Here is a 115343-nt window from a genome sequence, read left to right as displayed (position 1 = left end):
GCCAACTGGTTATTTCCCGCCTCGGCAAGACGGATCAGCACCGTGGTGTCCGAGCCGAAGTTCTGCACCACAAAGTTGTCGAATCCGGACTGCTCCAGCGTCGCTCGAACCTCATCAAGAGACGGCGCCTGGGCATACTCCAGCTCCACAGAGGTGCCGCCGGTAAAGTCCATGCCCAGATTCAGACCACGAACAGCCAGTAAAACGATGGAGATTACCAGCAGCGAGATGGAGAGAATGGAAGCCGCTTTACGCAGCCCCATGAAATCAAATGGCTTCTTATCCTGATCAGACATTTGCCAGCTTCCCTCCAATTGAGAGTTTTTCGAGTCTCCGGCCGCCGTATACGAGGTTTACGATTGCGCGACTGATCATCAGCCCGGAGAACATGGACGTAAGGATACCGATGCTCAGTGTCACGGCGAAGCCCTTGACCGGACCGGAGCCCATGGCAAACAGGATCACCGCGACCAGCAAGGTCGTTACGTTGGCGTCAAAGATCGAGACAAAGGCCCGGGAATAACCGGAATTAATGGCCAGCTGAGGCGGCGCGCCAGCTTTAAGCTCTTCACGTATTCGCTCGAATATCAGCACGTTGGCGTCAACAGCCATACCCACGGTCAGAACAATACCTGCGATACCCGGAAGGGTCAGCGTGGCGGACAGAATCGACATACAGGCGATCAGCAAAACCAGGTTCAGGGTGAGCGCGACATTGGCGATCAGACCGAACACCCGGTAGTAGGCGGCCATGTAGATCAGCACCAACAGGAAGCCCAGGCCGGCAGATGCGACACCGGCGTCGATGTTCTGCTGTCCGAGGCTCGGCCCGATGGTACGCTCCTGGACAAAGTACATCGGAGCTGCCAGAGCACCCGCACGCAGCAACAGCGCCAGTTCCGACGCCTCCGGAATGGAATCCAGACCGGTAATACGGAAACTGCTGCCCAGGGCAGACTGAATGGTGGCGAGACTGATGATGCCTTTATCGACAACGCGCTTGTCGACGGTCTTCTCTTCGCCATCCACCATCTTGGTTTCCGTCTCGGTCCGGTACTCGATGAAGAGCACCGCCATCCGGCGACCAACCGCGTTCCGGGTTGCCCGATTCATCAGGTCACCGCCCACGGAATCGAGGGTGATATTAACCTGCGGCTGACCGTTCTGGTCAAACGCCTGCTGCGCGTTGGATACATTGTTACCGGTTACGATGACATCCCGCTGGAGGCGAGCCGTGCGCTGGGGATTATCACGGAAACCGAACTCTTCTGTTTCGCTGGCAGGCGCATCCGGACGGGCTTCAAGCCGAAACTCCAGGTTGGCCGTTGCGCCAAGTACCCGTTTTGCCTGGGCCGTGTCCTGGACACCCGGCAGTTCCACGATAATCCGGTCGGCGCCCTGGCGCTGAACCAGTGGCTCGGCGACACCCAGTTCGTTTACCCGGTTACGGATCGTGGTGAGGTTCTGCTCCAGCGCATAGTCACGGATGGACTTAACCTCTTTTTCGGTCAGGGCCAGGATCAACTGGAACTCTTCACCGTCTGTCTTCTGATCAAGGAGAAACTGATTGTACTGGCTTTTGATCAGGTCAAACGCTTCGGCCCGCGACTGCTCGTCCCGGAAACTCAGAACGATGTTACGGTCGCCCTGAACATCGCCACCACGGTACCGGATCCGGTCGTCCCGCAACTGGCGTTTGATTTCACCGGAAAGCGCATCCAGTCGCTGACGAACCGCGGTATCCATATCGACTTCGAGCAGGAAATGGACCCCGCCGCGGAGATCGAGCCCGAGCTTCATCGGACCGGCACCCAGGTTCCTAAGCCAATCCGGCGTGGACGGCGCCATATTGAGTGCCACCAGATACTGGTCTCCCAGCGCGCGCTGAACAGCCGGCCGAGCCTTGAGCTGTGCATCGGAACTGGTCAGTCGGATCAGGGCATCCCGCTCCTGAAGTGTGCTGTCCTTGACCTCAATCCCGTCCGCCTTCAAGGCCTGAACGGCGCGATCCAGCACGCCGGCGTTGACCTCGGTGCTGCTTCTGGCACCGGTGATCTGGATGGCATAGTCATCGGGGAAGAGATTGGGCAGAGCGTAGATGATCCCGATCACGAGTGCGATCAGGATAACCAGGTTTTTCCAAAGCGGATACTTGTTCAGCATGGGTTCCCTTATAGCCGGCACAGAGGCCGGCCTTGGTTATCAGCCAGAAAGAATCAGACAGGCAGGCTCCGGGATCGGGTAAGACGCCGGAATCAGATATCCTTCAATGTGCCCTTGGGCAGGGCGGCGGCTACTGCAACTTTCTGAACCTTGATCTCGACGTTGTCAGCTACTTCCAGAACGATGAAATCATCCGCGACCTTGGTGATCTTGCCAGCAACACCGCCGGACGTAACGATTTCGTCGCCCTTGTTGAGGCCGGACATCAGAGCTTTGTGCTCTTTGGCGCGCTTGGACTGGGGACGCCAGATCAGGAAGTAGAAAATGAGAATGAAACCGGCGAAGAAAATCACCTGACCGATAACTCCCATGCCGCCCTGAGCACCCGCGCTCTGAGCAAAGGCCAGTGTCGGCGCCAAACCCAGCAGTGCAGCGATAAGTACCTTCAATGATTTCATTAACTGTCTCCGTTGGTTTTTTAAGTTGGTTCAGTCGACCGGCATAGGCGGCACAGACTCGCCACGCAGGCCATAGAATTCGTTGATAAAGTCGGACAATGTACCTGCTTCAATGGCCTCACGCAATCCAGCCATCAGGTTCTGGTAGAACCTGAGATTGTGGATCGTGTTGAGCTGTGCGCCCAGCATTTCTCCACATTTATCCAGATGATGCAGATAACTTCTCGAAAAATTCTTGCATGTATAACAGTCGCATCTTGCGTCCAGCGGCGAGGTATCGTGACGATGCCTTGCATTACGGATTTTTACGATTCCTTCGGATGTGAACAGATACCCATTCCGGGCATTCCGTGTCGGCATCACGCAATCGAACATATCCACACCGCGCCGGACGGCCTCGACGATGTCTTCCGGTCGGCCGACCCCCATCAGGTAACGCGGCCGATCTTCCGGCATTTTCGGCGGCAAATGATCCAGGATGCGGATCATGTCTTCCTTGGGCTCACCGACAGACAGACCGCCGATGGCATAACCGTCGAAGCCGATCTCGGTCAGGCCTGCCAGCGACCTGTCACGCAATCCTTCATACATCCCACCCTGAACAATTCCAAACAGCGCCGCCGGATTACCCTCATGGGCCTTCTTGCTGCGCTCGGCCCAGCGCAGGGACAGTTCCATGGACTCCCGCGCCTGCGTTTCCGTTGCCGGGTAAGGCGTACACTCGTCAAAAATCATGACGATGTCGGAACCAAGGTCACGCTGTACCCGGATCGCAATCTCCGGCGAAAGTTCCACTTTGGAGCCATCCACCGGCGAGCGGAAGGTTACCCCCTCTTCCGTGATCTTGCGCATTTCCCCGAGGCTGAACACCTGAAATCCGCCGGAATCGGTCAGGATAGGGCCCTGCCACTGGGTAAAGTCGTGGAGATCACCGTGCGCTTTGACCACCTCGGTACCAGGGCGCAGCATCAGGTGAAAGGTGTTCCCCAGAATGATCTCGGCGCCGATTTCATGAATGTCCCGCGGCAACATCCCTTTAACCGTTCCATAGGTGCCAACGGGCATGAAGGCCGGCGTTTCAACCGTCCCACGTGGGAAAGTCAGTCGCCCCCGACGGGCACGGCCATCCTCGGTGAGCTTTTCAAACGACATGAAGCAGGTTTCGGTCACTGGGAATCTCCGGATTCTTCAGAATCGACACCCGCGGAGGTGCCTGAGGCGCCCAGAAGCATACCGCGACTGGGGTCCTGTGGGGTAATGAACATGGCATCGCCATAACTGAAGAAGCGGTATCGCTCTTTGACCGCCTCCCGATAGGCGCCCATCACGTTGTCGTAGCCGGCGAATGCACTGACCAGCATGATCAGCGTGGATTCGGGCAAGTGGAAATTGGTAATCAGCGCATCCACTGTCTGGAAACGGTACCCGGGATGGATAAATATGTCGGTTTCACCGCGAAACACACCAACCCGGCCACCCCGACTCGCCGACTCCAGGGACCTAACCGACGTGGTTCCCACGGCGATAACGCGACCTCCCCTGCTCCGGGTGCGCTCGACTGCAGCAACCGTCTCCTCGGGCACATGGGCAACCTCACTGTGCATCACATGGTCTTCGATCCGATCAACCCGAACCGGCTGAAAGGTTCCCGCCCCGACGTGCAAGGTGACAAACGCAATCTCGACACCGCGGTCACGCAACCGATCCATCAGCGCTTCGTCAAAGTGCAACCCGGCCGTGGGCGCAGCGACGGCGCCTGCTTCGCGGGCATAGACCGTCTGGTAACGCTCACGGTCCGACGATTCATCCGGCCGGTCAACGTAGGGAGGCAACGGCATATGGCCGATGCGTTCCAGCAATTCCAGCACCGGCTCAGACTCGGGTGCCACCAATCGGAACAACGCGTCCTGGCGTTCAACCATGGTCAGCCGGGTGCCATCCTCAAGAATCAACGCCTGTCCCGCCTTCGGTGACTTCGACGCTCGCACATGAGCCAGGAATTCGTGCTCGCCGGTGAGCCGCTCTACCAGGATTTCCACCTGCCCGCCGGTTTCCTTCCGGGCAAACAGGCGCGCCGGGATCACCCGCGTGTTGTTGAAGACCAGGAGGTCGCCTTCCTGGACGAGATCCGGCAGATCGATGAAATGACGATGATGGATTTGACCGGTCAGTCCGTCCAGATCAAGCAGTCGGGAAGCACTGCGTTCTTTGAGCGGGTACCGGGCAATGAGTTCGTCCGGGAGATCAAAGTAAAAGTCAGAGACATTCATGGATGGACTGGTTTTGCAACTGCAGGAAAGAAGGTGGTAGCGGCGGGCGGACTCGAACCGCCACGGGTTTTACCCCAACGGATTTTGAATCCGTCGTGTCTACCAATTTCACCACGCCGCCATCGGAGAGTGTGGGCGATTATACTGACGTCGTTCGCGAAAGCAATAACTTATGCGGGCATCACAGCCCGCATTCATCAACCATCAGAGTCGGTCAAACAGCGACAGACGTGAGACCTGTGCGAACGACTGCTGAGCCGCCTGAAGCACGAAGCTCTGGAAACTCAGATTGCTGATCGCCTCGGCATAATCGACGTCCTCGAGCTGGGAGCGGATATCCTTGGAGTAGACGGCTGAATCCTCCAGGAATCCTTTCGTGGATTCCACAGCATTCATCCGGCCACCCAGCTCCGTTTGCTTGAGCGTGATACTTTCCTGAGCGTTATCCAGATTAGCCAACGACTCGGCAATCAATGAGTCGTAGGCGGCCTGGCCTTTGGGCGTCGTTTTATCAATGCTGTCCATCCCCGCGATCAAATTTTCGATGGAAGCAAAAACCGATTGCTTGTCGTTGACTCCGATTGTAAAGGTATCGCCGTCCGATGCGCCCTTGACAGTCATCGACACACCTGCCACCTCAAACGCCTGACCAACAGTCGGAGGCGGAGCCGGCGTTAAATCCAACGCTCCAGCATTCGCGGTTATCTTCAGTTCGCCACTTGGGTTTACAACGGAAACCGTCAGATCATCAGGCACTCGCGGCTCAAACGCTGTTCGCAGAGATTGCGCATTGTCCAGGGAAAGGTCCGAAATATAACCATCAGTCACGCCCGCGGTGCCCGGAACAAAGTCTTTGACCGTTATGGCTCTGGGAACATCCACGAAAATTCCCTTGCCAGGATCGCTAATCGGCACGGTAACACCGTCATCAATCTCAAGTACCCGCTGGCCCTCGTCGCCATTATAACTCCAGGTTCCGTCAGCCTCCTTCACAAACGCAGGCTGATGCCCCTGGAAACCACTGAAGATGTACTCTCCCGACGCATCCTGGGTATTGGTGACATCCGCCAGCTGATCAATCCGCTCCCGTAATTCGGCGGAGATCGACTGGCGATCGTTTACCGAAAGAGCGCCGTTGCCCGCCTGGACCGTCAACTCGCGAATCCGTTGAATGATATCAACGGAGCTGCTCAGCGCGCTCTCTTCCTGTTGCAAGCGATTGTCAGCCAGATCCGCATTTCGCTGATAGGTTTCGATGCGCTTGACCTCCTGATCCAGCTTCAGGATTCGCGCAGCCGCCACGGGATCGTCCGAAGGCTGGTTGACCTTCTTGCCAGTTGAGATCTGTTGCTGAGTTTTGTTCAGCGTCGTATTCAGATCCTGGAGGCGGTTGATGCCGCCGGAAAACACCTGTTGTGATGAGATCCGATTCATACGTCGTCACCTCGCACCCTGAGCGGTGCCATTAACGGAAGCTCTGCAGCAATGTGTTGAACAAATCCTGGCCCACCGAGATCACCTTGGCAGACGCGTTGTAAGCCGCCTGGAACTGAATCAGCTTGCCGGCCTCTTCGTCGAGGTTGACACCCGACATCGATTCCCGCTGATTCGTTGACTGCTCCAGAAGGGTTTTTCCGGCTTCCAGGTCCAGCTGACTCTGCCGGGTTTTGACACCCACGTCCTCGACGAGGCCTGCATAACCCTCTGCAAAGCTCTGACTGCCACTATTCATAGTATTGGCTGTGCCGAGCGCAGCGAGGAACTGAGCGTTCCGGTTATCAGACACACCACCTGCGTTAAAATCGATAGTGAAGGAGTCACCCGGCTCGGGCTCTCCGGAAATCTTGAATTGGTACCCCTGGTAAGAATCTCCTGCGCCGAAATCGTCACTAAAAACAGGAATCTCCTGTCCTTTTAGCGACGGATCTAATTCTTTGTTTACGAGCGCGTTACCATCTTTGTCTTCAACCCTAAGCACTAACCATACGTTTGGGTCGGGAGGGCTTTTTTCCTCAAAGCTGACTGTCAGAGGTCCGTTCGCAAGATCTCGCTGCTGAGTGAACCCGGGGAGGAGTGCGTTTGTCGCCGGGCTTCGAACATTAAGCATCGTGCCCTGACTGATTATGCCCGTTCCCTTATTTTCACCAGTTAAGGACTTGATCGGGCTGGCCAGTGCAACATCCTCTTCTCGACGGATCTCCATCCCCATGTTTGCCGCCGCGTTTCGGCTCGGCTGAATCAGGAACTTGTCACCGGCATTAATATCCCCGCTTTCATACCGGATATTGAAACCCGGCATGTTAATTTCTGCCAATGGCGTATCGGGCAGACGCCCCTGCTTCACCGTTTCGCCAGTGGCATCGTCAATTAGCTCGTAACTGCCGCTATTTCCAAACTGGAGTGTCCAGGTGCCACCTTCCAATGCCGCCGCATCGGTAATTTCAACCGCCAGCTGAGTGTTTTGAGGGGACTGATTATTGCCATTGGCAACCACCCGACTGCTCTGCGCCGCCATATCGTTGATATCATTGAAGAACAGCCCTCCGAGGTCGCCCTCCAGGTCCATACCGATTTCATGTTGGTGATTGATGGCAGACGACAGTGCCAACGCCACCCGGCCGAGATCTTCAAACGCTGACTGCAACCCTTCTTTCTCGAAGCGACGCAGGCCTCCCAGCTTGCCGCCAGTAATCTGATCATCCACGACCAGAGTGCGGTCACCCGCTTTGAGGGTAAACTCCAGGCGTGTCGGGTCCTCCGCATTCTCACCGGTACCGAACGTAGCCGCATTGTTACCCACCACCAGCGCGAGACCATTGGACAGCGATACATTCACCTGGCTACCTTCAACTTCAGTGACCTTGATGCTCACCAGTTCCGATAACTGCTTAAGTTTCTCATCCCGCTGATCCAGAAGATCATTGGGCATTTTGCCCTGTGCCAGCCCTGGTGATTCGGAAATCGCCAGGTTCAGGTCCGCAATGCTCTTTAGGAGTGAGTTGGCATCCTTCGCCCCCTGCTGCATCTGGGTCTTAACCGATTCACGCTGCTGAATCAGTTCTTCATTCAGCCCCTGGAACCGGTTTACGACCTGCTGTCCCTCGCTGATCACCATATGGCGCTGGGGCAAGGAGGTAGGATCCTCCGCCGCATTCTGGAGAGCAGCGAAGAAATTGTTGAGCGCATCACTTAGGCCCGTCGATTCGCCCCCGAGCAGGTTGTCGAGCCTCGTCAGCTCTGAATTCAACGCTTCCTGTTCTCCGGCAAGGGATGAATCCTCACGTATCTGCTGTGTCAGATATTCGTTTGCCAACCTCCGCACATCCGCCACGTTGACGCCGCTGCCAATACTGCCGGCACCGGTGCGTTGCGCCGGCTGCGTTTCAAACAGCACTTCCTGCCGGCTGTAGCCCGGCGTATTGGCATTGGTAATGTTGTTACCGGTGGTATTCAGCGCGGTCTGGTGACCGAGAATCCCGGTGAGACCGATATTGATCAGGCCTGCCATAACCGTTACTCCTCAAATCCGTCGTCAGTCCGGGCGCCGTTACCCATGGCGGCGGTCATCAGGCCATCACGGCCCATAATGTTGTGAATCTTGTTGCCGTATTCCGGATCGGTCGCGTATCCGGCCTGCTGCAAGCGGTGTGCGAACTCCCTGGGCTGATCCGCCACCGCCAGTACATCCCGGTAGCGGGGATTGGATTTCAGGAAATCGACGTAATCGCGGAAGCTGTCCTCGTACCCGTCGTACGCCCGGAAATCCGCCTTTTCCTTCATCGGCAGGCCGGCGCGATACTCGGTGGTGGTGATTCTGACCGAGTCACCCTGCCAGCGCTGATCCGCTTTGATACCAAAGAGGTTAAAGCTCGGCTGATCGCCATCGCCCTTGATCATATGGCGGCCCCACCCGGTCTCGAGTGCTGCCTGGGCGACCATCAGGCGCGGATCAATGCCACTGTCGCCAGCAGCTCGCTGGGCAATCGGCAACAGGGTTTTCACAAAGGCTTCCGGTGAATCGAAGGTCTCCGGAAGCGGGTGACCGTCCGCTGCCTCGACCTTCGGGTTATCTGAAGCGGTTGCCTCTTCCGCTGCCACCTTGTCGACCCTCGCCAGCTGCTCCGGCAACTTGCGCGACAACACCGGCAGACTGCGGTCGTAGTCCGCCAGCGAGGTCTTGTGACCCGGCAACGTCTGGCCGTCTGCGCCCATGCCCGGGATCTGCCGGCTCAACTGGGACACCAGCGCATCCGCCAGCCCGGTACCCTGGTTGCCCGCCATGGTCAGACTCAATTGGCTGTCGAACATATCCCGATAGAACTTGGATTGCTGACTGTTCAGGTAGTTACCCTCGGAAAACGCCTCTCCGGCCTTGCGCATGGACTTGAGCATTTCCGAAAGAAACAGGCTTTCGAACTGCTTGGCGACCTGCACAAGGGCGGCCTTCTTGTCGGTATGGGATTCGGTTTTCAGGGCATTCAATCCCTTGAAATCCGTGTAAACCTGAGCCTGCTGAAGCTGATAGTCCTGCATGGCCGCCCCCTAGATCACAATCAGCTCGGCGCGAAGTGCACCGGCCTGCTTGAGCGCTTCCAGGATTGCCATGACGTCCCCGGGCGCGGCGCCAACCTGGTTCACCGCCTGGACCACCTCGTTCAGCGTAACGGCGGGGCCAAACTTGAACATGTGAGCCGGCTCCTGAGTCACCGCAATCTGGGTGTCCTGCTGCACCGCTGTCTGGCCGCCCGACAAGGGATTCGGCTGACTGACATTCGGGTTTTCCTGGATAGTAACCGTCAGGCTACCGTGGGTTATCGCCGCCGGGCTGACCTGCACGTTCTGGCCTACCACAATGGTTCCGGTGCGACTGTTGATCACCACTTTCGCGGCCTCTTCTGCCGGGTCGACTTCGATGTTTTCCAGGATCGACAGGAAGCTCACGCGCTGCGAGGGATCCCGTGGTGCCCGAACCGAAACCGAAGTCGCGTCATGGGCGTAAGCCATGTCCGGACCCAGCTTGCCGTTGATGGCTTCCACGACTCTGCGGGCAGTGGTGAAGTCCGGCTGCATCAGGTTGAACGTGATCGTATCGCCGGAGTTGAATGGCGAGGCCACCTCCCGCTCAATCGTGGCCCCATTGGGAATACGGCCCACGCTGGGAATATTGACGGTAATTCGCGAACCGTCCTTGCCCTCTGCACCGAAGCCACCAACCACCAGGCTGCCTTGCGCCATGGCATAGATCTGTCCATCCGCACCCTTCAACGGAGTCATCAGCAGGGTCCCGCCACGCAGGCTTTTGGCGTTGCCGATGGAATTCACGGTAATGTCGATTTCCTGACCGCGCTTGGCAAAAGGCGGCAAGGTGGCGCTGATGGTGACTGCGGCAACGTTGTCGGCGCTCGGATTCACGCCGTCCGGCAGGGTAATGCCGAACTGGTTCATCATGTTCCGGAAGGTCTGGTTGGTGAACGGAGCAGAATCCCCGGTTCCATCCAGCCCCACCACGAGGCCATAGCCCACAAGCTGGTTGTTCCGCACACCCTTGATGCGCGCCAGATCCTTCAGGCGATCGGCCATCACCGGCGCCGCGACGAGGCAACCCAGCACGACAAACAACGTCAGGTTACGCAAACCCTTCATAGCGGCCACCACTCACTGTTGAAGAACCGGGCCACCCAACCCATCCGGTTGGACTGATCGAGATCGCCAGTGCCACCGTAAGCGATCCGCGCGTCGGCAATCCGGTTGGAAGCCACCGTGTTGTTCGGCTGGATATCCTGGGGGCGAACCAGTCCGGTCAGGCGGATGTACTCTTTCCCATTGGTGAGAGAAAGCCACTTTTCCCCCCGCACCTTCAGAATGCCATTGGGGAGTACTTCCGTGACGGTAACCGTAATGTTGCCGGCCAGACTGTTGCTCTGATCGGCCGAAGCCTGGCCCTGGAAATCCCGCTTATTGTTCAGATCGGTATTGATGCCGAAATTGCTTTTTCCAAGAATGGTCGGATTCGGCAGCGTGATCTTGTTGTCCTTCTTGATACTGGTATCGGAGGCCTTGCTTGCCTGGGTGGATTCCCGCAGGGTCACCGTCAGCACATCTCCGACATTCAGTGCGGTGGTGTCACCGTAGAAGTTGTAATTCCGGGACGTCTGGAAGATGGCGCCCGAGTTCGGATCCCGCTGCATCATTGCCTGGGGTTGTACCGGTGCATAGGCCGGATCATCCGGTTTCGCCCGTTCCCGGCTCACCGCCGCACAGCCCTGTAGCATGACCAGCAACGCAACCAGACAACTGGTGGCGAGGGCGTCTTTTCTGAAAAAAGTCTTGGTGCTTTTCATCGCAATACCGTCCCGACGACCGGTTTACCCGTCCGTCCTGTCTTACCCGATGTTATTGGTAATGAACTGGAGCATCTGATCCGTGGTCGAGACCACCTTCGAATTCATTTCGTAGGCCCGCTGGGTCGTGATCATGTTGACCAGCTCTTCCACCACTTCAACGTTGGAAGACTCGATCTGTCCCTGCTCAATGGTGCCCAGTCCGGCCAGTCCGGCTTCGCCCTCGTTGGGATCGCCACTGGCGGTAGTCGCCTTGTAGAGGTTGTTGCCTACCGCCTGAAGCCCCTGGGGGTTAACGAAATCCACGAGGGTAATCTGGCCCAGGTTGATCGGTGCGGTCTGGTCATCCACCACCGCCGTCACGGTTCCGTCCTTGCCGATGGTCACGTTGGTGGCGTTGTCCGGCACGTTGATATTCGGCACCAGCGGGAAGCCATCCGGCGTCACCACATCACCGTTCGAGTTCAACTGGAACTCCCCATCCCGCGTGTAGGCGATCTGGCCATCGGGCGTTTCGACCTGCAGGAACCCGCGACCATTGATCGCCATATCGAGGGGCTGATCGGTCACCTGGAGGTTGCCCTGGGAAAACTGCTTGGTCGTCCCCACCACCCGGACACCGGTACCGAGCTGAAGACCCGAGGGCAGCTCTGAGTTCTGGGTGTTCATACCACCGGGCTGACGCTTGATCTGGTAAAGCAGATCCTGGAATTGGGCCCGATCCCGCTTGAACGCCGTGGTATTCACGTTCGCCAGGTTGTTCGAAATGGTGGACATTTTGATGTCCTGGGCACTTAACCCGGTTTTACTGACCCAAAGTGCTGGATGCATCGTCTTCTCCTCGCCGGGACCCTGTGGGGCGGCCATATTTTGCCGCTTACCGGGCCCCCGCCCTGTTTAATCGTTCACTGTCAGAGGTTCTGCAACAGGCGTGCCGTCGCCTCGGAATTGTTCTGCGCCGTTCTCATCACCTTCACCTGCATCTCGTATTGCCGGGACAGCTGCAGGTTGTCGATCATTTCCTCGACGGCATTCACGTTGGAACTCTCCAGAAAACCAGAGGCGACGCGGAGCGTGCCATCTGCTGGCTCTGGCCCGCCCAGCGCCTGATCCGGCTTGCGGCGCATAAACCCGTCCTCACCCTTCTCCAGGGCGCCTTTGGGTGGATTGACCAGCTTCAGGCGATCAATCTGCACCACCTGCCCCGGATCGCCACCGGCAGGCACGATGGAAATCGTCCCGTCATCACCAATATCGATCTTGTCGTACGGAGGAAGAGCGACAGGCCCGCCATTACCAAGGACCATTTCACCGCTGGGCAGCCGGAGCAGACCGTTGACGTCCACCTGCAGACTGCCGGTACGAGTGAAGACCTCCTGGCCCTGCTGATTCTGGATGGACAGCCAGCCATCACCTTTCACGGCAACGTCCAGCTTGCGACCGGTCTGCATCAGCGAGCCGGCCGAAAGATCGGTGCCCGGTCGCTCGGTCATTGCATAGGCGCGGGTGGGAAAATGCTCGCCGTAAACCGGCATACTCCGGGCCTGGGCAAAATCCCGCTTGAACCCGGTGGTATTGACGTTAGCGAGGTTGTTGGCATGGGCACGCTGGGAAAGCATGTTCTGCTTGGCACCCGACATGCCGATATATAACGCTTTGTCCATGGGCAAACTCCTGCCGGAATTTTGACTGTTTCCAGTATTCTTGCAGGAGTCATGCCATGTTGGTTATGTCACTGATTAGCGGAGGTTGATGATGGTCTGCGTGACGGCATCGGAGGTTTCGATGGTCTTGGCGTTGGCCTGATAGTTCCGCTGGGCGATGATCAGGTTCACCAGTTCCGCCGAGAGATCGACGTTGGATTCCTCCACCGAGCTCGCCTTGATGGAACCCAGGGTCCCGGTATCGGCTGCGCCAATGATTGGCTGGCCGGATTCGAAGGTTTCCACCCAGGTGGTATCCCCCACCGGCGACAACCCATCCGTGTTGTTGAAAGCAGCCAGGGCCACCTGCCCCAGGGACTGGGACTGTCCGTTGGTATAGCGGGCGAAAATCACCCCCTGATCCGAAACGTCGAGCCCGGACAGTCGGCCCGTGGTGTAGCCGTTCTGCTGCTGGTCGTTCACCCCGAAAGCCGCACCATACTGCGTGGTATTACCGAGGTCTACCACAAACGCAGAGGTGGTCGGCGGCTCCGGAATGGGACTGACCACGCTGGAAGGATCGGAAGGAGGGCCATCCGCGCCATTGGGCGCGCCCGTGGCGTCCTTGGGAATCCAGTCGGTAACGATGATCTCGCCGTTGGGATCGCCATTGACCGACTCAAGCTGTCCATCCTGATCAAACAGCGCGGTGTAAGGCTGGGTATCGGTCCCGGCCACCAGTTCGCCGTCGATCTGCATGTAGATCGACCACTGGCTCTGTCCGACGCCGTTACCCGGTGACGGGTCCTTGACATAGAACTGGGTCAGTTCGTGGGAATTACCCAAACTGTCATAAATGGTCGTCGACGTAGCATGGTTATAGGTACGTTGATCAATCGGATTGAAAGCGTTGGTAATACGGATCGGTGATCCCTCAAATTCCGCTTTGACACTTTTACTGGGAGATACTGTATCGTCAGTCGTATCAACACCTATAACGGTCCTGTCTGTTGTGATATTCACAACGCCCTCAAACGGCGATTGCGGATCTGCCGTTGCAGTCGTATCACCATACTCAATATTCAGTGTTTTCCCATCATTCTGAATAATCCGCAGTCTAGCAGTGTCTGGGGTGTTAGGATCACCATCGTAATCATCGAAGATTGGTGATGCTGACACAGAATTATCAGGGGAATCTGTAATGGCCTGAGCCAAGTCGGAAAGAGAATTGACTTGGCTTGTATCTATGTTAAGCGGCGTACTTCCTATCTTAATTGTAAATTTGAAGTCCGAGGCGCCCTGTATGAATGCATCATTCAGGGAACCGTCCAAAAGAGCCGTGGTAGAAGCTGTTGCACTTACACCGGGTGCTCCATCAATCTTGAGTGCGGCGCCCTGCGCATCGCCTCCAACAGGAATTTCAACCGGGTAATCGGGAGTGCCATCCGCATATTGGAATGAAAATTTTTCGCCCTCAATGCCAGCCAAATCTATAGGCCCAATGTCCCGCACTCGCTTTTCCAGAACAGACTCTCGAGAATCCAGATTCACGTCCGTCTGAAGATTCGTAGTACGCCTCGGCGCCAGGTTATCCGTCGCGATCTGCAAATCACCGCGAATGCCACTCAGATTGCCATCCTCGTCTGCGGTATAACCCTGCACCTTCATGTTCTGGTTATTGACGATATAACCTTCCTTGTCGATGCTGAACTGTCCGGCTCGGGAATAGCGCACCTCGCCGTTGTTGTTGAGCATAAAGAACCCGTCGCCACTGATGGCCATGTCCAGGCCGTTGTCGGTAAAGCTGATATTGCCCTGCCCGAACTTCTGCTGAACATCCTGTACCCGGACGCCATCGCCAATCGGGTTGGTGCCACCGCTCAGAAAGCCGCTGGCGTACAGATCGCCAAACTGGACCCGACTTCCCTTGAAGCCCACGGTGCTCGCATTGGCAATGTTGTTGCCGGTCACATCCAGGTCTACCGATGCTGCCCTCAGGCCACTCAATCCCGTATTAAATGCCATAAATCACCTCTTGGTCTGACACCGGTATCAGTTGATTTCTTTCACGTCCGACAGGGCAATGGAACCCATGCCGGCCAGATTCAGGGTGATGGAGCCGTTCTGGCCCAGCGAAACGCTGTCCACGTTCGCACTCACCATCGTATTAAGCTGTTGCGCGCCGCCCGGGTAGGAACCCTCGGCAACAAACTGGTAGCGTCCTGGCGGCAAGGCATTGCCGTTACCATCCTTGCCGTCCCAGCTGAACGAGGTCACACCGGCCGGGCTGTTACCCAGATCGATCTGCCGCACCAGTTCACCGTTCGCATTCTGGACCGACAGGCGAAGCCCACCGGTGGACGCCGGCACTTCGATAGCACCGGTCACCTGGCCGTCAGCGCCCAACATGCCAACGCCGGAAGGGGCAAGCACACTCTTGCCAACCATGGCCGAGGCCTGAAGCGCCTGGGTAGACCGGAATTGGCCGACCACATCATCCACCGTGCCGGAAAGATTCTGCATTTCCTGCAAGGAGCTGAACTGCGCCAGCTGGGAGATAAACTCGCCATTGTCCTGGGGCTCAAGGGGATTCTGGTTTTTCAGCTGCGCCAGCATGAGATCCATGAACTCATTCCGGCCCAGTTCATTGCTGCCCTGCGCGGAGCCCTGCTGCTTGGCCTGATACTGGGCAAGAACATCAGACACCCCTGTTGCATTGATGGCACTCATGATTCTGCTCCTTGCCCGTTACTGCTGACCCAGCGTCAGAATGCGCTGCATCATGGTTTTGGCGGTGTTCATTACATCCACGTTCATCTGGAAGCTGCGAGAGGACGACATCATGTCAGCCATTTCTTCCACCACATTAACGTTGGGGTAGAAAACGTAGCCGTCCTCGTTCGCGGCAGGGTGGTCGGGCTCGTAGCGCATCTGCAGCTCCGCATCGCTCTCGACGATGCCGGCAACCCGGACGCCCGCTCCGGCCTCTTCACTGTCACCCGACATATAGCCCTGCTGGTCAGGGTTCAACATAGACTGCTGAATGGCGGCAAACACCGGCTTTCGGGCCCGATAGGTTTCGCCGGTGCTGGAACTCGCGGTTTCCGCGTTGGCGATATTGGAGGCCGTCGTGTTCAACCGCAGCGACTGGGCCGTCATGCCGGAACCGGCGATATCAAAAATGCTACCCAAAGACATAAGGATCTCCTTGAACCGTAAAACTGCGGTTTATTCGCCTCTCAATGCCTTGGTCAGGCCGGCAAATTTACTGTTCAGAAACTGGAAGCTGGCCTGGAAGTCCATGGCATTGCGCATGTAGCGGGCCTGCTCCTGCTGGGCGTCCACCGTGTTGCCATCCACGGACGGCTGATACGGTACGCGGTACTTGAGCTCACCCGCCCCGTCCCCGGAACCTCCGCCGATATGGGCATCGTTGGTACGGTCAAGGGCCAGGCCGGACATGGAGTCCTTCGCCTGCTGCATCATCGCCTGGAAGTCCACGTCCCGGGCCTTGTAGCCCGGTGTATCGGCATTGGCCAGGTTGTTGGCAAGCACTTCTGCCCGCTTTACCCGTGCCTGAAGGGCCTGTTCGTGGATGCCTAGCGCCTTGTCGAAAGAGATTGCCATACCGCCTCCAAAACCTGTCACAACCGGCCAAACTGTTGCCGGAATTGCTTTCTGACGGTACTGAAGCAAGCGGGATGCCAGAAATGAAAAAGGAGGGAAAATCGAATGGAAAGCCCCGAAAACCAAGGGCTCCTGGCCGCATGCAGTAAATCGGGGGTTATCAAAAGCCGGGGAAAAGGCGGCAAACCCTTTCCTCCAGCCGGTTACAGCTGGGAGTGGCCTGCTATCGCTGCTCTCCGGGCCAATGCTTCACAAATTCCGATACCGCCGGGCGAGGAACCGGCGGCTTTTCCACGGCAATGGTCCCGGTGTAGAGAAAGCCTACGATGGACTCGCCCTCCCCCAGGCCAAGCCCTTCATGGACCACCGGGTTGTAGGCAACCGCCCCGGTCCGCCACATAACCCCGAAACCTGCATCCTGCAGAGCCAGTTCCAGAAAGCTCATTCCTGCGGCGGCAGACATGATCTGCTCCACCTCGGGTACCTTCGGGTGTGCCGACGGTGAGGCAATTCCAACGATCACCATCGGTGCTCGCAGAGGAGCGCGCCGAAGTTTTTCGATGGCGGCGTCGTCGGCATCGGCCGGGCAGGTGGCGGCAAATAATTCACCCAGCGCTTCCCGACCGCTTCCCTCTATAACCAGGTAACGCCAGGGCCTTAACAGCGCATGATCCGGCGCCCTGGCCGCACATGAAAACACCGTTTCAAGCACCTCTTTGGATGGCGCCGGCGCCCTGAGACGCGGCTCGGAGGAACGGTTCAGCAGGAATTGGCTTACTGACGTCATAATGCCTCTCGGACTGAGCGATGAACGGTAGATGATGCAGGCAAATCGTGATCCAGTTTGTTAATTGTGGGTTATACGTAATACTGTTAGTCTTTAGTCGTATGTCTGGCCTGACCAACAATCAAAACAATGTGGCAGTACCATGAGTGACAATCAGACGTTTCGCAACTTCTCTGAATTCTATCCCTACTATCTGGAAGAACACAGCGATGTGACCTGTCGGCGACTTCATTTTACCGGAAGCCTGCTGGTTCTGATCGTCGCCCTGTATGCGCTGATATCCGGCAAGCTCCTCTGGCTTCTGGCCCTGCCGGTCATTGGTTATGGCTTTGCGTGGGTCGGACACTTCAAATTCGAAAAGAACCGCCCGGCAACGTTCCGCTTTCCCCTGTACAGCCTGATGGGAGACTGGGTCATGTTCCGGGACATGCTGATTGGCCGGATTCGCTTCTGAAATGATGAGCGCCCACGTGGACCTCCGCAACGCCAGCAGCGCCACCAAAGCGCTGACGTCGGATCAGGCAACGGGCTCCGTTGCCATTCCGCCAATGCCCGACTACAACGGTCGGGTCATGGCGTATACCGTTACCGGCGCCATCATTGTGGTCGGCGTGCTGCAACAGGCGTTTGCCCACTGGCTGCTTTGGCTGGTTGCCGGGGCTGTCGTCTGGCCGCACATCGTTTACGTCGTCACCCGAAAGACCTTCCTGAGCCGATCACCCCGCATCCGGCAAAAAATGCTCTTGGTGGATTGCGTGATCGGCGGAGCCTTTATTGGCTGTACCGGACTGGTGGCGATCCCTTCCGCTTCAGTCGCGCTGATGCTGATGTTCAGCTGCCTGATCGTGGGCGGCATCCGCCAATGGCTGATCGGCAGTTGCTTCATGGCCATTTCGGTCCTGACGGCTCTGGCCTTCGTCGGCCCTGCGGCGTCGTTCCAGTCTCCCCTGCTGACCAGCTTGTGCGCCATCGTCTCGACCGGCCTCTATATCTGCATGACGGCCTACTACTCCCACCAGCAGGCCCGGGCGCTGATGCTCGCCAAGACCCAGATCCAGAACCAGCGGGAGCAGTCCATTGCACTGTCCCACAAACTGTCCAAATATCTGTCTCCGCAGGTATGGCAATCCATTTTCACGGGTGAACGGGATGTACGCCTGGAAACCCAGCGCAAAAAGCTCGCGGTGTTTTTCTCGGACATCAAGGGCTTTACGGAACTGTCTGAAGAGATGGAGCCCGAGGCCCTGACCGAACTGCTGAACCACTACTTCAACGAAATGTCTGAAGTGGCTCTCAAGTACGGTGGCACCATCGATAAGTTCGTCGGTGACTCCATCATGGTGTTCTTCGGCGACCCCACCAGCCGCGGGCAGCGTGAGGACGCCTTTGCCTGCGTCTCCATGGCCATCGAGATGCGCAAGCATATGAAGATCATGCGCCAGAAGTGGCGCAGCCAGGGCATCAAGACGCCCTTGGAAATCCGTATGGGCATCAGCACCGGCTACACCACCGTCGGTAACTTCGGCGCCGAGAACCGGATGGACTACACCATCATCGGCAAGGAAGTGAACCTCGCCAGTCGCCTCGAGTCCCTGGCCCAGCCAGGCGAAATCCTGGTCTCCTATGAGACCTTCTCGCTGATCAAGGACCGGATCATGTGCCGGGACAAGGGAGAGATCACGGTGAAAGGTTTCGGCAAACCCGTGCCCATCTACGAAGTGGTCGACTTCCGTCGTGACATGGGCCCCAACCGCAGCTTCCTTGAACACGAACACAGCGGGTTCGCCATGTATCTCGATTCCGACAAGGTCACTGAACGGGAACGGCAGGCCATCCTGCAGGCGCTGGAAGATGCAGCAGAGCGCCTGCGAACAGAAGAAGACGTTCCGGAATCCGAAACCGGCAAACTCGGCTAGGGGCTATTGCCGAACCAGCCGTGGCCCCGGCTCGCCCTCAGGTGCCGTACTTCTCCACGGGTTGATGTCCAGCCCGCCCCGCCGGGTGTATCGGGCACAGACCTCCAGCGACTCCGGAGCGCAATGCGCCATCAAATCCGTGAACACCGTTTCGACACAGTGCTCGTGGAAATCCTGCTTGTTCCGGAAGCTCACCACGTAGCGCAGAAGCCCTGCCCGATCGATCGGTTTGCCGGTGTAGCGAATCAGCAGCGTCCCCCAATCCGGCTGGCCGGTGACCGGGCAGTTACTCTTCAGCAGATGGGAACACAACGACTCCGTAACGACAGAATCCTCCCGAACGGCCAGTGACGCCGGATCGTATTCGTAAACGACTCCGTCCACCGGCTCATCGTCAATCAGCTCATAGCCTGCCGGACGCCCACGGGTCATAACGTCGTCATCAACGGAGTGCAGCTGCACCCTGACTGCTGCACCACACGCACTCGACAGATCATTGCTGATCGTCTCGCCCGCCTGTTGCCAGGAAGAAAACGTGTGCTGATTGAGCGAGTTCAGGTACAGCTTGAGCGATTTCGACTCGATCAGGTACGGCGACGCACCGGGAACATGGATCTCGGCCCAGGCAACAACCGGAACACCTCCGGGCTTCAGCCAGGACAGCTCCCAGGCCTGCCAGAGGTCCTCTCCGAACCAGGGCCAGCGGCCGTCGTCCAGCCCGATGCGGCGACGATTTTCCTCCCGGGGTACCGGAAAAAGAATATCCGGATCGTAGCGATCCGGATATTCACTGGACTTGCCCAGCGGGGCATTGTGCAGAGCCATATCGGTTCCTGAAACTCAGTGACGGATACCCTTGCCGCGCTGGAGCATTCGAAGGGCCACCAGCGACAGCAGGACGATAAACACCAGTATCATACCAAGGGAGACGAACGGATTGACGTCCGATACACCGAGTATGCCGTAACGGAACCCGTTCACCATGTACAGGATCGGGTTTGCCATGGATACGCCCTGCCAGAAATCCGGCAGCAGGCCGATGCTGTAAAACACGCCGCCGAGATAGGTCAGTGGCGTCAGCACAAACGTCGGAACAATAGAGATATCGTCAAACTTGGTCGCCAGCATCGCGTTGATAAAGCCACCCACCGAGAACAACGCCGACGTCAGGAACACCGTAATCACAACCATCGGCAGGTTATGGATGGTCAGGTGGGTGAACGCCAGCGACACCAGGGTGACAATCAGTCCGATCCCCAGCCCCCTTGCCATGCCGCCGGTGACATAGCCTGCCAGGATGACCCAGTTGGGTACGGGAGACACAAGCAGCTCCTCAATGCTTCGCTGGAACTTCATCGAGAAGAACGACGACACCACGTTGGAATAGGAATTGGTGATCACCGCCATCATGATCAGCCCCGGCACGATAAACTGCATGTAGGTAAAGCCGCCCATCTGGCCGATACGGGAGCCGATCAGGTTACCGAAGATGATGAAATACAGCGTCATGGTGACAGCCGGTGGCAACAGCGTCTGGGGCCAGATCCGGGTAAATCGGCGAATCTCGCGAATCACAATGGTGTAGAACGCCACCCAAAGCGCTTCGATCCTCATGCGGCGCCCTCCAGATCCTTTGCAGAGTCCGAGGCGTTTTCCTCCACCAGGCGCAGGAACAGCTCTTCCAGTCGGTTCGCCTTGGTTCGCATACTGACGACCTTGATGCCCAGGGCGTCCAGTTGGGCAAAGACCGCATTCAGGCCCTGCCCTTTCTCAACGTCCACCTCCAGCGCACCCTCGTTGTTGATCCGGCAGCTGACACCTTCAAGTGCCGGCGCTCCGTCCAGCTCCTGCTCGGTATCCAGGATGAAGGTCTCCACACTCAGTTGCTGGAGCAGGTCGCGTTTGCTGGTGTGTTTCACGATCCGACCCCGGTCGATGATCGCGATGTTCCGACACAGGGCCTCCGCCTCTTCCAGGTAATGGGTCGTGAGAATGATGGTGGTGCCTTCACGATTGATCTGCTCGAGGAACGCCCACATGGAGCGGCGCAATTCGATGTCCACACCGGCCGTCGGTTCATCCAGAATCAGGAGCTTTGGTTCGTGCACCAGTGCCCGGGCAATCATCAGGCGACGCTTCATCCCCCCGGACAACATCCTTGCGGGGGTGTTGCGCTTGTCCCAGAGACCCAGTTGCTTGAGGTATTTCTCAGCCGATTGTGACGCGCGCCCCAGCGGAATGCCGTAATACCCGGCCTGGGTCGTCACAATGTCGAACACCTTCTCGAACTGGTTAAAATTGAATTCCTGGGGCACCACACCAAGATTCAGCTTGGCCTGAACGAGATGGGTATCGATATCGTATCCGAACACCCGGACCTTGCCGGATGACTTGTTGACGAGCGAAGATACGATGCCCAGCGTCGTTGATTTTCCGGCACCATTCGGCCCCAGAAGGGCAAAGAAATCCCCCTGGCTGACGTGGAGATCAATTCCCTTCAGCGCCTGGAACCCGTCCCCGTATTGTTTGGTCAGGCCTTCGATTTCCAGTGCATTGGTCATAAATGATTCCGTATTGAGTAACTTTGGATGGCGACCCTCGCGGTCGCAGGCAGCAAAACGTAGATTGCTATTCTTTGTGGCAAAGTCCGGGAATTCAAGGGGCTGGCTTTCCAGCATTCTGAAGCCCCAAACTGCGACGGGAATCCCGATATCGGCCGATACCGCCCCCTATAATGCGGTTACAACTTATTACAAAGCGTCGCGCAGCTGCCCCTGCCGGCCGAACAACAAGGGATGTACGCCGAAGAATGAAATCCGTTCACCGACTTTCTCCCCTGGCCCTCCTGCTCAGCTCCGTTTTCCTGTCCGGCTGCCTGGGAGGCGGCGGTGGCAGCGATAGCGACCCGAGTATCGGCCGCCTGAATTATAACGGCTTCAGTGGCCTGAGCTATCAGACAGCCAGCCAGTCCGGCACCACCGACGCTCAGGGGCGCTTCCGTTACTACCCGGGGGAAACGCTGTCATTCAAGGTGGGCAATCTCCCGCTGGTGCAGGGTGTGCCCGCCAAACCCTACATTTCCCCGCTGGAATTCTTTGCCGACGTCCGGACCGCCCTGCAAACGCCCATCGTGGACGACCAGAACCTCCGCTCCCACCAGTTAACGGAAGCACAGCTGCTTGATAACGCCACACTGATGAACCTGACTCGTTTCCTCATGTCCCTGGATTGGACCCAGGGGGTTCCGGAAGGAGAAGGCATTGATATCAGACAGAGAGTGATCGATCAGTTAAACACCGCTTTAACCAATATCGAAGGAACCATCGACTTCTCAGTACCCGAGGCGGAATTCGCGGCGCTCGGAGGCAATCCATCTCCCGCGAATCAGCTGCTGGCACAGATCTGCTTCTATCCCGAGGATAATGCACTATGCGACGATCCACCCACGCAGGAGGAGATCAATGCCGCTCCAGTCAGACCGGCAAATGAGGCCGACTGGGACCCGAACGTTGAATACCAACAGGATTTGCAAGCCAAACGCGACCGGATAGTGGAATCCATCCGAACCCTGGATGACATTAAAACGGAAGATGCCCAGATCTACCTGACCCACGAGCTGGATGCGATTACGACCGCTATCGGTAATCAATACTACCTGGAAAACCATGTGGCCGAGTACCCGGCTTCCGATACTGGAATCAAGTCCGTCAGGGTTGAGAAAATTGCAGGGGATACGAATCTTACCGACATCGAGGCCATCAGTACACGGCCCACAGACGTCACCATCCATTCCTGGAGCTGGCAGACCGCCGATGTCGAGTTTTTCGTCAGCGGAGATACGGGAGGGGAATCCGAACTGCTGATCAATTTCCGGCCCCAGGGCACCTACCGCTGGATCCGGAAATCACTCAGGATTCTTATCCGCTGATCAGCCGTCCGAGCCCCCAGCGGGACTCGGCGCCGGTCACATCATAACGCGCGGGATCGAGGCCTTCGGTCCCATGTGGCAGACACTCCCGGACGGCAAGGGCGTCCTCCGCCGCGCGGTCTTCATTGAATTTCGCGAGGTCAATAATACGGGCGGACTTCAGCGGCATTTGCTGCTGGCCCGTCATCACCATGACCTTGGGCCACAACCGCCGGCCTGGCGTATGGGACACTACGATGCCCCGTTGCCCGTCACTGAGTTCGACAAGGCTGCCAGTCGGATAGATACCGATAGCCTGAATGAAGTGCTCAACAAGGTCTTCCTGAAACTCGATGTTGCGCATCTCGTAGAGGAGGCTTACCGCCTTGGCCGGGGTCATAGGCTCGGCACCGCCATCCCTCGGCCCAATCAGCGACTCGAAGAACTCGGCAATCCCGGCAACCTTAGCCAGCAGCGGAATCCGGTCACCCCGCACCCCCTGAGGGAAACCGGAGCCGTTGTGACGTTCCCGGTGCCCCTGGACAACGCTCAGAACAGCGCGGGACAGGCCACTGTCTTCCAGCATTGCCAGACCCTTTTCCACGTAGGTCTTGTACAGCGCGTGCTCATCGGCGCTGAACTGACCTTCCTTATCGAGCAGTGAGCGGGGCAATGACATTTTGCCCACCTGGGACATCAGGCAGCCGAGCCCAAGGTGATTCAGGAGCCCCTCGTTCAGCCCAAGTTCACGACCACAGACCAGGGCCCAGACGGCAGAATTGAGGCCGTGGCGGTAGATGTAATCGTCATAGTGGCGCACTCGGCTGAGCCAGAGCAGCGCATCCGGTTGGCGGATGACACTGCTGACCATCTTGCGGGTAGCCTCGGCCAGCGGCCGTAAATCCGGAACCGTTCCGCCCTGGAGAGTCTTGAACAGACGATCCAGGGTGACCTCGGCATCGTCTAGCAGCCGCCTGGAAACCTTCATTTCCTTTTTCAGCGTCGAAACCGTTTCGTATTCAACCGGCTCCCGGATCGCCAGCGGGGGCAATTTAAGCTCTTCGCGACCGCGCCGACTTCGCTTCGCGGCGCGACCGAAAACCGAGGACTGCTCGGAAGATTCTGTGGTTTTCAGGTCACGGACTTCAGCAACATCGATCATGACCCACTTGCAGTGAGAGACCAACGCACGAATGTCGTCCTGGGAACGGATGTGAAAACCCTGAATGGGGAAAGGAGTCTGGTGCCAGGGCCGGTCCAGATCGGACACGAACATGCCCACTTCCAGGTCGTGCACTGCTACTTTTCTCTGTTGGACGCCCACGAGCCACCCCATACTGCAAGAATTTTCGATGTTTTACATTTTGACGGGATGACGGGAAGAGTCCATTACATTTTCGTATCGCAATGCAACGGTTCAGCAACATGAGGTAACGAGAATGTTCATCGGGAAACAGAATGTAGCAACGTGACTGTTATCACACTCTGGAAGTGAACCTTATTCGCATTCAGTCCTCGCACACCGAATCGTCGAATTCCGGCAAGCGTGCCCGAAGCGATCCCCTTGGCGCTTTTCTCGCATAGACCGTGTACGGGACGGATGAGGCGCGGAGATAGTCCATGTTCACTTTCTCATCGGCCTTCTGAGCCACCGGCCTGGATGGCTCGCAGGCTACAAGCAGGTCAAACCGGTCCCCCATGCCCGCGATCGTGGCCTCTTTGTCGCCCGGGTTGATCGCCATGCAAGCAGAGGCGTCCAGAACGGGCAGAGAAACAACCTTCCGGTCCAATGCGTCATCACCGCAGGCGCGGATGCCACGGCCACAATCCTCTGCCTGATCGTGCCCATCGTCATACAGGCGCCAGACCCGGGCACTGCACTGGGTTTCCACCTTCACCGAGGTAGCCTGATCGTCGCTGAACCACCAGCCGGGATATTCCGCGGTATCCCAGGACACCCGTACCTGACGGGTCTCACCCTGCGAATTTTCCGCAGGAAACATGGCAAAGTGTGTGTAATAGCTGGCGCATCCGGACAGGGCCAGTGATGTGAGTAACAACAGTAGTATCGGCTTCATGGTATCCATCCCTGAATACAGTTCATTCGGGGTCGAACTGTAACCCGAATCCGTCGTTGGTTTTGCGAACCACCACCATATTCAGAACGGGCGCAGGAACGGGGAGCCCCTGGACCTGTACGGTGACCTGATCACCGATTTTCGGCTCGAACGGCTCACCCTCAACCACGATGAAAACCCCGCCATCGGAAATGTCACGGGTCGAAAACACGAACTCTCCGAGGGACTCGTGCACTACCTTCACTTTCGCACTCATCGCGGTGCGGATGTACTCTCTGCGATCGTTCACTGGCGTAATCCGGATTCCGGTCCATTTACTTCATTTTTATAGTGTTCCGAAGCATACCACCATTTTCCAGGAAATCGATCTCAGAGATATTGACTCGGCAGCAAACACAAATGAGAATGGTTGCTGTTTTTAGTTATCCACCAGCCACCCGGTGGAGCAAATGCACAAAAGCTGGAGAATCATCTACATGACAGTGACACGGACGCTTGTTGCCGCTGCAGCAATGGCACTTCCACTCGCCGCATCGGCCAGTGGTGACGTCAATATCTACTCCTACCGCCAGGCTTACCTGATTGAACCGCTTCTCAAGGCCTTCGAAAAGGAAACCGGCATTGACACCAATGTGGTGTTTGCCAAGAAGGGCCTTGCCGAGCGACTGGAGCGGGAAGGACGGAACAGCCCTGCGGATGTGGTCATGACCGTGGACATTTCACGCCTGAATGAACTGGTCGAGCGTGATCTTGTTCAGGGTGTGGAGAGCCCGGTACTCGAAGAGAATATTCCCGAGCACCTTCGCAACCCCGACGGCAAGTGGTTTGCACTCACCACCCGCGCCCGCCTGATTTTCACGTCGAAGGACCGGGTAAAGGAAGGCGAAATCACGACCTATGAGCAACTGGCCGATGACAAGTGGGAGGGCCGAATCTGCACACGCAGCGGCAAGCACCCCTACAATATTGCGCTGTTTTCGTCCATGATTGCCCACCACGGTGAAGAGTGGACCGAGCAATGGCTGCAGGATGTGAAAGACAACCTCGCCCGGAAGCCCCAGGGTGGTGACCGCGACCAGATCAAGGCCATCGCCGAAGGCGTCTGTGACGTGTCCATCGGCAACAGTTACTACTACGGCAACATGCTGCAGGACGAAAACCAGCGTCCGATTGCCGAAAAGGTCCGGCTGGTATTTCCGAACGCCGACGGGCGTGGCACTCACATCAACATCAGCGGCATCGCGATGACCAAGAGCGCGCCGAACCGGGAGAATGCGGTCAAGCTGATGGAATTCCTCTCCTCACCGGAAGCCCAGCGTATTTACGCCGAAGCCAATACCGAGTACCCGGCCAATCCCGCGGTTAAACCGTCCGGCCTGGTGGCAGAATGGGGAGACATCCACCCCGATTCGCTGCCCCTCCAGACCATCGCGGAGAATCGTGAGAAAGCCGTCAAACTCGTTGACCGGGTCGACTACGACGGAGAGTAGGATTTACACACAATGACCGAGACCACCGCAGTCGCCGATCCGGGGCCGACCCAGCCACTGTTGTCCGGGCGCACGTCTCGGCGCTGGATCGTAGCTGCAACTGTCATCACAGCCATCGTTGCGCTACCGGTGCTCTCGGTCATTTTCCTGGCCTTCTTTCCCGAAGAGAACATCTGGCCCCACCTGATCGACACCACACTGCCACGCTACCTGGTCACCACCCTGAAACTGATGATCGGAGTGGGCGCCCTCACCCTGGTGATCGGTCTGTCCAGCGCCTGGGCCGTAACCATGTGCGAGTTTCCCGGCCGCCGTTTTTTCGAATGGGCCATGCTCCTGCCCTTCGCCGTGCCCGCCTACGTTATTGCCTATGTGTACACCAGCCTGCTTGATTACGCCGGTCCGGTACAGCGAGGGCTGAGAGAATGGTTTGGCTGGCAGAACGCCAGTGACTACTGGTTCCCGGAGATCCGCAGCCTTGAGGGGGCCATGCTGATGCTCGGGCTGGTGCTCTATCCCTACGTTTACCTACTGGCCCGGGCCGCATTCCTGGAACAATCCCCATCGCTGTTTGCGGTGAGCCGAAGCCTTGGCCATTCCGCCCTGAGCACCTTTTTCAGAGTTGTCCTGCCGATCGCCCGGCCGGCCGTCGCCGTGGGCCTTTCACTGGTGCTCATGGAGACCCTGAACGATTTCGGTACCGTGGATTTCTTTGCGGTACAGACCCTCACCGCCGGCCTGTTCGACACCTGGATGAACCTCGGTAACCTGGGCGGCGCCGCCCAGATCGCCACCACCATGCTCGTGTTCGTGGTGATCCTGGTCTCGCTGGAACGGCACTCCCGCCGGCGTCAGCAACAGTTTGCAGCCCGCGACAACCGGGATCCGATACGTCGATTCACCATGTCCTTCCCGCGACAGATGGTCTGCCTCGCGGTGTGTGCCCTGCCGGTAATCTTCGGATTCATTATTCCCGCCGGAACCCTGGGCCTCTATGCGTGGGAGTATTTCGAGGAAAGCTGGAACCCGGACTTTGTAGAAAACACCCTGAACAGCCTGCTGCTCTCGGGCAGCGCCGCGTTCACGACACTGGTGATTGGTGTAATCCTGGCCTACAGCCGCCGCCTCCATAATACCCGCGGCATGCAGGTGCTGCTCAGGCTGTCGAGCCTCGGATACGCCATGCCGGGCGCAGTACTGGCGGTGGGCGTGATCGTGCCCCTGGCAGGTTTCGATAACTGGCTGGATGGGCTGCTGCGGGATTCGGTCGGCATCAGCAGCGGCCTGTTATTGAGCGGAACCGCCTTTGCGCTGGTATTTGCCTACACAGTGCGCTTCCTGGCGGTGTCCGCGGGCAGCGTGGAGAGTGCATTGCAGAACGTCACACCAAGCATGGACATGGCGGCCCGCTCCATGGGGCATACTCCCGGCAAGACCCTGCTGAGAGTCCATCTGCCAATGCTTCGGGGCACGCTCCTGACGGCAGCGCTGGTGGTGTTTGTCGACTGCATGAAAGAGCTGCCGGCGACACTGATACTGCGGCCGTTCAACTTTGAAACCCTGGCCACCTATGTCTATCAGTTTGCATCAGACGAAAGACTCTTCCACAGCGCACTGCCCTCGCTGATCATCGTGCTTGCGGGCATCGTGCCGATCATCCTGATGAGCCGGTCGATTTCCAACACCCGGGCCATGACCTGAAGAGGCCCCTGGGCTCTCACCGGGGTCAGCCGGAATGCACGTCCCGGACCACAAAGCGTCCCTGGAATACCGCGACCGGATCCCCCGAGGGCACTGCCGAGGGCTCACCCAGGAACACCTCGGCTGTCAGATCGAGCCGACCCTTCCCGTGGCGGGCGAGGCTCTTGCGGAACCTTTCGGGAATTTCGTCCCCCGGTAGCCGGCAGACCGCGTAGAAGTCCATGGTGACCGGTTCAACATAGTCAATGGTCCCATTCTGGACGACCACCGAGCCCCGGAGCCCCAGATCCGCCAGGGAAAGCTCTGTAAGCCCCCATGCAGCGGTGACGGCTACGGCATAGACGCTGCCACCAAATCCCGTTCCCTGATGATTCTGATTCGGTTCCAGAGGGGCGCTCACCACGAGCGCTTTGCCATCCCAGGAATGCAACTGGACACCCATCGCCCTGGACAGCGGAATTTCGTCGTGAATACGTTTCTGGAACAAGGCCAACTGAGTCATAACTTCCTCCCAACTACTTGAAGTTTAGGCCCATCAGCAGGGTTTCCCTATGCGACTAACGTCGGTCTGAAACGAAAAAGACCCGGTCGAAACCGGGCCTTTTGGCGTAGCACGAACGTCGCTTATTGCCAGATCACGGGTTGCTTCTGCGCGTACCAGTTATCGACCTTTTCCTGGTAAGCGTCTTCAACCACATTACGCTTGAGCTTCAGCGTGGGCGTGAGGAAGCTGTTCTCGATGGACCACTCGTCACTGACCACCGTAATGAACGCCAGCTGTTCGTGGGGATCCACCGTCTTGTTCACTTCCTTGATCAGGTTTGTGAAGCTTGCCTCCAGTTCCTTCCGGAAGTTCTCGTCGGCCAATTTCGGACGCGTCTCCTCGCCCAGCATAACCAGTGCGTGGGGCTGGGTCTGATTGGCACCGGACACGCATACCATCTCGATGGCATCGTGGGACATCAGGCGGTTTTCAATGGGCGCGGGCGCAATGTATTTGCCCTTGCTGGTTTTGAAGATCTCCTTGATGCGGCCGGTCAGCTTCAGGCGACCCATCTCGTCGATCTCGCCCTTGTCGCCGGTTTTCAGGAAGCCATCCTCCGTGAATGTTTCCCGGGTTTTCTCCTCGTCCTTGTAGTAGCCCATCATGGTGGCCGGGCTCTTGACCAGGACTTCCCCTTCATCGCTGATCTTCACTTCCACGCCAGGCAACGCCTCGCCCACATAGCCGGTGCGGGAACGCCCGGGCTTGTTCATGTGCGAATAAGCGAAGTTCTCGGACATGCCATAGCCCTCAAGCAACTCCAGCCCAAGGTTGCGGTACCAGTCCAGGACATCGTGGGACAACGGCGCGGAACCACTGCCGGCCAGCTTGACCTTGTCCAGTCCCAATCCCTTGAGCACCTTTTTCTTGATCACGCGATTGAGTACCGGAATCTTCAGCAGCCGGTCCAGCTTCTGCTTGGGCAGTTTCTGCAGCACGCCGTGCTGGAACTTCACCCACAGACGCGGCACGGACAGGAACAACGTCGGCTGGGCCCGCTGGAGATCCTGAACAAAGGTGTCGAGGGAGTCTGCGAAGAACAGCTGGAACCCGGAGTACAGCGACCCCAGCTCCACGAACGTGCGCTCGAACACATGGGCCAGAGGCAGGTACGAGAGCATCCGCTCGTTCGGGCCAACACCCAGGGTCTGGATGCCGCCAGCGGCAGCAAACGCCATATTGCCGAAGCTCAGCATGACCCCTTTCGGGCGACCGGTACTGCCGGAGGTATAGACAATCGTCGCCAGCTCATCCGCATCGCGGTGGGTATTCTCCTCCAGCGGCGGGTACTTGCTGACAATGTCGTCCCAGGTCTCGAAGTCGTTGGGCGGGCTCAGCGGGAAAGAAATACAGCGGACCGATTCCGGTACGCCCGGCTTCATCATGTCCCAGTCGTCCAGCTTGCCAACGAACAGGACCTCGCATTCAGCGTGATTGAGGATGTAGTTGACGGTGTCGGCATTGAGTGTCGGATACAGGGGGACGGAAATGTGCCCCGCCATCCAGATCGCCCAGTCTGCCATGACCCACTGGGCACAGTTCTTGGAGATCAGGCCAATGCGGCTCTTCTCCGGCAGATTGAGGGATTTGAGGTAGGCCGCCATGCGACGGGCTTCGTCAACCGCTCGGCCCCAAGTGTACTCGACGACCTTGCCATCACCGATGGGCTGGGTCATATAAAGGGAGTTCTTCTTCGCCTGCTCCCAGTGATACACCATATCCAGGGGAAGTTTATTAGTCGTGTCCATGGACCTTCCTTGTTATAAGTTGTGTTTTTCGTCAGCGTGTTCTTATAAGCGCTATTATTAGACTTTCGTAGGGTATTGCAACACGGTAAGGGTCGTCAAAACGTGATTCAACCGGAATTATTCAATTCCTCAACTACTGGCCGATCTTTTCAGGTTGAACGCTTCCCCCTACCCCTTGCGATGCCAGGCTGTGGTAAACTCTCGCACCTTCCGAATTCCAGACACCGATCCAAGTCACACCTCTAACCACTCGGAGATGGGTATATGGCCACCAAAACACTGCGCACTCTTCTGGGCGCTTCCCTGCTGGCAGCGGCTAGCCTGGCTCAGGCCCAGGACACCAAGACCGTCGCCATCACGCAGATCGTTGAACACCCGGCACTGGACGCCGTGTACCAGGGGGTCAAGGACGAGCTTGCCGACGAAGGTTTCAAGGAAGGCGACAACCTGAAGATCATGCACGAGAGTGCCCAGGGCAACTCCGCAATCGCTGCCCAGATCGCCCGGAAATTCATCGGTGAAGAGCCAGACGTGATTGTGGCCATTGCAACGCCTTCCGCCCAGACCGTCGCGGCCGCGGCCCGGAACATTCCGGTCGTCTTCTCCGCGGTCACCGATCCGGTGGGCGCCAAACTGGTGAAAAGCCTCGACAAGCCCGGCGCCAACATCACCGGTGTCAGCGACATGCTGCCCATCGACAAGCATATTGATCTGCTCCAGCGCGTCATGCCCGACGCCAAGCGCATCGGCACCGTCTACAACCCGGGCGAGGCCAACGCCGTGTCCCTGGTGAACCTGCTGGACGAACGCCTCAAGGCCCGCGGCCTGACCCTGGTGAAGGCCGCTGCCACCAAGACCTCCGAGGTTCTGGGCGCCGCCCGTTCCCTGGTCGGTGACGTAGACGCCATCTACCTGACTACCGACAACACGGTGATCAGCGCCGCCGAGGCCGTGATCTCCGTGGGTGAGCGCGCCGACATTCCCGTGTTTGCCGCAGACACCGCCACCGTCGAGCGCGGCGCAGTCGCGGCGCTGGGCTTCAACTATTACAACCATGGCCGCCAGACCGGCAAGATGGTTGCCCGTGTCCTGAACGGCGCCAGCACCGCAGACATGCCGGTTGAGACCATGGATACCCTGGACCTGTATGTAAATCCGGCCGCGGCCAAGGAAATGGGCATCACCCTGTCCGATGATCTCATCAAGGAAGCCAAAGAAGTCGTCAAAAGCGACAAGTAAAGCCTGACGAGAACGGGCGGACCCCACAAGGGCCCGCCCGTTTTCTTTCACAGTGAATCGTACCCATGCTCAGTGAAATCGCTTTCTATGGCGCCCTGGAGACCGGCCTCATCTACGGCCTGGTCGCCTTCGGCATCTACATCTCGTTTCGTGTACTCGATTTTCCCGACCTCACCGTCGATGGCAGTTTCCCCCTGGGTGCTGCCGTTTCCGCCATCCTGATCATCCACGGCTGGAACCCCTGGATTGCTACCGGGGCCGCCGTTCTGGCCGGTATGGCGGCGGGTTCGGTCACCGCTCTGTTGAACGTCAAGCTGAAGATCCTGAACCTGCTGGCGTCCATCCTGACCATGATCGCCCTCTACTCCGTGAACCTCCGGGTCATGGGGCGCCCCAACGTCGCCCTGCTGTCCGAAGAGACGGTGCTGACGCCCTGGTACGACCTGGGACTGGCCTACCACCAGGTCCCGGTGGTGCTGTTCCTGATTGTGGTGCTCGTGGCCCTGTTCCTGCTCTGGCGATTCATGAAATCCGAGACCGGCCTTGCCATGCGCGCCACCGGCGCCAACCCCCGCATGGCCCGGGCCCAGGGCATCGCCACCGGCGGCATGATCGTGCTCGGCGTGGCCCTGTCGAATGGCCTCGTGGGACTGGCGGGCGCGCTGTTCGCCCAGAGCCAGGGTGCTGCCGACGTCACCATGGGCGTGGGCGTGATCGTGATCGGCCTCGCCTCCCTGATTGGTGGTGAAGCGCTGATCACGCCGTCCACCGTCATCCGGGCCCTGATGGCCTGCGTGGTGGGCGCCATTATCTACCGCCTGGCCATCGCCTTCGCGCTGAACGCCGACGTGCTTGGCCTCCAGGCACAGGACCTGAACCTGATCACTGCCGTACTGGTTACACTGGCTATTGTATTGCCGGGCGTACGGAACTCCGTGGTCAGCAAATTCACCCGCAAGAAAGCCTGAGGAATCGACATGATCAGTGCAGACGATCTCCGACTCACCTTCGGCAAGGGCACGCCGCTGGAAAACCCGGCGCTGCGGGGCATGAGCCTGACCGTTAACCAGGGTGAATTCGTGACCGTGATCGGCAGCAACGGCGCCGGCAAATCCACCTTCCTGAACGCCCTCGCCGGCGAAGTGATGGTCGACAGCGGCCAGATTGTGGTCGACAACCAGGACGTCACACGCCTGCCGACCTACAAGCGGGCGTCGCGCGTGGCCCGGGTCTTCCAGGATCCGCTCGCCGGCACCTGCGAAAACCTGTCCATAGAAGAAAACCTGGCCCTCGCCATCAAGCGCGGCCAGCGCCGGGGACTCACAACGGCGGTCAAGAAGCAGTACCTTGGCCAGTTCCGGGAAAGCCTGGCCTCCCTGAAACTCGGGCTGGAGAATCGCCTGGGCGACAAGATGGGCCTCCTGTCCGGTGGCCAGCGCCAGGCCGTCAGCCTGCTGATGGCCAGCCTCACGCCCTCGAGCATTCTCCTGCTGGACGAGCACACCGCCGCGCTGGATCCCAAGACCGCCGCGTTCGTGCTGGAACTCACCAAAAAGATCATCGAGGAGCAGAAGCTCACCGCCCTGATGGTGACCCACAGCATGAAACAGGCCCTGGACGTGGGTGACCGCACGGTGATGCTGCACCAGGGACAGGTAGTGTTCGACATAGCCGGCAAGGAACGGGAGGGGCTGGAAGTGAAAGACCTGCTCGGCCTGTTCGAAAAACAGCGTGGTCTGGAGGTGGATGACGACAGCCTGCTGCTGGGCTGATACCGACGTCAAAATCGTCCGAAAACCAATATCCGGACATCAAAAAAGCGGGGCCAGGCCCCGCTTTTTTATGCTTTCTGAAGGCCGGTCAGTGACCGTAGATCCTCAACTTTGTGTCGGTAATCGCCAGATTATCAATCGCAACGGAACCGATCGATGTCCCTCCAATGAGAACACCCCCGATACGAATATCGGCTTCAAAGTTATTGAGATCCACTGCGAGGCTATCGACACCCGCTTGATTGGGGCCCTGATAGATATCCATATCAACGTTGGCGAACAATCTGAGGGGCTGGGGCGCCTGGAGATCATAGTCCGGACCGGTCAACTGAAAGTCGCGTATCCCAATGCCGAGGAACGGCACATCAAAATCCATATCGTCAATCGCGAAGTCCGTTTTGATATTCATTTTATCAGTCGCGGTATCGATCCGGATCGTACCCGAGCCAATGAGGGCATCCATTCGGAAATTGTCGATCAGTGTAGTACCCGGGGTGCCCCCGGTATCAACGAGATTCCAGGCGCCAGTGGTGACTGTGAAATCCACGGCTCCAAATACAATGGGCAGTATGTTGATAATCGCATCACCATCGGAGGCGATGTCGATATTGATACGGACGTTATCAATTCGGTCGGTGGGGCCGATCCCGTTCCCGGTCAGGTTAAAGCCAAGCTCCGGAAAATAATCGGTCCGGTTACCACCCCCAATGAAAATGTCATTGATTTCCAGCGAACCATCGTCTGTGTAGATGAATTTATCGATATTGATCTTGGCTTCAAGTTCAATGGTGACACCCGATTGCCCGGTAATGTTCCCCATCGACGCCTCATCCAGCGGCTGGATCTCCGCCAGGGCTGCGGCGGGCATACCGGCAACACATAGCGCTAGCAATGAAGGTTTCAGGCCTTTCATTTCTTGTTCCTTCTTTTCTTATAGTGGTTATCACTTCCTGTGGGCCACTACGTTTTACGACGCCACCTCTATACTTTAACGATCTGTCGACATCAGATACGTGCAGGCGTCACAAACTACTTGCACAGGAAAACTATTCGTCACGCTATCCTTGCCTCGCCGTCGGCCTGCCGATTTTTTAACCACAACATATAGTAATTGCCCGAAATCCCGCCCCAACCACGCCATGACGCGGCTTCCCGCCAATGCAAGGCCTCTTCCATTGATTTTCTTTCGACGCTCGCCGTATTCAATAGTTGCGTTCTTGTTCACACACCACTATATCCTGTTATACTTTCGAAAAATAAGCCCACATATAGGGTATACAATAAAACCGCCGCCGGACCTCCCGGAGGCCAGACGAAGGGGCTACACGCCAGGCCCGCACAATGATTCGATACCAGACCGGCCTCCACGCAGGCAAACGCACCAGACGACCAACCACCACATGTTGTGGTCGCTGGCCCGTTTTGACCATGGCCGGCCAGGAACCAGACCGGAACGGAATGGCTCCAACGATTTAAAAGGGGTATGGCGCTAGAGACAGCGCCATCAAAAAGAGACAGACTGGAAGAACCGAGGGTGGCAATGAACGCTAAGGCACAGGCAGTGATCACAACGATTCCGATGCAGGAAGCTTCGCTGGACATCTGGAGCAGCAAATACCAGCTCAAGACCAAGACCGGCGAACCCGTGGACAAGGACATCAACGCAACCTACGAGCGCGTTGCGAAAGCCTTGGCCGAAGTGGAAAACAAGTCCGTGCGCACCAAGCACATGAAGGACTTCATCTGGGCACTCCAGAACGGCGCCATCCCGGCCGGCCGGATCACCTCCAACGCCGGTGCGGAAGCGCACAAGCCCGCCACATCCACCATCAACTGCACCGTCTCCGGCACCGTCCATGACTCCATGAACGACATCCTGGAGAAAAACCACGAAGCCGGCCTGACCCTCAAGGCCGGGTGCGGTATCGGCTACGAGTTCTCCACCCTGCGCCCGCGCGGTGCCTATGTTGCCGGTGCCGGCGCCACCACCTCCGGCCCGCTGTCCTTCATGGACATCTTCGACCGCATGTGCTTCACCGTTTCTTCCGCCGGTGGTCGTCGTGGTGCCCAGATGGCCACCTTCGACGTACACCACCCGGACGTGATCGAGTTCATCCAGGCCAAGCGTGAAGACGGCCGCCTGCGCCAGTTCAACCTGTCCCTGCTGATCACCGAAGACTTCATCGAAGCCGTCCGCAACGGCGACGACTGGCACCTCTCCTTCCCCGTCACCCAGAAGGAAGTGGACGACGAAAACCTGGACCTGTCCGACACCTCACAGTTCGTGTACCGCGACTTCCCGGTTCTGGACGGCTACGTGGTGAACGACGAAGGCAAGGTCGCCTGCCGCATCTACAAGACGGTGAAGGCCCAGTTTATCTGGGACACCATCATGACCAGCACCTACGACTACGCCGAGCCGGGTTTCATCCTGATCGACAAGGTCAACCAGATGAACAACAACTGGTTCTGCGAAGACATCCGCGCCACCAACCCCTGCGGCGAGCAGCCCCTGCCCCCGTATGGCAGCTGCCTGCTGGGCTCCGTAAACCTGACCAAGTTCGTCGAATATCCGTTCACCGAGAAGGCCAGCTTCAACTACGAGAAATACCGCAAGGTGGTGGGCATCTTCACCCGCATGCTGGACAACGTTGTGGAAATCAACGGCCTGCCGCTGGCCGAGCAGCGCCACGAGATCACCCACAAGCGCCGCCACGGCATGGGCATCCTGGGCCTGGGCTCCACCCTCGCCATGCTGCGCATGCCGTATGGTTCCGATGAGTCCGTGCAGTTCACCGAAGAAGTGGTCCGTGAAATGGCCGTAGAAGGCTGGCGCCAGTCCCTGGCCCTGGCCGAAGAGAAAGGCCCGGCGCCGATCATGGACGAAGACTTCGAAATCACCCCGAAGATGATGAACAAGTGCCCGGAGCTGGCCAAAGAAGGCTACAAGATCGGCGATGTTCTCAAAGGCAAGTTGCTGCACGCCCGTTTCAGCCGTTACATGCAGCAGATCGCCCACGTGGAGCCGGAGCTGGTAAAGCAGCTGGCCGAGAAAGGTGGCCGTTTTACCCACCACACCTCCATCGCGCCCACCGGCACCATCAGCCTGTCGCTGGCCAACAACGCCAGTAACGGCATCGAGCCGAGCTTCTCGCACCACTACGCGCGCAACATCATCCGCGAAGGCCGCAAGACCAAGGAGAAAGTAGACGTATTCTCCTTCGAACTGCTGGCGTACCGCCACCTGGTGAACCCGGGCGCCATGCCGTTCTCCGACGACGAGGACAAGAAACTGCCGTCCTACTTCACCACTTCGGACGACGTCACCCCGGCGCAGCACGTGGACATCCAGGCCGCCGCCCAGAAGTGGGTAGATTCCTCGATTTCCAAAACGGCCAACGTTCCGACAGACTTCGCCTATCAGGACTTCAAGGACATCTACCTGTACGCCTACGACAAGGGCCTGAAGGGCTGCACCACCTTCCGCTTCAACCCGGAAGCGTTCCAGGGCGTACTGGTGAAAGAGAAAGACCTCGAGAACACGCTTTACGAGTTCACACTGGACGACGGCAGCAAGGTGACCCTGCGCGGTAACGAACAGGTAGAATACGACGGCGAGATCCACACCGCCGCCAACCTGTTTGATGCGCTCAAAGAAGGCACCTACGGCAAGTACTGATCCGGGAACCGACCACAGGACAACGAATATGACAGTCAAAATCAGCAACCAGATCGTCGGCTACCGCGTAAAGAAAGCCGATACCGACACCCCGAGCGAGCACCAGGCACCGGTGCAGGCGGAAACCAAGCCCGTTGAGATGAACGAGTACATCGAACGGCCGGACTTCCTGCTGGGCACCACCTACAAGATCAAGCCGCCGGTGGCCGAGCACGCGATGTACATCACCATCAACGACATCCTGCTCAACGAAGGCACCGACCACGAAAGCCGGCAGCCGTACGAAGTGTTCATCAACTCCAAGTCGATGGAACACTTCCAGTGGGTTATCGCCCTCACCCGCGTTATCTCCGCGGTGTTCCGCAAAGGCGGCGACGTGACCTTCCTGGTGGAAGAGCTGCGCTCCGTGTACGACCCGAACGGCGGCTACTTTAAGAAAGGCGGCGTGTTCATGCCGTCCCTGGTGGCCGAGATCGGTGCCGTGATCGAGAAGCACCTCAAGGCCATCGGCCTGCTGGAAAGCGAGGAAATGAGCGAAACCACCAAGCGCATCCTCGCCGAAAAGCGCGCCGAGTTCGAAGCCAGTCAGAGCACGGCCACCAACGACGAAACCAGCAACGACTACCCCGCCAACGCCACCATGTGCGGCAAGTGCAACACCAAGGCGGTAATCGTGATGGACGGCTGCGCCACCTGCCTATCCTGCGGCGACAGCAAGTGCGGCTGAGGTGATTGAGCCATGAGTGACAAAAGGCCCGGAGTTAACGCTTCGGGCCTTTTTGTTTTGTGGGCCAGCGGAAAACCCGTCGAGTTCGTATTCGTTTGACCGCTTCGTTATTGCGCGGTGATATTACGAATTCTTTCCACCGCTGGCTGGTAATTCACTGTTTTCAGGCTAGGTTTATGTTTAGGTTGCTTAGGTTTGACGTAATCGTGACGCGTGATAATGAAGCGGTCGCGTTTTTGCAATCATGAAGACGTCTATCTAACCACTGTTAGATGAGGTGACATGAAACCAGAAACTGCGATATCTCTCGCGTCTGCATTCATTGCCTTACTTGCGTTGGGTGTGGCGATTTGGCAAGGAATCATTGCGCGGAAGCATAATAGACTGTCTGTTAAGCCGATTTTGGCGATTGATACGTTTCTATCTCTTGATCATGAGACCATCGGTATCAGGCTGAGGAATAATGGCGTAGGGCCATTGATTATAAAAAATATTAGTTTTCAGAGAGGTAGCGAAAGGGCAAGTTTGAACGACGGAAGTTTTAAGAATATGTTGCCCGCTCTGGCAAACCGAGATTTTAAGTTTACGGCAACTTCGCCCGGTTTTTCCCTTGTTCCGAATGAGTCCTTTTGGCTCATATCTACCAGTAGGCACAGCGACCAAAATGGATTGATGGATATCTTGTTTGATTCTCTGAACGGCATAACCATCAAGTTCGAATATGAGTCAGTTTACCAGGAACGGTTTTCAGGTAAATGGGCATTGAGCTGACATCATCTAACAAGTGCGTCAACGGGATCGGTTTGTTCCGCTGCGCTCCACAAACCGGCCCGTTACGCCAGCGTTATAAGCTTTAGTCGGACGAAAATACTATGGAAGACATATGCCAGAAAAGCAAAAGATAGTCCTTTTTCTCGGAAATGCCGATCGTGAGGGTGTTACCGAAAAGTTAAAAGCTGTTGGAACCCTTTATAGACGGAAAATGCTTGAATCAAAGCCTGAAAACTGGCTTAAGATCATAGACATTTTTAATGACTATGACGTTACCTCTGTGGTCGTTAAATTAACAAATACTACCATTGGCCTACTTTGTTTAGAGGAATACAAAGGGCTGAGAGAAAAAATCCTCAGACTTATTTCCTCCAAACCTAATTTGATATTGGCTCATGAATCCCTCCTGACGGGTGAGAAAGCCAATGACCACGTTGACTATCTGGCAAAGTTAAATGACTATGATCCAGATTTGGATGAAGAGTATCAGTATTTGCGGTCAGAATACGACAATATATTCGAACCGCCAAAAAGGGAAATTGTTGACGAAGTAATTGATCTGTTCGCGGATCATGGAATTACGATAACTCCCTATAATAAAAATGTAGAACTTAGTCTTATTGCCTCGTCTTTCATAGAAAAAAATGAAAGTGATTTGATATTTCGCATCTACGTTCCTTCAGAGAGAATGTGGGCAAGTGAAGCAGAAAAATTATTGAAGCTATTCAGGGATTATCTACATAAAGTTTCTGGTTTGAGTGTTAGGCAGGATCAATATACAACTAACCAAGGAGTTGTTTACGAATTTTTTGGCGGAGACGGAGTAGATCCAAATCTACTGCCACAAAAATTTGATGAATTTTCCAGCTTTATGGAATCTTGTGTTTCGAACCCAGAATCTGCTCAAGCACTATTAGAATCAACACATTTAAATAAGAGTGAGATATTCAATCTTGTAGAAAAATACAGTAAGGAAGCCAGAAGGTTACATATAGATATAAAGCAAGAAAGGGAAAGAAAAATTCTTGCCATTAGGCACGGCTTAGAAAGTGAGCTTTCAGAGCATGTGAGAACTGATCATGATTGGGAAGTAATTGGAAAGGTAATAGAGGCAAGCGTTCCACCGGTCGGTGGCGTTTCGTCTGCGCTAGCCATAGATAGAAAAATTCAACCCATACCAAACAACAATTTAACGGTAAATATAAATCCGCAAATCATTGATACGGTAAATGGTGTGATTGCCCAAAACATAGTAGGTGACCAGCATCTAGGGGCTGATGCAAAGCAGTTGTTAGAAATAATCGACCGATATGCAGGTAAAGAAAAAGCGATTCTTGCATCTTCTGTGCATGAATTGTCTGATAAAAGTGCCAAGACTGAAGAGCGAATAACTGCGAAGCACCGACTAAAAGGATTCTTGTTTTCGGTTGGAAGTAAGATTGGTGATGTGACTGCGGGCGTTCTTCAGTCATATATTGAAAACCAAATCGGACTCTGACCTGCGTATAACAAGGTGCTGCTACGGAAAATTTACTCACTGGCGCTCCTAAATTTCCGCAGAGCACAGCGTTATGCGTAAGGATTAAGCAATGAGCTCGTACGGAACGTTGATTTTCTTCTATGGGAAAATGGGAGCTGGCAAAAGCACTTTGTCTGGCCAAATAGCTCGAGAGAAGGGAGCCGTGCTTATTTCAGAGGATGAATGGCTGGCGGCTCTGTTTCCCGGCGAGATCAAAAATTTCAACGATTACATGAGTTACTCGTCTCGTCTTAAGCCAGTGCTGAGATCACACGTTGAGCAAGTGCTCTTGGCTGGTACCTCCGTGGTTATGGACTTTCCTGGCAACACCCGGAAGCAAAGAGCCTGGTTCAAAGATATATACTCCCAACACAATATTCCTCATGAGCTGTACTATTTGTCGGTAGACGATGACCTTTGTTTAGAGCAACTGAAACAGCGGCAGAGAGAGCAACCCGAACGCGCACAGTTCGACACGGAGGAGGTCTTTAGGATGGTGACAGCTTACTTTGAGCCGCCCGAAGAGTCGGAGGCGTTCAACCTCCAGATTATAGAACGGAAGTCCACATAACCAGGGCGTTACTATCATGGGCTTTTAGTGTGAACGGCTTACTCGAAAAATTGGGACTTGTTCCCTTCTTCACTCAGCAACTAGCAGACGCCACCTTGTTGCAGGAGCGTGTCGGGCGGGTAATGTCAGTACAGAGGTCGAAAATCACGGTTGCCTGTGATTCGGGCGAGCAGATGGTAGAACTCACGCCTGCCCTACTCCGGAAGGCCCCCATTGATCGACCGACGGTCGGTGACTGGGTCGTACTGGATGAGTCGCTCTCGAGAATCGAAAACGTCCTGGAGCGGAAAAGTCTGTTCAAGCGCCTGGGTGCGGGCGCGAGCAACGAGCTTCAGCCCATAGCGGCGAATATCGATACCCTTTTCATCGTCACCTCCTGCAATGAAGAGTTCAAAGAATCACGTCTGGAGCGGTACCTTGCTCTGTGCACAGAGGCCGGGGCAATGCCCGTCATCGTGCTCACCAAGGCGGATCTCGTTGAAGATGCCGATACTTATGTCCGTCGTGCCCGAAAGACCCAATCCGGCGTTCCGGTTGAGGCCATAAATGCGCTTGACCCCGCCTCCATCAAAGGGCTTTCTTCCTGGATTGATAACACCTCCACCGTTGCCCTCGTTGGTTCCTCCGGTGTGGGAAAATCGACCATTCTGAATACACTGGCTGGCCGCGTCCTGGCATCTACGGGAGGCATTCGCGAAGATGACAAGAAAGGCCGCCATACGACGACGCACCGTGAATTGCGCATCCTGCCGTCCGGTGGCCTTATTGTTGACGTCCCGGGTATGCGAGAGCTAAGAGTGGCAGACATCGATGGCTCGATTGATGCCGTTTTCGATGACATTGAAGCACTGGCGGCACAGTGCAGGTTTGCTGACTGCAACCACGAAACGGAGCCGGGTTGCGCGGTGCTCAAAGCGATAGAAGAAGGCGAGCTTGATCGTCGCCGACTGTCCAATTATAAAAAACTGCTACGTGAAAATGCCCTGGCAACCGCAACCCTGGCTGAGAAGCGGGCCCAGGGGCGGGACTTTGCGAAAATGGTCAAAAAAGTAAAAGCCCTGAAGCAGTCAAAAGGCGACACCTGAGCGATCCTGGCAAAGCCAATCAGTACGTGTAGGCTCTGTCACTACCCTCACATCCTCACAGGATTTTTGTCAGAGCGCCCTCGATGTCCCCGCTGTTATCCGGGCGCACGACCCGCGCGATTTCTTCACCATCCTTCAGGAAAATCAGCGATGGCCAGAGCTTAACGCCAAAGGTCCGCCCCAATCGGCGGCCTTTGCCATCCTCCACCTTCACGTGCGGAACATCCGGGTGATTGTCCATGGCCGCCTTGATGTCCGCCTGAGCACCCTTACAGAACCCGCACCAGTTGGTACCGAATTCGATCACCATCGGGCCCGAGGTCTGGTCCAGCTCGTCACGGCTGAGCGTTTCGGGTGTATATTGGCTGGTATAGGGCATGGTGTTTCCTCGCTGAGTTATCGGCTATCTTGGAGCGCCTGCACTCGAATGATAACGTTTGGTGGTTTCAGTCATCCAGACTCCGGAGGGGCCCATGGCAGGTGGATGGTCACGTGATGGTGCGGTTCAGGAACAGATCGACGCAAGCGTGGAAGACGAAATTCAACGCGCCCGCAGCCAGTTAACCGAGGGCGAAAGTGCCACGGAATGCGATGAGTGTGGGGCCCCGATTCCGGAAGCCCGGCGCAAGGCCATTCCCGGCGTTCGGCTTTGCATCGCCTGCCAGTCGGCGCTCGAAAAGCAGGAGAAAGGGTCCGGCGGCATCAATCGCCGTGGCAGCAAAGACAGCCAACTGAGATAATCCGACAAAAGACGCCGATCATGTTAGCCATCCCAAAGACACTTTCTGCCATTGCCCTCTTCACCTTGCTGACAGCCTGCTCCACCGTTCAACCAGGCGCCGGCGGCAGCTGGGCCGGTTATACGCAAACCGGGCAAGCCTCCTACTACGCCGATAAATTCCAGAACCGCAAAACCGCCAGTGGCGCCCTCTACAAGCGCGAGCTTCACACCGCGGCCCATCGAAAGTTGCCGTTCGGTTCGAAGGTGAAAGTCACCAACACCGCGAACGGCAAGAGTGTCGTCGTAAACATCAATGACCGTGGCCCCTTCGTCAGCGGGCGCATCATCGACCTCTCGAAATCGGCCTTCAGCAGTATTGCCAGTACCTCCCTGGGCGTGATCAACGTCCGGATTGAAGTCCTGCGATAGTAAATCGAAAGCGCCTGAAACGGATTAGGGCCTATTCCATGACCGCCACCATTCCTGGCCTATAATTCTGGCAAAGGATGCAGTGCCACTGGCAGCGCTGAACATCCTTTCCTTCAATGGACATAGGCCGCGAGCCATGGTTTTGTCTTTACGCTTGTTTCGATTCGGGCTGTTACCGATCGTGATCGGTGGCCTTATCGCGCCCGCCCCAACCTACTCCGAAGAACTCGAACTACAGAGGCTGAGCCTCCGCGCCCGGGTATCAGAACGGACCCTGCTGGGCGAGCAGGCGCCGGAGGATTTCCGGGAATACGATGTGTCGGCAAACGTCCGGCTGCCCTGGAGCCACTATGCCACGTCGGGCTGGGGAGCCGGCAGTCGCTTGATGGCAAGCGCCGGGCTGTTGCGGGGCGCCGAGAAAAATGCGCTTGTGGTGTCCCTCATCCCCGAATTAACGCTGGGCAGTGAAGACGGCCGTTTTGTCCTGGATCTCGGCGTCGGCGGCGCCCTGTTCAGCCGGTGGCGGTTCGGCACACAGGATTATGGCGGGCCATTCCAGTTCGCGCTCACGGCAGGCGTCACGGTTCCGGTGTATCAGAAACTGGGGCTGGGCTACCGGTTCCTTCATTATTCCGATGCAGGGGTGAATGGCTCCGATACCATCGGAGCCGATTTTCACATGGTCGAGTTCAGCTATCGGTTTTGATGAATCGGGTCACAGCGATCCCTTATTTCTTGGGAAGCGCGTCATCAATGTCGATGATCCTGCGATCGTAAAAGAAATGGGCGCTAGACTGGTGTGACGCCGGTAGTTCGTTGCCGTTATTCTTCCGGTACAGCAACTGGGAAATTAGCTTCCAGCCTTTGGCGTTGGTGTTGTACAGCACCTCTCCGCATTCCCTGCAGAAGACTCGGGTCATTCTTTTGGTAGGATGCTGGAAGGTCTGAAGCTGTTCCTTCCCGCGAGTCACGGCCACTTGCTCCGGGTTCCAGGCCAGCACCGAGTGGAAGGGAACCTGAAGAAGCTCCCGGCAATCTTCACAGTGACAATAGGCGTGCACCCTGGGATCGCCCGTCGTGGTGATCTCTATCGTTCCGCAATCGCAACGGACTTTTTGCTCGGTCGTCATGTGGTTCCTCCTCACTCGTCGCTTGTCACCCTAGTCCCGGATCTGGTTTTCAAGGTGCGCCTGGAACCGCTGGAAATCGGATTCAATCTGCGGGTTTTTCATCACGTCATAGCAGGCGAAGGTGTCCAGCGCCGTCATGCCAAAGAACCGGAAGTTCATGTGCATGGGGAACAGCAGATCATCCACACCTCGTCCCTGGAACAGGTATTCCTCGGGATCGTTGAAGGCTTCTTCCGGGGCGTTGAAGGTAAGGGAAATCAGGTACTGTTTGCCGTCCATGGTGCCGCCGCTGCCGTAGTTGGCCTTCGGTGCGTCTTGCTTGCGGCCATCACCGTTGCAGAGTGCGCCACCCATTCCGGCGGTATACACCTCGTCCATGTATTTCTTGAAGGTCCACGGAACGCCCATCCAGTTGACCGGGGTCTGCAGCAGAATGATGTCTGCCCACTGGTGGTTTGCCAGCTCCTGCTCAACGTCCCAGCCCTTATCGACATCCACAATGCGGGTCTGGTGGCCTTTGGCGGTCAGGAGTTCGTCGGCCATCTGGACCAGTGTGCCGTTCAGTTTTCCTTCCGAGAACGAATAATGGTGGTGCGCATTAATGATGAGGATATTGCTCATCGAAGCCTCCGGTTCGTGTGGGTTCGTGATAACGACAATGCAGCTGGTATACTATGGTTACCTGGTTAATGACTGCAATTAGTATACTTTCGGTAACCTGGTGCAGAATTGAGGCGATAGCGTGGAAAGTCGTGTAGAAACCGATCAATCCGGTCGGAAGAAAGTGTTGAATGCCTGTATGGAACCCTGTGCGATTGAACGGGGAATGCGCATTATCGGTGGCAAGTGGACGGGCTCTATCATCTATCATTTGAAAGACGGCCCGGTTCGTTTCAACGACCTCACCCGCATGCTCGGCGGAGCCAGCAAGAAAATGATCGACCAGCGTCTGAAGGAGCTGGAATCTCGGGATATGGTGGTTCGGACGGTGATCAATGATCGGCCGATTGCCGTGACCTACGAATTGACGGAGTTCGGCCGCAGCGCCCTGAAAATCCTTGAGGATCTCAGGGTCTGGTCAGAGAGTCATAACATCGGCTAGCCGGGCTCTGTACCGGTTACGATTGTAATCAGCGACAGGACCCAGCCATGACATACAAAGCGGTCATTCTGACGGCCTTCGGAGGCCCGGACGTCCTTCAGGTCGAAAGCATCAACGAGCTTCCCGAACCAGAGGAAGGTGAGGTTCGAATCCGGGTTCTGGCCTGCAGTGCGTCGTACACAGATACCCTGATCCGTCGGGGTATCTACCCGGACGTCTCTGAGCAGCCTCCGTTTATCCCTAGTTACGACATGGTGGGGGTTGTCGAAAAACCGGGCGCCGGCGTCACCAGCGTGGCGGTGGGCGACAAAGTGGCCGCGCTCACCATCACCGGCGCCTATGCCGAGTATGTGGTTCTCCCGGCGGACCAGCTCGTCCGGGTTCCCCAAAATGTCGATGATGCCGAAGCGGTTTCCCTGATCCTGACCTATGTGGCCGCCTACCAGATGCTCACGCGTTCGGCACAGGTCAAAGAGGGAGACGCCGTATTGATCCATGGCGCGGGGGGTGCCGTGGGATCCGCCCTGCTCCAGTTGGGCGCCTTGCTGAAACTCAGGATGTACGGGACCGCCTCGGAATCACACCATGAGGCGCTGCGCCATCTTGATTGTGAGCCGATCGATTATCGGAGAGAAGATTTTGTCGGGACGATTCGGGCAGCAGAACCCGAGGGCCTGGACGCGGTGTTTGACGGCATCGGCGGAAATAATCTCAAACGCTCCGTGAAGGTCCTCGGCAAGAAAGGCAGGCTCGTCGCGTACGGTTCGTACAACGCGACCTCGTCAAAGGATCTGGTCGGGGACTATTTGCGGGTGAACCTCTGGAATATCCTGCCATGGCGGCCTTCGGCAACCTTCTATTCCATTGGCGCCTGGCATCGCCAACATCTCGACTGGTTCAAACAGGACCTGACGGCGCTCCTCGACTGGCTGGCCGAAGGAACCATAACGCCCTTCATCAGCCGGAAAATGGCTCTGGAGGAGGTATCGGCTGCCCACGAACTGTTGGATAAAGGGGCAGCCGGGGGCAAGATCGTTCTTCGTGTGGGGGAATAACAACGCTCTCCGGTTTTCCCCTTAGCACTCAGAGCGACAGAGGCGTCACCCTCACCTCTCCACGCAGGCGATCAACCGTTTCCCGGTCGAACAACTCCGTCCCCGGCTGCATCACCGTTGCGGTACTGCAGGCAATGCCTTCCCGCAATGCTTCCTCGGCCGGGGCGCCCTGGGCCAACAAAGCCGTCATACCAGCGACCATCGAATCCCCGGCGCCAACCGTGGAGGCCACCGTGACGGACGGAGCCTCGCCTTTGAGCACGACGGATTCGGTCACCAACAAGGCGCCCTCAGCTCCCAGGGAAACGCAGACCCAGGTCACGCCCCGCTCCTGCAATCGGCGGGCTTCGCGAACGATGGCCTGTTCATCCGTCAGAGACCGCCCGATCAGGTGTTCCAGCTCGAATCGGTTTGGTTTGATCAGGAAAGGCTGAGCGTCGATTGCGTTGCGAAGCAGCTCATCGTGAGAATCCACCACCGCTTTCCCGCCAGCCGCCCTTACGCGCCGCACGGCTTCTGCATATAGAGTGGTTGGCAAGCTTCTCTGTAGAGAGCCGGTAATGACCCCGAACCCGTCGTCGCAATGAGTCACGAACCGGTCCAGCAAATGCTGCCACTCTGAAGTCGATACGTCGGGCCCGAGTCCGCTGACTTCGAACTGGGAACCTGTAACGCTTTCCAGAATGGTGCCATTGATCCGGGTTTCGCCCTCCACCTCCAGGTAGCTCATCTGGTCCAGCTGCGTATCAAGCTGATGACGCAGGAAGCGGCCGATTTCCCCGGCGACGACGCAGAAGGTGCAGGCCTGGACACCAAGGCGCTTGAGCCCCCGGCCGACATTGATCCCGTTACCGCCGGGATCATAGCGGGATTCCGAGGCATGGACCTTCTGGTCGGGAATCAGCCGGGGAATTTCATAGGTGATATCGACTGCCGGGTTGATGCTCAGAACGCTCACAGGCAGTCTGCCGGGAGAATCCATGTTGTATCTCCTGAAATTTGACGGGCATTATGTTTGTGGTTTCTCCTGATTAAACCACACCCCACTCAGCCTTCAGAGGGAGGGAAACCACCATGGCAGCTCAATCGAAGTCATCCTCTCATCCCCACTGGTCCGGTAAGGTCACTCAAAAGAGTGATGCACTGGATCTGGAGGAAGGTGTCTTTACCTGGAAAGATCCCGGGAAGATTGCGGAATCCCTCAAGAAATCCGCGGATTCCAGCCAGCGCCGAAAGGCGGAGCCCTACCGCTCGGCCATGTCGATGCTGGTGTTCTATATCAACCGTGCGGGCAAGAAACTGGACCAGGAACAGCTCGACATTCTCGAGGCCGCAAAAGACGAATTGCGTGTACTCTATGGCAAGGAATAAGTGACCAGGGATCCTGTATGAAAACCATCGGCCTGCTCGGCGGCATGAGCTGGGAGTCCACGCAAACCTACTATCGCCTGATCAACGAGGGTGTGAAGGCCCGGCTCGGCGGCCTCCACTCCGCACGCATGGTGCTCTATAGCGTCGACTTTGCCGAGATCGAGGCGCTTCAGCATGCCGGAGACTGGGCCGCCACTGCTCGAATCCTGTCAGACTCCGCACTGTCCTTGCAGAAAGCCGGAGCGGACTTTCTGGTGATTGGTACCAATACCATGCACAAGGTAGCGCCTGAGATCACGCAAACCATCGACATTCCCCTGCTCCACATTGCCGATGCGACCGCCGCGGTCCTCAAGCAGAACGGCGTCAGGCGTGTCGGCCTTCTGGGCACCCGGTTCACCATGGAACAGGACTTCTACCGGGAACGACTGGAAGACGCCAGTATCGAGGTGCTGACGCCGGATGAAACCCAACGGAACGACGTGCACCGGATCATTTACGAGGAGCTGTGCCGGGGAGATATTCGAGGCGCTTCTCGGGAAACCTATCTGGCTGTAGTGGCGTCACTGGCCGATCGCGGCGCCCAGGGCGTCATCCTGGGCTGCACGGAGATAGGACTTTTGATCAACCAGTCCGATACCTCGATTCCGCTTTACGACACAACCGTCATCCACGCTCGTCAGGCGGTGGAACAGTCACTGGCCATGGCCAGTGACTAGTTGGCGGACTACTTGTTCGCCAACATACCCAACGTCCTTTTAGCCTCATCCCCAGCCATGTGGTGGAAGCCCAGAACAATGGAAGCCAGCTTTTTCTCGGCGTCGGTTGCGTCGGCGCTGTTTTCCACCTTCTTCAGCGCCGCCGAGTCATCCGGTTGGGCTTTGTGCTGAATATTGTGGATGGCCGTGGCGATGGTCCGGGTGGCCTCGCTGTTGCTGTCGTCGCTGCTGATGGCAGCAAGCGTCTGCTTTTGCGCATCGGAGGGGAAATGCTGCATATCCGCCAGGATACCAGCCATGGTGGCTACGGCATCGGATTGCGCCAAGGCAGCGGGCGATACCAGCAAGGTCAGTAAGGAAAAAACGAATACGGCAACTGCGGAACGGTTGGTGCGGTGCGAGCTCATAGCTGCCCCCTGATTCTCAGTTGTGTGGATTCAAGATTCATCATGCGCTTCGCCCCTCAGTCAGGCAAGATTCTTTGAAACCCTCGCCATACTGGCGTTAAATAACGGGTCTCTCCAAAGCTGTCCCAACGAGGGGGTAACCGATGAGCAAAGATTACTTCGCCCACAAAGCACATACATACGAACAGAACCCGGATCGGATCGACAATGTCTCGAACATCGCCAATGCGATTCGGGCAAAGGCGGAGTTATCACCGGACATGCATCTGCTGGATTTCGGTTCCGGTACCGGACTGTTGCTGGAGCGGCTTGCACCCCTTGTCGGCAAAATCACCGCTGTGGATATCTCGCCGGCCATGAACCGGCAGCTTGAGGAAAAACGCGAAAAGCTGGGCTGCGAGCTGGACATCCGGGAGATGGATCTGGAGAAAGAGGATCTGCCGACGCAGTTCGATGGCATCATCTCCTCAATGACCATGCACCACGTGCGGGATATCAATGCCATGTTCCGGCGCTTCCACGACCATGTGAAGCCCGGTGGCTTCATCGCCATTGCCGATCTGGAGAAGGAAGACGGCACCTTCCATACGGAAGATACCGGCGTATTCCATTTCGGGTTCGAGCACGGGACCATTGCCGCGGCGGCGGAACAGGCTGGGTTCAGCAATGTGGAGGTCCAGTCGGTCAGCGTGATCGAGAAAGACGATCGGGGTTACCCGGTGTTCCTGCTGACTGCAACGGCCTGAGCGGAATAACAGACACGGAGGTCGTTCCATGCTGACCGAATTCGCACCGTCACTCTACGTCGCCGATGGGCCAACGGTGCCCTTCTACGGGTTCCCCTACCCGACCCGAATGGCTGTGATCCAGCTGTCCGGCGGCGGGTTATGGATCTGGTCACCGGTGGCGCTGACCGACGATCTGGCGCGCAGCGTGGAAGCCCTGGGCACGCCCCGCTACATCGTCTCCCCCAACAAGATTCACCACCTGTTCCTGACAGGCTGGGCCGAGCACTGGCCCAAAGCCCGTCTGTACGCACCGCCCGGTCTGGCCGAACGGAAACCGGAGATCCCCTTTTATGCGGACCTGGAAGATGAACCCGACCCGGCATGGGCGGAGGACATCGACCAGGTGATTTTCCGCGGGTCCCTGTTCATGGAAGAAGCGGTGTTCTTTCACCGGTCATCACGGACCGCGATTGTGGGCGACCTGATCCAGCGTCATGATCCGGAAACCGCGGCCGGCTGGAAAGGCGCGCTGATGAAACTCGACGACCTGGTCGGCGAGCATGGCAGCACCCCGAGGGAATGGCGGGCCAGCTTCCTGAAACGGGGCCCGGCCCGGGCGGCCCGGCAGAAAGTTCTGGACTGGCAACCGGAGCGACTGTTGATCGCTCACGGTGCCTGTGCCGAAAGCGGGGCTACTGCAGTTATCCGCGACGCCCTCGACTGGATCTGATCGGGACTAACGTTACAGACGGCCCCGGATCTTCGCGACCACATCCTGCAGCCAGCCCCTGGCATCCTCCACCGTATGATTGTTCTCGATCAGCCCGCGAATGGCCTGTAACTGGTGTTCAAGCGCTCCCGGTCTGTCAACGTCCAACGTCTTCTCATTCGGCCCGAGCGGCAGGATATGCTGGAAGTAGCTTCCGCCAAGAAGCCACCGGAGCAGCCCTTCTCCGAGGAACGGTTCGTCGTTATTGAGCGTCCGGGTTGCCCGTAACAGACGGCGAATGTCGTACTGCCCAGGGTAGATATCCGGCACCTGTTTGGGGATATCCAGAAGACTATAGACGCCAATGCGTGCCGTCCGCACCGAACTTTCCAGAGTGAACACCACGTCGTTGTGGGTTTCCACAAACTGGCCCATCAAGGCGAGATTGGTACATCCCTCCGGGACGACCGCTGGCCGATCCCCTTTTGCCCGGGGCATGAACTGAGCGGTGATATAGGGCATCAGGGCGATCCGGGCTTTGGTGGCCGCCAACACCTCATCCACCTGGTCAATCAGGCCGAGGTGATAGCAGAGTTCCGTGACCACTTCCCTGCCGGTGCATTCCGGCATGGGCTTTTTCACACAGTCGCCGGGTTTGTCGATCAACAGGGCGTATACCCAGAGCACGATCACGTCGTCCGGCTGGTCTGGGAAATGCGGCTGGCGATTACACGTGAAGCTCATCAGCCACGCGGAGTCGGTAAAGGTGACGATACCGCCGGTGGCGGTAAACCCGGAGTACGGATCGTTGACGGACAGCTCCCTGAGCTTGTCCATCAGTGGCGAGGGTTTGCAGGTCAGGGTGACGGATTCCCAGGTGGACTGGGGGATGTTACCGCAGAACTTGTCAGGCCGGCCGAAAACGTCGGACTGGGCCGCCAGGTTTTTCCAGAGTTGCCAGCCAGAACCGGAACCCGGCTCCTCCCGGTCCTCAAGCACCGGTGCGGTGTCGTCATCACCATAGGCCGTGTCTTCCGTCATCGAGCCAGTCGTGGCAAACACCAGGTCCTGCTTGCCCACCCGGATGGTCTTGTCGCCACTGCCGGTGCGGCACTGGATGCCGGTGACGGTCCGTCTGCCGTTTTCCGTGTGTATCTCCAGGTCCTCAACAACCGTGTCGTACTCAATGCGCACGCCCTGCTCCTTCAGCCAGTGCATGAGCGGGCGGACGAAGCTGTCGAACTGGTTGTATTTGGGGAACACCAGTGACGTCATGTCGTTCAGGCCGTCCATCAGGTGCAGGAAACGATGCATGTACAGTTTCATCTCCAGCACCGAATGCCAGTTCTGGAAGGCAAACATGGTGCGCCAGAAGGTGTAGAAGTTACTCTCAAGGAACCCCTCGCTGAACCATTCTTCCACGGTGACATCGTCCAGCTCTTCCTTGCGGGCCAGCAGGAGCTTTACCACTTCCAGCTGTTGCAGGCGGGTCAGGCCCATGGTGGAGAAGTCCTTGATCCGGCCCTGCTGTTCGAGCAGACGTGCCTTCGACCAGTTCTTGTCTGCGTCGTTGACGATGCGGTACTCGTCCAGCACGGTGAACGGCTCGGGCAGTTCCAGGGCGGGAATCTCCGAGAACACGTCCCAGAAATTCTGGTAGGTCATTTCCATTTCCCGGCCACCCCGCACGATGTAGCCTTCCTCGGGGTTACCGGCGCCGTCCAGGGAACCGCCTTCAATGGACTGTTCCTCGAGGAACACGATGTTGCCGGCGGGCATGTGCCCGTCCCGGATCAGGAAGAACGCAGCCGACAGCCCCGCGATACCACTGCCAATGATGAACGCCCGACGATCCCGGATGCCCTCGGTTGGCAACGGTCGCTGGTTGGTATAGCTGCCGTGCAGGTCCGGGGGCGGCAACGGCGTGTCGATGCCGTTATGGAGGTGGTGCGCGGACGCATCCGGCGTCACATTCACGCCCTGGGCCTTGAGTGCCCGGATGTGGGGGTCAAGCCGGGAGTTGTCAGTACGATTCGTTTTTGGGGCTGGCATTCCATGCACTCCTGTCAGTGTGTGGCGGCCTCCATGATGCCGCCCAATTGGTCGAAGGGCCGATGACACATATCAACCCGATGTGAGATAAAGGGTCTTTCACCGAAACCGTCTCATAGGGAGCCACGTCGTGCCGTCATCCGAACAGTTCGCCAGCGATAACTACAGTGGAATCTGCCCCCAGGCCTGGGCGGCCATGGCGGAGGCGAACCGGATGGACGAGCCCGCCTACGGCGAGGATATCTGGACCGCCCGCGCGGCCGATGGTCTGCGCGAGCTGTTCGATACCAACTGCGATGTCTACTTCTTATTCAATGGTACCGCCGCCAACTCCCTGGCACTGGCCTCCATCGGTCAGTCCTTCCACAGCGTGATATGCCACGAACTGGCACACATCGAAACGGATGAGTGCGGCGGGCCAGAATATGCCTCCAATGGCGCCAAGCTGCTTCTGGGCAATGGGCCGGATGGCAAACTCACCCCGGAGAGCATCGAGCACCTGGTCACCAAGCGCAGTGATATCCACTACCCCAAGCCCAAGGCTCTCAGCCTGACCCAGGCGACGGAGGTGGGGACGGTCTATACGCCGGAGGAGCTTCGGGCAATTCGCGCCGTGGCAGACCGTTATCGGCTGAACGTGCACATGGACGGCGCCCGGTTCGCCAACGCCGTGGCCTCGCTGGACGTTCACCCCTCCGAGATCACCTGGAAGGCGGGCGTGGATGTGTTGTGTTTCTCCGGCACCAAAAACGGCCTGGCACTCGGGGAAGCGGTGGTGTTCTTCAACCGGGACCTCGCCGAAGACTTCGAGTGGCGCTGCAAACAGGCCGGGCAACTGGCCTCGAAAATGCGCTACATATCGGCACCCTGGTGCGGGCTGCTCAAGGATAACGTCTGGCTGGAAAATGCCCGGCATGCCAATGCCTGCGCCGCTCGTTTGGCCGAGGGCCTCGAAGGGCTTCCCGGAGTGACGCTGAGGTACCCGAGGCAAGTGAACGGCGTCTTCGTGGATTTGCCGGAACCAGTGCAGTCGTCGCTCCGGGACGCAGGGTGGCGCTTCTATAACTTTATCGGCGGCTGCTCCCGTCTGATGTGCTCCTGGTCCACCACCGAGGAGCAGGTGGACCGGTTCCTTGCCGACGTACGCGCAACCCTTTGACACCCGTTCCGGCGGCCAATAGTTCAGCTTCTCAATAAACCGAAAAGAGAATTGGGCGCATTTAGCACTCATTATTGATCTGGGTCATTTTCATCAATCTAAATGCGAATCTTTCTCTTTTAATGGTTCAACTCTCTGTGTACACTGCCTCCCAAGTTGATCAGGACTCATTCAGTTTCAACAAAGGAACCAGTGCCCATGACACGTCTGAACACTTCCCTTACGGCCTCTGCCCTTCTGCTTGCGGGCGTTGCAGTTTCACCACTGGCGTCCGCCGCGGAGTACCCGATTGGCCATCCCCAGCAGGCCAACGGCATTGAAGTGGGCGCGGTTTATCTGCAACCGGTCATTATGGAGCCCGCAGGCGGTTTGCCCGCGAAACAGGCAGACGTTCACCTGGAAGCCGACATCATGGCGCTGGAGGACAACCCGAACGGCCTGCCGGCCGGCGCCTGGGTTCCCTACCTCACCGTCGACTACAAACTCACTCGCGAAGGCAGCGACGCCACGATGACCGGCACCTTCATGCCGATGGTGGCGAGTGACGGCACCCACTATGGCGCCAACGTGAAGCTCGACGGCCCGGGCAAATACCACCTGGAATACACCATCCATCCGCCCACCTACATGGGCAAGCCATTCATGCGCCACGTTGACCGGGATACCGGCGTTGCAGAATGGTTCGAACCGTTCACTCTTGAATACGATTTTGTCTTTGCCGGTACCGGCAAGAAGGGAGGTTACTAAGCGTGTCGAAGTTTCTCCGTGCGTCTTTGCTGATGTTGTCACTCGGAGTCGTCATGCCCGCTTTTGCGGGCTTGCCGTCTTACGACCTTGAACTAAAAGATGGGGCACTCACCCCCAATACGCTCGAAGTGAAAGCTGGGGAGCGTTTCAAACTGAACCTGCACAACGCTGGCAAGAGTCCGGTTGAGTTCGAGAGCCAGCGGCTCCGGCAGGAAAAGGTGCTGGCCCCGGGCGCCAAATCCTTTGTCGTCATTCCGCCCCTGAAAAAGGGCGAATACGAATTCTTTGACGAATTCCATCTTCCCGACGCCAAGGGCAAGATTATCGTGCAGTAGGAGTTTCCGATGGAACAGATCATTTTCGTCGTCTGGCGTGAGAGCATCGAAGCCCTTCTCGTTGTCGGCATCCTCTATTCCTGGCTCAAACAGTTCGGTGCCGACGGCACGCTGCGATACCTCTGGTTCGGGGTGACGGGCGGTGTTGTTGCCGCCCTCGCCCTGGCCGGTGCGCTTCTCGGAATGCAGCAGTTCCTCAGTGGCAATGGGCAGGAAATCTTCATGCTCGTGATGATGCTGACCGCCATGGTTCTGATTGTTCACATGGTGCTCTGGATGCGTGAGCACGGTCGCCACCTGCACAGCCATTTCCGGGATCAGACACGAAAAGCGATCAACAACCAGACTTTCTGGTCCATCTCCATTCTGGTGGCCGTTGCCATTGCCCGCGAAGGGTCGGAAACGGTCATCTTCCTTTACGGCATGAGTTACGCCCAACAGAGCATGCAGGACTGGGTCAGTTTCACCGGCGCAGTGGCACTGGCGCTGGCCCTTGCCGGACTGACCTACTACCTCCTGCAGGCCGGTCGCTACTGGCTGTCCTGGAAGCACTTCTTCCGGGTCACCGAAATCATGCTGTTGCTGCTTGCCAGCGCCCTGCTCCTCTCGGCCATCGACAAGATGATCGGGCTGGGCTGGATTCCCGCCGGGGTAGACCCGCTGTGGGATACGTCCGCTGTGCTCAGTGACAGCAGTCGCCTCGGTGGCGTGATCTCAGCCCTGACGGGCTACCGGGCCTACCCGGCTCTGACCGACGTCGTTGCCTGGGTCGGCTTCTGGGCGGTAATCGTTGGCCTGTTCAAGTACCAGAGCCGTCAGAGCGTCGGGGCCACCGCCTGAGAAATCCATGTCAGCCATCATCGCCACCGACCGCACCACCCAGGAAGACACCCGCCCACCGGGTAAACTCGCCGCATTCGGACAGTGGATGCGGCGTAACCAACGGGTCATCCGTCGTATCCAGTGGGTCGTGGTGGTTTTCTACGCCATCCTGATCATTGTGCCGGCCGTGCGCCCACTGCCCGCCCACACGGCGCACATCTGGGATGACGTTACACTATTTGCCCAGTTTCTGTTCTGGGGCATCTGGTGGCCCTTTGTGTTGATCAGCATGGTATTGATGGGCCGGATCTGGTGCGGGGTGTTCTGCCCCGAGGGATCCCTGAGCGAATGGGCGAGCCGGCATGGCCGTGGTGGCGCCATCCCGCGTTGGGTGCGCTGGGGCGGCTGGCCGTTCGTGGCGTTTGTCGGCACCACCGTGTATGGCCAGATGGTCAGTGTCTACCAGTACCCGAAGGCCACCCTACTCATTCTCGGCGGGTCTACCGTGGGCGCTATCATCATCGGCTATCTGTACGGACGGAATGTCCGGGTCTGGTGTCGCTACCTCTGCCCGGTGAACGGCGTGTTCCGGCTGCTGTCCAAACTGGCACCGGTGCACTACCGCGCCGATCCGCAACTGTGGCAGGCGAGCCGTGCCCGCGGCGAACGGCCCGAATCTGTCAACTGTCCCACGCTGCTGTCGCTCAAGGACCTTCAGACCGCCAGCGACTGTCACGTATGCGGCCGCTGTGAAGGACACAGGGATGCGATTGCCCTGACCGCGAGGGCACCCGGCTCGGAAATCGTCCACGAGAGCAGCCGTCGGGCCACACTCGGCGATTTCATCCTGATTACCTTCGGACTGTGTGGCATCGCGGTGGGCGCGTTTCACTGGTCTGCCAGTCCCTGGTTCGTGGAACTCAAACAGTCCCTCGCCGTATGGCTCATTGGCCATGACTGGATGTGGCCATTGCAGGCCCACACGCCCTGGTGGATTTTTACCAACTATCCCGACCAGAACGACGTCTTCAACCTCCTGGACGGCAGCCTGCTCCTGGCCTACATCGCAGGTACCGGCCTGGTGATGGGAACCGCACTGTCGGCGCTGTTGGCGGCCTCCCAACGGGCGCTGTCGGGCTTCAATGCCCGTGCACTTTATCACCTGTCCCACGCACTCATTCCCCTCGCCGGCGTCGGCGTGTTTCTGGGCCTGTCGGCGGTCACCGTCAGTATGTTGCGGGCCGAGCAGGTTCCGTTGTTCTGGGTGGGACCGACCCGTGCCTTCCTGCTGGCCGCTGCCTCGGCATGGGCACTGAAGCTTTTCTGGCAGATCACTGGCCACTATACGGCCTCTGCTGGCCGCCGGTTGTTTGCAACAACGCTTGGCGCAGGGGCCGTCACCGTGATCGCTGCCGCCTGGTGGCTGCTGTTCTGGGGCTGGTAGGCAACCGGCCCAGCGTCCCTTCTCTCCATTTGACATTTCTGGCTATCAATCCCGGACGATTCGGCTATTATCTGCGATGTTTTCATCGCCCCGGGTCCGTTATGAACCGGTCTCGGGGAAACGTCTGCCAGGAGTTGTCTGAATGCAGAATCACACCGAACACCATAAATCCCATCGCACCGGCTGGCTGAGAGCCGCCGTGCTGGGTGCCAATGACGGAATTGTGTCCACCGCCAGCCTGATCATCGGGGTTGCGTCTGCGGAAACGGCGCAAAGCGGAATTCTGCTGGCAGGCCTTGCGGGACTGGTCGCCGGCGCCATGTCCATGGCGGCTGGCGAGTATGTATCCGTAAGCTCCCAGGCGGACACCGAGCAGGCGGATCTTGAACTGGAAAGGAACGCGCTGGAGAACCATTACGCGGCGGAGCGGGACGAACTGGCTGCTATCTATGAAGGCCGGGGGCTGGAGCCAGCCCTGGCAGTACAGGTGGCCGAGCAGTTGATGGCCCACGACGCGCTGGGGGCCCACGCCCGGGACGAAATCGGCATCACCGACACCATGAAGGCCCGCCCCATTCAGGCGGCGATCTCATCCGCGGCAACCTTTACCGTCGGCGCCCTCCTGCCGCTGGTGACCGCCTGGCTGGTACCCGGTGACTGGCTGGTAACCATGGTTGCCCTGTTCTCCCTGGTTTTCCTGGCCATACTGGGAGGCATTGCGGCTCACGCCGGGGGCGCCCCCGTGGTCAAGGCAGCCTCGCGAGTGACCTTCTGGGGGGCCCTTGCCATGGCACTGACGGCTGGTGTCGGTCTGGTTTTCGGCATCAGTGCCTGAACGCGATGATCAGTGGGCGGCGGACTTCTTTCCGCGGCCCAGCCATTTGCGCTTCGCCTTCTCTACCAAATCCCGGGCGTCGTGATTCCAGGGATGGAAGTTCGGGCTGTAATACCGGAAGTATGCCGGCAGTAGACGGCGAAACACTCCGGGTTTGCCCCACATGTAGTTAACCGCACCAGCCCAGGATTTCAGGTTGGTCAGCTGACCGTCTTCTTTCATCAGCTGGTAAACGTGCAGACTGGTAAACACCGGGAACGCCACGCTGACCACCATCATCTCGGACAAGCGAATGAACTCGCTGCCACCGATACTCTTGTAGACATCGAACGCCACGGCCTTGTGTTCGGATTCCTCAATGGCATGCCATGCCCAGACCGGTGCGATCCTCGGGTCCATCTCTTCCAGCGCGTCGTACTTGAGGAGGAACTCCTCGGCCATCAATGCGGTAAAGTGCTCCACGGCAACCGTGTGTGCCAACTGACGCTCCGGCGTGAAATGGGTCCGCATCCAGTCCATGAACCCCTGGATTTCCTTTTCAAGCCGGGCCAGCCCAATGCCACGATCTTCCAGGAAGCCGTTCATCAATTTGTGTTCCCGCGAGTGATGGGCCTCCTGCCCGATAAACGCTCGAACCGCCTTCTTGAGCTCCGGATCGGTAATGCGATCCTGGTAATGACGGACGGAATCGATGAAAAATTTCTCTCCGGGCGGGAAGCTCGACGACAGCGCTGCCAGCAGCAGTGTCTTCACCGGGTCGTTGTCCCACCAGTAACGGGGCATGTCGTCGGCAAATTCAAAATCCGGCTGACGGACTTCGGGAATCATGCCTGGCGGCGTGGTTGTCCTGTAAGCGTCGGTTCTGTTCGTTCGCTCTTGTGTAAGCTGTGCCGTCATCAGACACCTCCTTATTCATGGGCTTGATCACCTGCCTCCAGAATACCTCCCGCGCCTCGGTTTGTCGGACAAAATGCTTGTCAAAAGTGGCCAATTGTTGGCCGATACCAGACGCTTTACCCCATGCCTCAGAGCGCGCATCATAGACAGATGCATTTTCCAGGAGGGTGTCACCATGATCCGTTACGGCATTGCCCAAACCAGCCTCGGCCCGGTTATTGTTGGTATGAGTCCGCGTGGTCTTTGCGCCATAGAGCCTGGCGATGACGAAACCGCCCTTCCGGAGCGGCTGAAGGCCGATTTTCCAGATACAGAAGTCCGGGAGGCCGGCGCTGAGCTGGCACCGGTGCTCCAGCAGGTTGTCCGCTTTCTGGATCAGCCCGGAACAGACCTGGACATCCCGCTCGATATGCAGGGCAGCGAGTTCCAGGTACGAGTATGGGAGCTATTACGGGCCATTCCTGCGGGTACGACGCTCAGCTACACGGATCTCGCAAAGCGCCTTGGCAATCCGGGCAGTGCCCGCGCCGTGGCGGGAGCCTGCGCGGCCAACCGGCTCGCGGTGGCCATTCCGTGCCACCGGATTATCCGCAGGGACGGAGGCCTGAGCGGCTACCGTTGGGGACTGGAACGCAAACGGGCGTTGCTGGACCGGGAAGCGGCTCAGTTGGCGGCTACCGCCTGAGGGTCCGCCTCGTCTTCCGACTGGGCCGCAAGGACACGTACGCGCTCGAAATCTTCCTCGGAGAACACCCCGTTTACACCGGAAATCGAGGCCAGTTCCATACCGTGTTTCAGGCCCATTTTGTAAATTTCCCGGACTTTCTCCCATTCGATGTTGCGGCCCAATGTGAAGTTCTCGAACCGCCCCTCCAGGGTCAACACAATGGTTTCCGCCAGGCAGGCGTATGCGATTCCGGCGGGTAACCCGATGTCTTTCATCCTCGGCTCACCCGGAAGCTGGATTTCACCGGATTCGATGACCAGGACATCGGGGCGTTTGGCAACGTCCTCCGCCGGAATATCAAGCGGACGGGCGACATCGGTGATCACACATCCGGGTTTGACCCGCATGATGTCCAGTATCCGTTTGCCGGCTCCGGAGGTGGCGGTAACGATCATATCCATATCGGCAACGTCCCGGTCGGCGGAGCCCGCCACATGAACGATTGCCCCCGGCGTCTCCTGCTCAATGCTCTCTTTCAGCGCGAGCAACTTGGCCGGTTCGGGCGCGGCAAGATAGATTTCCTCGACGGCCTTCGCCAGCAGTCGGGCACACACAGAACCAATGGCTCCGGTTGCCCCGACAACCATGGCCTTGCCGGCCATCTTGCCACTCTCGCCAATACTCACCCGACCAATGCGTTTGACGGCATCATGGGCCGCCCAGAGTGCGCCCGAAGCGCTGTAGCTGTTGCCTGTGGTAATCGGCAGCGGTGCCCGTTTGGCCACGGTGATTCCGGCATCCCCCACCACCTTGGTGAAGGCGCCAAGACCCATGATCTGCGCTCCCAGTTTCTTGGCCAGTTTTGCCGCCGCGAGCAGTCGGCTGTAGGTGAACTCCGGACCATGGGCCATGATCTCCCTGGGCGTGCCACCGACGGTGATCAGCCATCCTTCGGCTTCTTCTCCCGTGGGTGAACGAATCCCCGAAACCTTGGAATAGATGAACGGCGGGGTATAGGCCACAGCCTTTTCCACGAGGTTCATGACCGCCGGTGGCGATACACTGGAAATCCAGTCCAGTGGCGGTGTCTTGGTCAGGTATTGTTGCGAGAGTGGATGAATGACAAAGGCAAAGCGATTTACTCGACGGTAACCGTTCGGATAGAGGATACGGGGTTCAATACCGAGGCTCTGGATCACGTCCAGATAATCATCGGGCCCGAGCTGCTCCGGTGTGCGTGACAGGGCGGCGCTGATCATCGCTTCCATCACATTGACGCCAATCGGTCGACCCGCCAGCCAGGGGCTGTAATCCACCACCATGGCCACCTTGCGCGAGCGCATCCAGTCGAGCACCGAGTCCGTGACCCGGGAGGTGATCACGGTCTTGCCATCCAGCTCCTTTGAGGTGAAGGATTCCAGGTCACCCACCGCACCGACGATCACGTGGGAGTCCTGAACCGCGCTGTGCAACGATCCCGACACCAGCTTCTCCCCCAGCCGGTAGAGCGGGCTGTGATGCAGGGCATTGATGGCTTTCACAGCCATGGGCTGGAACATCACCGGCGCGGTGAGTCGGGTATAGGTTTCCAGTTGAGTCAGCGAGGTCAGCAGCCGGGGTACACCAAAATCCAGGTAGGGATCGGCAAACTGGAGGTTCTCGGTGTGTTCAGAGAGCGAACGGGCAATCCGGTAACCCGCCTGGCCATTCAGGAACAGCACCCGCGCATTATCGAAAAAATGCCCCAGCTCTGTCTGGGTGTGCCGGATGGCCCATTCCTGAAGGATTCCCCTCAGCCCTGCCCCAGTGGTGACCGGAATGTCCGGCACACAGGCTTCAAGCCTTGCTGTTTCAGGGTGTTCCAGCTGCTCGCGCCCCACCTGATAATGATCGTGAATCATGCTCAGCCCGATAGCATCGGCTTGCGGCCGGACGGACTCGAGTACGGCTTCGGCCCGGGACAGATCGCCGTCAGTGCCGATCCGGAGAATCCGGAACGGCTGACCGAGAAACTCCGTTTCCAGCTCGTAATCGGCGTCTGAGGAGCCCTGGCTAACACTCACAACCGTTTTCATGGCGACCTTCCCTTTTTTGGCGCTGTTGTAAAACCAAGCCTATGCCACCTGAATTGATCACATCTTAGCCTAGGTCAAATTTCGATCTTTCGCAGAGCGACTACAATTACCGGAATCATCCAACAGGCTACCGGTGCCGCCGGTCGAAAAGGAGCGCCCCATGACGACTCAGGAAGAACTCACAGCAACCATTGCCGATCTGGTGCAGCCCGGGAAAGGTATTCTGGCCGCCGATGAAAGTACCCCCACCATCGCCAAGCGCTTCAAGGCGGTCGGCGTGGAATCCACCGAAGCGAAGCGTCGCGAATACCGCAGCATTATCTTCTCGACACCCGGCCTGGGCGAGAGCATCAGTGGTGTCATCCTCTATGAAGAGACCCTGTCCCAGCTCAGCCTGGAAGACGTTGCCATGCCTCATCTGCTCGAGGCTCAGGGAATTGTCCCGGGAATCAAGGTCGACAAGGGGAAAGGACCGCTGGTGAATGCGCCGGGCGACGAAATTACCTTTGGCCTGGATGGGCTGGAGAACCGTCTGGCGGAGTACAAGAAGCTGGGTGCCCGGTTCGCCAAATGGCGGGACGTGTTTCATATTTCCGATACCCAGCCCTCCCGGCAGGCGATTGTGTCCAATGCCGAGGTTCTGGCCCGCTACGCGGCCATCTGCCAGTCTCTGGGGGTGGTACCCATTGTCGAACCGGAAGTCCTGATCGACGGAGATCATACTATTGAGCGGGCAGCGGAGGTCAGCGAAGCAGTTCTGGGAGAAGTCTTCCGGGCGCTTGCCCGGCATGGGGTGCAACTGGAGACCATGGTGCTGAAACCCAGCATGGTCACCCCCGGCAAGGCGTCCGGGAAGGCAACTCCGGAACAGGTGGCAGAGTTCACGCTCACCACATTCCGCCGCTGTGTGCCGGCCGCCGTACCGGGAATTTTCTTCCTGTCCGGGGGCCAGAGTCCCGAGGAAGCCACCCTGAATCTCAATGCCATCAACAATATGGGCGCTGAGCCATGGGAATTGAGCTTCTCCTACGGCCGCGCCCTCCAGGAACCGGCCCAGCATGCCTGGGCCGGACATCCGGAAAACGCCCCCAAGGCTCAGGCAGCGCTGAAGAAGCGGGCCAGGCTCAATGGCCTGGCCCGTTCCGGCGACTACACAGCGGACATGGAGAACCGTGACTGAGGGTCCCGCTCAATCACACCCCGCGACACACTCTCCCATTCCGTTGAACGCCAGCGTGCGCCCGCTCAACGGAATATGGACCGGAACCTGGACCGCGTCGCGGAACGTCGCCGTCCGGGTTCCCGACTTCACCTTTCCGCCTTCGGTCGCCGGTTCGTTCGCGTGTGACGGGATCACCGAGGCCGGTTTAATGAGGTCGTTGATGACGTAGGCCGCTTCGGTGGGCCCGGTGGTGTAGGTATCACCGATGTTCATCACCACCAGCTTTGCCGCGTAATGGTCATGCACCACCAGCTTCTGCTCCGCCGTAATGCCGGTATCGCCGGACAGATAGGTAACCAGACCGTTGGAGAAGGTCAGCACGTAGCCCGTTGGAGGCCCGACGTATACGGAGACACCAGCCTCTGACAGATGGTCAGACAACGCGCCCGTCAGGAAGGCTGGAGAGACCCCATTGCTGTGCACCGCCGGTACCGTGGTGATGGTAACGCCCCCAACCGTTTTGCTGGCGCCAAACCGAACCAGCTGGGACATCGAAGGATCACCACCGGCCGCCTTGAGCTTGGCACCCAGAAACGCCGGCATCTCACTGCCGGTGACCAGAACAGCCTGCTTTTTCAGGGCGATCTCGACCGTATTCGACTGAGGTGTGGTGGCCACCGGAAATTCGGGGGAGCCACAACCGCCCTGATTGACCTTCTCGATCCGCTTGTCGCCGAGGTGGTCACCATGCACGTGGGAAAGCAGAACCACGTCAATATCGCCCAGGCGGGGATCGTCCGGCCCCGCGACCGTGCGACCGGCGTCATAAAGAATCCGGGTGCCGTCCGGATCCTCAAACACCATGGCCCGGTCGAGCACGCAAAATTCACCATCGTGACTGCCCAGTGGCGTGACCTTGACGACGCCGTCGGCCGCCTGAGCAGCCGTGGTCAGAAACAGACCTGCCGCCAACAACAATCCGGCTGAAGCGCTTTTTAACCTACCTTGACCCATGGGATGATCCCTCCCTGCTGTTTTTGGTGTTTGTCCTCTTGTCATACGACCACAGCGTTTCCTTGTCCCAGTCTAGTCGTGAAAAAACCGTGCAGGCACAAAAAAAAAGCTCCTGGACGGGGCTTTCGGATAAAGGCGGGAGAATCCGCGAGTCAGGCTGCGCGGATTTTCAACCGGGCTTCCGGTATGTCCTGGTCCAGACACGCAAGCATGGGCGCCACATCGCGGATTTTCCGGGCCTCCGGCCACAGCAGTTCGGCTTCGGCAAAGCCCAGGCGCAGGAAATTCATCCACTGTTTGATCCGACCGGTGACGTACCGGTCCTCCAGCCGTGTCTGGAGCGCAGCTGCGTATTCGCGAACGAGTGCAACCGCCTCGGGCCAGGTCATATCCGGTACCGACTCCCCCGTCTGCGAGGCCTTGATCTGTGCGGCAAGATCCGGCCGCGCGATCAGCCCCCGGCCGATCATCACGTCATCACAACCGGACACTTCCCGACAGCGCCAGTAATCCGCCACCGTCCAGATTTCCCCGTTGGCAATGACGTGACTGTTGACGGCTTCGCGCACCTTCGCGATCTCCTCCCAGTAGGCCGGCGGCTTGTAACCGTCCACTTTGCTGCGGGCATGGATCACGATTTCTTCCGCGCCGGCGGCTTCCAGTGCCTGGCCACAGGCCACGCCCATGGACCGGTCGTCGTACCCCAGGCGCATTTTCGCAGTCACCGGGATCCCCTCCGGCACCGCCTCGCGAACCGCAGCCGTGATGGCGTACATAAGCTCGGGTTCGCGCATCAGCACACAGCCGCCCTTGTGTTTGTTGACCGTTTTCGCGGGACACCCGAAATTGATGTCCACCTGTTTGGCGCCCAGCTCGACCGCCTTGAGCCCGTGCAGGCCCATCTGGCCGGGATCGGAGCCAAGCAACTGGACGGCAACCGGTGTCCCCACCCGGGTTGCACAATCGCGCTCCAGCTCGGGGGCGTATTTGAAGAAGACACGGGGCGGCAGGGTTCCGTGGGTCACCCGGATGAATTCCGTCACACAGCGGTCTATGCCGCCAACCCGAGTCAGGGTTTCACGGATGGGGGCATCGACCAGCCCTTCCATCGGGGCAAGGATGACTCTCATGTCGGCTCCGGGTGATTAAAGAATAAACGGGCCGGCATTGTAGTGCGTTTGCGGTGGGCTTTGAAGCCGGAAAACCCCTATGACAGTCGTTCCACCGACTGGAACTTGCCCTGGTCATCGAACAGGATCCGGAACGAACCCCGGATGCCGTCCTGCAGGTAAAAGCGGGAAAGAATACGGGCCGGGAAACGGACAGAGCGTCCGTCCCGGGCCGTGGTGTGAACATCGCTGGCAACGCCCTGATAGAGCTTGATCCACTCATCAGGGCTGATGCTCAGATCAACGATGATCTGCTGCATGGCCTCAGTTCGCCAGTTCCAGCAGCAGCCTGTTGAGACGGCTTACATAGGCACCCGGGTCCTTGATCTGCTCGCCACTGGCCAGCGTCGCCTGATCGAACAGCACCGCAGACAACTCGCCGAAGCGCTCTTCGTTCTGTTCGCTTTCCAGGCGCTGGACCAGCGGGTGATCCACGTTGAGTTCAAAGATCGGCTTGCTGTCGGGCACTTTCTGACCGGCGGCTTCCATGATCTTCTTCATCTGTGCGCCCATGTCGAACTCACCGACAACCAGACACGCCGGCGAGTCGGTCAGGCGGTTGGTCACCCGGACTTCCTGAACCCGATCTTCCAATGCCTTCTGGATACGCTCGAGCAGGCCCTTGTGCTCCTCGGCCGCTTCTTCCTTGTGCTTCTTGTCCTCTTCGGTTTCCACTTCACCCAGGTCCAGATCGCCACGGGCGACGTCCTGGAACTGCTTGCCGTCGTACTCGCTGAGGTAGCCCATCATCCACTCGTCAATGCGATCGGACAGGATCAGTACCTCAATGCCCTTCTTCCGGAACACTTCCAGGTGGGGGCTGCTCTTGGCGGCGGTGAAATTATCGGCAGTGATGTAGAAGATCTTCTTCTGGCCATCCTTCATCCGCTCGATGTATTCGTCCAGCGACACGTTCTGGGTCGGCTCGCCGGTGTGAGTGGATGCGAAGCGCAGGAGGCCGGCGATCTTCTCACGGTTGCTGAAGTCTTCCGCCGGGCCTTCCTTCAGCACGGTTCCGAACTCGTTCCAGAACGCCTGGTAGTCCTCGGGATTCTTCTTGGCCAGCTTGGACAGCATGTCCAGAACCCGTTTGGTCATGGCCGTGCGGATGCTTTCCACAGTGCTGTCGTTCTGCAGGATTTCCCGGGATACGTTCAGGGACAGGTCGTTGGAGTCGATCACGCCCTTGGCGAAACGCAGATACAATGGCAGGAACTGCTCGGCGTCGTCCATGATGAACACGCGCTGAACGTACAGCTTGAGGCCGCGCGGCGCTTCACGGTTATACAGATCGAACGGTGCCCGCTTGGGGATGTACAGAAGACTGGTGTAGTCCAGCTTGCCCTCGACCTTGTTGTGGGACCAGGTCAGCGGGTCCTCGAAATCATGGGCAATGTGCTTGTAGAACTCCTTGTACTCCTCGTCCTTGATCTCGGTACGCGGCAGGGTCCAGAGCGCCGTTGCATCGTTGACGGTCTCATCCTCGCCTTTCTTGTCCTCTTCCTCGGACTCGGACTTCATGATTACCGGGAACGAAATGTGATCGGAGTACTTCTTCACCAGGCTGCGCAGGCGCCAGCCATCGGCAAATTCCTTGGCGTCGGATTTCAGGTGCAGAACAATCTGGGTGCCCCGCTGTTCACGGTTGGTCTGTTCGATGGTGAACTCGCCATCACCGGCGGATTCCCAGTGCACGCCCTCTTCCACCGGCGCGCCGGCACGGCGGGTGAACACTTCCACGCGGTCAGCGACGATAAACGCAGAGTAGAAACCAACGCCGAACTGGCCGATCAGCTTGCTGTCCTTCTTCTCGTCTCCAGACAGTTGCTTGAGGAATTCGGCCGTGCCGGACTTGGCGATGGTACCCAGATTGGAGATCACATCATCGCGGGTCATCCCGATGCCGTTATCGGTGAGGGTGACGTTGCCGGCGTCCTTGTCGTAATCCAGGCGGATTTGCAGCTCGGAATCGCCCTCGTACAGTTTGTCGTCTTTCAACGCGGCAAACCGGAGCTTGTCCTCGGCGTCCGAGGCGTTGGAAATCAGCTCACGAAGGAAGATCTCTTTGTTCGAATACAGGGAGTGGATCATCAGGTTAAGCAGTTGCTTAACTTCGGTCTGAAAACCCAACGTCTCTTTCTGCGTCTCAACCGTCATGGCTTTTGGTTCTCCTGCTGTCTCTCTTTCGGGGAAGCAGCACGGGCCGGAGGGCATTTCCAAAACACGCTGTGAATACCTCCCTGTACGCTCGGCTACGCCATCCATGGCTTCGCACGGTTTTGGAAATGCCCTCCGGCCCGTGCTGCCCAACTGTCGAATTATGTCTGACAGGGAAAATGGGGACAGCCAGGGGTATTTCAAGTCCCCGATAATAGAGGGAAGTCAGTCTTCGAGGAGGAAATGAGCCCGGGCGGTGGCGATGGGTTCGGACCGGGATTTCTGCCAAGCCGACACCATCACGTTGGCGACACGATTGCCCTGACGGGTCAGGCGGCACTCGGCATAGGTTTCCCGGTTCAGGCCGGCACGCAGATAGTCCAGTGAGAAATCCACGATTCGGGGCATGCGCAACGAATCCTGGGTCATCATCAGGTAGATATTGGCGGACATTTCCATGAAGCCGCCGATGACTCCACCATGAATCGCGGGAAGGATGGGGTTACCCAGATTCGTCTCTTTCCGGGGAAGGCGGAAAATCAGATCATCCCCAAAACGGTCGCAGGTCAGACCGATGAAACCGGCGTAGGGAATACTGGCGAGCAACCGGGAGAAATCACCGGTTTCACGGGTGTAGCGAAGGATTTCCGGCTCGGTCATTCTTCACCTCCGGTAATCAGGTCACGAAATTGCTTGGGCGAAGCGTCCTTACCGATACGCATGAACGTTGCCACGCAGTTGGCAATGGTCTCACCGCCTTCCTGATAGGCCTCGCATCGGGTAAAGATGATGTTCCTGGTGATGCGATAGGTTTCAGCCCTGGCGTAGACCGGCTGATGGGGATGCGCTGGACGCATGTAATCCACCCGCAGGTCCAGGGTCGGACACAGCTCGAAATCGTCAAGCGCACACAGGATCACGCAGCCGGAGGTGGTATCCATCAGCGTGGTGATGGCGCCGCCATGAATGACGCCGGTATCCGGGTTGCCAATGATGCGGTCGTCATAGGGCAGGCACAGGGTCAGCGTACCCTCGTCCGCCTCGGTCACCGAGATCCCGAGTTCGCGGGCCTGGTTGAGCGTATTGATAAACCGGGTTACCCGGTTGATTCGTGTCTGGTTATCCATTCACACAAAGCCTGTGAATCAGTTGGGTTTGGAGGTCGGGTCCGCCTTGCCCGGCAGGGGCTCTTCGAACACCTTGCCGGATCTGAGTGCGCCCAGGGCATCAGAACAGAACTCCCGCCGGTAAAGGACGATCACCACGACCGTGGAGGCAACGATGAAAGCAATGGGACTGAAGAACCAGGCCACTACGGCAAGAGCGTAATAGTAGGAGCGCAGCCCCAGGTTAAAGGCGTCACCCGCCAGGTTGCAGATATTGCCGGCGCTTCGGGCAAAGGCCTCCCGGGCTGCCGGGCTGGTTTTGCTGTCATCCGCCAGTGGTGCGCTGCCGATCATCACGGATACGAAATTGTACATCCGCATCGACCAGGTGAACTTGAAGAAGGCGTAGACGAAAACCACCAGCAGTGTCACCAGCCTCAGCTCCCAGATTTCCCGGCTGGGCACAGTACTGAAAGGCAGCGTCGCAAACACCTCCATCGCCTGGGAAGTGTAGCCCAGTGCAGTAATGATGCCGGCAAGGATCAGCAGGCAACTGGACGCGAAGAAAGCGCCGTTGCGTTCCAGATTGCCCACCACGGAGGCATCGGCAATCCGGTTGGTGCGTCGCAGCATCACCCGCATCCAGTCCTCGCGGTACAGATCAAGGGTATTGGAAAGGCAGGACCGATCGGCCGCCCGTCGCCTGGAATACAGGGTGTACCCCATCCAGCAGGCAAAAAACCACAGCAGTGCAAGTAATTCCAGCAAGTTACCCATGAAAGGCCTGGTCAGGATTCGATAAGAAGCGCGCTTCTGTCACTATAATACGTGATGAGCTGGTTGCCCTCCAGAAATCGGGCGTTTTCATCGGGTTTCCCCCATGCAATGATGCTTCGCGGGCTTCCCGAATCATCATGGACGTTTTCACAGGAGTTCAACGTGCGTCGCATTTCGATCAAACCTTTTGTCCTGCTGACACTGCTCGCAGTCGGCGTGGTCGGCTGTACCGTCAATCCGGTGACCGGCGAGAAGCAGCTTTCATTGATCCCCGAAAGCCAGGAACTGGCGATGGGCGCTGAACAGTACATTCCTACCCAACAGACCCAGGGCGGGCGGTTCTATGTGGATCCCGAGCTGACCCTCTATGTCCGGGACGTGGGCGAAAAGCTGGCCCGGGTCAGCGACCGCCCCGACCTGCCCTATGATTTCGTGGTCCTGAACAACAGTGTCCCCAATGCCTGGGCGCTGCCGGGCGGCAAGATTGCCGTGAACCGCGGCCTCCTCACGGAACTGGACGACGAAGCCCAGCTTGCCGCGGTGTTGGGACATGAGATTGTCCACGCGGCCGCACGTCACAGCGTTCAGCGGATGCAGCAGGCCCAGCTGATCAGCCTGGGCGTCGCCGGCCTTGGCATTGCACTATCCGACAATGAATGGGCCGGCCTGGTCATGGGCGGTGCGGCACTTGGCGCCCAACTCGCGCTGGCACAATACAGTCAGGGAGACGAGCTCGAGTCGGACCACTATGGCATCACCTATATGAAGCGTGCCGGTTACGATCCCCAGGCCGCCGTGGAACTTCAGGAAACGTTCGTGAAGCTCAGCGAAGGCCGGGATTCCAACTTTATCCAGGGACTTTTCGCGACACACCCCCCGTCCACCAAGCGGGTCCGTGAGAATCAGCAGATGGTCAACAAGCTCGGTGCGGGCGGGTACCGTGGCCAGGATGTCTACCAGCGAAAAATCGCAAAGCTGAAAGAACTGCAGCCGGCCTATGATGCTCACGACAAGGCGCTGGAGCTTGCCAGGGACAAGCAGTTCGACAAGGCGTTGGCCAAGGTCAACGAAGCCATTCGACTATTGCCCCGGGAAGCCATGTTCTACTCGCTGCGCGGCCGGATTTACGAGGCCCAGGACCAGCCAAAAAAAGCCGAGGCAGATTTCGACAAGGCCGTGTCTCTGTACCCTGAGATGTTCGAGTACCGGCTGCGGGACGGGCTCAATGCCCTGGACCTGAACAAGCTGGAAAAGGCCCGAACCAACTTGCTCAAAGCCAACGACGTCGTCCCCACGTCCATCGCCTTCCTGCGACTGGGCGACATAGCCGCCCGCCAATCCCGCCGTGACGATGCCGTGGCCTATTACAGCCAGGCGGCCAAAGCTGGCGGTCAGGTCGGTGAAGAGGCCCAGAAAAAGCTGGCAGCGATGACGCAATAGACGACATTACGTACCGGAACCAACACAAGGCCGGGGCCCACGCAGGGTCCCGGCCTTTTTATATTCAAAACAGGATTTGCCCCACTGACGCAACAAATCAGTCACTGGCTGCATTGACTTTTAGAGCAATAACTCTAAAAATCAGTATATCGACAACAAACAATGGACAACGGCCATGTTGCTCAAACGTATCCAGCCGATGGTTTTCCAGACTCGCCGCCTGTATGTGGACATCATGTTCCAGGTTATGGGACGTGCCCTTCAGGCGGTCAGTGAAGTGGACGAAACCGTTCAGAATGACGCCCGCGCACTGCCGGAGGGACTGCTCTTCGAGATGATGGTCATGCCGGACGGGCCGCGATTGATCGTCGAGCACACCGGCAACGGACACTTCCATTATCACGGCGAATCTGCGCCCCGCCCGATCGATCTGTCCATCCAGTTCAAGCACATCGCCCATGCTTTCCTGGTTCTGTCGTTCCAGGAGAAAACCGCCGAGGCGTTTGCCCACGACCGCATGCTGGTGGACGGAGACCTCAGTTATGCGGTTCGCATGACCCGGGTACTGAACCGCCTGGAAGCCTTCATACTGCCCAAGCTGATTGCCAAACGGGCCGTGAAGGAATACCCCGACAGCCTGCATCTGCCTGAAAAGCTGATCAGTGCGGCCCGTATCTATCTGAAAGTTGCCACCAACTTCGTCGAGACAGCGAGAGCATAAATGAGCCAGAAATATTACGAGTTCTTCTGCCCGGTCAAAGTCATTGCCGGCAAGGCGGCCCTGGAACACATTCCCTACGAGCTGACCGGACTTGCGGCCAAGCGGCCCATGATCATCACCGATAAAGGCGTTCGCGCTGCCGGCTTGCTGGATCCGGTGATTGCAGCCTGCGAAGAGAGCGGACTGGACATCGTCAGCATCTACGACGATGTACCGCCCGATTCATCCACCTCTGTGGTTCGTGACATTGCCGGCATTTACCGTCAGGAAAAATGCGATGCGATCATCGCGGTCGGGGGCGGCTCTGCCATCGATACCGGCAAGGCAGTGAATATCCTGGTCTCGGAGGGTGGCGATGACATCGCGAAATACAGCGGTGCAGGCGTCCTCAAACACCCCCTGAAACCTTTCTTCGTGGTGCCGACCACGGCCGGTACGGGTTCGGAAGTGACCGCCGTTGCCGTGATCACGGATGAGAAAAAAGGCGTCAAGCTGGCGTTCACGTCATCCTTCCTGCTGCCCAATGCCGCCATCATTGATCCGCGCATGACGCTGACGCTTCCACCCCACATCACGGCGGCGACGGCGATGGATGCCATGACCCACGCCACTGAAGCCTTCACCTGCATGGCCAAAAATCCACTGAGCGATGCCTACGCCACTGCAGCGGTCAAAAAGGTCAGCCAGTCCCTGCTGGATGTCATGGATAACCCGAAAGACACCAATGGCCGCCTCGAACTCGCCCAGGCGTCAACCATGGCCGGCATTGCCTTTTCGAATTCCATGGTGGGTCTGGTTCATTCCCTCGGACATGCCACAGGCGCGATCTGCCATCTGCCCCACGGACTGTGCATGAGCCTCTACCTGCCCTACGTCCTGGAGTTCAATCTCGAATCCATCCGGGAACCGCTCGGGGAACTCCTGCTCTACCTGGAAGGTCCGGAAGTCTATTCGGCGACACCGGCCAGCCGGCGTGCCGAAGCCAGCATTTCGGCCATCCGGAAGCTCCGCGACCAGCTGTACAAGCGCTGCCAGTTGCCCCGTACGTTGAAAGAAACAGGAAAAGTACTGGAATCGCAGCTGGACCATATTGCCGAGCAGGCCCTCGACGACGGGTCCATCATGTTCAATCCAAAGGAAGTCACACTGGAGGACGCCCGCGAAATACTCAGGCGAGCCTGGGCGTAATCAGGAACGGGCCGAACGGCCCGTTTTTTGTACAAACATTGACAGGAAATGATTGAAATCATCGGCACAGGCGGTAACAATTGGCACATTCTGGCAGGGAGGTAGCCGGGTACGCATAACAGCAGCCGCATCATCAGAGATTTTTCATGATTGACCACCCCAACCTCCGCCTCCCTGTGCCATCGCTCATCCTGCTCATTGCCTTGTGTCTGTGCCCGGCCCTTGTTCTGGCCGATACAGACGAGAGCAAGGTTGTCCGGTTCAATATTTCACCGAACGGTTATCCGCCCTACCTGATCGTTGACCAGGGCTCCCCCTCGGGCATCATGTGGGATGTCATGAAAGCCATCACGGATCGCCTGGGCTACACACTTCAGGCCAAACGCGTGCCCCGCAAGCGGGTCGATCAGATGCTGCAGGATGGCTACATAGATGCCACTTCCCGCGCCCGGGAATGGACCGATCAGCCAGACCAGTTCCAGTTCACCACTCCGGTCGTCGCAATTGAGGAAGTCTTTTTTATCCCGACTGAATCCAGCTTCCGTTTCAACAGCATTGAGGATCTGTATTCCCGGACGCTCGTGACCCACCTTGGCTACCTGTATCCCTCATTGGAACCCCATTTCGAGGCGGGCAGGATCAAACGGTTTGATGTTGCCAGGGATCAGGACATGTTCACCTATGCGCTGCACGGGGAGCGCTTCGATGCCGCGGTGGCAGATCGACTGGTCGGCAAATGGATATTGCGGAATCGGGGGCTGAAAGACCGGTTTCGGATCTCGGAAAAAGGGATCAGCCACTACGGTTACCGGATCATGCTGCGCAAGGACTGGGGCGCGTTTGCGCAGCAGTTTAACCGGGAGCTGACTCGCCTTCGGGAAACCGGAGAACTGGACAACATCCTTTCCCGATACCGTTGATCCCCTATTCCAGCCGCCTCAGAAGCAACATGGGCGACACTGACAACACCGGCCCGAGCTGCCAACGCCCCAGCAATGAGACGAGAAGCGCGCTGGCCAGAGGCACGGGGACAATCACCGACCAGTGCCAACTGAAGCTTCCTTCAAACATCCGGTACTGGAGCGCATAGACGGCCGCCTCCGCTGCCAGCACGCCTACGATCCCGGCAAATCCGCCGAGCACGCCGAATTCCAGCATGGTGCTCCGAACCAGCAAAGACTGTCGCCCGCCAAGGGTTCTCAGCAGGGCCCCTTCCCTTTGCCGGTCACGCAGGGTTGCACTGACGACCGCGGCCATGACCACCAGGGCAGCCGCGAGTATCATTCCGAGAATGGTCTCAATGGCCAGCGTGACCTGTCGGATTATCTCCTGTATCCGGGCAATGATGTGATCGATCTCCAGCACCGAGATGGTCGGAAACTGTCGCGTGAAAGCATTCAGATCGGTCTTCTGATCCGGCGGCAGATAGAAACTGGTAATCCAGGTTGCAGGCAGCCCGTCCAGGCCGCCCCCCGGCGGAAATGCCATGTAGAAGTTCGGCTTCATGCTGTCCCACTGGACGGTCCGGAAACTGGTCACCGGCTCGGTAACGGTCTCCGATCCCACCGTGAACGTCAGACGATCACCAAGCTTGAGCCCGAGGCGCTCCGCCAGCTCCGCTTCCACCGACACGCCCGAAACCGTTCCGGGTGTGAACCACTCACCTTTCACAATCTTGTTGTCGTCGGGTAACGAGTCCATCCAGGTCAGGTTCAGCTCCCGGTTCAGGGCACCAATGTTCTTATCGTTCCCGATCGCCTCTTTCACGGGTGTCCCGTTCAGCTCTGTCAGGCGTCCCCGCACCATCGGGTAAAGGTGTTCAAGCGGGTGGCCACGTTCGCGCCAGAAGGCGGCGACATCGTCCTTCGCGTCTGGAGCAATGTTGATCAGGAAATGGTTGGGGGCCTTCTCCGGCAATTGGGCTTTCCAGTCGTCCAGCAGCGAAGTCCGGACCAACAGCAATGTGGCGGCGAGCATGATGGTCATACCAAAAACGGCCATCTGGGACAGGCTCGCACCGCGGTGACGGTACAGCCCCACCAGCGCAAGCCGCCAGGCATTGCCCCCACCACGTATCTGGCGAAGACCGGCAATAAGTACACCGCCGACCAGTCCGAGTACCAGCAACAGCAGAACCACGCTCCCCAACAACGCGACGACCAGATCCAGTTCCCGGGCATAGAGCCAGACCAGTCCGAAAATCGCCACGAGCGCGAGCACCCCATCCCGCCAGAGCTCTTTGTGCTCCCCGGTAGGCTGGCTTCTCAGCACTCTCATGGCCGGTACATGGCGCAGTCGACGGATCGGCGGGTAGGCAAAGGCAAACAAGGAGACAACCGCTGTTGCCAGCGCGGGAAACACTGCGTTCGGATCAAAATAAAGCTCAACGGGACGATCCAGCAGGTTGCCCAGCATGCTTGCCAGAATCCAGAACAACGGTATGGCAATCGCCAGACCGCCTACAATTCCCACTATCCCCCAAATGGCCAGGCGTCTCAGGTAAAGACGGGCAATGCCGGGACCGCTGAGGCCGAGCGTTTTCAGCAGAGCCACGGTGTCCCTCTGGGACATGGCGTATTGCCGACTGGCCACTGCCACCGCGACGGCAGCCAGCAACACCGCGAGACTGCCACCGAGCAACAGGAAACGCTCCGCCCTCTGGAGCGATCGTGACAGTGTTTCCCCGTCGCGAACACTGCGCCATTCATGACTGGGTTCAAGCTGTGGCTTCAACCAGGCGCCGAATGACTCCAGCGCAGCTGTATCACCGGCAAACAGATACACATACTCGACACGGCTGCCGGTCTGGATGACACCGGTGGCGGCCACATCGTTCTTGTGCATCATCACCCGGGGAGCCAGGGCGGACATACTGAAACCACCGTCCGGCTCCCGAAGCAAAAGGGCAGAGACCCTCAGTGTTTCGTTACCCACTTCCAGTGTATCGCCCAACGTCAAGCCAAGCAGACGAAGAAGCCGGGGATTGATCCACACCTCCCCCGGCGGTGGTCCGGACCGAACGGTTTCACGGGGGCCACCCTCCCGGGTCTGGATCTCCAGATCACCGCGGAGCGGATATTCGTCACTGACTGCCTTGACCGACACCAGCTGGAACCGATCGCCACCGAACACCATGGTGGAGAATTCCACCATCTGTCCCGTCCGCAATCCCCGGCTGTGAGCTTCCTCCAGCCAACTGTGCGGAATGGGACGGCCGTTTTCGACATCCAGTTGCCGGTCAGCGGCGAGGAAAGTGCTGGCGGAGGTGACCAGCGTTCTCTGGAGCTGACTGGCAAACAATGCAATCGTGGCGACTGTGGCGACAGCAATCATCAGTGCTGCCAACACCACCCGTACATCCCGCTCGCGCCAGTCTCGACCCACCGAATGAAGCTTCTGCGATGCAGCCATCAGGACACACTCTCTTCCGCGGTCGGTTCCGACAACTGGCCCGCTTCGATGTGAAGCTGCCGGGCACATCTGGCCGCGAGATGCTCATCGTGAGTCACCATCACCAGCGTAGTACCCTGCTCCCGGTTAAGCGCCATCAACAGATCCGACACGGCCTGACCGGTGCGGTTGTCCAGGTTTCCCGTGGGTTCGTCGGCAAAAAGGACGACCGGCTCGCAGGCAAAGGCCCTCGCAATGGCAACACGCTGCTGTTCGCCCCCTGAAAGCTGGCGGGGAGTGTGGTTCAGGCGCTCGCCCAGTCCGACCCGTTCCAACAATTCACGGGCCCGCCTGTCGGGATTATCCATGCCCGCCAGCTCAAGCGGTAACATGACGTTCTCCAGCGCGGACAGGGCCGGCAGGAGCTGGAACGACTGAAACACAAATCCGACCCGACTGGCCCGGAGTTCGGCCCGTTTGTCCTCGCTGAGCTGGCTGATCATTGCACCATCGAGTTCCACGGAGCCCTCACTGGGGGTGTCCAGCCCTGCCAGCAGACCAAGCAACGTGGTCTTGCCCGATCCGGAGCGACCTACAATGGCCACCGATTCGCCACGATTGATTTCCAGGTTGACCCCCTGCAAGATCGTCAGCGTATCGGTTTCAAGGGGGACCCGATGGCTCAAGCCTGTCACTCTCAGCATGGGAGTATGATGGTCGGCATTCGGATTGGTCATCTGGTTCACGGGCCCTCCCGGGGTTCCTGGTTTATTCCATCAGCACAGGTCACTGAATTGTATATGCATACGCTATCCAACTACGCCAGATCAATCCTGTTGCTGCTTTTAACGGCGCTCGCCCTCCCGGCGTTCGCAACAGCCAATACGATCCTGATCATGGGCGACAGCATCAGTGCGGGCTACGGCGTATCGACCGAAACGGCGTGGGTGCAACTGCTGCGAAAAAGGCTGGACGATACCGGCCTGGCTCAGTGGTCCGTCGTCAATGCCAGCATCAGCGGGGAAACGACCGATGGAGGCGCCCGCCGCCTGCCGGATCTCATCAGCAAGCATCATCCGGATATCGTGGTCATTGAGCTTGGAGGTAACGATGGCCTGCGGGGCTTCCCGCCGGATGTGATCAAGTCCAACCTCACCGCCATGATCAGGGACGCGCAGGATGCCGGCGCCCGGGTACTGCTGGTGGGCATGCAGATCCCTCCCAACTACGGCCCCCAATACACCCGGATGTTCGCCGACCTGTTTCCGACTCTCTCCGACAGCTACAACACTGCCCTGGTTCCCTTCTTCATGGACGGGATATACGATCAGGACGGGATGATGCAGCAGGACGGCATCCACCCATCCGACGACGCCCAGCCCAAACTGCTGGATAACGTCTGGCCCGTACTCAAACCGATGCTGGAGACGGTTAGCACCACCTCCGCCGATTCATGACATGGCGCTGAGGAACCCGAGGGCGCGCCGTTCAGACCAGTAAAAGCCATCTCTGGCGTGCTCGACAAATCCGACATGTCCGCCCCATTTCGGGGCCTCCAGCCGAACATAGGCACCCAGGACTTTTTTAGACTCCGGATAACAGGCGCTGGACAGGAACGGATCGTCTGCGGCATTAACCATCAATGCCGGCACCCGGATGTCTTTCAGTCGGGGAAGCGCGGAACACTGGGCCCAATAGTCTTTCGCATCACGGAACCCGTGCAGCGGGGCCGTGTATCGGTCATCGAACTCCCGGAAGGTGCGGATCGATTCAAAACCGGATACATCGATCCGGTCCGGGAAGCGCCGGGACTTCTCCTGCATTTTTTCGTGCAGGTCCTTGAGAAACCGCTGCATGTAGATACGACGACTGGGCAACGCAAGCACCTCCGCGCTGCCCGCCAGGTCACAGGGAACCGAATAGGTCACGGCTCCGCGGATCCGGCTGTCCACATGTTCGCCCTGCTGGCCCAGATAAAGCAACGTAAGGTTTCCGCCCATGCTGAAACCGGACAGGAAAAGCGACTGGTAATCACCGCCGAGCGCATGGCGAACCACATGGGCCAGGTCTTCCGTAGCGCCGCTGTGATAAAACCTTGGCTTGAGGTTCATGGTGCCGCCGCAGGAACGATAGTTCCACGCCAGGACGTCCCACCCTTCCGCCAGAAGCGCTCGTGCCAGACCCAGCACGTAAGGGCGACGGCTATGACCTTCCAGTCCATGGGAAATAACGGCCAGCCGGTCACTGCCCTGGCGATACCAGTCGAGGTGCAGTTCGTCCTCATCCGGAGTCGGCAATACTTCCTCTTCAGGCGTACGCATCGCCACTGACCGGAACAGGGACGGCCAGACCGACTGGATGTGGCCATTACGTAGCCAGACCGGTGGCCGGTACTGCAGGTGTCTGCTTTCGTACAATGTTTAACCTTTCAATTCAGGGGGTTGACGACACAAATCAAAGCGCTTAATATGCGCGCCACTTTACTGCTGTTCCCCGATAGCTCAGTTGGTAGAGCAACGGACTGTTAATCCGTTTGTCGCTGGTTCGAGCCCAGCTCGGGGAGCCACTTATTTCGAAAGGCCGCTGATGACTGATCAGCGGCCTTTTTTGTTGCGCCTCAGAAAATCGTTTTCCGCTGCATGAATTCCGACAACACCCGAAACAGAGTATAGCCGTCCTCCGCACCGATGAGCTCACGGATGGAATGCATACCAAACTGAGGTACCCCGATATCCAGGGTGGTCACTCCCAGATTTCCCGCCGTCAGGGGCCCAATCGTGCTACCACAGGCCATATCGCTACGCACCACGAAGGTCTGGTGAGGCAGGCCCAACTCATCGCTTATGTGGCGATACAGGGCGGCCGAACGGCTGTTGGTCGCATAGCGCTGATTGTGATTGACCTTGATCACCGGGCCCTGGTTCAGAACCGGACCGTGATTTTCATCATGCCGGTCACTGTAATTCGGATGAACGCCGTGGGAGTTGTCCGCAGAAATCATCATTGAATGGGCAATGGCCCGGGCTTTGCCGGCGCCACACCAACGATCCAGTACCGCTGTCAGGAAAGGCCCCTGCGCTCCCTCTGCAGACATGCTCCCGACTTCTTCGTGGTCATTGCATACCAGCAAGGCGGATTCGTCTCCGGACGTGTGAATCAGTGACTGCAGACCGATATAGCAACTGAGCAGATTGTCCATGCGCGCCGATGCCAGGAATTCCTCCCTGAGCCCGACGAACGCAGCTTTCTGGGCATCGTAGAAACTCAGCTCGTAGCCCAGAATCTTTCGCGCCTTCAGCCCGGTTTCGGACGCGACCTGCTGGATCAAGAGATCGTCGAACCGGGTTGTGTCAGTCTCGGGAACCTGCATGAGCACCGGTGGCAGGTCGGTCTGGGCATTGACAGTGCGATTGCTGTTGGCTTCCCGGTCCAGGTGAATGGCCAGGCTCGGAATGAAGGCGACCGGCTTCCGGAAGTCGACCAGGGCATCCCGCACCTCCCCTGCCTCATCCAGCAAAGTCACGCGTCCTGCCAGGGAAAGATCACGATCAAACCAGGGATTGAGCAACACGCCGCCATACACTTCCACACCCAACTGGAAGAACCCTTTGCGGCGAAGCTCCGGATTGGGCTTTACCTTCAGGCAGGGGCTGTCCGTATGCGCGCCGACCATCCGTATGCCGTTCACGGAAACGTCCTCAGTGCCGGTACGGAAGGCCACCATCGAGGAGCCGTTGCGAATGACGTAGTAACCTTTGTTACGCGCCAGTGACCACTCATCCCGCTCGTCCAGCTGTTCGAATCCGGCGGCATCCAGACGGCGTTTCATTGTTGACACCGCGTGCCACGGCGTCGGCGACTGATTCAGAAACTCCATCAAATCTTTGTTGAATTCAGCGTGTTCCATGATGTCCCTGATTGATTGATAATGGCCCGCACAGTATGGCATGAAGCGATAATGGCTCCTACAGGCCATAGTGACATTCCCTATACTCACCTCTCAGCTCAAGCGGAGTGCGACCTTGGCTTTACCCCGATTCCTCGACATCGAATACTGTCAGACCGACGACGCGCTGTTCCCCGTTGCCATGGCCTGGTCCCTGGAAGACGGTCGTATGAAGACCGTGGTGATTGCACCGGAGGATGCCTGGTTACCGGACGATGGAGACCTTGGAGACGTCGACCTCAGGTACCTTGAAGAACAGGGTGTGCCCGTGATTGAACTGGCCCGGGAACTTCACCAGGATTTGCCCGACCAGACCGTTTACGTGGATGGACTGGATCCGGATGAGGTGCTGGTTGACCTGATCTTCGGAGCTGTGCAGCAAGATCCCCCCTTTGAAATTGCGCCAATCAGCGACCTCATCACCGATATCGACCGGGAAGACCTCGAAGATCGACGTCATCAGCTGATGATCGAGGAAGGCCTGGAACCGCAACTGCCGGAAAACGGTGTTTATGCCCTGCTGTTGCTGGCGAAAGAGGAAGGGCTTCTCGATCACTGACGCCCTCCCCCTGCGAAAGGCGGGGAAGTGTGACGCGGGTCGACGTAACAGTACGTTACAGAAGGCAGAATCGGCCCAAACGCTCACCTTTCAGGAAACCGGAAATCCATGAAACAGGTCGTGAACACTGTCCTCGGCGCCGTAATGGTGCCCGTCTGCGTGATGGCTCTGCTGGCGAGCTCGGTCGCCCATGCGCAGGACAAGGAGGTCACCGAAAAGCCCAGAGCCGATAAACATTACATCGGCCTGCTGGCTACAACGATACAGCACCGTTCAATTGGCCTGGCGACGGAAAAGGCCTGGGGGCAGGCAGGAACGCTGGTGGTCGGCGGCCACATTTCCGATCTCTTCCATGCCGAGCTGCGTGCCGGTGCCGGCTATCAGGATGCCCAGGTCCCAGGTAGCGACCTGTCCCTGGCCATCGACTATTACGCAAGCTGGTACATGGGTCTGCATTACCCGATCACCAACTACGCCAACATCTATGGTCAGTTCGGTTTTTCCTACATCCAGGGGACAGCGGACTTGCGGAATCCGGATGACAAGCGGAATGCACTCTACCAGGACTTCGAGAAAGAATTTCCAGCCAGCAGCTTTGCCGTCAGCTGGATTGCCGGCATGGACTTTGAGGTGATGGACGACACCTATCTGGTATTCGAGGGCGGCAAGCTCTTCGAGGACACCGACACCAAGGTGAACAGCTTCCAGTTCTCGGGCGGTCTCCGATACGAGTTCTGATCCGCCCGACCTGAGCGGTGATCAGGAAAGGTGTCGGATATGCCAGCACCGATGGATCTTCGGGTTGCGCTGAAAATCCCGATCGATCGTGCTTTTCGAGACTTCCTCCACAGAAAACTCCGACTGGAGCGTCTCATCCAGCCTGAACCGGCGGAAATTGTTCGAAAAAATCAGCAAGCCATCCGACGTCAGGCGGCGCATCGCCTGCCTGATCAGGGTGGCGTGATCCTTCTGGATATCGAGAACGCCCTGCATCCGCGCAGAATTCGAAAAGGTCGGAGGATCCATAAATATCAGGTCATACCTCTGATCCGGCGAGGGCTTCTCCGCCAGCCAGGCGAGGCAGTCGGCCTGCTCGACCCGATGCTTTCCCGAATCTGCCCCGTTGAGCGCCAGATTCTCTCGCGCCCAGTTCACGTAGGTCTTTGACATATCCAGGCTCAGGGAACGGCTGGCGCCACCTACCGCAGCATGAACTGAAGCAGCACCTGTATAGCAGAACAGGTTCAGGAATCGCTGCCCTTTTGCATGGGTCTGGATCCAGTATCGGACCGGTCGGTGATCCAGAAACAGCCCGGTATCCAGATAATCTTTCAGATTTACCCGGAGCGCGCAGCCATACTCGTGGACGGTCATGAATTCGCCGGTTGCGGACTGCTTCTCGTATTGCTGGGTTCCTGCCTGGCGCTGACGTTGCTTGCAGATGAGATCCGCAGGATCAATGCCGAGGACTTCCGGAATAACCGCCAGCGCTTCCGCAAGGCGTTCACGAGCCGCCCGCTCATCGACCGTTTTGGGCGCAGCGTATTCCTGTACATGTACTCGCCCTTCATAAAGATCGATGGCGAGGGCGTATTCGGGCATGTCTGCATCGTAAACACGATAGCAACCAATGCCCTGCTTCCTTGCCCACTGCCCGAGGGTCTTCAGGTTTTTCTTCAGGCGATTACGAAGCATCGACGCCCGCTCCTCGTTTGCGATTCGCGGACGGATCTCTCCCGATCTGTCCGGATCCCGGGGAGTCATGGCGTTGGCTTCGTCCACCTCGAACAGAAGCAACTGCGCAGGCAACTTTCCATTAAACAGCTTGTACTGCTTGAAACTCCTTAGCCCGATCGATTTGCCAAATTCCGGGGCGCCGGTGAATACCGCCATCCGCCAGCCCGGCACGGCACTTTTCACCGTTTCCCCCAGCGCTTCGTACAATGTGGACAGTTCCCGCCGCTCACTGAGGCGTTCACCATACGGGGGATTGGTCAGGACCAACCCGCGCTGTGACCACTTTTCCCCACGGGTAAACGATTCGACCGGACGGACTTCAACATGCACGATACCCTCCAGTCCGGCGCGGGCTATGTTTTTCCAGGCCGTCGCAATAACCCGGGAATCCTGATCAAATCCCGCAAACGTCGGAACACGGGCCCGCTTGCCCTCGTGGGCCCGGCGCTCGGCCTCCTGCTTCAGCTCCAGCCAGATTTCCGGCTGGTGACCCAGCCATTTCTCGAATCCGAAACCATCCTGTCGGCGGCCCGGCGCGATATCCAGAGCCATCATGGCCGCTTCGATCAGCAGCGTGCCTGAACCACACATCGGGTCAACAAAATCACCACCGGCCGCGGCGATTTCGGGCCAGCCCGCCCGATAAAGAAGGGCCGCCGCCAGGTTTTCCTTCAACGGCGCAATACCCTTTTCCGTCCGGTAACCCCGCATATGCAGACTGTGACCACTCAGGTCGATACCCAGTGACAGCCGATTCCGATGGAGACGGGCCGATACGGCAACATCCGGGCTTTTCGGGGCAACCGACGGGCGCTGGGCGCCGGCCGCCCGGAAACTGTCGACAATGCCGTCCTTTACCCGTTGGGCGCCAAACTGGGTGTTCCGGATTGCCTGGTTCTGTCCCAGGAAGGTCACCCGGAAGCTGCCCCGGCCCGGAATATGCGATGACCAGTCGACCCCGAGCACGCCCTCGTACAAGGCGTTCTCGTTGGCCGCGTCCACTTCCGCAACATGAAGGATGACCCGGTTGGCCAGCCTGGACCACAAACAGGTGCGATAGCCCGCTGCAAGGTCACCCTCGGCCCAGACCCCGGCGGGCGAGTGTCGAACCAGCTCCAGGCCGAACGCCTGGATTTCATCCGCCAAAAGGTATTCAACACCCTTGGGGCAGGTTACAAAAAAGACACGTCTGGACAATGGGAACTCCTGATTGAAAAAGCCGATTGGGTAAGTTTCCGTTTTCGCGGTACTTATCCAGAGACCGCGTCATTTTTATTTCATCAAAGTATAAGAATGCCGTCATATAGATGAAATAAATAGTGTACACGCGCCGAACGTTCGTTCTACCTTGTAACTGACGCGTCGTTCCGGAGGTCGAAAAAACCTCCGTTAACAGGATCCTGACTGCTCTGACCTGAGCTGGCAATAGGGGGTTGTCCCGGAGGGAAACCCGATTGTCACGGTCACTGCAGAAGTGTACACGCTTGTTCTGTTAATCCATCAGTGAGGAACGGCATGAAAAGACAGAAAAGAGACATGCACGCTCGTGCATACAAGCGGGGTTATCTCGCTGGCGTGTCCGGTAAATCCAAAGACACCTGCCCGATTGAACAGCCCGAAGTCCGCCAGGAATGGTTAAACGGGTGGCGTGAAGGCCGACAAGATAACTGGGAGGGCATGACCGGCGTATCCGGTATCCACAGGCTGGCCGACGTAACGTCTGCCTAGACAAACCCCGAAACCTGATCTGATCTTTTTACACAATTTGATGCAGTAGCAAGAGCAACCCAAACGGGGCCTCCCGCCCCGTACCATGCGAAGAAGCGCAACGGGGTTTATTCCCCGCAAGGGCCCGCTTGGCGGGCCCATCTTTTTTTAGATCCCCGAAATATCCTTCCGGATGGCTTCCACCGCTTCACTAATCAACGCCGGGCCACGATAAATAAAGCCGGTATAGATCTGTACCAGTTTTGCCCCGGCTCGCACCTTCTCAGCCGCACTCTCGCCGTCGGTAATGCCGCCAACGCCGATGATCGGAAGGCGCTCTCCCAGCTCGGCATACAGCCCTTGTATAACTCTCAGCGAAGCCTCGCGAACCGGAGCACCACTCAAGCCTCCGGCTTCCTCTGCATGTCTGTGGCCGACCACCGCATCCCGACTGATGGTGGTGTTGGTGGCGATAACGCCATCCAGACCAGTCTCGATCAAGGCATTTGCCACAAAACGGATACCGGTGTCGTCCATATCCGGGGCGATTTTCACCGCGATCGGAACATAACGACCATGTTGTTGTTCACACCGCAGCTGCTCCTGCTTGATAGCGCCCAACAACGCCTTGAGAGCGTCGCCGAACTGGAGATCCCGAAGGCCCGGTGTATTCGGCGAGGATACATTGACGGTGATGTAGTCTGCATGGGCATAGACGGCCGCAATCCCACGACGGTAGTCCGAATCGGATTGGTCGGCGGGAGTGTCCTTGTTCTTGCCCACGTTGATGCCGAGGATACCCTGGTACTTCCGCCGCTGAACCCGATCAATCAGGTGGTCAAGGCCCTCGTTATTGAACCCCATCCGATTGATGATCGCCTGGTGCTCGGGCAGCCGAAACATCCGCGGCTGGGGGTTGCCCGGTTGGGCTCGGGGCGTGACCGTACCCACCTCAATAAAACCGAATCCCAGCGCGCCGAGCGCATCAAGGTGATCTGCATTCTTGTCGAGCCCGGCCGCCAGACCGACCGGATTGGGAAAATCCAGCCCCATAACATTGACCGGCAATGCATCTATTTTGGGGGCAAAAAGGCTGAGCATTCCCAGCTTCTGCGCAAGATCAAGGCTGCTCAACGCCAGGTTATGGGCCTGTTCGGGAGGCAGGCGAAACAGAAGGTTTCGAATCGCACCGTACATCGTAAAACTCCAGCAAAATCTGCTGCGGGAGTATACCGGAAGTTTTCCACAGCATCCCGTGTTTACCTTCCATGGCACGTAAATGGTTGAAGGATGAACCTCCCACACGCTTTTCCACGAAATCTGTGGATAACCCTGTTGAAAATCGAGGGGCAAGCGTTGCCAGCCCTTGATAACTGCGCCAGCCTACAAATTGATCATTTTTTGACCAGTTATTTTATCTATATTTTTCAATAGCTTATAGAGTTCACAAGAGTATTTTCCAGTGACGAGCCAATTCGACGCCTCTGTCATTAATTCGCAACCATGTGCATAAATCGCACAATGAATCGCCCTGGGAATGCTGCCGCGCCCCCTCACAAGCATCCCCTGTTTAGGGGTATACTCGCCCCCTCAGATTCCACCGGAGTGCCATGAATGGAACAACCCGCCCAGACCACCCGACAAAATCAGGAAGCCCTGAACGGCGAAATGAAAGCCGCGGCCCGGGTCACCATTATCGGAATGATCCTCGATGCCGTACTGGGTGTGATAAAAGTCATCGGAGGTGTGCTTTTTCATTCCCAGGCATTGGTCGTTGATGGCGTTCACTCGTTCACCGACGTCGCCTCCGATCTTCTGGTTCTGGGCGTCATGCGGGTTTCGCGTCAGGAACCGGATGAGGATCATCCCTATGGCCACCAGCGCATCGAAACCTTTGGAACGCTGTTGCTGGGCAGCATTCTGATCGCTGTCGGCGCTGCTTTGGGTTGGGAATACCTGATACGTCTTTTTGAAGGTGGGGTTGATCAGGTGCCGGAATGGCCGGTTCTGGTTGCTGCAGGATTGTCCGTCGCCGGTAAGGAATGGATCTACCATTATACCCGGCGGGTTGGCCAGGCCATCCGATCAGATCTGATCATTGCCAACGCATGGCACAGCCGTACCGATGCTTTCTCATCCGTGGTGGTACTGGCCTCGACGGCCGGCGCAATGCTGGGCTGGGTCTGGCTGGACCTGTTGGCGGCAGTCGTGATCGCGCTCATCATCATTCATATCGGCTGGAAATTCACCTGGGACAGTGTCAAGGAACTGGTCGATACCGGGCTCTCGGTGGAGGATACCGAGATGCTCAAGTCGATTGCCCGGGATACCGACGGCGTACGTCACGTTCACGAGCTGCGTAGCCGCCGGATGGGGCACGACATTCTTCTGGACGTACATCTGGTGGTCCGGCCTGAGATCAGTGTTTCAGAGGGACACCAGATCGGGATGCGGGTTGTTTCTGGCATGCGGGATACCCTGGACAACATCCGGGATATCAATTTTCACATCGATGCCGAGAATGACGAGGACGAAATGCCGACCTCGGAAGCACTACCCTCGCGGCAGGATGTCCTCCAGACACTGACACAGCATTTCGGGGAGTTGCCCGCCGACAGCCGCATACGCCTGCACTACCTGAGAAACCAGGTGCACCTGGAATTGTTCTTTGACTCACCCGATAAAACCGGTGGGATCACATCCGGGCAAGTCCGCGACACACTCTCCGGCTACCCCTGGTTCGGCAGTGTCCGCGTCTGGATCGGCGAAGGCTGAAACAGCCGGGCCTGATCAGGCCCGGCGCTTTGCTTCCATCCTGGAGAGAAATTCCTGCATCACGAGGGTATACAACTCGCCGCCAAGGAACTTGTCCTCCACACCGGAATCGATGCTCGGATTGTCATTGACTTCAATGACCGCCACCCGGTTGCCAGACTGCTTGATGTCCACGCCGTAAAGACCGTTCCCGATCAAACGAGTCGCATTCAGCGAAGCCTGAATCACGTTCCGGGGCACCTCATAAGTGGGCAGCGTCTCGAATCCGCCACTCTCTACCCGGGATTCACCGTGCTGGTATATCTGCCAATGCCCTTTCACCATCATGTACTTGCAGGCGTATATCGCACGCCCGCCAAGTACCCCGATCCGCCAGTCGTAATCGGTGTACAGATACTCCTGGGCGAGAACCAGAGCGGACTGCCGAAACAGGTCTCGTAATCCGGCCTTGAGTTCTTTCTCGTCTTTTGCCTTGGTCACGCCCCGGGAGAAGGCACCATCAGGGATCTTGATCACCACCGGGAAGCCCAGTTCACTGACGATACGATCCACCGCGTCTTTCTGATCCTTGGAGATGATCAACGTGCGTGGAGTCGGCACCTTGTTGTTTTTAAGCAGATCGGCCAGGAACACCTTGTTGGTGCACCGCAGGATGGAGACCGGATCATCGATGACCACCAGGCCTTCCGCCTCAGCCTTGCGCGCAAACCGGTAGGTGTGATGGTCAATGGCGGTGGTCTCTCGGATGAAGAGCCCATCGTATTCCGGCAGGCGCATGTAATCCCGACGGGTGATTCGCTCGACATTGATCCCCAGTTTCCGCCCTGCCTTCTCGAACCGCTTCAGAGCCGCCTCATCACTCGGCGGCATGGCTTCATCCGGGTTGACCAGCATGGCCAGATCGAATCGATAGCGACGTCGGGTCCTGGGCTTGCGCCAGACGATCGTACTAAACCGGTCCAGGGCAGCCGCGAATACGTCTTGCTCGCTCTCTGACAGATCGGCCGGAGAGGCTGGCCGCATGGACTCGATCTGCCACGCCTTACGGCGCTTGAACACGACCTCAAGGATGGGACAGGGGAAGTGTTCGAACAACGCCCTCGCCACCGGTTTGAGCTCCGGATGCTGAACCTGGCCAAAGTAGGTCCGAACCCGGACTTCGTGGGTGGCACCGCTGTCGTCATGACCCGGGCGCACTCGGGAGCCTGCTTCCTCAAGCCATTGAATCACACTGGGATCCAGCTCGGTCAGCTCCAGTGAAAACAGCCCTTTCCGGCTGAGATCGTTCAGCGTCATCACCGAAGGCACAACGTTGTGGCCGCGGGCTTCCGCCAGTAGGGAGCAATAGTATCCCTGACTCAGGTAACGGGCACTCTGGCACAGGTTGATGACGCGAACCCGTGACGTACCGGAGGAGGAAAAATGGAGGTACTGTTCGAACGTCAGCACGTCCTCGCTGGGATAGTAAGGCGCCCAGTCCGTGGCGCGATCGACAACAATAAGCAAACGGGACATGAAATGGCATTCCTCCCTGAAGGTCGTGCCGGTTTTTGGGCAACAATACGCTCCACCCCAGATTCACACAACCAGCCGGGAATGCGTGCTTTTACGCATGAGTCCGGCCCTTGTGTCGCGACGTTTCTCTACCATAATAGCGCCATGAGGGAAGCCCGCCAGCATGCCCACACGAACCCATAGCAAGGCACTGACCAACATGGCTGAGGTTGTACTTCGACAGGCAAAGAGCGACGACCTGGACGCTCTGGTCGCACTGGAAAACCGGAGCTTCCATGAAGACCGGATTTCCCGCAGGAGCTTCCGCCGCTTTCTCGAAATGCCAAGGGACCGGCTGATTGTCGCCGAGCTGGACGACCAACTGGTGGGTTATTGCCTGGTCCTGATGAATGCGGCCACTCGCCTGGCACGGATCTACTCCATCGCCGTTTCCCCGGACGCACGTGGCCGGGGTATCGGGGAAAGGCTCGTTCAGGAAGCGGAACAGGAAGCGGTAGACGCAGACCGGATCGTCATGCGACTCGAAGTCCGCGAAGACAACAAGAGCGCGATAAACCTCTATAGACGCCTCGGCTACCGCCAATTCGGGACGTATCGCGACTATTACGAGGATCACGGTGATGCACTGCGGTTCGAGCGGCGCATTCTCTACTATGAGCCATCACGGGAATTCCCGCCGGTGCCCTACTACCCCCAGACGACCGAGTTCACCTGTGGTCCCTCTGCTCTGCTGATGGCCATGGCGGCACTGGATGAGCATCAATCTTTGAACACCGGCGAAGAGCTGAAGATATGGCGGGAGGCCACCACCATTTTCATGCTCTCAGGCCACGGTGGCTGCGGCCCCCATGGGCTTGCCCTGGCCGCATGGCACCGGGGCTTCTACGCCAGTGCCTGGATCAGCCAGGAGGGAGCCCTGTTCAAGGACACCGTCCGGAATGAGGACAAGAAACGTGTTCTGGAGTTGGTGCATGAGGGGTTTATTCAGGATATCGGCCAGACCGATATCGAACTCCACCACGATCCCCTGACGCTCGAGGGCATGGAAACCGCGCTTCACGAGGGGCGCATTCCCGTGATACTGATCAGCACCTGGCAGCTCAACCGGAGCCGGATCCCCCACTGGGTGACCGTCTGTGCTATGGACGATCAGTTCGTCTATCTGCACGATCCGGAGATCGATGTGGAAGCGGGCGAAACCGTGGCGGACAAACAGTACCTGCCTGTAGACCGCCGGATCTTTACCCGGATGTCCCGGTACGGCCGAAACCAGCCTCTTCAGGCAGCGGTTATTGTAGGCCCGCGAAGGACCGACTGATCAGCCGGTCCGGATGGCCGCTTCCTTCAATTCGGAAATCTCGTCCCGCAGACGTGCGGCGGTCTCGAAATCCAGATCGGAAGCGGCCTTGTACATCTCGTCTTCAAGACGGGCCACTTCCTTGAGCACTTCCTCAGGTGATCGGTTTCCGGCTTTTGCCCGATACTGTTCAGCTTCCTCGGCTGCCTTCTGGCCTGGCCGCTCGGCACGACGACGCCCACGTCCGCCGCCACCTGCAGCGCCTTCCATGATGTCCGCAATCTTCTTGTTCAGTCCCTGAGGGGTAATGCCCTGCTCCTCGTTGTGCGCTTCCTGCTTGGCACGGCGACGCTCGGTTTCGTCGATGGCACGCTGCATGGAGCCGGTGATCCGGTCGCCGTACAGGATGGCCTTGCCATGCACATTCCGGGCGGCACGGCCAATCGTCTGGATCAGGGATCGTTCACTGCGCAGGAACCCTTCCTTGTCGGCATCGAGAATCGCCACGAGGGAAACCTCCGGCATGTCCAGGCCCTCCCGGAGCAGGTTGATGCCGACCAGCACATCGAATTCACCGCGTCGCAGGTCCCGGATGATTTCCACCCGCTCCACCGTATCAATATCGGAGTGCAGGTACCGGACACGGACATCGTGTTCCATCAGGAAGTCGGTCAGATCTTCCGCCATCCGTTTGGTGAGCGTGGTCACCAGCACTCGCTCCTCCACTGATACGCGGGCCCGGATTTCCGATAGCAGGTCATCCACTTGTGTGGAGGCCGGCCGCACCTCGATCTCCGGGTCCAGCAGCCCCGTCGGACGAACCACCTGCTCGACGACCTGTCCGGCATGCTCCGCCTCATAGGGCCCCGGGGTCGCCGACACGAAGATCATCTGCGGTGCGATCCGCTCCCATTCCTCAAAGCGCATCGGGCGGTTATCCAGCGCTGATGGCAGCCGAAAACCATACTCCACCAGCGTCTCTTTCCTGGACCGGTCCCCCTTGTACATGGCGCCGATCTGGGGAATGGTGACGTGGGACTCGTCCACTACCAGGAGCGCGTTCGGAGGCAGATAGTCAAACAACGTGGGCGGCGCCTCACCCGGCCGGCGGCCGGACAGATAGCGGGAATAGTTCTCGATGCCGTTACAGTAGCCCAGCTCCATCATCATTTCGATGTCGTATCGTGTCCGCTCTTCCAGACGCTGGGCTTCCACCAGCCGGTTGTTGTCCCGCAACTGCTGCAGGCGCTCATCCAGTTCAACCTTGATGTGCTCCACCGCATCCAGCACCGTCTGTCGTGGCGTCACATAATGGGACTTGGGGTAGATGGTCACCCGGGGCACCCGCCGTAATACCTCACCGGTCAGGGGATCGAAGTAGCTGAGGTTCTCGACCTCATCATCAAACAGCTCGATCCGGATCGCCTCCTTTTCGGATTCTGCCGGGAATACATCGATCACATCGCCGCGAACCCGATAGTTGGCACGATGGAATTCCACGTCGTTCCGGGTGTACTGCAGCTCCGCGAGTCGACGCAGAATGAAGCGCTGGTCGATCTGGTCACCCCGGTCCAGGTGCAGCATCATTTTCAGGTAGGACTGGGGATCACCAAGGCCGTAGATCGACGATACGGTGGCGACGATGATCGCATCGGGGCGCTCCAGGAGCGCCTTGGTTGCCGACAGACGCATCTGTTCGATGTGTTCGTTGATCGACGCATCCTTCTCGATAAAGGTATCGGACGAAGGCACGTACGCCTCCGGCTGGTAATAGTCGTAGTAGGAGACGAAGTATTCCACGGCATTGTCCGGAAAGAATTCCCGGAATTCTCCGTACAGCTGCGCGGCCAGCGTCTTGTTATGGGCCATGATGATCGTGGGCCGCTGCACCTGCTCGATCACGTTGGCCACGGTGAAGGTCTTGCCCGAGCCAGTCACCCCGAGCAGTGTCTGGTGGGCCAGCCCGGAGTGGATGCCATCCACCAGCCCCTCGATAGCCTTGGGCTGGTCACCGGCTGGCTTGTAGGGGGAATCGACTCTGAACACACCGTCTTTGGCGGTAACGGATTCTTTACTGGCCATAAGGGGCGGACAACCTCCGGTCTTGACGGGCGTCAGTCCGGGACGGACTAATGCCTACGAGAAATTTAGCGTTACGCTGGCTTCATGATACCATCGTTGCGATCGACGGCTGGGCGAAATTCAGCCAGACACTGAGACTCCTCCCGGCCGATCGAAGCCCAATAAGACGCAGCTTTAAGGAGCTCAAAGTTTGGACCTTCAACTTTCCAGCCGAGTACAGGCTATCAAGCCCTCTCCCACTCTCGCCGTGACCAACAAGGCCGCAGAACTTCGTGCGGCAGGCCAGGACATCATCGGCCTCGGTGCCGGCGAGCCCGACTTCGACACTCCCGAACACATCAAACAGGCGGCCATTGAGGCCATCCAGAACGGCCAGACCAAATACACCGCCGTTGATGGTACGCCCGCCCTGAAAAAAGCGATTATTGCGAAGTTCAAACGGGATAACGGCCTGGAATACGAAGCCAACCAGATACTGGTAAGCAGTGGTGGCAAACAAAGCTTTTTCAACCTTGCCCTGGCAACACTGAACGCGGGTGACGAAGCGATCATCCCTGCTCCCTACTGGGTCTCCTACCCGGACATGGTGCTCGTGGCGGAGGGCAAGCCGGTCATTATCGAGACCGGCGCGGAGACCCGCTTCAAGATCACGCCGGAACAACTGGAAGACGCGATCACCGATCGCACCCGCCTGTTCGTGATCAACAGCCCGTCCAACCCGAGTGGCATGGCCTACTCCCTGGAGGAGCTGCGGGCAATCGGCGAGGTGCTGAAGAAGCACCCGAACATCATGATCGCAACGGACGACATGTACGAGCCGATCCTCTGGACCGGCAAGCCGTTCTGCAACATCGTCAACGCCTGTCCGGAACTCTATGAGCGCACCTTTGTGCTCAACGGTGTCTCCAAGGCCTATTCGATGACGGGCTGGCGAATCGGTTATGCGGCAGGCCCCGCGAAGATCATCGGTGCGATGAAGAAAATCCAGTCCCAGAGTACATCCAACCCCTGCTCGATCTCCCAGGCTGCGGCGACGGCGGCTCTGGACGGAGACCAGGCGTGCGTGGGTGAGATGGTCAAGGCGTTCAAGGAGCGTCACGACTGGCTGGTCGAGGCTCTGAACAAACTGCCCGGCGTGGAGTGCCTCAACGGTGATGGCACCTTCTACGTGTTCCCCAGCTTCCAGGGCGCTATTGATGCAGACGACAGCGTCAGTACTGACGTGGAGTTCGCTGAAAAAATGCTGTCAGAAGCCGGTGTCGCCATCGTCCCTGGCTCGGCGTTCGGCGCCCCGGGACACATGCGGCTGAGCTTCGCCACCAGCATGGAGAACCTGCAGAAAGCCGTGGAACGCCTGCAGAAAGCGCTGGGCTAAAAAGTTCTCGCCAGGGGTTGACGGGGCCGTATCGCCAACTTAATATACGCGCCTCGTCACACGACGACGTTCCCCGATAGCTCAGTTGGTAGAGCAACGGACTGTTAATCCGTTTGTCGCTGGTTCGAGCCCAGCTCGGGGAGCCACTATTCCGAAAGCCCGCTAATTCTCTGAGTTAGCGGGTTTTTTATTGTCTCGGTTCTGAGTCTGCCTTCGGTTGTTTAGATCTAACCCTGCCCTAGCCTTCATGTATTGGTGGTGGGCCGGATCGGTGCTGCGGGGCGGCCCTCCCAAAAATGTCTGTGGCCATGGACGGCCACAGTCAAGCGCACATGGACGTGCTCGTAGCGGTTTTTGGGAGGGCCGCCCCGGAGCACCAGCCCGCCAGACCAACAGGCCAGGGGGGCCGAAGTCAAAAGCCCGACGAAATCAGAGCCCCACCACCTCAGAATGGATAGCCTCCAGGGCTACCAGAGGATCCGGCGCCTGGGTAATCGGCCGGCCAATCACGAGGTAGTCGGAACCGGCTTTGAGAGCATCCGTGGGCGTCATGATACGCTGCTGGTCGCCCTTGTCGGCGGTCAACGGGCGGATACCCGGAGTGATCAGTTTGAAGTCAGCGCCCTGCTCGGCTTTCAGTTTTGGCGCTTCCTGTGCGGAACAGACAACGCCATCAAGGCCGCAATTTCTGGTCAGGGTCGCGAGGCGGGAGACCTGGACCTCCGGGGAATCAGTGATGCCAATGCCCGCCAGATCCTCAGCGCCCATGCTGGTCAGCACGGTTACCGCGATCAGCAAAGGCTTGTCGGCACCAAAGGATTCCAACCGCTCACGGCAGGCGATCATCATCTTCTCGCCACCGGAGGCGTGGACGTTAACCATCCAGACGCCCAGGTCCGCTGCCGCTGCAACGGCAGCGGACGTCGTATTGGGGATGTCGTGAAATTTCAGGTCCAGGAAGACATCAAACCCTTTGCGCTGCAGGGTATGAACGAGCTGCGGCCCGGAACGGGTGAACAACTCCTTACCCACTTTCAGTCGACATTTGGAGGGATCAAGCTGATCCACCAATGCGAGAGCCGGATCCTGGGATGGAAAGTCGAGGGCGACGATGATTTTGGGATCGATGGAAGATTGCACGGGTAAAATCCTGCGATTGAAGAAGAGTTATTCGGCCTCTACGCCCTGAATCGGACGGATGGTCTCCCACTGTTTACAGCTGGGACACAGCCAGTGGAGCTGCTGCCCGGAAAAACCACAGCTCACACAGCGATAAACAGGACGGTTTGCCAGGAGCAGATGGCCGATCCGGCTGACCAGGCGCCCTTCATCGGTCGTCATGCCTTTTTCGTAACCGGCCAGTTCAACCAGCCGCAATAACCCGCGAACCGACGGACGCACTTCCAGTTCCTGGCGTAGCAGATCGATGGCAGCCGGCCGGCCAGCGGACCGTTCTACCGACTCCACCAGAGCGAGTAACAGACTGGTGCTGGGGTACTTTTCATAGAGTTTGCGAAGCTTCTTGCCCAGACGACCTACGTCGCCGTGTTCATGCTCCAGCTTCATTAACCGATCAATAGCCTCCGGCCCGAACTCCGGGTTCTGATCGAACACTTTCAGGCTTTCTTTTCCGGCTTCTCTGAAACCGCCCTGACGAATATGAAGGCTCATGAGAATCAGAGTGGCCCGAACACAGGACCGATCGTACTCCAGGGCTTCCTTCGCCAGCTTCTGGGCCGTCCAGCGATCGTCCCGCTTGAGCGCCTGCTCGGACAATTCACAGGTAATGTAAGCGAGGGCTTTGAGCAACGCAGGATCCGAATCACCCCGGGTCAGGGTTCTGGCGACATCCGCCGCTTTGCCCCATTCCCGCTCCTGCTGATACAGCTCGATAAGATGCATTGCGGCCTCGCGACCATACTCCCGATCGCCAAGGATCTGGTGCAACAACGCCTCTGCCCGGTCCAGCAAGCCGGCATTCATGTAATCGAGCGCCAACTCCATGGTGACCTGGGGCGAGTATCGGCCGGGCAATTCCGGTCGGGCCAGCAGATTCTGGTGGATCAGAATGGCGCGATCCGTCTCGCCTTTATGACGGAAGTGATTGCCGATCGAAAGGTGGAGGCTGACGGTCTCCTTGTTGACGGCGAGAGACTGCACGAAATTCTCGACCGCCTGATCCGAATAGTTTGTAAACAGGAACTGGAGGCGATCGCGGACAGATTCTTCGTCAGCTATGGAGGTCTGGGAACGCCGGTTATGGCTGCCGAGCCGACCCGCAAGCCAGCCCGCTGCAACCGCTACCGTCAATAGCAGCCACTGAAACACAATATCCATTAAAGCGTCCGGTCGTTCTCGGCCCTGGTCTTTTCCAATGCCTGCTCGGCTCGATCGAGTCGCTTTTTGAGGGTACGGCGCGAAACTGACGTTCGAACGGTCGCCAGCACAGTCATCAGTACGCCAAAAAGTGCGCCTATGACAAACGCCATAATAATCCAGACAGCAACACCATGGGGCTGAGTCTCAAACAACAGGAAGTTGAGTGATACCGCCATCTGGTTATTCAGCGAGAACACAAGTGCCAGCAATACCAGGACCAGTACCAACAGAATAATGAGGATCTTCTGTAATCCTGCCATAGTGATAGCACTCCAAAGACCCTATCGGCCCGGGGTTAGTGTTCCCTGTTGAATTCTAGAAGCCTTTTTTCAGGCTATCGTTAACCTGTTCCCGAAGCTCTTTGCCCGGCTTGAAATGAGGCACATACTTGGCCGGCAGGTTCACAGCTTCGCCGGTTTTTGGGTTACGCCCAACCCTTGCTGCCCGGTGGTGAAGGGAGAAACTGCCAAATCCCCGGATTTCAATTCTCTGACCATCTGCGAGCGACTGGGACATATGCTCAATAATGGTTTTAACCGCCAGCTCAACATCTTTAACAGACAACTGGGTTTGCTTGGATGCAATCAGTTCGACCAGTTCGGACTTCGTCATGAGGCGCTTCCCTCTTCCTTATTATTCGGCAGCCTATTACCGCATACCCATTGCCCTAGTTTAGCCAAACCATAAAAAAACACAAAAAAAACGGGCTCTTAGAGCCCGTTTTTTTCACGCTGACAGGGAATTTATTCCTTGTTGGCGTTCTGCTGCTGCATCTGCTCCTTGATGAGATCACCAATGGTGGTCGCACCAGAAGATTCAGCCGCCTTGCTGCGAACGCTTTCCAGCGCCTGCTTGTCGTCTTCAACGTCCTTGGACTTGATGGACAGGTTGATGACGCGGTTCTTGCGATCGATGCTGATGATCTTCGCTTCGACTTCTTCGCCTTCCTTCAGCGCGTTGCGTGCATCTTCAACACGGTCACGGCTGATCTCAGAGGCTTTCAGTACCGCTTCAACCTCATCGTTCAGGGCTACGGTTGCGCCTTTGGCGTCAACTGCAGAAACAGTACCCTTGACGATAGAGCCCTTGTCGTTCAGCTGTACAAACTCGGCGAACGGATCGCTTTCCAGCTGCTTGATACCCAGGGAGATACGCTCACGCTCGGGATCAACAGACAGGATAACGGTCTCGACTTCGTCACCCTTCTTGTACTCGCGTACGGCTTCTTCGCCAGTCTCGTTCCAGCTGATGTCAGACAGGTGTACGAGACCATCGATACCGCCTTCCAGACCGATGAAGATGCCGAAGTCAGTAATAGACTTGATCTTACCGGAGATACGGTCGCCCTTGTTGAACTTGCTGGAGAAGTCTTCCCACGGGTTGGATACACACTGCTTGATACCCAGGGAAATACGACGACGCTCTTCGTCGATATCCAGGATCATGACTTCTACTTCGTCACCGACCTGAACAACCTTGGACGGATGGATGTTCTTGTTGGTCCAGTCCATTTCGGACACGTGTACCAGACCTTCAACACCCTCTTCCAGCTCGGCAAAGCAGCCGTAGTCGGTCAGGTTGGTTACGCGTGCAGTAACCTTGGAGCCTTCCGGGTAACGACCCTTGATATCGACCCAGGGATCTTCACCCAGCTGCTTCAGACCCAGGGATACACGGTTGCGCTCACGGTCGAACTTCAGAACCTTGACGTTGATCTCGTCGCCAACGTTCACGATTTCGCTCGGATGCTTGATGCGCTTCCACGCCATGTCGGTGATGTGCAGCAGGCCGTCAACACCGCCCAGATCCACGAACGCCCCGTAGTCGGTCAGGTTCTTGACGATACCCTTGATTTCCATACCCTCGGTCAGGGTCTCGAGCAGAGCTTCACGCTGCTCGCTGTTCTCGGCTTCCAGAACGGCACGACGGGAAACAACCACGTTGTTCCGCTTCTGGTCGAGCTTGATAACCTTGAATTCCAGTTCCTTGTTCTCCAGGTGCGCAGTGTCGCGAACCGGACGAACGTCTACCAGTGAACCCGGCAGGAAGGCACGGATACCAGACAGGTCGACAGTAAAACCGCCCTTGACCTTGCCATTGATCACGCCCTTGACAACTTCTTCTGCTTCGAAGGACTTCTCCAGAACCTTCCACGCTTCGGCACGCTTGGCCTTCTCGCGGGACAGACGGGTTTCACCGAAGCCGTCTTCAACAGCATCGAGAGCCACATCGACAACATCGCCGACAGCTACTTCCAACTCGCCTTTTTCATTGAGGAACTGGGAGGCGGGGATAACGCCCTCGGACTTCAGTCCGGCGTTAACGGTGACCCAGTCGTTGTCGACGTCAACTACGGTTCCCTGGACGATGGAACCCGGTTGCATGTCAATTTCTTTCAGGCTTTCTTCAAAAAGATCCGCAAAGCTCTCGCTCATTATGTGTCCTATGTGATCAACGCAAGTGTGCTCCGTGTCGCCAGCAACACGGTCTGTTAACGATTGCCGGGAGCAGCCAATGACTGGCAATAATCACTGCATCCGGCATTCCAACGACAAAAAGGTGTAGTCAGGCCTGACCTGCAGCGGCCATACACCTGTCCAACACCTCTTCTATGCTCAAACCCGTAGAATCAATGACTTGCGCATCATCTGCAGGCTTGAGAGGGGCTGCGGAACGGTTCATATCCCGCTCGTCACGAGCCCGTATCTCCTCTAAAAGGGCATCAATATTAACATCGACACCCGCCTCCTTCAACTGATTAAAACGTCGCCGGGCACGCTCTTCGGCACTGGCGGTGAGGAAGATCTTGACCGGCGCATCCGGAAACACGACCGTCCCCATATCCCGTCCGTCGGCAACAAGCCCGGGGTTCTTGCGGAAATCCCGCTGCCTTTGCAGCAGGGCATCGCGAACCGGCTGTTTCACCGCCACCTTCGACGCGTTGTTACCACAGTTTTCCGTCCGGATCTCGGAGGTGACGTCTTCGCCCGCCAACAAGACCCTTACCGGCTCGCCAACCGGGGTCGGCTCAAAGGCCACATCCAGAGACGATGCGACCTCAACAAGGCCGGCGTCATCATCCAGGGAAACGCCCTGGCGCTCGGCGGCCAGTGCCGTCAACCGATAAAGCGCACCGCTGTCCAGGAGGGACCAGCCCAGCTTTTGCGCCAGCATCTGCGTAATGGTCCCCTTCCCCGCGCCACCCGGGCCATCAACGGTAATTACCGGTGCTTTGTTATCCGACATCATTCGCTACCTTCCGCGGTGATCTGGATTCCGGTCTGCCTCGCCAGCTCGACGAACCCGGGGAAGGACGTCGCCACGTTGGCGCAATCCTCCACTTCGATCGGGCCAGTCGCCCGGAGCGAGGCGACGGCAAACGCCATCGCGATACGGTGATCACCATGACTGTTCACGGTACCGCTTCCGATCTCCTGGCCACCATCAATGACAATGCCATCCGGAGTCACCGTGGTTTCAACGCCCACGGCAGCGAGGCCGTCCGCCATTACCTGAATCCGGTCACTCTCCTTGACCCGCAACTCCTCGGCGCCGCGCAGTACGGTACGACCCTCGGCACAAGCCGCCGCAATGAAGAGAACCGGGAATTCATCAATGGCGAGTGGCACCTGATCTTCCGGAATATCAATGCCCCGGAGATCGGCCGAGCGGACACGCAGGTCGGCGACGGGCTCGCCACCGATTTCCCGCTCTTCCAGAATCTCGATATTCGCACCCATTTTCTGGAGGATGTTGATCACCCCAACCCGGGTCGGATTCATTCCAACGTGACGGAGAATCAGGTCGGATCCCGGCGCAATGCTCGCAGCAACCAGGAAGAACGCCGCGGATGAGATGTCCGCCGGAACGTCAATCGCGCAGGCAGTCAACGTACCTCCGCCGGTGACGCTGGCCGTCGCACCGTCCCGATGGACGTGATAGCCAAAGCCGGCGAGCATTCTCTCTGTATGATCCCGAGTGGGGGCCGGCTCGGTCACCGATGTGACGCCCTCAGCGTAAAGGCCGGCCAGCAACAGGCAGGATTTGACCTGCGCGCTGGCAACAGGCATTTCATAATGGATACCGGTCAGTGCCTGGCCACCGCGAATTTTCAGGGGAGGCCGTCCGCCTTCGGCCGTCTCTATGACCGCGCCCATGGCCCTCAGCGGATCCGCCACCCGCCCCATGGGTCGCTTCGACAGGCTGGCATCCCCGGTCAGCTCCGAGTCGAACGACTGGGCCGCCAGAAGGCCGGCAAACAGACGCATGGCCGTGCCGGAGTTGCCAACGTAAAGTGGCCCACGCGGGCGCTGAAGACCCCGCATGCCCACCCCGTGAATACGCACAAAGCCGCTGTCCGGGCCCTCAATGGTCACGCCCATGTCCCGGAAAGCCTGCAGGGTCGCCAGGCTGTCCTCGCCCTCGAGAAACCCTTTCACCTCGGTAATCCCTTCGGCCAGAGCACCCAACATGATGGAACGATGGGACATGGACTTATCACCGGGGACACGAATGTCACCCGTGATGGCCCCGCCCGGCATGAGCTGGAAGGTTACCTGTTTGTCGCTGTTAGTTGTCACGTACGCCTGCCCTGAAAGCATCTTTGAAAAATGTTCCCGCGCCGCCTTGGCGCGACTGAAGACCCGCAACATTGTCGCCCCGTCACCGTTGGCAATCGCGGTACGAAGCTGATCAAGATCATGGGTAAAGTGATCGATAACCCGGAGAACGGCATCCCGGTTCGACAGGAAGATATCGTGCCACATGACCGGATCACTCGCCGCAATGCGGGTGAAATCCCGGAACCCGCCCGCCGCGTAGCGGAAAATATCCATATTCTCATCTTCGCCGGCCAGGGTGTCCACCAGAGAGAAGGCGATCAGATGGGGCAAATGACTGGTCGCGGCCAACACTTCATCGTGGTAGTCGACTGTCATGGTCAACACCGTGGCGCCGCAGCCTTCCCAAAGGCTCTTCAGACGGTCAAGTGCGCCCGCGTCAGTATTTGCTGCCGGGGTCAGGATCACCTTGTGCTGGGCAAACAGCTCTGGATTCGCCGCCCGGATCCCGCTTTTTTCGGAACCGGCGATGGGATGCCCGGGAATGACCCGGGGAGAAACCTCGCCAAATACGGCTCTCACATCTGACACGAAACTGGATTTGGTACTGCCCACGTCAGTAAGAACAGCATCCGAATCCAGGTAAGGTTTGAGCGATTCCAGTACAGAGCGGGTGGCGCGGACCGGCACGGCGAGAACCACCAGATCACTGCCCCGGACGGCGTCCTCCAGAGAATCTGCGGCCCTGTCGATCACGCCAAGTTCGGCGGCCAAAGCCAGTTCATCGGGCCGCTTGTCAAAACCGACGACTTCGCCTGTCAGTCGACGCTGCCTGAGCGCGCAGGCCAGGGAGCCACCGATAAGTCCGAGACCGATAATGGCAACACGAGTGAAAAGCGGCTTCTCCTCGCCCACTTCAGACTCCCTGACCCGACTCGTTCAAAGACGTCGACAGGACTTCCAGGAACCGGGCGTTTTCTTCAGGCAGCCCCACGGAGACACGAAGATGTCCTGGCATCCCGTAACCGCCGATCGGCCGGACGATCACACCGTGGGACAGCAGAGACTGGTAGACCTGCCCTGCCTTCTCGCCGACCTCAACGGCGATGAAGTTGCCGACGGACGGAATATAGGACAACCCCAGTCGGTCGAAACCCTCTGCGAGCTGAATGAGCCCCGCTGCATTCACTTCCCGGGAACGGGTCAGATAATCCTCATCGCCCAGAACGGCAGTCGCGGCGGACAGCGCCACCGTATCGACATTGAATGGCTGCCGGACGCGATTGAGGATATCCGCAATCTCCGGCGAGCTGAGGCTATATCCAACCCGCAGGGCCGCAAGCCCCCAGGCCTTGGAGAACGTGCGGCAGACAATCAGGTTCGGAAACCGGGAGAGCAGTCGCACGCCATCCGGATACTCATCTCCGGTCAGGTATTCACAATAGGCCTCGTCAAGCACTACCAGAACCCGCTCCGGGATACGTTCCAGAAATGCCTCGATGGCGTCCGCAGTGTGTACCGTGCCCGTGGGGTTATTCGGGTTGGCCACAAATACCAGACGGGTCCGGTCGGTCACCGCATTCGCCATCGCGTCCAGGTCGTGCCCCCAGTCTCGGGCTGGAACGGACACACCACGGGCACCAATGGCCTGGGTCACCAGCGGATAAACCGCGAATGCGTATTGGGAGTAGATCACTTCGGCGTCGGCATCCGCGAAACAGCGCGCAATCACTTCAAGAACGTCATTCGAGCCGTTACCCAGGGTTATCTGGTCGGGAGTGACGCCATATCGTTCGGACAATGCCCGCTTCAGATCGAACCCGTTGCCGTCCGGATACAGACACAGTTCGGAGAGTGCGTTGCGAGCCGCTGCCAGCGCTTTCTCACTGGGACCCAACGGGTTTTCGTTGCTGGCGATCTTGATAATGCCAGAGGGCTCGAGACCCAACTCTCTGGCCAGCTCTTCTATCGGCTTGCCCGGCTGATACGGTGACAGAGCCTGCACACCCCTGACAGCCAGACTCTGGTAATCCACGGCCATGCCATTTTCCTCCGAACCGGTTTACCTGGATTTAAAGGACACCAATGGGATAGGAGCCGAGTTTTTTCAGTTCCACGGCTTCCTCATCCACATCTGAAAGCACCTTCCGGACCTGCTCGTCCTCGACGTGACCTTCAAAATCGATGTAGAAAACGTACGCCCAGGTGCCACTGGGCGACGGACGGGTCTCGATGCGGGTCAGGCTGATGCCATGACGATGGAAGGGTTCCAGCAACTGGTAGAGCGCGCCGGGCTTGTTGCGCATCGACACCAGGATGGACGATTTGTCGTGGCCGCTTGCAGACACTTCCTCACGCCCGATAATCAGGAACCGGGTGGTGTTATCCGGGCGATCCTCGATACAGTTTGCCAGCTTTTCGAGGCCGTAAAGCTCGGCAGCCATGTCACCGGCAATCGCCGCGGTGCCCGGCTCTTCAGCCGCACGACGGGCCGCCTCTGCATTACTGGAGACCGTGACCCGCTCGATGCCATACCGGTGGGTATCCAGCCACTGTCGGCATTGCGCAAAAGACTGCTGGTGAGAATAGATCCGGGTAATTTCCTGATCCTTGCTCTCCGGCGACACCAACAGATGGTGATGAATACGCAACTGCACCTCACCGCAGATCTTCAACGGCGAGGACATGAACATATCCAGGGTGTGATTGATCATTCCCTCTGTCGAATTCTCGACCGGCACCACCCCGTAATGTGCGGCGCCAGACTCGACTTCGCGGAACACCGCATCAATCGCAGGGAGCGGCACACTGATCACCGAATGGCCAAAATGCTTGAGCGCCGCTGCCTGGGTAAAGGTGCCAATTGGGCCCAGAAACGCGATGTGCATCGGTTTTTCCAGAGCCAGGCAGGCCGACATGATTTCCCGGAACAGCCGGGCCATCTCTTCGTCCGCCAGCGGACCCGGATTCTGCTCTTTGATACGGCGAAGCACCTGCGCCTCGCGCTCGGGACGATAAAAGAACACGTCCTGTCCGGGGTTGGCGGCCATTTTGACATTGGCCACCTCCTGGGCGCAGGCGGCCCGGGCACTGATCAGATCCATGATCTGCTGGTCAATGCTGTCGATCTGGTCCCGCAACTCGGCGAGCCGGGTCTTCTCATCCGTCATGGTCAGCCGCGCTCCCTGGCGAATTCGCTCATGTACTGAATCAACGCATCCACGCCGGCTTCCGGCATGGCGTTGTAGATGCTGGCACGCATGCCACCAACAGAACGGTGGCCTTTCAGGTTGAGCAGACCACGCGCGTCCGCACCTTTCAGAAACTCGCCGTTAAGGGCATCGTCCGCCAGGGTGAACGGTACATTCATCCAGGAACGGAACCGTGGCTCGATGGGATTGGCATAGAAGTCGTTATCGTCGATGAAGTCGTAGAGCTTTTTCGCCTTACGATAATTGATCTCGCCCATGGCCTCGACGCCGCCCTGCTCCTTCAGCCACTTGAACACCAGCCCGGCCAGGTACCACGAATAGGTGGCGGGCGTGTTATACATGGAAGCGTTGTCGGCGATGACCTGATAGTTCATCATCGTCGGCGTTTCCTTCCGGGCCCTGCCGAGCAGGTCCTTCCGGATAATGACCACGACCAGGCCGGAAGGACCGATGTTTTTCTGGGCACCGGCGTAGATCAGACCGAAACGGGAGACGTCTACCGGGCGCGACAGCATGGTGGAGGACATATCCGCAACCAGCGGCACGTCACCACTGTCTGGTACAAAATCAAACTCCAATCCACCGATCGTTTCGTTCGGCGTGTAGTGGAGATAGGCCGCATCGGCGCTGGTTTGCCAGGCAGACTGGTCAGGAATGGTCACAAAGCCGGAATCCTCGGAACTGGCCGCTACGTTCACAGTGCCATAGCGCTTCGCTTCCGCGATTGCCTTCTTGGACCAGATACCGGTGTTGATATAGTCCGCCGACCCTTTCTCGCCGAGCAGGTTCAGGGGGATGGTAGAAAACTGGCTGGAAGCTCCACCCTGCATGAAAAGAACCGCGTAATCATCTGAAATACCGGCCAATTCACGGAGATCTTTTTCTGCTGTTTCGGCGATTGCCACGAACTCGTCACTGCGATGGCTCATCTCCATCACCGACATTCCGGTACCGCGCCAGTCCAGCATTTCCTCCTGCGCCTGTTTCAACACAGGTTCCGGCAACGTCGCCGGACCTGCGCAAAAGTTGAACGCCCTGCTCATTCTTCGCTTTCCTCGCCTTCGATCTCTTCGTCATCGGATTCGGCAATCCGCTCAACACCGACCAGCCGCTCGTCTTCCTGTGCCAGACGGATCAGGCGCACACCCTGGGTGTTCCGGCTGAGAACAGAGACTTCGTCCGTCCGTGTCCGCACCAGCGTACCCTTGTCGGAGATGAGCATCATCTCGTCGCCATCAAACAGCTGCAGTGCCGTGACCAGGTCGCCATTCCGCTCAGAGCACTGCATGGCAATAACACCCTGGCTACCACGGCTGTAGGTGGGGAATTCGTCAATCGACGTGCGCTTGCCATAACCGTGTTCGCTGGCCGTGAGGATGACGCCACCCTCTTCCGGGATGATCAGTGACACGACATGCTGACCTTCCGGCATCCGGATACCACGCACGCCCCGGGCCGTCCGGCTCATGGGACGCACCTGGTCCTCGGTAAACCGCACGGCTTTACCGGCAGTGGAGAACAGCATGACTTCCGCGTCGCCCTTGGTGATCGCCGCGCCCACCAGGGTATCGCCGTCGTCCAGATTCAGAGCGATCAGGCCGCTACTGCGCGGGCGTGAGAAGTTCGGCAACGGTGTTTTCTTGACCACGCCGTTGGACGTCGCCATCAGGACAAACTGGTCTTCCGGATAGTCTCTGACCGGCAGGAACGTGGTAATGCGCTCCCCTTCATCCAGCGGCAGGATATTGACCATCGGACGCCCACGGGAGCCACGGCTGCCGCGGGGAATCTCGAACACACGCAGCCAGTAGACCTTGCCGCGGTTGGAGAAACACAGGATGGTGTCATGGGAATTGGCCACCAGCAGCTTTTCGATGAAGTCTTCGTCTTTCATCGACGTCGCCGCCTTGCCACGACCACCACGGCGCTGGGCCTGATAATCTTCAACGGCCTGGGTCTTGGCATAACCGCCGTGGGAAATCGTGACCACCAGGTCTTCTTCGTCGATCAGGTCGGCGATGGTCAGATCCCGACGGGAGCTGGTGATTTCGGTCCGACGCTCATCGCCATAATCGCTGACGATGGCCTGGAGCTCCTCCCGGATAACCTGAAGCAGACGCTCCGGATCACCCAGAATTTCCAGCAGATCGGCGATCTTCTCCAGAATGTCTTTGTATTCGTTCTGGAGTTTTTCGGTTTCCAGGCCTGTCAGGCGATGCAGGCGGAGGTCCAGAATGGCCTGGGCCTGTTCCGGAGAGAGATGGTAGAGCCCCTCGCGAAGCCCATAGATCTCTGGCAGATCGTCAGGGCGGCAGGCATCCTCACCGGCGCGCTCGAGCATTGCCAGAACGTCACCCGGCGCCCAACCCTTGTCCATCAGCTTTTCTTTGGCTTCGGCCGCGGTCGGCGATTGCTTGATCAGCTCGATGATTTCGTCGATGTTGGCCAGCGCAACGGTCAGACCTTCCAGGATGTGGCCACGCTCACGGGCCTTGCGCAGCTCGTAGATAGTCCGGCGGGTGACCACTTCCCGGCGGTGACGCAGGAACGCATCCAGCATTTCCTTGAGGTTCAGGATCTTTGGCTCGCCATTGATCAGCGCCACCATGTTGATACCGAACACCGTCTCGAGCTGGGTGTGGGCGAACAGGTTGTTGATCACCACGTCGGCGTTTTCGCCGCGACGCAGTTCGATCACAACACGGATGCCTTCCTTGTTGGATTCATCCCGCAGCTCGGAAATGCCCTCAACGCGCTTCTCTTTCACCAGCTCTGCGATCTTCTCGATCAGCCGGGCCTTGTTGAGCTGGTACGGCAGCTCGGTAATGATGATGGATTCACGACCGGTTTTCTTGTCCTGCTCGATTTCGTGACGGGCCCGGATATAGATACGGCCGCGCCCTGTTCGATACGCCTCAACGATGCCGGCACGGCCGTTGATGATGCCCTGGGTCGGGAAGTCCGGCCCCGGGATATATTCCATGAGCTCATCGACGGTCAGATCGGCATTATCGATCAGCGCCAGGCAGCCATTGACGACTTCGGTAAGGTTGTGAGGCGGTATGTTGGTCGCCATGCCCACCGCAATACCGGAAGATCCGTTCACCAGGAGATTCGGAACCCGCGTTGGCAATACATCGGGTATCCGCTCGGTGCCGTCGTAGTTATCGACGTAATCAACCGTCTCCTTGTCCAGATCCGCCAGCAGGGAATGGGCAATCTTCTCCATGCGAATCTCGGTATAACGCATGGCAGCGGCGTTATCGCCGTCAATGGAGCCGAAGTTACCCTGACCATCCACCAACGGATAGCGCAGGGAGAACGGCTGGGCCATACGCACGATGGTGTCGTAGACCGCAGAGTCGCCGTGGGGGTGATATTTACCGATAACATCACCGACCACACGGGCCGATTTCTTGTACGCCTTGTTCCAGTCATTGCCCAGCTCGGACATGGCGAACAGTACCCGACGGTGTACCGGCTTGAGGCCGTCTCGTACATCCGGCAGCGCACGGCCGACGATCACGCTCATGGCGTAATCGAGATAGGACTGTTTCAACTCGTCTTCAATGTTTACCGGCAGGATCTCTTTGGCTAACTCACCCATCGAGAAAGGTTCCTTTGCGTTATCTGGAAGTCGTGCAGAAGGCTTTTTCAGCCCCCGTCGTTATTCTTCAACAAGCCGCCAAGCATACCACAGTCAGCCCCGCCAAGGGGCAACCGAGGCATAGGCCTAACCGAACACCACGGTCTTGTTTTCGTAGGTAATGACCCGGTCCTCAACATGGGCGCGAAGCCCCCTGGCCAGAACGTTTTTCTCGACGTCCTTGCCCAGACGAACCATATCCTCGATGGAGTCGCTGTGGTTGATCCGGATGACGTCCTGCTCGATGATCGGCCCCTCGTCGAGATCCTGGGTCACGTAATGGCAGGTGGCGCCGATCAGCTTGACCCCGCGGCTGTAGGCCTGGTGGTAGGGACGTGCACCGGCAAAGGACGGCAGGAAGCTGTGATGGATATTGATCACACGACCGGCATATTTGTCACAGAGTTCCGCGGGCAGGATCTGCATGTAGCGGGCCAGGACCACGACATCCACCTCATACTGCTCGAACAGTCCCTCAATGTGCGCGAAGGCCTCGGCCTTGTTCTCTTTGCTGACCGGCACATGGTGGTAGGGAATCTCGTGCCACTCGACCATTCTCCTGAGATCGTCGTGATTGGACACGACCGCGACGATTTCGGCGTTCAGCTCTTTGCTGTGCCAGCGATGGAGAAGATCTGCCAGGCAGTGGGATTCCTTGCTGCACATCAGGACTACCCGTTTCGGACGGGCCGAATCCTCGATGCGCCAGTTCATATTGAACTCCCGGGCGATCGGCTCGAATGCGGCTCGGAACTGATCCAGCCCGAACGGGATCGATTCGGCCTTGATTTCGTGCCGCATGAAAAACCAGCCGGTCTGGGTATCCGAATGGTGGCTTGCCTCAGTGATCCAGCCATTATAGGTGGACAGGAAATTACTCACCTTGGCGACAATTCCAACCCGATCCGGGCAGGAAATCACAAGACGATAGGTATGCTCCATGAAGCCTTTCCTTAACTTGAATCCGGGAAAGCAGGTGCGACAGGATCCGCGGTGGCAAACCGGGGCGGGCAATCGGTACGCACCAGTAAAAATGACCGGCTATCATAGCCTATCTGAACGCCTAAAACGAGGAATGGACGCATGCGGACGATCGTGTTTTTTCTGTTGATGAGTTTTGTCTCCGGGGCCTGGGCCCAGGCCATTCTGGAAGGCGAGCGGTTCCACCCCGTCGAAGCCCGGCACGGCATGGTCGCCACCAGTCATACCCTGGCGACACAAATAGCCCTGGATGTCCTGAAATCCGGCGGCAATGCGGTGGATGCTGCCGTCACCGCCGGGTTCGCCCTGGCCGTGACCCAGCCCCGGTCCGGCAATATTGGCGGTGGCGGATTCATGCTGATTTCTCCCGGAGATGGTGGCAACGTAGAAGCCATCGACTATCGGGAGAAGGCACCGGCCGGAGCCACCGAAACCATGTTTCAGGACGACGAAGGCAATGTCGTAACCAACCGGAGCCGCTTTACCCACCTGGCGGCCGGCGTGCCGGGAACCGTGGCAGGTTTCGCCCTGGCGCTGGAGCGCCATGGAACCATCACATTGAAAGAAGCCCTGGCTCCGGCGATCAAACTCGCACGCGAAGGCTTTATCGTACCGCCCCGGTTTACCGAGGGTCTTGAGCAGGCAAAGGAACGCCTGCAACGCTGGGAAGCCACGCGAAATACCTTCTACAAGGAAGACGGCTCCCCGTGGCAGCCCGGTGAGCGGTTTCGGCAGCCCGACCTGGCGGATACCCTGCAACGTATTGCCGACCAGGGGGTCAAAGGCTTTTATGAGGGTAAAACCGCCGAACTGATCGAAGCGGAAATGCAACGCCATGGCGGCCTGATTACCCGGGACGACCTGAAAAACTACCAACCGGTGGTCCGCAAGCCGGTTCACGGCACCTACCGGGGATACGATGTGTTTTCCATGTCACCGCCCTCCTCCGGTGGCACCCACATCGTCCAGATTCTGAATATCCTCGAGGGTTACCCCATCGGCTCCTGGGGCCACAACTCGGCAAAAACGATCCACCACATGGCCGAAGCCATGAAACTGGCCTACGCCGATCGTTCAAAGTACCTTGGCGATTCCGATTTCGTCGACGTTCCGGTCAAAGGCCTGACGAGCAAAGCCTACGCAAAGGAGCTCCGGAATGGCATTGACCCGGACCACGCCCGGCCCTCAAGTGATATCCGGCCAGGGGACCCGGCACCCTATGAGAGCAATGAAACCACGCACTTCTCGGTTGTCGACCAATGGGGCAACGCGGTTTCCAACACCTACACGATCAATTTCAGCTACGGCTCCGGAATAACGGTGGCCGGCGCGGGCTTTCTGCTGAACAACGAAATGGATGACTTCAGCGCCAAACCGGGGGTTCCCAATGCCTACGGTCTGATCGGTGGTGACGCCAACAAAGTGGAGCCGGGTAAACGGATGCTAAGCTCCATGTCTCCGACAATCGTCCGAAAGGATGGAAAGAACTGGCTGGTGACAGGCAGTCCGGGTGGTTCCCGAATCATTACAACCACCTTGCAAGTCATCATGAATGTCATCGACCATAATATGAATATACAGACGGCTGTGAACGCCCCCCGCATCCATCACCAGTGGTTGCCGGATGAGATCCGTGTCGAACAGGGCGTCAGCCCCGATACGATCCGGCTGCTGGAGGAAAAGGGGCACAAGGTCGTCACCAGGGCCGCAATGGGGGCCATTCAGAGCATTCTGATCGACGAGAATGGCACTCTCTATGGTGGCGCGGATCCACGGCGAAGCACATCCTCCGCCATGGGTTTTTGATGCAAGCGATTGACCGGGGTCACCGACCCCAAGGGAGGCAACATGTATCTTTCTGTACAATTAAGCTGTTATCCCCTCAAAGACGACTACAAGCAGCCCATCTGGGACCTGATCGCCCGACTGGAGCAGTCAGGCCTGGAAGTGTATTCCGGGCGAATGAGCACAGAGCTTTTTGGTGAATACGACGAGGTCATGAAAGTGCTTTCGGACACCATGAAATGGTCCTTCGAGACCTATGGCAAGTCCGTTTTCGTGGCAAAAATCATGGAGGGCGACCGGAGGCCCAGATGACATCACAGCAGGGACCAGACCAGAAGAAACCCGGCGACAACAACCCGCAGCCGGCCATTCCCAACCAGTTTGCGTTTCTCTGGTTAAGTGCGGCCATATTCCTGATGGTGCTGTGGATGCAGGACGGCAACCAGCCGCGCCAGCAGGATCTGGCCTATTCGGAGTTCAAGACGGCGGTGGCCCAGAACCAGGTTTCCGAGGTCACCCTGAAGTCCGAGGACATCATCGGCAAATTCACCGATAGCGGTACCGCTGCATTCAGCAGCGACCAGACCTCAAACCAGAAACCGGCTACCACCTTCCATACCATCCGACCGCCCATGGACGATCCGGAGCTTTTGCCGCTACTGGAAAAAAACAGCGTTACCATTCGGGCGACGCCCTCGGGCCTGCCCTGGTGGCAGGAACTGATTCGCGGATTCCTGCCGTGGATCCTGCTCCTGGCCCTGATGTTCTGGTTCTGGGGTGCCGCCCAACGGCGCATGAGCCAGGGTGGAGGCGGACTGTTCGACTACGCCAAATCCAGGGCTCGCCGGGCCCGCAAGGAAACCTCCCACACCACACTGGATAACGTGGCCGGAATCGAGTCGGCCAAACGGGAGATCACCGAGATCATCGATTTCCTGAAAACGCCCGAACGGTTTCGCCGGCTGGGCGCGGTAATGCCCAAAGGTGTGCTGCTGGTTGGTCCGCCGGGGACCGGCAAAACCCTGCTGGCCCGCGCCATTGCGGGTGAGGCGGATGTGCCCTTCTTCAGCATCAGCGCTTCAGAATTCATTGAGATGTTCGTGGGTGTTGGCGCCGCTCGCGTGCGGGACATGTTCCAGACCGCGCGGAAAGAAGCACCGGCCCTGATTTTCATTGACGAACTGGATGCGGTAGGCCGTTCCCGCGGAACGGGCCTTGGCGGCGGACACGACGAACGGGAACAGACTCTGAACCAGATCCTCACCGAAATGGACGGCTTCGAGGAGCACGAAAACGTGCTGGTTCTTGCTGCGACCAACCGACCGGATGTGCTGGATAGCGCCCTGCTCCGCCCCGGACGTTTCGACCGAACCATCACCCTGGACCGCCCCCACAAGGATGCGCGGGAAGCGATTCTGGCGGTTCACGTACGGAATACCCCTCTGGCCGACGATGTAAAGCTGGACCAGATTGCCGCGCGCACCATTGGTTTCTCCGGCGCCGACCTGAAAAACCTGGTCAATGAAGCCGCCCTGACAGCGGTTCGTGAAAACAAGGACAAGGTTGATGCCCAGTGCTTTGATGAAGCAAGAGACCGGCTCATTCTCGGGGAAGAGCGCGATACCCAGCTGACGCCCGAGGAAAAGGAAGCCGTGGCGTATCACGAATGCGGGCACGCCATCATGGCCTATTTTTTGCCCAAGGCCGATCCCCTGACCAAGATAACCATCATTCCCCACGGCATGGCCATGGGGGTCACGGAGCAGACGCCGAAAGAGGACCGGTATACGTTTACCGAGAGCTATCTCAAGGATCGGATCAAGGTCATGCTCGGGGGCCGTTCTGCCGAAAAGATTGTTTATGGCGAAGTCAGCACTGGCGCCCAGAACGACCTGAAAGAAGCCACCAAACTGTTACGCAAGATGATTGGCCAATGGGGTATGAGCGAAAAGCTGGGTCCCCTGGGCCTGAGCGTGGGCGAGGAACATGTGTTCCTGGGCCGGGAAATGGGCGCCCCCAGGGAATTCAGCGAAAAAATGGCAGAGCTGATCGACGGAGAAATCCAGTCTCAGCTGCTGGAACTGGAGAAGGCCACAGTCGACTTCCTCAACGAGCACCGGAACCACCTGGATGCCCTGGCCAAGCAGGTACTCAAACAGGAAACCATGTCAGCCGAGGAGATCGACGAAATCCTGCGCAAGGAGGACGCCCGCGCTATCGCCTGAACGCCATTCAGCCGTAGCTGACCAGCATATCACTGTACATGGTGAGGCAGAATCCGAACACGGCACCCAATGGCGGGCTCCAGTGATGATTCAGGCGCGACTGGGGGGCAATGTCCTGGAAGATCAGGTACAGGATACCCCCGGAGGCGACCAGCATGATGGCCCCCAGCACTTCCCGGTGGCCGGCCAGGAAAAAGTATCCCAGCAGCCCGGCGACCGGCCCTGAGATGACCAGCATGCTCATGAAACGAAGGGTCTTGCGTGGTGTATAGCCGGGCTGGTCATTGAGTTCGCGGTAAGCATTGAAGCCCTCCGGAAGGTTCTGAAGCGCAATCAGCGCCGCCAACAGAGGGGCAATCTTCGGGCTTGCCACGATCAGCCCACCCAGGGCAGCCGCTTCGGGAATGTAATCAAGCAATACGCCGGTGAGCTGGGGTGCCTCCTTCTGTTTGACCCCCAGCAACCGCTCGATGCCGAAAAACAGCAGACCGCCGCCCAGGATGAAGTAGATCCCCAGTACCGAATGGCCCATCTCCTTCAGCCCTTCCGGCACCAGAACCACCGCCACAGCACCCACGAGGATGCCGCCGCCAAATGCGATCAGAAAATGGCGGAACTCCTGCTCCAGCCAGTTGGGACTGATCCGTTCGATGCTGGCCAGCACACCGCCGAGGGGGATACAGGCACCAGCCAGGGTTGTCAGGGCAAAAATATAGAGGACATCCGCGTACAGGGCGTTCAGAGACATCAGACAAACATTCCGGAAAGATTCGGGGAGTCAGGATGTTACCGTAATGGGCAGGTTCAGTTCGACCACCAGGCGATCCATGTCATGCTCATCAAACACGCTGCACTGGCGACTGAGAACCAACTGACCCGCGGATTCCTCCCGAAGCAGACGAGCAATCTGGAGTGCACTGGCACGGGGGATTACGCGGATCCGGGCACTGGCATCGTGGGCAGCCAGCTGCTGCTCGATGGCCCTGACAGCATCCGGATTACCGGCACGCTCGCTGCGAACCAGCACCGTCAAAGGCTGCCGGTGTCGGCGGGCAAGCTCCATGGCCGCTGACAGGGTTCGATGATTCTCAAGCTGATCGTCGTTCAACAAGACCACAACCCTGTTGCGCTGCCGGGGCTTCAGGTCGGTCCAGAGCAACACATCACCGGGCGCTTTGCGTATCAGGCCCCGCGCCGTCGACCCGAGACGCGACCCGGGCATCGCCGACCAGCCGGCCCGCCCCATGACCACAAGGTCGTCCGGAGTCGCCAGGCCAAGCACTTCGTGAATCACGCTTCCACGACAGAGCTTGAGAGCCTGGCGCAGACCGCGACCACCCACGGCCTGCTCAAGCGACCGACGCGCCTGATCAGCAAGCCCGCGAAGGCGCATTTCCATCATCGCGCTGTCCAGAGGTCGTGTGGCACCCGAACTTGCACCCACTTCGCGTGCGAAGCCGTAGCCCGCACTGCGAAGCACATCCACCTCTTCGACGAACACCCCCAGGACTTCAGCACCCCTGACAGCTGCGATCTCTGCCGCAGCCTCCAGAGCCAACAGGCTGAGCCGGGAACCGTCCAGCAATACCAGAACGCGACCGGACGACGGATTCAAGGGCCTGGATTCGGGCTGATCAGTCATCGCTGGTTTTACCTCCCTCGCCGTTGGCCTTGTCGTCGTCCGATTTTCGGCTCGCTTCCGCGAATGCCTTCAGGCGCGCCTGCACCTTGCTGTTGAAACTGCCTTCGGGATACCTGCCCTCCTCGTCCGGGACGCCTGCCTCCATTCCGGTGAGTAGCTCAATCGCCTCGCTGATGTCGGAAATCGGGTAGATGGTAAAGTGCCCCTCGGCCATGGCATCGCGAACCTCCTGCTTCAGCATCAAGTGTTCGACATTACTCGCCGGCAGGAGAACACCGTGGCTGTCGAGCTCTCCGGCGTTCTGACAGACGCTGAAGAAGCCCTCGATCTTCTCGTTCACCCCACCAACAGCCTGTACCTCGCCATGCTGGTTCATGGATCCGGTCACGGCGAAGGCCTGTTTCAGCGGGACATCGGCAATGGCCGATAGCAGAACACAGGTTTCGGCGATCGACGCCGAATCCCCTTCGACACCACCGTAGGATTGCTCGAACGCCAGACTGGCAGACAGTGACAGGTCGCCATCTCCGGCATAACGGCTGGCGAGGAAACGGGACAGAATCATGACCGCCTTGCTGTGAATCGGGCCGCCCAGCTTGGCTTCCCGTTCGATATCGACCACCTGCCCCTTGCCCGGTCGTGCCGTTGCGGTGATACGCGTTGGCTGACCGAACATCGAGGCCCCGAGACGCAGCACCGACAAGCCGTTGACCTGCCCTACCGTTTCTCCGCGGGTCGCGATCTTCACAACACCCCGGCTGATCTGCTCCATGCTCCGGTCCCTGACCCGGCTGGCACGATATTCCCGCTCATCGATGGCCTGCTGCACATGTGTCGCGTCAATGAGCGTGGCTGCCTTCTGCCCGGCCCAGTGGTCCGCCTCCGTTAACAGATCCTTGAGCACCCGGTCGTGAGCTGTGAGTTTTTTCTGGTCGCTGGCCAGGCGGCTGGCGTGTTCAATCAGTCGTGCCACGGCGTCCCGGGTCAGCGGACGCGCTTTGACGGCCCTGGACATGGTCGCAATCATGCGGGCGTAGAGACTGTAGCATGCGTCGTCCCGATCCAGATCGTCTTCAAAATCCGCCTCAACCTTGAACAGGTCGAGGAAATCGGGATCGTAATGGGACAAGAGGTAATACAGCGTCCGATCGCCCAGCAGGATGACTTTGACCGATACCGGAATCGGTTCCGGCTGCAGGCTGACGGTGCTGACCAGGCCATAGAGCCGCTCCAGCGACTCGATGCGGATTTCACCAGAGAACAGAATCCGCTTGAGACTCTCCCACGCCATGGGCTGCGTCAGTATCCGGCGGGCGTCCAGGATCAAATAGCCACCGTTCGCGCGATGCATGGAACCACCCTTTATCAGGGTAAAATCCGTGTAGAGCGTGCCCTGACGCGCGCGATGCTCAATCTGCCCCGTCAAGTGCTGATGATTGGGAAGATCCTCATAGATGACCGGCGCCCCTTCAGTCTCGGCGTTGTCGACCAGCAGGTTTACCCGGTAACGCACCAGCAATCCCACGGGCGGTCCGTTTTCACTGTCCTGGAAGACTTCTGCATGCTCGACAACGTCTTCCCGAACCTGATCCAGATAATCAACGACTTCCGGAAGGTGGGACCATTTCTGACGCAACTCCCCCATGGGACCACCAAGCGTCAGCTGTACCATCTCCTCATTCAGGGCATGCACTCGCTCACGCACTTCTTTGCGTAGACGGGGGATCTGCTGAATGGTCTGTTGCAGTTTTTTCTGGAGTTCCTCCACCTTGGATTCAACCAGCTCCTTTTCCTCGTCGGAAAACTTCTTGTATTCCTCCGGATCAATGACCTCGCCATTACGCATGGGGGCGAAAGTAAAGCCCGCAGGTGTCGTGATCATGGCGATGTTGTTCTGGTTGGCTTCCTCCTGAATATCAAACAATCCCTGATGCTGGCGTTTGGCCATCTCCTCCTGCAGCTCCTGGAGTCGGGACTGGTATTCCTCACTCTCAAATGTAGCGGGAATAGCTGTGCGCAGCTCGTCAGCCAGTCCATTCATATCCTTACGGAACTCCCGGCCCTGACCGGCCGGCAGGGCCAAAGCCCGGGGCCGATCCGCATTTTCAAAGTTATAGACGTGGCACCAGTCGGAAGGCACCGCCTGGTCGCTGGCGTGCTTGCCCAGAAAACGCTCGACCAACTCGTGCTTCCCGGCACCGGACGGACCGAGCACGAAAAGATTGAATCCATCCGCCTGCATGCTGGCACCGAACTCAAGAGCCCGAAGCACACGCTCCTGTCCGCAGGGCAACTCGAGATTTTCGAGTGCTTCGGTGGTTTCAAACTCCAGTTTCTCGAGTGGACAACGGTGGTAG

General features: G+C 58.1%; 109 protein-coding genes and 3 tRNA genes (2 of these 112 running past the window's edge). 47 read left to right on the top strand and 65 right to left on the bottom strand.

The window, feature by feature from the left end:
- The 18 genes from secF to MLD04_RS09280 all read right to left on the bottom strand — a co-directional run.
- Positions 1-296: the 5' end (the start) of a protein translocase subunit SecF gene (gene secF / locus MLD04_RS09365; RefSeq protein ID WP_248157413.1), read on the bottom strand. 655 nt of this gene lie to the left of the window's left edge; the window shows 296 of its 951 coding nt (coding positions 1-296); the start codon lies at positions 294-296; its stop codon lies off the left edge, out of view.
- Positions 289-2163, bottom strand: a complete 1875-nt coding sequence (gene secD, locus MLD04_RS09360; protein WP_248157411.1) for a protein translocase subunit SecD — start codon at positions 2161-2163, stop codon at positions 289-291. The genes secF and secD overlap by 8 nt, the downstream gene beginning before the upstream one ends.
- Positions 2164-2255: 92 nt before the next feature.
- A complete protein-coding gene (yajC, locus tag MLD04_RS09355) occupies positions 2256-2621 on the bottom strand; it encodes a preprotein translocase subunit YajC (protein WP_248157409.1) in 366 nt (121 codons plus the stop codon).
- A 30-nt stretch (positions 2622-2651) separates the two neighbouring features.
- On the bottom strand, positions 2652-3773 hold the full coding sequence (tgt, locus tag MLD04_RS09350) for a tRNA guanosine(34) transglycosylase Tgt (RefSeq protein ID WP_248158261.1): 1122 nt from the start codon (positions 3771-3773) through the stop codon (positions 2652-2654).
- A gap of 14 nt (positions 3774-3787) precedes the next feature.
- Positions 3788-4891: a tRNA preQ1(34) S-adenosylmethionine ribosyltransferase-isomerase QueA gene (gene queA / locus MLD04_RS09345; protein WP_248157393.1), complete on the bottom strand. Its 1104-nt coding sequence runs from the start codon at positions 4889-4891 to the stop codon at positions 3788-3790.
- A gap of 34 nt (positions 4892-4925) precedes the next feature.
- Positions 4926-5012, bottom strand: a tRNA-Leu gene (locus MLD04_RS09340).
- Between the two features lie 83 nt (positions 5013-5095).
- Positions 5096-6325 (bottom strand): flagellar hook-associated protein FlgL, encoded by a 1230-nt coding sequence (gene flgL, locus MLD04_RS09335; protein ID WP_248157385.1) that lies wholly within the window; start codon positions 6323-6325, stop codon positions 5096-5098.
- A 31-nt stretch (positions 6326-6356) separates the two neighbouring features.
- Complete coding sequence (gene flgK / locus MLD04_RS09330) at positions 6357-8399, bottom strand: flagellar hook-associated protein FlgK (protein ID WP_248157375.1); 2043 nt, start codon at positions 8397-8399, stop codon at positions 6357-6359.
- A 5-nt stretch (positions 8400-8404) separates the two neighbouring features.
- Positions 8405-9424, bottom strand: a complete 1020-nt coding sequence (flgJ, locus tag MLD04_RS09325; protein WP_248157367.1) for a flagellar assembly peptidoglycan hydrolase FlgJ — start codon at positions 9422-9424, stop codon at positions 8405-8407.
- A 9-nt stretch (positions 9425-9433) separates the two neighbouring features.
- Positions 9434-10534, bottom strand: a complete 1101-nt coding sequence (locus tag MLD04_RS09320; protein ID WP_248157365.1) for a flagellar basal body P-ring protein FlgI — start codon at positions 10532-10534, stop codon at positions 9434-9436.
- Positions 10531-11232, bottom strand: coding sequence for a flagellar basal body L-ring protein FlgH (flgH, locus tag MLD04_RS09315; RefSeq protein ID WP_248157363.1), 702 nt, complete (start codon positions 11230-11232; stop codon positions 10531-10533). The genes MLD04_RS09320 and flgH overlap by 4 nt, the downstream gene beginning before the upstream one ends.
- A gap of 42 nt (positions 11233-11274) precedes the next feature.
- Positions 11275-12063, bottom strand: coding sequence for a flagellar basal-body rod protein FlgG (gene flgG / locus MLD04_RS09310; protein ID WP_248157361.1), 789 nt, complete (start codon positions 12061-12063; stop codon positions 11275-11277).
- An 80-nt stretch (positions 12064-12143) separates the two neighbouring features.
- On the bottom strand, positions 12144-12896 hold the full coding sequence (locus MLD04_RS09305) for a flagellar basal body rod protein FlgF (RefSeq protein WP_248157359.1): 753 nt from the start codon (positions 12894-12896) through the stop codon (positions 12144-12146).
- Between the two features lie 75 nt (positions 12897-12971).
- Positions 12972-14900, bottom strand: a complete 1929-nt coding sequence (locus tag MLD04_RS09300) for a flagellar hook protein FlgE (RefSeq protein ID WP_248157357.1) — start codon at positions 14898-14900, stop codon at positions 12972-12974.
- A 27-nt stretch (positions 14901-14927) separates the two neighbouring features.
- The gene (locus MLD04_RS09295; protein ID WP_248157355.1) at positions 14928-15605 is read right to left on the bottom strand and encodes a flagellar hook assembly protein FlgD; all 678 of its coding nucleotides are present in this window, start codon (positions 15603-15605) and stop codon (positions 14928-14930) included.
- 18 nt (positions 15606-15623) lie between these two features.
- Positions 15624-16073 carry a flagellar basal body rod protein FlgC gene (flgC, locus tag MLD04_RS09290; RefSeq protein ID WP_248157353.1) on the bottom strand — a complete coding sequence of 150 codons (450 nt, stop codon included), beginning with the start codon at positions 16071-16073 and terminating at the stop codon, positions 15624-15626.
- A gap of 30 nt (positions 16074-16103) precedes the next feature.
- Positions 16104-16502 (bottom strand): flagellar basal body rod protein FlgB, encoded by a 399-nt coding sequence (gene flgB, locus MLD04_RS09285; RefSeq protein ID WP_248157351.1) that lies wholly within the window; start codon positions 16500-16502, stop codon positions 16104-16106.
- Between the two features lie 223 nt (positions 16503-16725).
- Complete coding sequence (locus MLD04_RS09280) at positions 16726-17289, bottom strand: nitroreductase family protein (protein ID WP_248157349.1); 564 nt, start codon at positions 17287-17289, stop codon at positions 16726-16728.
- Between the two features lie 142 nt (positions 17290-17431).
- On the opposite strand from MLD04_RS09280, the gene MLD04_RS09275 reads away from it, so the two are divergent.
- Both MLD04_RS09275 and MLD04_RS09270 read left to right on the top strand, forming a co-directional pair.
- Entirely contained in the window at positions 17432-17743 is a 312-nt protein-coding gene (locus MLD04_RS09275; RefSeq protein WP_248157347.1) for an Mpo1-like protein, read from the top strand.
- 1 nt (position 17744) lies between these two features.
- Positions 17745-19205, top strand: a complete 1461-nt coding sequence (locus tag MLD04_RS09270; protein ID WP_248157345.1) for an adenylate/guanylate cyclase domain-containing protein — start codon at positions 17745-17747, stop codon at positions 19203-19205.
- 3 nt (positions 19206-19208) lie between these two features.
- Here the strand turns inward: MLD04_RS09270 and queF are convergent, their stop codons facing one another.
- The 3 genes from queF to MLD04_RS09255 are packed head-to-tail and all read right to left on the bottom strand — an operon-like array spanning position 19209 to position 21766.
- A complete protein-coding gene (queF, locus tag MLD04_RS09265; protein WP_248157343.1) occupies positions 19209-20030 on the bottom strand; it encodes an NADPH-dependent 7-cyano-7-deazaguanine reductase QueF in 822 nt (273 codons plus the stop codon).
- Positions 20031-20045: 15 nt separating this feature from the next.
- Positions 20046-20819 (bottom strand): ABC transporter permease, encoded by a 774-nt coding sequence (locus MLD04_RS09260; protein WP_248157341.1) that lies wholly within the window; start codon positions 20817-20819, stop codon positions 20046-20048.
- Positions 20816-21766 (bottom strand): ABC transporter ATP-binding protein, encoded by a 951-nt coding sequence (locus tag MLD04_RS09255; protein WP_248157339.1) that lies wholly within the window; start codon positions 21764-21766, stop codon positions 20816-20818. The genes MLD04_RS09260 and MLD04_RS09255 overlap by 4 nt, the downstream gene beginning before the upstream one ends.
- Before the next feature lie 248 nt (positions 21767-22014).
- On the opposite strand from MLD04_RS09255, the gene MLD04_RS09250 reads away from it, so the two are divergent.
- A complete protein-coding gene (locus MLD04_RS09250; RefSeq protein ID WP_248157337.1) occupies positions 22015-23133 on the top strand; it encodes an organic solvent ABC transporter permease in 1119 nt (372 codons plus the stop codon).
- On the opposite strand, the gene MLD04_RS09245 is transcribed toward MLD04_RS09250, so the two are convergent.
- The 3 genes from MLD04_RS09245 to MLD04_RS09235 all read right to left on the bottom strand — a co-directional run bounded on the left by MLD04_RS09245 (position 23123) and on the right by MLD04_RS09235 (position 25479).
- Positions 23123-24436, bottom strand: a complete 1314-nt coding sequence (locus MLD04_RS09245; RefSeq protein ID WP_345799615.1) for an HD-GYP domain-containing protein — start codon at positions 24434-24436, stop codon at positions 23123-23125. The genes MLD04_RS09250 and MLD04_RS09245 overlap by 11 nt on opposite strands.
- Before the next feature lie 184 nt (positions 24437-24620).
- Complete coding sequence (locus MLD04_RS09240) at positions 24621-25190, bottom strand: hypothetical protein (protein ID WP_248157333.1); 570 nt, start codon at positions 25188-25190, stop codon at positions 24621-24623.
- A gap of 22 nt (positions 25191-25212) precedes the next feature.
- Complete coding sequence (locus MLD04_RS09235) at positions 25213-25479, bottom strand: PilZ domain-containing protein (protein WP_008938122.1); 267 nt, start codon at positions 25477-25479, stop codon at positions 25213-25215.
- Positions 25480-25666: 187 nt separating this feature from the next.
- Between MLD04_RS09235 and MLD04_RS09230 the strand changes: the two genes are divergently transcribed.
- Positions 25667-26680 carry a Fe(3+) ABC transporter substrate-binding protein gene (locus MLD04_RS09230; protein ID WP_248157331.1) on the top strand — a complete coding sequence of 338 codons (1014 nt, stop codon included), beginning with the start codon at positions 25667-25669 and terminating at the stop codon, positions 26678-26680.
- A gap of 12 nt (positions 26681-26692) precedes the next feature.
- Positions 26693-28381 (top strand): ABC transporter permease, encoded by a 1689-nt coding sequence (locus tag MLD04_RS09225; RefSeq protein ID WP_248157329.1) that lies wholly within the window; start codon positions 26693-26695, stop codon positions 28379-28381.
- Between the two features lie 25 nt (positions 28382-28406).
- On the opposite strand, the gene MLD04_RS09220 is transcribed toward MLD04_RS09225, so the two are convergent.
- Together MLD04_RS09220 and MLD04_RS09215 are read right to left on the bottom strand one after the other, a co-directional pair.
- A complete protein-coding gene (locus MLD04_RS09220; protein WP_248157327.1) occupies positions 28407-28883 on the bottom strand; it encodes a thioesterase domain-containing protein in 477 nt (158 codons plus the stop codon).
- Positions 28884-29005: 122 nt separating this feature from the next.
- Positions 29006-30673 carry an AMP-binding protein gene (locus MLD04_RS09215; RefSeq protein WP_248157325.1) on the bottom strand — a complete coding sequence of 556 codons (1668 nt, stop codon included), beginning with the start codon at positions 30671-30673 and terminating at the stop codon, positions 29006-29008.
- 264 nt (positions 30674-30937) lie between these two features.
- On the opposite strand from MLD04_RS09215, the gene MLD04_RS09210 reads away from it, so the two are divergent.
- The 3 genes from MLD04_RS09210 to MLD04_RS09200 all read left to right on the top strand — a co-directional run bounded on the left by MLD04_RS09210 (position 30938) and on the right by MLD04_RS09200 (position 33684).
- Positions 30938-31912: an ABC transporter substrate-binding protein gene (locus tag MLD04_RS09210; protein ID WP_248157323.1), complete on the top strand. Its 975-nt coding sequence runs from the start codon at positions 30938-30940 to the stop codon at positions 31910-31912.
- 65 nt (positions 31913-31977) lie between these two features.
- Positions 31978-32880, top strand: coding sequence for an ABC transporter permease (locus MLD04_RS09205; protein ID WP_248157321.1), 903 nt, complete (start codon positions 31978-31980; stop codon positions 32878-32880).
- 9 nt (positions 32881-32889) lie between these two features.
- Positions 32890-33684: an ABC transporter ATP-binding protein gene (locus tag MLD04_RS09200; protein ID WP_248157319.1), complete on the top strand. Its 795-nt coding sequence runs from the start codon at positions 32890-32892 to the stop codon at positions 33682-33684.
- 88 nt (positions 33685-33772) lie between these two features.
- On the opposite strand, the gene MLD04_RS09195 is transcribed toward MLD04_RS09200, so the two are convergent.
- The gene (locus tag MLD04_RS09195; RefSeq protein WP_248157317.1) at positions 33773-34597 is read right to left on the bottom strand and encodes a DUF6160 family protein; all 825 of its coding nucleotides are present in this window, start codon (positions 34595-34597) and stop codon (positions 33773-33775) included.
- Positions 34598-35224: 627 nt separating this feature from the next.
- Here MLD04_RS09195 and MLD04_RS09190 point away from each other — a divergent pair.
- The 6 genes from MLD04_RS09190 (at position 35225) to rsgA (ending at position 42036) form a co-directional block, all read left to right on the top strand.
- Positions 35225-37363, top strand: a complete 2139-nt coding sequence (locus tag MLD04_RS09190) for an adenosylcobalamin-dependent ribonucleoside-diphosphate reductase (protein ID WP_248157315.1) — start codon at positions 35225-35227, stop codon at positions 37361-37363.
- 28 nt (positions 37364-37391) lie between these two features.
- Positions 37392-38090 (top strand): TSCPD domain-containing protein, encoded by a 699-nt coding sequence (locus tag MLD04_RS09185; protein ID WP_248157313.1) that lies wholly within the window; start codon positions 37392-37394, stop codon positions 38088-38090.
- A 282-nt stretch (positions 38091-38372) separates the two neighbouring features.
- Positions 38373-38861 carry a hypothetical protein gene (locus tag MLD04_RS09180; RefSeq protein ID WP_248157311.1) on the top strand — a complete coding sequence of 163 codons (489 nt, stop codon included), beginning with the start codon at positions 38373-38375 and terminating at the stop codon, positions 38859-38861.
- Between the two features lie 112 nt (positions 38862-38973).
- Complete coding sequence (locus MLD04_RS09175) at positions 38974-40359, top strand: hypothetical protein (protein ID WP_248157309.1); 1386 nt, start codon at positions 38974-38976, stop codon at positions 40357-40359.
- Between the two features lie 91 nt (positions 40360-40450).
- A complete protein-coding gene (locus tag MLD04_RS09170; RefSeq protein ID WP_248157307.1) occupies positions 40451-40951 on the top strand; it encodes a P-loop nucleotide/nucleoside kinase family protein in 501 nt (166 codons plus the stop codon).
- A 122-nt stretch (positions 40952-41073) separates the two neighbouring features.
- Entirely contained in the window at positions 41074-42036 is a 963-nt protein-coding gene (rsgA, locus tag MLD04_RS09165; RefSeq protein ID WP_248157304.1) for a ribosome small subunit-dependent GTPase A, read from the top strand.
- A gap of 55 nt (positions 42037-42091) precedes the next feature.
- Here the strand turns inward: rsgA and MLD04_RS09160 are convergent, their stop codons facing one another.
- Positions 42092-42415, bottom strand: coding sequence for a thioredoxin family protein (locus tag MLD04_RS09160; protein ID WP_248157302.1), 324 nt, complete (start codon positions 42413-42415; stop codon positions 42092-42094).
- A 94-nt stretch (positions 42416-42509) separates the two neighbouring features.
- Here MLD04_RS09160 and MLD04_RS09155 point away from each other — a divergent pair, with 94 nt between their 5' ends.
- The 3 genes from MLD04_RS09155 to MLD04_RS09145 all read left to right on the top strand — a co-directional run bounded on the left by MLD04_RS09155 (position 42510) and on the right by MLD04_RS09145 (position 43892).
- Complete coding sequence (locus MLD04_RS09155; protein ID WP_248157300.1) at positions 42510-42776, top strand: DksA/TraR family C4-type zinc finger protein; 267 nt, start codon at positions 42510-42512, stop codon at positions 42774-42776.
- Between the two features lie 20 nt (positions 42777-42796).
- Positions 42797-43186, top strand: a complete 390-nt coding sequence (locus MLD04_RS09150) for a septal ring lytic transglycosylase RlpA family protein (RefSeq protein WP_248157298.1) — start codon at positions 42797-42799, stop codon at positions 43184-43186.
- A 142-nt stretch (positions 43187-43328) separates the two neighbouring features.
- The gene (locus tag MLD04_RS09145; RefSeq protein WP_248157291.1) at positions 43329-43892 is read left to right on the top strand and encodes an acyloxyacyl hydrolase; all 564 of its coding nucleotides are present in this window, start codon (positions 43329-43331) and stop codon (positions 43890-43892) included.
- A 22-nt stretch (positions 43893-43914) separates the two neighbouring features.
- Here MLD04_RS09145 and MLD04_RS09140 read toward each other — a convergent pair whose 3' ends face one another.
- A complete protein-coding gene (locus MLD04_RS09140; protein ID WP_248157289.1) occupies positions 43915-44316 on the bottom strand; it encodes a GFA family protein in 402 nt (133 codons plus the stop codon).
- A gap of 30 nt (positions 44317-44346) precedes the next feature.
- On the bottom strand, positions 44347-44937 hold the full coding sequence (locus MLD04_RS09135) for an NAD(P)H-dependent oxidoreductase (RefSeq protein WP_248157287.1): 591 nt from the start codon (positions 44935-44937) through the stop codon (positions 44347-44349).
- A gap of 121 nt (positions 44938-45058) precedes the next feature.
- Here MLD04_RS09135 and MLD04_RS09130 point away from each other — a divergent pair, with 121 nt between their 5' ends.
- Positions 45059-45418 (top strand): winged helix-turn-helix transcriptional regulator, encoded by a 360-nt coding sequence (locus tag MLD04_RS09130; RefSeq protein WP_248157285.1) that lies wholly within the window; start codon positions 45059-45061, stop codon positions 45416-45418.
- Between the two features lie 47 nt (positions 45419-45465).
- Complete coding sequence (locus MLD04_RS09125) at positions 45466-46473, top strand: medium chain dehydrogenase/reductase family protein (protein ID WP_248157283.1); 1008 nt, start codon at positions 45466-45468, stop codon at positions 46471-46473.
- A gap of 28 nt (positions 46474-46501) precedes the next feature.
- Here the strand turns inward: MLD04_RS09125 and MLD04_RS09120 are convergent, their stop codons facing one another.
- The gene (locus MLD04_RS09120) at positions 46502-47455 is read right to left on the bottom strand and encodes a 1-phosphofructokinase family hexose kinase (RefSeq protein ID WP_248157281.1); all 954 of its coding nucleotides are present in this window, start codon (positions 47453-47455) and stop codon (positions 46502-46504) included.
- A 92-nt stretch (positions 47456-47547) separates the two neighbouring features.
- Between MLD04_RS09120 and MLD04_RS09115 the strand changes: the two genes are divergently transcribed.
- Both MLD04_RS09115 and MLD04_RS09110 read left to right on the top strand, forming a co-directional pair.
- Positions 47548-47844, top strand: a complete 297-nt coding sequence (locus MLD04_RS09115) for a DUF3175 domain-containing protein (RefSeq protein WP_248157279.1) — start codon at positions 47548-47550, stop codon at positions 47842-47844.
- A gap of 17 nt (positions 47845-47861) precedes the next feature.
- Positions 47862-48563, top strand: coding sequence for an aspartate/glutamate racemase family protein (locus tag MLD04_RS09110; RefSeq protein WP_248157277.1), 702 nt, complete (start codon positions 47862-47864; stop codon positions 48561-48563).
- Between the two features lie 8 nt (positions 48564-48571).
- Here MLD04_RS09110 and MLD04_RS09105 read toward each other — a convergent pair whose 3' ends face one another.
- Entirely contained in the window at positions 48572-48970 is a 399-nt protein-coding gene (locus tag MLD04_RS09105; RefSeq protein ID WP_248157275.1) for a hypothetical protein, read from the bottom strand.
- 143 nt (positions 48971-49113) lie between these two features.
- Between MLD04_RS09105 and MLD04_RS09100 the strand changes: the two genes are divergently transcribed.
- Together MLD04_RS09100 and MLD04_RS09095 are read left to right on the top strand one after the other, a co-directional pair.
- On the top strand, positions 49114-49716 hold the full coding sequence (locus MLD04_RS09100; RefSeq protein WP_248157273.1) for a class I SAM-dependent methyltransferase: 603 nt from the start codon (positions 49114-49116) through the stop codon (positions 49714-49716).
- 28 nt (positions 49717-49744) lie between these two features.
- Complete coding sequence (locus MLD04_RS09095; RefSeq protein WP_248157271.1) at positions 49745-50428, top strand: DUF4336 domain-containing protein; 684 nt, start codon at positions 49745-49747, stop codon at positions 50426-50428.
- Positions 50429-50440: 12 nt separating this feature from the next.
- Here MLD04_RS09095 and MLD04_RS09090 read toward each other — a convergent pair whose 3' ends face one another.
- Positions 50441-52459, bottom strand: coding sequence for an oleate hydratase (locus tag MLD04_RS09090; protein ID WP_248157269.1), 2019 nt, complete (start codon positions 52457-52459; stop codon positions 50441-50443).
- A 130-nt stretch (positions 52460-52589) separates the two neighbouring features.
- On the opposite strand from MLD04_RS09090, the gene MLD04_RS09085 reads away from it, so the two are divergent.
- The 6 genes from MLD04_RS09085 (at position 52590) to MLD04_RS09060 (ending at position 57801) form a co-directional block, all read left to right on the top strand.
- Entirely contained in the window at positions 52590-53618 is a 1029-nt protein-coding gene (locus MLD04_RS09085; protein ID WP_248157267.1) for a threonine aldolase family protein, read from the top strand.
- Positions 53619-53816: 198 nt separating this feature from the next.
- Complete coding sequence (locus MLD04_RS09080; protein ID WP_248157265.1) at positions 53817-54365, top strand: iron transporter; 549 nt, start codon at positions 53817-53819, stop codon at positions 54363-54365.
- Positions 54366-54367: 2 nt separating this feature from the next.
- Positions 54368-54700, top strand: coding sequence for a cupredoxin domain-containing protein (locus MLD04_RS09075; RefSeq protein ID WP_379883681.1), 333 nt, complete (start codon positions 54368-54370; stop codon positions 54698-54700).
- A 9-nt stretch (positions 54701-54709) separates the two neighbouring features.
- The gene (locus tag MLD04_RS09070) at positions 54710-55540 is read left to right on the top strand and encodes an FTR1 family iron permease (protein WP_248157263.1); all 831 of its coding nucleotides are present in this window, start codon (positions 54710-54712) and stop codon (positions 55538-55540) included.
- A 7-nt stretch (positions 55541-55547) separates the two neighbouring features.
- The gene (locus MLD04_RS09065; protein ID WP_248157261.1) at positions 55548-56966 is read left to right on the top strand and encodes a 4Fe-4S binding protein; all 1419 of its coding nucleotides are present in this window, start codon (positions 55548-55550) and stop codon (positions 56964-56966) included.
- A gap of 142 nt (positions 56967-57108) precedes the next feature.
- On the top strand, positions 57109-57801 hold the full coding sequence (locus MLD04_RS09060; protein ID WP_248157254.1) for a VIT1/CCC1 transporter family protein: 693 nt from the start codon (positions 57109-57111) through the stop codon (positions 57799-57801).
- Between the two features lie 9 nt (positions 57802-57810).
- Here the strand turns inward: MLD04_RS09060 and MLD04_RS09055 are convergent, their stop codons facing one another.
- On the bottom strand, positions 57811-58698 hold the full coding sequence (locus MLD04_RS09055; protein WP_248157252.1) for a metal-dependent hydrolase: 888 nt from the start codon (positions 58696-58698) through the stop codon (positions 57811-57813).
- Between the two features lie 175 nt (positions 58699-58873).
- Between MLD04_RS09055 and MLD04_RS09050 the strand changes: the two genes are divergently transcribed.
- A complete protein-coding gene (locus MLD04_RS09050; protein ID WP_248157251.1) occupies positions 58874-59383 on the top strand; it encodes a methylated-DNA--[protein]-cysteine S-methyltransferase in 510 nt (169 codons plus the stop codon).
- Here MLD04_RS09050 and MLD04_RS09045 read toward each other — a convergent pair.
- Positions 59362-61440: a dehydrogenase gene (locus MLD04_RS09045; RefSeq protein WP_248157249.1), complete on the bottom strand. Its 2079-nt coding sequence runs from the start codon at positions 61438-61440 to the stop codon at positions 59362-59364. The genes MLD04_RS09050 and MLD04_RS09045 overlap by 22 nt on opposite strands.
- A gap of 160 nt (positions 61441-61600) precedes the next feature.
- Between MLD04_RS09045 and MLD04_RS09040 the strand changes: the two genes are divergently transcribed.
- Positions 61601-62620, top strand: a complete 1020-nt coding sequence (locus tag MLD04_RS09040; RefSeq protein ID WP_248157247.1) for a class I fructose-bisphosphate aldolase — start codon at positions 61601-61603, stop codon at positions 62618-62620.
- A 9-nt stretch (positions 62621-62629) separates the two neighbouring features.
- Here the strand turns inward: MLD04_RS09040 and MLD04_RS09035 are convergent, their stop codons facing one another.
- The 7 genes from MLD04_RS09035 to MLD04_RS09005 form a co-directional block, all read right to left on the bottom strand.
- Positions 62630-63616 carry an MBL fold metallo-hydrolase gene (locus MLD04_RS09035; protein WP_248157245.1) on the bottom strand — a complete coding sequence of 329 codons (987 nt, stop codon included), beginning with the start codon at positions 63614-63616 and terminating at the stop codon, positions 62630-62632.
- Between the two features lie 152 nt (positions 63617-63768).
- Positions 63769-64746 (bottom strand): tRNA dihydrouridine synthase, encoded by a 978-nt coding sequence (locus MLD04_RS09030; protein WP_248157243.1) that lies wholly within the window; start codon positions 64744-64746, stop codon positions 63769-63771.
- 77 nt (positions 64747-64823) lie between these two features.
- On the bottom strand, positions 64824-65045 hold the full coding sequence (locus MLD04_RS09025; RefSeq protein WP_248157235.1) for a DUF2835 domain-containing protein: 222 nt from the start codon (positions 65043-65045) through the stop codon (positions 64824-64826).
- Between the two features lie 4 nt (positions 65046-65049).
- On the bottom strand, positions 65050-66942 hold the full coding sequence (gene htpG, locus MLD04_RS09020) for a molecular chaperone HtpG (RefSeq protein WP_248157233.1): 1893 nt from the start codon (positions 66940-66942) through the stop codon (positions 65050-65052).
- 225 nt (positions 66943-67167) lie between these two features.
- Positions 67168-67602 carry a PaaI family thioesterase gene (locus MLD04_RS09015; RefSeq protein WP_008938075.1) on the bottom strand — a complete coding sequence of 145 codons (435 nt, stop codon included), beginning with the start codon at positions 67600-67602 and terminating at the stop codon, positions 67168-67170.
- A complete protein-coding gene (locus MLD04_RS09010) occupies positions 67599-68069 on the bottom strand; it encodes a PaaI family thioesterase (RefSeq protein ID WP_248157226.1) in 471 nt (156 codons plus the stop codon). Before MLD04_RS09010 ends, MLD04_RS09015 begins: the two co-directional genes overlap by 4 nt.
- 18 nt (positions 68070-68087) lie before the next feature.
- Positions 68088-68825 carry a DUF599 domain-containing protein gene (locus MLD04_RS09005; RefSeq protein WP_248157224.1) on the bottom strand — a complete coding sequence of 246 codons (738 nt, stop codon included), beginning with the start codon at positions 68823-68825 and terminating at the stop codon, positions 68088-68090.
- A gap of 162 nt (positions 68826-68987) precedes the next feature.
- On the opposite strand from MLD04_RS09005, the gene MLD04_RS09000 reads away from it, so the two are divergent.
- The 4 genes from MLD04_RS09000 (at position 68988) to MLD04_RS08985 (ending at position 73094) form a co-directional block, all read left to right on the top strand.
- A complete protein-coding gene (locus MLD04_RS09000; RefSeq protein ID WP_248157223.1) occupies positions 68988-70265 on the top strand; it encodes a M48 family metalloprotease in 1278 nt (425 codons plus the stop codon).
- 175 nt (positions 70266-70440) lie between these two features.
- The gene (locus MLD04_RS08995; RefSeq protein ID WP_248157215.1) at positions 70441-70986 is read left to right on the top strand and encodes a hypothetical protein; all 546 of its coding nucleotides are present in this window, start codon (positions 70441-70443) and stop codon (positions 70984-70986) included.
- Complete coding sequence (locus tag MLD04_RS08990; RefSeq protein WP_248157207.1) at positions 70987-72174, top strand: iron-containing alcohol dehydrogenase; 1188 nt, start codon at positions 70987-70989, stop codon at positions 72172-72174.
- Positions 72175-72320: 146 nt separating this feature from the next.
- Complete coding sequence (locus MLD04_RS08985) at positions 72321-73094, top strand: substrate-binding periplasmic protein (protein WP_248157205.1); 774 nt, start codon at positions 72321-72323, stop codon at positions 73092-73094.
- A gap of 4 nt (positions 73095-73098) precedes the next feature.
- Here the strand turns inward: MLD04_RS08985 and MLD04_RS08980 are convergent, their stop codons facing one another.
- Positions 73099-75585, bottom strand: a complete 2487-nt coding sequence (locus MLD04_RS08980; protein WP_248157203.1) for an ABC transporter permease — start codon at positions 75583-75585, stop codon at positions 73099-73101.
- Entirely contained in the window at positions 75585-76301 is a 717-nt protein-coding gene (locus MLD04_RS08975; protein ID WP_248158257.1) for an ABC transporter ATP-binding protein, read from the bottom strand. The genes MLD04_RS08980 and MLD04_RS08975 overlap by 1 nt, the downstream gene beginning before the upstream one ends.
- 63 nt (positions 76302-76364) lie before the next feature.
- Here MLD04_RS08975 and MLD04_RS08970 point away from each other — a divergent pair, with 63 nt between their 5' ends.
- The gene (locus MLD04_RS08970; protein ID WP_248157201.1) at positions 76365-77021 is read left to right on the top strand and encodes an arylesterase; all 657 of its coding nucleotides are present in this window, start codon (positions 76365-76367) and stop codon (positions 77019-77021) included.
- On the opposite strand, the gene MLD04_RS08965 is transcribed toward MLD04_RS08970, so the two are convergent.
- Complete coding sequence (locus MLD04_RS08965) at positions 77016-77981, bottom strand: YheT family hydrolase (protein ID WP_248157199.1); 966 nt, start codon at positions 77979-77981, stop codon at positions 77016-77018. The genes MLD04_RS08970 and MLD04_RS08965 overlap by 6 nt on opposite strands.
- A gap of 73 nt (positions 77982-78054) precedes the next feature.
- Between MLD04_RS08965 and MLD04_RS08960 the strand changes: the two genes are divergently transcribed.
- A tRNA-Asn gene (locus tag MLD04_RS08960) sits at positions 78055-78130 on the top strand.
- A gap of 51 nt (positions 78131-78181) precedes the next feature.
- Here the strand turns inward: MLD04_RS08960 and MLD04_RS08955 are convergent.
- Positions 78182-79471, bottom strand: a complete 1290-nt coding sequence (locus tag MLD04_RS08955; RefSeq protein ID WP_248157192.1) for a M18 family aminopeptidase — start codon at positions 79469-79471, stop codon at positions 78182-78184.
- A gap of 115 nt (positions 79472-79586) precedes the next feature.
- On the opposite strand from MLD04_RS08955, the gene MLD04_RS08950 reads away from it, so the two are divergent.
- Both MLD04_RS08950 and MLD04_RS08945 read left to right on the top strand, forming a co-directional pair.
- Positions 79587-80069, top strand: a complete 483-nt coding sequence (locus MLD04_RS08950; protein ID WP_248157190.1) for a hypothetical protein — start codon at positions 79587-79589, stop codon at positions 80067-80069.
- A 108-nt stretch (positions 80070-80177) separates the two neighbouring features.
- Entirely contained in the window at positions 80178-80807 is a 630-nt protein-coding gene (locus tag MLD04_RS08945) for an outer membrane beta-barrel protein (RefSeq protein ID WP_248157188.1), read from the top strand.
- Positions 80808-80828: 21 nt separating this feature from the next.
- On the opposite strand, the gene rlmKL is transcribed toward MLD04_RS08945, so the two are convergent.
- Positions 80829-83003, bottom strand: a complete 2175-nt coding sequence (gene rlmKL, locus MLD04_RS08940; RefSeq protein ID WP_248157186.1) for a bifunctional 23S rRNA (guanine(2069)-N(7))-methyltransferase RlmK/23S rRNA (guanine(2445)-N(2))-methyltransferase RlmL — start codon at positions 83001-83003, stop codon at positions 80829-80831.
- A 318-nt stretch (positions 83004-83321) separates the two neighbouring features.
- Here rlmKL and rmf point away from each other — a divergent pair, with 318 nt between their 5' ends.
- Positions 83322-83534 (top strand): ribosome modulation factor, encoded by a 213-nt coding sequence (rmf, locus tag MLD04_RS08935; protein ID WP_008938060.1) that lies wholly within the window; start codon positions 83322-83324, stop codon positions 83532-83534.
- A gap of 147 nt (positions 83535-83681) precedes the next feature.
- On the opposite strand, the gene MLD04_RS08930 is transcribed toward rmf, so the two are convergent.
- Positions 83682-84710: a quinone-dependent dihydroorotate dehydrogenase gene (locus MLD04_RS08930; RefSeq protein ID WP_248157184.1), complete on the bottom strand. Its 1029-nt coding sequence runs from the start codon at positions 84708-84710 to the stop codon at positions 83682-83684.
- A 417-nt stretch (positions 84711-85127) separates the two neighbouring features.
- On the opposite strand from MLD04_RS08930, the gene MLD04_RS08925 reads away from it, so the two are divergent.
- Positions 85128-86288, top strand: coding sequence for a cation diffusion facilitator family transporter (locus tag MLD04_RS08925; RefSeq protein ID WP_248157182.1), 1161 nt, complete (start codon positions 85128-85130; stop codon positions 86286-86288).
- Positions 86289-86303: 15 nt separating this feature from the next.
- Here MLD04_RS08925 and MLD04_RS08920 read toward each other — a convergent pair whose 3' ends face one another.
- Positions 86304-87803 (bottom strand): RimK family protein, encoded by a 1500-nt coding sequence (locus MLD04_RS08920; RefSeq protein WP_248157180.1) that lies wholly within the window; start codon positions 87801-87803, stop codon positions 86304-86306.
- 199 nt (positions 87804-88002) lie between these two features.
- Here MLD04_RS08920 and rimI point away from each other — a divergent pair, with 199 nt between their 5' ends.
- Positions 88003-89121, top strand: coding sequence for a ribosomal protein S18-alanine N-acetyltransferase (gene rimI, locus MLD04_RS08915; protein ID WP_248158254.1), 1119 nt, complete (start codon positions 88003-88005; stop codon positions 89119-89121).
- On the opposite strand, the gene uvrB is transcribed toward rimI, so the two are convergent.
- On the bottom strand, positions 89122-91182 hold the full coding sequence (uvrB, locus tag MLD04_RS08910; RefSeq protein WP_248157178.1) for an excinuclease ABC subunit UvrB: 2061 nt from the start codon (positions 91180-91182) through the stop codon (positions 89122-89124).
- Positions 91183-91372: 190 nt separating this feature from the next.
- Between uvrB and MLD04_RS08905 the strand changes: the two genes are divergently transcribed.
- On the top strand, positions 91373-92557 hold the full coding sequence (locus MLD04_RS08905; RefSeq protein ID WP_248157176.1) for a pyridoxal phosphate-dependent aminotransferase: 1185 nt from the start codon (positions 91373-91375) through the stop codon (positions 92555-92557).
- 70 nt (positions 92558-92627) lie between these two features.
- A tRNA-Asn gene (locus tag MLD04_RS08900) sits at positions 92628-92703 on the top strand.
- Positions 92704-92986: 283 nt separating this feature from the next.
- On the opposite strand, the gene pyrF is transcribed toward MLD04_RS08900, so the two are convergent.
- From pyrF to purU, 12 genes are all read right to left on the bottom strand, one after another.
- Positions 92987-93697: an orotidine-5'-phosphate decarboxylase gene (pyrF, locus tag MLD04_RS08895; RefSeq protein ID WP_248157175.1), complete on the bottom strand. Its 711-nt coding sequence runs from the start codon at positions 93695-93697 to the stop codon at positions 92987-92989.
- A gap of 27 nt (positions 93698-93724) precedes the next feature.
- Complete coding sequence (gene lapB / locus MLD04_RS08890) at positions 93725-94894, bottom strand: lipopolysaccharide assembly protein LapB (protein ID WP_248157173.1); 1170 nt, start codon at positions 94892-94894, stop codon at positions 93725-93727.
- Positions 94894-95196 (bottom strand): LapA family protein, encoded by a 303-nt coding sequence (locus tag MLD04_RS08885; protein ID WP_008938051.1) that lies wholly within the window; start codon positions 95194-95196, stop codon positions 94894-94896. Before MLD04_RS08885 ends, lapB begins: the two co-directional genes overlap by 1 nt.
- Before the next feature lie 55 nt (positions 95197-95251).
- A complete protein-coding gene (locus MLD04_RS08880; RefSeq protein ID WP_008938050.1) occupies positions 95252-95548 on the bottom strand; it encodes an integration host factor subunit beta in 297 nt (98 codons plus the stop codon).
- 131 nt (positions 95549-95679) lie between these two features.
- The gene (rpsA, locus tag MLD04_RS08875) at positions 95680-97371 is read right to left on the bottom strand and encodes a 30S ribosomal protein S1 (RefSeq protein ID WP_008938049.1); all 1692 of its coding nucleotides are present in this window, start codon (positions 97369-97371) and stop codon (positions 95680-95682) included.
- Between the two features lie 130 nt (positions 97372-97501).
- Positions 97502-98182, bottom strand: coding sequence for a (d)CMP kinase (gene cmk, locus MLD04_RS08870; protein ID WP_248158244.1), 681 nt, complete (start codon positions 98180-98182; stop codon positions 97502-97504).
- Positions 98182-100410 (bottom strand): bifunctional prephenate dehydrogenase/3-phosphoshikimate 1-carboxyvinyltransferase, encoded by a 2229-nt coding sequence (locus MLD04_RS08865; RefSeq protein WP_248157171.1) that lies wholly within the window; start codon positions 100408-100410, stop codon positions 98182-98184. Before MLD04_RS08865 ends, cmk begins: the two co-directional genes overlap by 1 nt.
- A 1-nt stretch (position 100411) precedes the next feature.
- Positions 100412-101536, bottom strand: coding sequence for a histidinol-phosphate transaminase (hisC, locus tag MLD04_RS08860; protein ID WP_248157169.1), 1125 nt, complete (start codon positions 101534-101536; stop codon positions 100412-100414).
- Positions 101537-101567: 31 nt separating this feature from the next.
- On the bottom strand, positions 101568-102665 hold the full coding sequence (gene pheA / locus MLD04_RS08855) for a prephenate dehydratase (RefSeq protein WP_248157167.1): 1098 nt from the start codon (positions 102663-102665) through the stop codon (positions 101568-101570).
- Positions 102666-102667: 2 nt separating this feature from the next.
- The gene (gene serC, locus MLD04_RS08850; RefSeq protein ID WP_248157165.1) at positions 102668-103750 is read right to left on the bottom strand and encodes a 3-phosphoserine/phosphohydroxythreonine transaminase; all 1083 of its coding nucleotides are present in this window, start codon (positions 103748-103750) and stop codon (positions 102668-102670) included.
- The gene (gyrA, locus tag MLD04_RS08845; protein WP_248157163.1) at positions 103747-106314 is read right to left on the bottom strand and encodes a DNA gyrase subunit A; all 2568 of its coding nucleotides are present in this window, start codon (positions 106312-106314) and stop codon (positions 103747-103749) included. The genes serC and gyrA overlap by 4 nt, the downstream gene beginning before the upstream one ends.
- A 126-nt stretch (positions 106315-106440) precedes the next feature.
- Positions 106441-107295: a formyltetrahydrofolate deformylase gene (purU, locus tag MLD04_RS08840; RefSeq protein WP_248157161.1), complete on the bottom strand. Its 855-nt coding sequence runs from the start codon at positions 107293-107295 to the stop codon at positions 106441-106443.
- A gap of 141 nt (positions 107296-107436) precedes the next feature.
- Here purU and ggt point away from each other — a divergent pair, with 141 nt between their 5' ends.
- From ggt to ftsH, 3 genes are read left to right on the top strand one after another with little or no spacing between them, the layout of a single operon-like run.
- Positions 107437-109140: a gamma-glutamyltransferase gene (gene ggt, locus MLD04_RS08835; RefSeq protein WP_248157154.1), complete on the top strand. Its 1704-nt coding sequence runs from the start codon at positions 107437-107439 to the stop codon at positions 109138-109140.
- A gap of 42 nt (positions 109141-109182) precedes the next feature.
- Positions 109183-109431 carry a YkoF family thiamine/hydroxymethylpyrimidine-binding protein gene (locus tag MLD04_RS08830; RefSeq protein WP_008938040.1) on the top strand — a complete coding sequence of 83 codons (249 nt, stop codon included), beginning with the start codon at positions 109183-109185 and terminating at the stop codon, positions 109429-109431.
- Complete coding sequence (gene ftsH, locus MLD04_RS08825; protein ID WP_248157151.1) at positions 109428-111344, top strand: ATP-dependent zinc metalloprotease FtsH; 1917 nt, start codon at positions 109428-109430, stop codon at positions 111342-111344. The genes MLD04_RS08830 and ftsH overlap by 4 nt, the downstream gene beginning before the upstream one ends.
- A gap of 7 nt (positions 111345-111351) precedes the next feature.
- On the opposite strand, the gene MLD04_RS08820 is transcribed toward ftsH, so the two are convergent.
- The 3 genes in view from MLD04_RS08820 to MLD04_RS08810 are tightly spaced (at most 30 nt apart) and all read right to left on the bottom strand, a layout consistent with a single transcriptional unit that may run on beyond the window.
- The gene (locus MLD04_RS08820) at positions 111352-112092 is read right to left on the bottom strand and encodes a ZIP family metal transporter (RefSeq protein ID WP_248157149.1); all 741 of its coding nucleotides are present in this window, start codon (positions 112090-112092) and stop codon (positions 111352-111354) included.
- A gap of 30 nt (positions 112093-112122) precedes the next feature.
- On the bottom strand, positions 112123-112986 hold the full coding sequence (locus MLD04_RS08815; RefSeq protein ID WP_248157147.1) for a universal stress protein: 864 nt from the start codon (positions 112984-112986) through the stop codon (positions 112123-112125).
- Positions 112979-115343, bottom strand: partial view of a Lon protease family protein gene (locus MLD04_RS08810; protein WP_248157146.1) — the 3' portion only. Its footprint extends 35 nt past the window's final position; only the last 2365 of its 2400 coding nucleotides appear in the window; the start codon falls outside the window, past its right edge — the gene reads right to left on this strand; it ends in the stop codon at positions 112979-112981. Before MLD04_RS08810 ends, MLD04_RS08815 begins: the two co-directional genes overlap by 8 nt.

This window comes from Marinobacter koreensis, from assembly GCF_023156285.1.
Lineage (GTDB): Bacteria > Pseudomonadota > Gammaproteobacteria > Pseudomonadales > Oleiphilaceae > Marinobacter > Marinobacter koreensis.
This window is presented reverse-complemented; position numbering and strand designations above follow the sequence as displayed.

Coding starts and splice junctions, on each gene's coding strand:
- MLD04_RS09275 (WP_248157347.1), top strand. CDS start 17,432: ATGAGTGACAATCAGACGTTTCGCAACTTCTCTGAATTCTATCCCTAC.
- MLD04_RS09030 (WP_248157243.1), bottom strand. CDS start 64,746: ATGAGAGTCATCCTTGCCCCGATGGAAGGGCTGGTCGATGCCCCCATC.
- MLD04_RS09225 (WP_248157329.1), top strand. CDS start 26,693: ATGACCGAGACCACCGCAGTCGCCGATCCGGGGCCGACCCAGCCACTG.
- MLD04_RS09175 (WP_248157309.1), top strand. CDS start 38,974: ATGCCAGAAAAGCAAAAGATAGTCCTTTTTCTCGGAAATGCCGATCGT.
- MLD04_RS09065 (WP_248157261.1), top strand. CDS start 55,548: ATGTCAGCCATCATCGCCACCGACCGCACCACCCAGGAAGACACCCGC.
- flgC (WP_248157353.1), bottom strand. CDS start 16,073: ATGTCTTTGGGTAGCATTTTTGATATCGCCGGTTCCGGCATGACGGCC.
- MLD04_RS09255 (WP_248157339.1), bottom strand. CDS start 21,766: ATGACCAATGCACTGGAAATCGAAGGCCTGACCAAACAATACGGGGAC.
- MLD04_RS09240 (WP_248157333.1), bottom strand. CDS start 25,190: ATGAAGCCGATACTACTGTTGTTACTCACATCACTGGCCCTGTCCGGA.
- MLD04_RS08955 (WP_248157192.1), bottom strand. CDS start 79,471: ATGGAACACGCTGAATTCAACAAAGATTTGATGGAGTTTCTGAATCAG.
- MLD04_RS08880 (WP_008938050.1), bottom strand. CDS start 95,548: ATGACGAAGTCCGAACTGGTCGAACTGATTGCATCCAAGCAAACCCAG.
- MLD04_RS09010 (WP_248157226.1), bottom strand. CDS start 68,069: ATGGATAACCAGACACGAATCAACCGGGTAACCCGGTTTATCAATACG.
- MLD04_RS09230 (WP_248157331.1), top strand. CDS start 25,667: ATGACAGTGACACGGACGCTTGTTGCCGCTGCAGCAATGGCACTTCCA.
- MLD04_RS09190 (WP_248157315.1), top strand. CDS start 35,225: ATGAACGCTAAGGCACAGGCAGTGATCACAACGATTCCGATGCAGGAA.
- MLD04_RS08985 (WP_248157205.1), top strand. CDS start 72,321: ATGATTGACCACCCCAACCTCCGCCTCCCTGTGCCATCGCTCATCCTG.
- MLD04_RS09110 (WP_248157277.1), top strand. CDS start 47,862: ATGAAAACCATCGGCCTGCTCGGCGGCATGAGCTGGGAGTCCACGCAA.
- MLD04_RS09180 (WP_248157311.1), top strand. CDS start 38,373: ATGAAACCAGAAACTGCGATATCTCTCGCGTCTGCATTCATTGCCTTA.
- MLD04_RS09200 (WP_248157319.1), top strand. CDS start 32,890: ATGATCAGTGCAGACGATCTCCGACTCACCTTCGGCAAGGGCACGCCG.
- purU (WP_248157161.1), bottom strand. CDS start 107,295: ATGGAGCATACCTATCGTCTTGTGATTTCCTGCCCGGATCGGGTTGGA.
- MLD04_RS09205 (WP_248157321.1), top strand. CDS start 31,978: ATGCTCAGTGAAATCGCTTTCTATGGCGCCCTGGAGACCGGCCTCATC.
- MLD04_RS08990 (WP_248157207.1), top strand. CDS start 70,987: ATGAGCCAGAAATATTACGAGTTCTTCTGCCCGGTCAAAGTCATTGCC.
- flgG (WP_248157361.1), bottom strand. CDS start 12,063: ATGCATCCAGCACTTTGGGTCAGTAAAACCGGGTTAAGTGCCCAGGAC.
- tgt (WP_248158261.1), bottom strand. CDS start 3,773: ATGTCGTTTGAAAAGCTCACCGAGGATGGCCGTGCCCGTCGGGGGCGA.
- MLD04_RS09170 (WP_248157307.1), top strand. CDS start 40,451: ATGAGCTCGTACGGAACGTTGATTTTCTTCTATGGGAAAATGGGAGCT.
- MLD04_RS08815 (WP_248157147.1), bottom strand. CDS start 112,986: ATGACTGATCAGCCCGAATCCAGGCCCTTGAATCCGTCGTCCGGTCGC.
- MLD04_RS08920 (WP_248157180.1), bottom strand. CDS start 87,803: ATGTCCCGTTTGCTTATTGTTGTCGATCGCGCCACGGACTGGGCGCCT.
- MLD04_RS09055 (WP_248157252.1), bottom strand. CDS start 58,698: ATGACGGCACAGCTTACACAAGAGCGAACGAACAGAACCGACGCTTAC.
- MLD04_RS09320 (WP_248157365.1), bottom strand. CDS start 10,534: ATGAAGGGTTTGCGTAACCTGACGTTGTTTGTCGTGCTGGGTTGCCTC.
- MLD04_RS09185 (WP_248157313.1), top strand. CDS start 37,392: ATGACAGTCAAAATCAGCAACCAGATCGTCGGCTACCGCGTAAAGAAA.
- MLD04_RS08820 (WP_248157149.1), bottom strand. CDS start 112,092: ATGTCTCTGAACGCCCTGTACGCGGATGTCCTCTATATTTTTGCCCTG.
- MLD04_RS09015 (WP_008938075.1), bottom strand. CDS start 67,602: ATGACCGAGCCGGAAATCCTTCGCTACACCCGTGAAACCGGTGATTTC.
- MLD04_RS09150 (WP_248157298.1), top strand. CDS start 42,797: ATGTTAGCCATCCCAAAGACACTTTCTGCCATTGCCCTCTTCACCTTG.
- rpsA (WP_008938049.1), bottom strand. CDS start 97,371: ATGAGCGAGAGCTTTGCGGATCTTTTTGAAGAAAGCCTGAAAGAAATT.
- MLD04_RS08995 (WP_248157215.1), top strand. CDS start 70,441: ATGTTGCTCAAACGTATCCAGCCGATGGTTTTCCAGACTCGCCGCCTG.
- MLD04_RS09090 (WP_248157269.1), bottom strand. CDS start 52,459: ATGCCAGCCCCAAAAACGAATCGTACTGACAACTCCCGGCTTGACCCC.
- ggt (WP_248157154.1), top strand. CDS start 107,437: ATGCGGACGATCGTGTTTTTTCTGTTGATGAGTTTTGTCTCCGGGGCC.
- cmk (WP_248158244.1), bottom strand. CDS start 98,182: ATGTCGGATAACAAAGCACCGGTAATTACCGTTGATGGCCCGGGTGGC.
- MLD04_RS08975 (WP_248158257.1), bottom strand. CDS start 76,301: ATGACCAATCCGAATGCCGACCATCATACTCCCATGCTGAGAGTGACA.
- lapB (WP_248157173.1), bottom strand. CDS start 94,894: ATGGATATTGTGTTTCAGTGGCTGCTATTGACGGTAGCGGTTGCAGCG.
- MLD04_RS09050 (WP_248157251.1), top strand. CDS start 58,874: ATGATCCGTTACGGCATTGCCCAAACCAGCCTCGGCCCGGTTATTGTT.
- rmf (WP_008938060.1), top strand. CDS start 83,322: ATGAAAAGACAGAAAAGAGACATGCACGCTCGTGCATACAAGCGGGGT.
- MLD04_RS08885 (WP_008938051.1), bottom strand. CDS start 95,196: ATGGCAGGATTACAGAAGATCCTCATTATTCTGTTGGTACTGGTCCTG.
- MLD04_RS09220 (WP_248157327.1), bottom strand. CDS start 28,883: ATGACTCAGTTGGCCTTGTTCCAGAAACGTATTCACGACGAAATTCCG.
- yajC (WP_248157409.1), bottom strand. CDS start 2,621: ATGAAATCATTGAAGGTACTTATCGCTGCACTGCTGGGTTTGGCGCCG.
- MLD04_RS09060 (WP_248157254.1), top strand. CDS start 57,109: ATGCAGAATCACACCGAACACCATAAATCCCATCGCACCGGCTGGCTG.
- MLD04_RS09250 (WP_248157337.1), top strand. CDS start 22,015: ATGAAATCCGTTCACCGACTTTCTCCCCTGGCCCTCCTGCTCAGCTCC.
- MLD04_RS08925 (WP_248157182.1), top strand. CDS start 85,128: ATGGAACAACCCGCCCAGACCACCCGACAAAATCAGGAAGCCCTGAAC.
- gyrA (WP_248157163.1), bottom strand. CDS start 106,314: ATGGGTGAGTTAGCCAAAGAGATCCTGCCGGTAAACATTGAAGACGAG.
- flgJ (WP_248157367.1), bottom strand. CDS start 9,424: ATGCAGGACTATCAGCTTCAGCAGGCTCAGGTTTACACGGATTTCAAG.
- MLD04_RS09260 (WP_248157341.1), bottom strand. CDS start 20,819: ATGAGGATCGAAGCGCTTTGGGTGGCGTTCTACACCATTGTGATTCGC.
- flgB (WP_248157351.1), bottom strand. CDS start 16,502: ATGGCAATCTCTTTCGACAAGGCGCTAGGCATCCACGAACAGGCCCTT.
- MLD04_RS09135 (WP_248157287.1), bottom strand. CDS start 44,937: ATGAGCAATATCCTCATCATTAATGCGCACCACCATTATTCGTTCTCG.
- MLD04_RS09215 (WP_248157325.1), bottom strand. CDS start 30,673: ATGGACACGACTAATAAACTTCCCCTGGATATGGTGTATCACTGGGAG.
- MLD04_RS09195 (WP_248157317.1), bottom strand. CDS start 34,597: ATGAAAGGCCTGAAACCTTCATTGCTAGCGCTATGTGTTGCCGGTATG.
- flgK (WP_248157375.1), bottom strand. CDS start 8,399: ATGGCAGGCCTGATCAATATCGGTCTCACCGGGATTCTCGGTCACCAG.
- flgL (WP_248157385.1), bottom strand. CDS start 6,325: ATGAATCGGATCTCATCACAACAGGTGTTTTCCGGCGGCATCAACCGC.
- MLD04_RS09125 (WP_248157283.1), top strand. CDS start 45,466: ATGACATACAAAGCGGTCATTCTGACGGCCTTCGGAGGCCCGGACGTC.
- MLD04_RS09140 (WP_248157289.1), bottom strand. CDS start 44,316: ATGACGACCGAGCAAAAAGTCCGTTGCGATTGCGGAACGATAGAGATC.
- queF (WP_248157343.1), bottom strand. CDS start 20,030: ATGGCTCTGCACAATGCCCCGCTGGGCAAGTCCAGTGAATATCCGGAT.
- hisC (WP_248157169.1), bottom strand. CDS start 101,536: ATGGCCGTGGATTACCAGAGTCTGGCTGTCAGGGGTGTGCAGGCTCTG.
- MLD04_RS09070 (WP_248157263.1), top strand. CDS start 54,710: ATGGAACAGATCATTTTCGTCGTCTGGCGTGAGAGCATCGAAGCCCTT.
- MLD04_RS09040 (WP_248157247.1), top strand. CDS start 61,601: ATGACGACTCAGGAAGAACTCACAGCAACCATTGCCGATCTGGTGCAG.
- uvrB (WP_248157178.1), bottom strand. CDS start 91,182: ATGGCCAGTAAAGAATCCGTTACCGCCAAAGACGGTGTGTTCAGAGTC.
- pheA (WP_248157167.1), bottom strand. CDS start 102,665: ATGACGGATGAGAAGACCCGGCTCGCCGAGTTGCGGGACCAGATCGAC.
- MLD04_RS08930 (WP_248157184.1), bottom strand. CDS start 84,710: ATGTACGGTGCGATTCGAAACCTTCTGTTTCGCCTGCCTCCCGAACAG.
- MLD04_RS09305 (WP_248157359.1), bottom strand. CDS start 12,896: ATGGACAAAGCGTTATATATCGGCATGTCGGGTGCCAAGCAGAACATG.
- ftsH (WP_248157151.1), top strand. CDS start 109,428: ATGACATCACAGCAGGGACCAGACCAGAAGAAACCCGGCGACAACAAC.
- MLD04_RS09300 (WP_248157357.1), bottom strand. CDS start 14,900: ATGGCATTTAATACGGGATTGAGTGGCCTGAGGGCAGCATCGGTAGAC.
- MLD04_RS09025 (WP_248157235.1), bottom strand. CDS start 65,045: ATGCAGCAGATCATCGTTGATCTGAGCATCAGCCCTGATGAGTGGATC.
- MLD04_RS09095 (WP_248157271.1), top strand. CDS start 49,745: ATGCTGACCGAATTCGCACCGTCACTCTACGTCGCCGATGGGCCAACG.
- serC (WP_248157165.1), bottom strand. CDS start 103,750: ATGAGCAGGGCGTTCAACTTTTGCGCAGGTCCGGCGACGTTGCCGGAA.
- rsgA (WP_248157304.1), top strand. CDS start 41,074: ATGTCAGTACAGAGGTCGAAAATCACGGTTGCCTGTGATTCGGGCGAG.
- MLD04_RS09155 (WP_248157300.1), top strand. CDS start 42,510: ATGGCAGGTGGATGGTCACGTGATGGTGCGGTTCAGGAACAGATCGAC.
- MLD04_RS09115 (WP_248157279.1), top strand. CDS start 47,548: ATGGCAGCTCAATCGAAGTCATCCTCTCATCCCCACTGGTCCGGTAAG.
- MLD04_RS09105 (WP_248157275.1), bottom strand. CDS start 48,970: ATGAGCTCGCACCGCACCAACCGTTCCGCAGTTGCCGTATTCGTTTTT.
- MLD04_RS09005 (WP_248157224.1), bottom strand. CDS start 68,825: ATGGGTAACTTGCTGGAATTACTTGCACTGCTGTGGTTTTTTGCCTGC.
- htpG (WP_248157233.1), bottom strand. CDS start 66,942: ATGACGGTTGAGACGCAGAAAGAGACGTTGGGTTTTCAGACCGAAGTT.
- flgH (WP_248157363.1), bottom strand. CDS start 11,232: ATGAAAAGCACCAAGACTTTTTTCAGAAAAGACGCCCTCGCCACCAGT.
- MLD04_RS09080 (WP_248157265.1), top strand. CDS start 53,817: ATGACACGTCTGAACACTTCCCTTACGGCCTCTGCCCTTCTGCTTGCG.
- MLD04_RS09210 (WP_248157323.1), top strand. CDS start 30,938: ATGGCCACCAAAACACTGCGCACTCTTCTGGGCGCTTCCCTGCTGGCA.
- secD (WP_248157411.1), bottom strand. CDS start 2,163: ATGCTGAACAAGTATCCGCTTTGGAAAAACCTGGTTATCCTGATCGCA.
- MLD04_RS09035 (WP_248157245.1), bottom strand. CDS start 63,616: ATGGGTCAAGGTAGGTTAAAAAGCGCTTCAGCCGGATTGTTGTTGGCG.
- MLD04_RS09295 (WP_248157355.1), bottom strand. CDS start 15,605: ATGAGTGCCATCAATGCAACAGGGGTGTCTGATGTTCTTGCCCAGTAT.
- MLD04_RS09160 (WP_248157302.1), bottom strand. CDS start 42,415: ATGCCCTATACCAGCCAATATACACCCGAAACGCTCAGCCGTGACGAG.
- MLD04_RS08945 (WP_248157188.1), top strand. CDS start 80,178: ATGAAACAGGTCGTGAACACTGTCCTCGGCGCCGTAATGGTGCCCGTC.
- rimI (WP_248158254.1), top strand. CDS start 88,003: ATGGCTGAGGTTGTACTTCGACAGGCAAAGAGCGACGACCTGGACGCT.
- MLD04_RS09045 (WP_248157249.1), bottom strand. CDS start 61,440: ATGAAAACGGTTGTGAGTGTTAGCCAGGGCTCCTCAGACGCCGATTAC.
- MLD04_RS08970 (WP_248157201.1), top strand. CDS start 76,365: ATGCATACGCTATCCAACTACGCCAGATCAATCCTGTTGCTGCTTTTA.
- MLD04_RS09120 (WP_248157281.1), bottom strand. CDS start 47,455: ATGGATTCTCCCGGCAGACTGCCTGTGAGCGTTCTGAGCATCAACCCG.
- MLD04_RS09100 (WP_248157273.1), top strand. CDS start 49,114: ATGAGCAAAGATTACTTCGCCCACAAAGCACATACATACGAACAGAAC.
- MLD04_RS08980 (WP_248157203.1), bottom strand. CDS start 75,585: ATGGCTGCATCGCAGAAGCTTCATTCGGTGGGTCGAGACTGGCGCGAG.
- MLD04_RS09270 (WP_248157345.1), top strand. CDS start 17,745: ATGATGAGCGCCCACGTGGACCTCCGCAACGCCAGCAGCGCCACCAAA.
- MLD04_RS08830 (WP_008938040.1), top strand. CDS start 109,183: ATGTATCTTTCTGTACAATTAAGCTGTTATCCCCTCAAAGACGACTAC.
- MLD04_RS09280 (WP_248157349.1), bottom strand. CDS start 17,289: ATGACGTCAGTAAGCCAATTCCTGCTGAACCGTTCCTCCGAGCCGCGT.
- queA (WP_248157393.1), bottom strand. CDS start 4,891: ATGAATGTCTCTGACTTTTACTTTGATCTCCCGGACGAACTCATTGCC.